Origin of the sequence: Enterocloster citroniae, from assembly GCF_040545455.1 — a bacterium.
GTDB classification, from domain to species: Bacteria; Bacillota; Clostridia; order Lachnospirales; family Lachnospiraceae; genus Enterocloster; species Enterocloster citroniae.
The window spans coordinates 230,687-326,521 of sequence record NZ_JBEPLZ010000006.1 but is presented as its reverse complement, the minus strand read 5'-3'; the positions used below and the strand labels follow the sequence as shown (position 1 = coordinate 326,521).

General features: G+C 49.9%; 95 protein-coding genes, 7 tRNA genes and 1 rRNA gene (1 of these 103 running past the window's edge). 72 read left to right on the top strand and 31 right to left on the bottom strand.

Annotated features, from left to right (window positions below):
* From ABID13_RS10955 to ABID13_RS10925, 7 genes are all read left to right on the top strand, one after another.
* Positions 1–84 (top strand): 23S ribosomal RNA (locus tag ABID13_RS10955); the annotation flags it as partial.
* Between the two features lie 168 nt (positions 85–252).
* A tRNA-Asn gene (locus ABID13_RS10950) sits at positions 253–325 on the top strand.
* Positions 326–345: 20 nt separating this feature from the next.
* A tRNA-Glu gene (locus ABID13_RS10945) sits at positions 346–417 on the top strand.
* A 15-nt stretch (positions 418–432) separates the two neighbouring features.
* Positions 433–503: transfer RNA gene (locus tag ABID13_RS10940), tRNA-Cys, on the top strand.
* Positions 504–741: 238 nt separating this feature from the next.
* Entirely contained in the window at positions 742–1,281 is a 540-nt protein-coding gene (locus tag ABID13_RS10935) for a flavodoxin family protein (protein WP_048930110.1), read from the top strand.
* 44 nt (positions 1,282–1,325) lie between these two features.
* Positions 1,326–2,198, top strand: coding sequence for a DUF362 domain-containing protein (locus ABID13_RS10930; protein ID WP_048930134.1), 873 nt, complete (start codon positions 1,326–1,328; stop codon positions 2,196–2,198).
* A gap of 257 nt (positions 2,199–2,455) precedes the next feature.
* A complete protein-coding gene (locus ABID13_RS10925) occupies positions 2,456–3,550 on the top strand; it encodes a linear amide C-N hydrolase (RefSeq protein WP_048930109.1) in 1,095 nt (364 codons plus the stop codon).
* On the opposite strand, the gene ABID13_RS10920 is transcribed toward ABID13_RS10925, so the two are convergent.
* The 4 genes from ABID13_RS10920 to ABID13_RS10905 form a co-directional block, all read right to left on the bottom strand.
* Positions 3,544–4,770 (bottom strand): AMP-binding protein, encoded by a 1,227-nt coding sequence (locus ABID13_RS10920; protein ID WP_045091110.1) that lies wholly within the window; start codon positions 4,768–4,770, stop codon positions 3,544–3,546. The two genes, ABID13_RS10925 and ABID13_RS10920, sit on opposite strands and share 7 nt — an antisense overlap.
* A 69-nt stretch (positions 4,771–4,839) precedes the next feature.
* Entirely contained in the window at positions 4,840–6,030 is a 1,191-nt protein-coding gene (locus tag ABID13_RS10915; protein ID WP_007871674.1) for a thiolase family protein, read from the bottom strand.
* A gap of 181 nt (positions 6,031–6,211) precedes the next feature.
* Positions 6,212–6,769, bottom strand: a complete 558-nt coding sequence (locus tag ABID13_RS10910) for a biotin transporter BioY (RefSeq protein WP_007871676.1) — start codon at positions 6,767–6,769, stop codon at positions 6,212–6,214.
* Positions 6,770–6,782: 13 nt separating this feature from the next.
* Positions 6,783–7,454 carry a hotdog family protein gene (locus ABID13_RS10905; protein ID WP_045091111.1) on the bottom strand — a complete coding sequence of 224 codons (672 nt, stop codon included), beginning with the start codon at positions 7,452–7,454 and terminating at the stop codon, positions 6,783–6,785.
* A 235-nt stretch (positions 7,455–7,689) separates the two neighbouring features.
* Between ABID13_RS10905 and ABID13_RS10900 the strand changes: the two genes are divergently transcribed.
* Complete coding sequence (locus tag ABID13_RS10900; RefSeq protein WP_007871678.1) at positions 7,690–8,661, top strand: 3'-5' exonuclease; 972 nt, start codon at positions 7,690–7,692, stop codon at positions 8,659–8,661.
* An 82-nt stretch (positions 8,662–8,743) separates the two neighbouring features.
* On the opposite strand, the gene ABID13_RS10895 is transcribed toward ABID13_RS10900, so the two are convergent.
* The 8 genes from ABID13_RS10895 to trmB all read right to left on the bottom strand — a co-directional run bounded on the left by ABID13_RS10895 (position 8,744) and on the right by trmB (position 14,488).
* Positions 8,744–9,433, bottom strand: a complete 690-nt coding sequence (locus ABID13_RS10895) for a response regulator (RefSeq protein WP_045091112.1) — start codon at positions 9,431–9,433, stop codon at positions 8,744–8,746.
* 3 nt (positions 9,434–9,436) lie between these two features.
* Positions 9,437–10,546, bottom strand: coding sequence for a sensor histidine kinase (locus tag ABID13_RS10890; RefSeq protein ID WP_048930108.1), 1,110 nt, complete (start codon positions 10,544–10,546; stop codon positions 9,437–9,439).
* An 86-nt stretch (positions 10,547–10,632) separates the two neighbouring features.
* Positions 10,633–12,273, bottom strand: a complete 1,641-nt coding sequence (locus ABID13_RS10885) for a D-alanyl-D-alanine carboxypeptidase family protein (RefSeq protein ID WP_045091114.1) — start codon at positions 12,271–12,273, stop codon at positions 10,633–10,635.
* Positions 12,274–12,351: 78 nt separating this feature from the next.
* Positions 12,352–13,047 (bottom strand): TIGR01906 family membrane protein, encoded by a 696-nt coding sequence (locus tag ABID13_RS10880; RefSeq protein ID WP_007871067.1) that lies wholly within the window; start codon positions 13,045–13,047, stop codon positions 12,352–12,354.
* A 104-nt stretch (positions 13,048–13,151) separates the two neighbouring features.
* Positions 13,152–13,224 (bottom strand) — tRNA-Lys (locus ABID13_RS10875).
* A 205-nt stretch (positions 13,225–13,429) separates the two neighbouring features.
* Positions 13,430–13,502, bottom strand: a tRNA-Lys gene (locus ABID13_RS10870).
* Positions 13,503–13,607: 105 nt separating this feature from the next.
* Positions 13,608–13,763: a hypothetical protein gene (locus ABID13_RS10865; protein WP_007871068.1), complete on the bottom strand. Its 156-nt coding sequence runs from the start codon at positions 13,761–13,763 to the stop codon at positions 13,608–13,610.
* A gap of 86 nt (positions 13,764–13,849) precedes the next feature.
* Complete coding sequence (trmB, locus tag ABID13_RS10860; RefSeq protein WP_007871071.1) at positions 13,850–14,488, bottom strand: tRNA (guanosine(46)-N7)-methyltransferase TrmB; 639 nt, start codon at positions 14,486–14,488, stop codon at positions 13,850–13,852.
* A 221-nt stretch (positions 14,489–14,709) separates the two neighbouring features.
* Between trmB and ABID13_RS10855 the strand changes: the two genes are divergently transcribed.
* From ABID13_RS10855 to ABID13_RS10755, 21 genes are all read left to right on the top strand, one after another.
* The gene (locus ABID13_RS10855; protein ID WP_048930107.1) at positions 14,710–15,696 is read left to right on the top strand and encodes an SH3 domain-containing protein; all 987 of its coding nucleotides are present in this window, start codon (positions 14,710–14,712) and stop codon (positions 15,694–15,696) included.
* Between the two features lie 204 nt (positions 15,697–15,900).
* Positions 15,901–16,212 (top strand): hypothetical protein, encoded by a 312-nt coding sequence (locus ABID13_RS10850; RefSeq protein ID WP_007871077.1) that lies wholly within the window; start codon positions 15,901–15,903, stop codon positions 16,210–16,212.
* 4 nt (positions 16,213–16,216) lie between these two features.
* Positions 16,217–17,236 carry a V0D/AC39 family V-type ATPase subunit gene (locus ABID13_RS10845; protein ID WP_045091117.1) on the top strand — a complete coding sequence of 340 codons (1,020 nt, stop codon included), beginning with the start codon at positions 16,217–16,219 and terminating at the stop codon, positions 17,234–17,236.
* Between the two features lie 17 nt (positions 17,237–17,253).
* On the top strand, positions 17,254–19,194 hold the full coding sequence (locus ABID13_RS10840; protein WP_048930106.1) for a V-type ATP synthase subunit I: 1,941 nt from the start codon (positions 17,254–17,256) through the stop codon (positions 19,192–19,194).
* Between the two features lie 74 nt (positions 19,195–19,268).
* The gene (locus ABID13_RS10835) at positions 19,269–19,697 is read left to right on the top strand and encodes an ATP synthase subunit C (RefSeq protein WP_007871081.1); all 429 of its coding nucleotides are present in this window, start codon (positions 19,269–19,271) and stop codon (positions 19,695–19,697) included.
* 4 nt (positions 19,698–19,701) lie between these two features.
* On the top strand, positions 19,702–20,010 hold the full coding sequence (locus ABID13_RS10830; protein WP_007871082.1) for a V-type ATP synthase subunit F: 309 nt from the start codon (positions 19,702–19,704) through the stop codon (positions 20,008–20,010).
* A gap of 31 nt (positions 20,011–20,041) precedes the next feature.
* Positions 20,042–20,623, top strand: coding sequence for a V-type ATP synthase subunit E (locus ABID13_RS10825; protein WP_007871083.1), 582 nt, complete (start codon positions 20,042–20,044; stop codon positions 20,621–20,623).
* 1 nt (position 20,624) lies between these two features.
* Positions 20,625–22,391 (top strand): V-type ATP synthase subunit A, encoded by a 1,767-nt coding sequence (locus ABID13_RS10820; protein WP_045091118.1) that lies wholly within the window; start codon positions 20,625–20,627, stop codon positions 22,389–22,391.
* 14 nt (positions 22,392–22,405) lie between these two features.
* Positions 22,406–23,797 carry a V-type ATP synthase subunit B gene (locus tag ABID13_RS10815; RefSeq protein WP_007871085.1) on the top strand — a complete coding sequence of 464 codons (1,392 nt, stop codon included), beginning with the start codon at positions 22,406–22,408 and terminating at the stop codon, positions 23,795–23,797.
* 5 nt (positions 23,798–23,802) lie between these two features.
* Entirely contained in the window at positions 23,803–24,420 is a 618-nt protein-coding gene (locus ABID13_RS10810; protein ID WP_007871086.1) for a V-type ATP synthase subunit D, read from the top strand.
* Between the two features lie 50 nt (positions 24,421–24,470).
* Complete coding sequence (locus ABID13_RS10805; RefSeq protein WP_007871087.1) at positions 24,471–24,851, top strand: MazG family protein; 381 nt, start codon at positions 24,471–24,473, stop codon at positions 24,849–24,851.
* A 100-nt stretch (positions 24,852–24,951) separates the two neighbouring features.
* Positions 24,952–25,227 (top strand): HU family DNA-binding protein, encoded by a 276-nt coding sequence (locus ABID13_RS10800; protein ID WP_007871088.1) that lies wholly within the window; start codon positions 24,952–24,954, stop codon positions 25,225–25,227.
* 3 nt (positions 25,228–25,230) lie between these two features.
* Positions 25,231–25,470: an RNA-binding S4 domain-containing protein gene (locus ABID13_RS10795; RefSeq protein ID WP_007871090.1), complete on the top strand. Its 240-nt coding sequence runs from the start codon at positions 25,231–25,233 to the stop codon at positions 25,468–25,470.
* A 70-nt stretch (positions 25,471–25,540) separates the two neighbouring features.
* Positions 25,541–25,828: a sporulation protein YabP gene (gene yabP / locus ABID13_RS10790; RefSeq protein WP_007871092.1), complete on the top strand. Its 288-nt coding sequence runs from the start codon at positions 25,541–25,543 to the stop codon at positions 25,826–25,828.
* A gap of 12 nt (positions 25,829–25,840) precedes the next feature.
* Positions 25,841–26,221: a spore cortex biosynthesis protein YabQ gene (yabQ, locus tag ABID13_RS10785; protein ID WP_007871094.1), complete on the top strand. Its 381-nt coding sequence runs from the start codon at positions 25,841–25,843 to the stop codon at positions 26,219–26,221.
* Between the two features lie 3 nt (positions 26,222–26,224).
* Positions 26,225–26,542, top strand: coding sequence for a hypothetical protein (locus ABID13_RS10780; protein WP_007871095.1), 318 nt, complete (start codon positions 26,225–26,227; stop codon positions 26,540–26,542).
* Positions 26,543–26,646: 104 nt separating this feature from the next.
* The gene (locus ABID13_RS10775) at positions 26,647–28,068 is read left to right on the top strand and encodes a SpoIIE family protein phosphatase (RefSeq protein WP_007871097.1); all 1,422 of its coding nucleotides are present in this window, start codon (positions 26,647–26,649) and stop codon (positions 28,066–28,068) included.
* 174 nt (positions 28,069–28,242) lie between these two features.
* Positions 28,243–29,613 carry a tRNA lysidine(34) synthetase TilS gene (gene tilS, locus ABID13_RS10770; protein WP_007871099.1) on the top strand — a complete coding sequence of 457 codons (1,371 nt, stop codon included), beginning with the start codon at positions 28,243–28,245 and terminating at the stop codon, positions 29,611–29,613.
* A 54-nt stretch (positions 29,614–29,667) separates the two neighbouring features.
* Positions 29,668–30,195 carry a hypoxanthine phosphoribosyltransferase gene (gene hpt / locus ABID13_RS10765; protein ID WP_007871119.1) on the top strand — a complete coding sequence of 176 codons (528 nt, stop codon included), beginning with the start codon at positions 29,668–29,670 and terminating at the stop codon, positions 30,193–30,195.
* Between the two features lie 55 nt (positions 30,196–30,250).
* Positions 30,251–32,065 (top strand): ATP-dependent zinc metalloprotease FtsH, encoded by a 1,815-nt coding sequence (gene ftsH / locus ABID13_RS10760; RefSeq protein WP_007871122.1) that lies wholly within the window; start codon positions 30,251–30,253, stop codon positions 32,063–32,065.
* 575 nt (positions 32,066–32,640) lie between these two features.
* A complete protein-coding gene (locus tag ABID13_RS10755) occupies positions 32,641–34,761 on the top strand; it encodes a glycoside hydrolase family 13 protein (protein ID WP_048930105.1) in 2,121 nt (706 codons plus the stop codon).
* 191 nt (positions 34,762–34,952) lie between these two features.
* Here the strand turns inward: ABID13_RS10755 and ABID13_RS10750 are convergent.
* Positions 34,953–35,036: transfer RNA gene (locus ABID13_RS10750), tRNA-Leu, on the bottom strand.
* Between the two features lie 96 nt (positions 35,037–35,132).
* Positions 35,133–35,214 (bottom strand) — tRNA-Tyr (locus tag ABID13_RS10745).
* A 378-nt stretch (positions 35,215–35,592) separates the two neighbouring features.
* Here ABID13_RS10745 and ABID13_RS10740 point away from each other — a divergent pair.
* From ABID13_RS10740 to ABID13_RS10710, 7 genes are read left to right on the top strand one after another with little or no spacing between them, the layout of a single operon-like run.
* Entirely contained in the window at positions 35,593–37,158 is a 1,566-nt protein-coding gene (locus ABID13_RS10740) for a SulP family inorganic anion transporter (protein ID WP_007871127.1), read from the top strand.
* A 24-nt stretch (positions 37,159–37,182) separates the two neighbouring features.
* Positions 37,183–38,646: a hypothetical protein gene (locus tag ABID13_RS10735; protein ID WP_045091121.1), complete on the top strand. Its 1,464-nt coding sequence runs from the start codon at positions 37,183–37,185 to the stop codon at positions 38,644–38,646.
* A 17-nt stretch (positions 38,647–38,663) separates the two neighbouring features.
* Positions 38,664–39,224 carry a flavodoxin family protein gene (locus ABID13_RS10730; RefSeq protein WP_007871131.1) on the top strand — a complete coding sequence of 187 codons (561 nt, stop codon included), beginning with the start codon at positions 38,664–38,666 and terminating at the stop codon, positions 39,222–39,224.
* A 49-nt stretch (positions 39,225–39,273) separates the two neighbouring features.
* A complete protein-coding gene (locus ABID13_RS10725; protein ID WP_007871133.1) occupies positions 39,274–39,654 on the top strand; it encodes a TIGR03792 family protein in 381 nt (126 codons plus the stop codon).
* Positions 39,655–39,675: 21 nt separating this feature from the next.
* On the top strand, positions 39,676–40,407 hold the full coding sequence (locus tag ABID13_RS10720; RefSeq protein WP_007871135.1) for an SDR family NAD(P)-dependent oxidoreductase: 732 nt from the start codon (positions 39,676–39,678) through the stop codon (positions 40,405–40,407).
* Positions 40,408–40,418: 11 nt separating this feature from the next.
* Positions 40,419–41,372, top strand: coding sequence for a dihydrofolate reductase family protein (locus ABID13_RS10715; RefSeq protein WP_045091122.1), 954 nt, complete (start codon positions 40,419–40,421; stop codon positions 41,370–41,372).
* A 17-nt stretch (positions 41,373–41,389) separates the two neighbouring features.
* On the top strand, positions 41,390–41,737 hold the full coding sequence (locus ABID13_RS10710; RefSeq protein WP_007871138.1) for a phenylpyruvate tautomerase MIF-related protein: 348 nt from the start codon (positions 41,390–41,392) through the stop codon (positions 41,735–41,737).
* Between the two features lie 110 nt (positions 41,738–41,847).
* Here ABID13_RS10710 and ABID13_RS10705 read toward each other — a convergent pair whose 3' ends face one another.
* The 3 genes from ABID13_RS10705 to ABID13_RS10695 all read right to left on the bottom strand — a co-directional run bounded on the left by ABID13_RS10705 (position 41,848) and on the right by ABID13_RS10695 (position 43,838).
* Positions 41,848–42,999, bottom strand: coding sequence for an ROK family transcriptional regulator (locus tag ABID13_RS10705; protein WP_007871140.1), 1,152 nt, complete (start codon positions 42,997–42,999; stop codon positions 41,848–41,850).
* 106 nt (positions 43,000–43,105) lie between these two features.
* Complete coding sequence (locus ABID13_RS10700; RefSeq protein ID WP_007871143.1) at positions 43,106–43,501, bottom strand: DUF2752 domain-containing protein; 396 nt, start codon at positions 43,499–43,501, stop codon at positions 43,106–43,108.
* Complete coding sequence (locus tag ABID13_RS10695) at positions 43,494–43,838, bottom strand: DUF4234 domain-containing protein (RefSeq protein ID WP_007871146.1); 345 nt, start codon at positions 43,836–43,838, stop codon at positions 43,494–43,496. Before ABID13_RS10695 ends, ABID13_RS10700 begins: the two co-directional genes overlap by 8 nt.
* 220 nt (positions 43,839–44,058) lie before the next feature.
* Between ABID13_RS10695 and ABID13_RS10690 the strand changes: the two genes are divergently transcribed.
* The 7 genes from ABID13_RS10690 to ABID13_RS10660 all read left to right on the top strand — a co-directional run bounded on the left by ABID13_RS10690 (position 44,059) and on the right by ABID13_RS10660 (position 53,891).
* Positions 44,059–46,107, top strand: a complete 2,049-nt coding sequence (locus ABID13_RS10690) for a DHH family phosphoesterase (RefSeq protein WP_007871157.1) — start codon at positions 44,059–44,061, stop codon at positions 46,105–46,107.
* Positions 46,108–46,141: 34 nt separating this feature from the next.
* Positions 46,142–46,588 (top strand): 50S ribosomal protein L9, encoded by a 447-nt coding sequence (gene rplI / locus ABID13_RS10685; protein WP_007871160.1) that lies wholly within the window; start codon positions 46,142–46,144, stop codon positions 46,586–46,588.
* Positions 46,589–46,698: 110 nt separating this feature from the next.
* Positions 46,699–48,057, top strand: a complete 1,359-nt coding sequence (dnaB, locus tag ABID13_RS10680) for a replicative DNA helicase (RefSeq protein WP_007871163.1) — start codon at positions 46,699–46,701, stop codon at positions 48,055–48,057.
* A 96-nt stretch (positions 48,058–48,153) separates the two neighbouring features.
* Complete coding sequence (locus ABID13_RS10675) at positions 48,154–48,822, top strand: MerR family transcriptional regulator (RefSeq protein WP_007871165.1); 669 nt, start codon at positions 48,154–48,156, stop codon at positions 48,820–48,822.
* A gap of 270 nt (positions 48,823–49,092) precedes the next feature.
* Complete coding sequence (locus ABID13_RS10670) at positions 49,093–50,700, top strand: C40 family peptidase (RefSeq protein ID WP_082082468.1); 1,608 nt, start codon at positions 49,093–49,095, stop codon at positions 50,698–50,700.
* Positions 50,701–50,727: 27 nt separating this feature from the next.
* Complete coding sequence (locus ABID13_RS10665; protein ID WP_007871169.1) at positions 50,728–51,423, top strand: response regulator transcription factor; 696 nt, start codon at positions 50,728–50,730, stop codon at positions 51,421–51,423.
* A gap of 8 nt (positions 51,424–51,431) precedes the next feature.
* Complete coding sequence (locus tag ABID13_RS10660) at positions 51,432–53,891, top strand: sensor histidine kinase (RefSeq protein WP_048930104.1); 2,460 nt, start codon at positions 51,432–51,434, stop codon at positions 53,889–53,891.
* 143 nt (positions 53,892–54,034) lie between these two features.
* Here the strand turns inward: ABID13_RS10660 and ABID13_RS10655 are convergent, their stop codons facing one another.
* The 5 genes from ABID13_RS10655 to ABID13_RS10635 all read right to left on the bottom strand — a co-directional run bounded on the left by ABID13_RS10655 (position 54,035) and on the right by ABID13_RS10635 (position 58,992).
* The gene (locus tag ABID13_RS10655; protein ID WP_007871187.1) at positions 54,035–54,784 is read right to left on the bottom strand and encodes a phosphotransferase family protein; all 750 of its coding nucleotides are present in this window, start codon (positions 54,782–54,784) and stop codon (positions 54,035–54,037) included.
* A gap of 158 nt (positions 54,785–54,942) precedes the next feature.
* Complete coding sequence (glgB, locus tag ABID13_RS10650; RefSeq protein ID WP_048930103.1) at positions 54,943–56,907, bottom strand: 1,4-alpha-glucan branching protein GlgB; 1,965 nt, start codon at positions 56,905–56,907, stop codon at positions 54,943–54,945.
* 1 nt (position 56,908) lies between these two features.
* Positions 56,909–58,249 carry an alpha-amylase family glycosyl hydrolase gene (locus tag ABID13_RS10645; protein WP_007871192.1) on the bottom strand — a complete coding sequence of 447 codons (1,341 nt, stop codon included), beginning with the start codon at positions 58,247–58,249 and terminating at the stop codon, positions 56,909–56,911.
* Between the two features lie 55 nt (positions 58,250–58,304).
* The gene (locus ABID13_RS10640; RefSeq protein WP_007871201.1) at positions 58,305–58,568 is read right to left on the bottom strand and encodes a YaaL family protein; all 264 of its coding nucleotides are present in this window, start codon (positions 58,566–58,568) and stop codon (positions 58,305–58,307) included.
* A gap of 70 nt (positions 58,569–58,638) precedes the next feature.
* A complete protein-coding gene (locus tag ABID13_RS10635; protein WP_007871208.1) occupies positions 58,639–58,992 on the bottom strand; it encodes an ArsR/SmtB family transcription factor in 354 nt (117 codons plus the stop codon).
* A 266-nt stretch (positions 58,993–59,258) separates the two neighbouring features.
* Between ABID13_RS10635 and ABID13_RS10630 the strand changes: the two genes are divergently transcribed.
* The 14 genes from ABID13_RS10630 (at position 59,259) to ABID13_RS10565 (ending at position 72,116) form a co-directional block, all read left to right on the top strand.
* Positions 59,259–59,870, top strand: a complete 612-nt coding sequence (locus ABID13_RS10630) for an A24 family peptidase (protein WP_242849257.1) — start codon at positions 59,259–59,261, stop codon at positions 59,868–59,870.
* An 87-nt stretch (positions 59,871–59,957) separates the two neighbouring features.
* The gene (locus ABID13_RS10625) at positions 59,958–60,947 is read left to right on the top strand and encodes a P-loop NTPase family protein (RefSeq protein WP_048930101.1); all 990 of its coding nucleotides are present in this window, start codon (positions 59,958–59,960) and stop codon (positions 60,945–60,947) included.
* 354 nt (positions 60,948–61,301) lie between these two features.
* Positions 61,302–62,477, top strand: coding sequence for a TadA family conjugal transfer-associated ATPase (locus ABID13_RS10620; protein WP_227161434.1), 1,176 nt, complete (start codon positions 61,302–61,304; stop codon positions 62,475–62,477).
* Positions 62,428–63,282, top strand: coding sequence for a type II secretion system F family protein (locus ABID13_RS10615; RefSeq protein WP_416390427.1), 855 nt, complete (start codon positions 62,428–62,430; stop codon positions 63,280–63,282). The genes ABID13_RS10620 and ABID13_RS10615 overlap by 50 nt, the downstream gene beginning before the upstream one ends.
* A 35-nt stretch (positions 63,283–63,317) precedes the next feature.
* Entirely contained in the window at positions 63,318–64,598 is a 1,281-nt protein-coding gene (locus ABID13_RS10610) for a type II secretion system F family protein (RefSeq protein WP_048930131.1), read from the top strand.
* Positions 64,599–64,645: 47 nt separating this feature from the next.
* Positions 64,646–64,825 (top strand): Flp1 family type IVb pilin, encoded by a 180-nt coding sequence (locus ABID13_RS10605; RefSeq protein WP_007871233.1) that lies wholly within the window; start codon positions 64,646–64,648, stop codon positions 64,823–64,825.
* Positions 64,825–66,849: a DUF5702 domain-containing protein gene (locus ABID13_RS10600; protein WP_048930100.1), complete on the top strand. Its 2,025-nt coding sequence runs from the start codon at positions 64,825–64,827 to the stop codon at positions 66,847–66,849. The genes ABID13_RS10605 and ABID13_RS10600 overlap by 1 nt, the downstream gene beginning before the upstream one ends.
* 193 nt (positions 66,850–67,042) lie before the next feature.
* Positions 67,043–67,759, top strand: coding sequence for a hypothetical protein (locus ABID13_RS10595; RefSeq protein ID WP_242849256.1), 717 nt, complete (start codon positions 67,043–67,045; stop codon positions 67,757–67,759).
* Between the two features lie 2 nt (positions 67,760–67,761).
* Complete coding sequence (locus ABID13_RS10590) at positions 67,762–68,286, top strand: hypothetical protein (protein WP_048930099.1); 525 nt, start codon at positions 67,762–67,764, stop codon at positions 68,284–68,286.
* Positions 68,283–68,681, top strand: coding sequence for a hypothetical protein (locus tag ABID13_RS10585; RefSeq protein WP_082082465.1), 399 nt, complete (start codon positions 68,283–68,285; stop codon positions 68,679–68,681). The genes ABID13_RS10590 and ABID13_RS10585 overlap by 4 nt, the downstream gene beginning before the upstream one ends.
* On the top strand, positions 68,671–70,293 hold the full coding sequence (locus ABID13_RS10580; RefSeq protein ID WP_048930098.1) for a DUF6382 domain-containing protein: 1,623 nt from the start codon (positions 68,671–68,673) through the stop codon (positions 70,291–70,293). The genes ABID13_RS10585 and ABID13_RS10580 overlap by 11 nt, the downstream gene beginning before the upstream one ends.
* Positions 70,294–70,474: 181 nt before the next feature.
* Positions 70,475–71,095: a rhomboid family intramembrane serine protease gene (locus tag ABID13_RS10575; RefSeq protein ID WP_048930097.1), complete on the top strand. Its 621-nt coding sequence runs from the start codon at positions 70,475–70,477 to the stop codon at positions 71,093–71,095.
* Between the two features lie 42 nt (positions 71,096–71,137).
* Positions 71,138–71,554, top strand: a complete 417-nt coding sequence (locus tag ABID13_RS10570) for an HIT family protein (protein ID WP_048930096.1) — start codon at positions 71,138–71,140, stop codon at positions 71,552–71,554.
* Between the two features lie 13 nt (positions 71,555–71,567).
* Complete coding sequence (locus tag ABID13_RS10565; protein WP_048930095.1) at positions 71,568–72,116, top strand: RNA polymerase sigma factor; 549 nt, start codon at positions 71,568–71,570, stop codon at positions 72,114–72,116.
* Here the strand turns inward: ABID13_RS10565 and murG are convergent.
* Complete coding sequence (gene murG, locus ABID13_RS10560) at positions 72,113–73,183, bottom strand: undecaprenyldiphospho-muramoylpentapeptide beta-N-acetylglucosaminyltransferase (protein ID WP_048930094.1); 1,071 nt, start codon at positions 73,181–73,183, stop codon at positions 72,113–72,115. The genes ABID13_RS10565 and murG overlap by 4 nt on opposite strands.
* Positions 73,184–73,321: 138 nt before the next feature.
* On the opposite strand from murG, the gene ABID13_RS10555 reads away from it, so the two are divergent.
* Both ABID13_RS10555 and ABID13_RS10550 read left to right on the top strand, forming a co-directional pair.
* Positions 73,322–74,149: a hypothetical protein gene (locus ABID13_RS10555; protein WP_242849255.1), complete on the top strand. Its 828-nt coding sequence runs from the start codon at positions 73,322–73,324 to the stop codon at positions 74,147–74,149.
* 15 nt (positions 74,150–74,164) lie between these two features.
* Positions 74,165–74,683, top strand: coding sequence for a DUF6147 family protein (locus ABID13_RS10550; protein WP_045091132.1), 519 nt, complete (start codon positions 74,165–74,167; stop codon positions 74,681–74,683).
* A gap of 64 nt (positions 74,684–74,747) precedes the next feature.
* Here the strand turns inward: ABID13_RS10550 and ABID13_RS10545 are convergent, their stop codons facing one another.
* Entirely contained in the window at positions 74,748–74,990 is a 243-nt protein-coding gene (locus ABID13_RS10545) for a TIGR03905 family TSCPD domain-containing protein (protein WP_007871250.1), read from the bottom strand.
* 326 nt (positions 74,991–75,316) lie between these two features.
* Here ABID13_RS10545 and ABID13_RS10540 point away from each other — a divergent pair, with 326 nt between their 5' ends.
* The 4 genes from ABID13_RS10540 to ABID13_RS10525 all read left to right on the top strand — a co-directional run bounded on the left by ABID13_RS10540 (position 75,317) and on the right by ABID13_RS10525 (position 79,564).
* The gene (locus ABID13_RS10540) at positions 75,317–76,009 is read left to right on the top strand and encodes a 5'-methylthioadenosine/adenosylhomocysteine nucleosidase (RefSeq protein WP_048930093.1); all 693 of its coding nucleotides are present in this window, start codon (positions 75,317–75,319) and stop codon (positions 76,007–76,009) included.
* 123 nt (positions 76,010–76,132) lie between these two features.
* Positions 76,133–76,987 (top strand): hypothetical protein, encoded by an 855-nt coding sequence (locus tag ABID13_RS10535; RefSeq protein ID WP_048930092.1) that lies wholly within the window; start codon positions 76,133–76,135, stop codon positions 76,985–76,987.
* A gap of 344 nt (positions 76,988–77,331) precedes the next feature.
* On the top strand, positions 77,332–78,081 hold the full coding sequence (locus tag ABID13_RS10530) for a hypothetical protein (RefSeq protein ID WP_045091135.1): 750 nt from the start codon (positions 77,332–77,334) through the stop codon (positions 78,079–78,081).
* Between the two features lie 133 nt (positions 78,082–78,214).
* Complete coding sequence (locus ABID13_RS10525; RefSeq protein ID WP_045091136.1) at positions 78,215–79,564, top strand: glucose-6-phosphate isomerase; 1,350 nt, start codon at positions 78,215–78,217, stop codon at positions 79,562–79,564.
* Between the two features lie 117 nt (positions 79,565–79,681).
* Here the strand turns inward: ABID13_RS10525 and ABID13_RS10520 are convergent, their stop codons facing one another.
* The 4 genes from ABID13_RS10520 to ABID13_RS10505 all read right to left on the bottom strand — a co-directional run bounded on the left by ABID13_RS10520 (position 79,682) and on the right by ABID13_RS10505 (position 83,190).
* Positions 79,682–81,055, bottom strand: a complete 1,374-nt coding sequence (locus tag ABID13_RS10520; RefSeq protein WP_048930091.1) for an MATE family efflux transporter — start codon at positions 81,053–81,055, stop codon at positions 79,682–79,684.
* A gap of 72 nt (positions 81,056–81,127) precedes the next feature.
* Positions 81,128–81,949: a MerR family transcriptional regulator gene (locus ABID13_RS10515; protein WP_048930090.1), complete on the bottom strand. Its 822-nt coding sequence runs from the start codon at positions 81,947–81,949 to the stop codon at positions 81,128–81,130.
* A 3-nt stretch (positions 81,950–81,952) separates the two neighbouring features.
* Positions 81,953–82,219 carry a hypothetical protein gene (locus ABID13_RS10510; protein ID WP_007871264.1) on the bottom strand — a complete coding sequence of 89 codons (267 nt, stop codon included), beginning with the start codon at positions 82,217–82,219 and terminating at the stop codon, positions 81,953–81,955.
* 92 nt (positions 82,220–82,311) lie between these two features.
* The gene (locus tag ABID13_RS10505) at positions 82,312–83,190 is read right to left on the bottom strand and encodes a helix-turn-helix transcriptional regulator (RefSeq protein WP_048930089.1); all 879 of its coding nucleotides are present in this window, start codon (positions 83,188–83,190) and stop codon (positions 82,312–82,314) included.
* A gap of 177 nt (positions 83,191–83,367) precedes the next feature.
* Here ABID13_RS10505 and ABID13_RS10500 point away from each other — a divergent pair, with 177 nt between their 5' ends.
* The 3 genes from ABID13_RS10500 (at position 83,368) to ABID13_RS10490 (ending at position 87,068) form a co-directional block, all read left to right on the top strand.
* Positions 83,368–84,777, top strand: coding sequence for a family 4 glycosyl hydrolase (locus ABID13_RS10500; protein WP_048930088.1), 1,410 nt, complete (start codon positions 83,368–83,370; stop codon positions 84,775–84,777).
* A 251-nt stretch (positions 84,778–85,028) separates the two neighbouring features.
* Entirely contained in the window at positions 85,029–85,799 is a 771-nt protein-coding gene (locus ABID13_RS10495) for an SDR family NAD(P)-dependent oxidoreductase (RefSeq protein ID WP_007871269.1), read from the top strand.
* Between the two features lie 171 nt (positions 85,800–85,970).
* Positions 85,971–87,068, top strand: coding sequence for a hypothetical protein (locus ABID13_RS10490; RefSeq protein ID WP_048930128.1), 1,098 nt, complete (start codon positions 85,971–85,973; stop codon positions 87,066–87,068).
* A gap of 144 nt (positions 87,069–87,212) precedes the next feature.
* On the opposite strand, the gene ABID13_RS10485 is transcribed toward ABID13_RS10490, so the two are convergent.
* A complete protein-coding gene (locus tag ABID13_RS10485; RefSeq protein ID WP_007871273.1) occupies positions 87,213–87,398 on the bottom strand; it encodes a hypothetical protein in 186 nt (61 codons plus the stop codon).
* A gap of 176 nt (positions 87,399–87,574) precedes the next feature.
* Between ABID13_RS10485 and ABID13_RS10480 the strand changes: the two genes are divergently transcribed.
* From ABID13_RS10480 to ABID13_RS10455, 6 genes are all read left to right on the top strand, one after another.
* Positions 87,575–87,766, top strand: coding sequence for a hypothetical protein (locus ABID13_RS10480; protein WP_007871275.1), 192 nt, complete (start codon positions 87,575–87,577; stop codon positions 87,764–87,766).
* A 37-nt stretch (positions 87,767–87,803) separates the two neighbouring features.
* Positions 87,804–89,195, top strand: coding sequence for an ABC transporter substrate-binding protein (locus tag ABID13_RS10475; protein ID WP_007871277.1), 1,392 nt, complete (start codon positions 87,804–87,806; stop codon positions 89,193–89,195).
* A 31-nt stretch (positions 89,196–89,226) separates the two neighbouring features.
* Complete coding sequence (locus ABID13_RS10470) at positions 89,227–90,201, top strand: carbohydrate ABC transporter permease (RefSeq protein WP_007871280.1); 975 nt, start codon at positions 89,227–89,229, stop codon at positions 90,199–90,201.
* Positions 90,198–91,037 carry a carbohydrate ABC transporter permease gene (locus tag ABID13_RS10465; RefSeq protein WP_007871284.1) on the top strand — a complete coding sequence of 280 codons (840 nt, stop codon included), beginning with the start codon at positions 90,198–90,200 and terminating at the stop codon, positions 91,035–91,037. The genes ABID13_RS10470 and ABID13_RS10465 overlap by 4 nt, the downstream gene beginning before the upstream one ends.
* A gap of 70 nt (positions 91,038–91,107) precedes the next feature.
* Positions 91,108–93,105 carry a right-handed parallel beta-helix repeat-containing protein gene (locus ABID13_RS10460; protein WP_048930087.1) on the top strand — a complete coding sequence of 666 codons (1,998 nt, stop codon included), beginning with the start codon at positions 91,108–91,110 and terminating at the stop codon, positions 93,103–93,105.
* On the top strand, positions 93,105–94,049 hold the full coding sequence (locus ABID13_RS10455) for an AEC family transporter (protein ID WP_048930086.1): 945 nt from the start codon (positions 93,105–93,107) through the stop codon (positions 94,047–94,049). The genes ABID13_RS10460 and ABID13_RS10455 overlap by 1 nt, the downstream gene beginning before the upstream one ends.
* Positions 94,050–94,145: 96 nt before the next feature.
* On the opposite strand, the gene ABID13_RS10450 is transcribed toward ABID13_RS10455, so the two are convergent.
* Both ABID13_RS10450 and otnK read right to left on the bottom strand, forming a co-directional pair.
* On the bottom strand, positions 94,146–94,742 hold the full coding sequence (locus tag ABID13_RS10450) for a class II aldolase/adducin family protein (protein ID WP_007871290.1): 597 nt from the start codon (positions 94,740–94,742) through the stop codon (positions 94,146–94,148).
* 33 nt (positions 94,743–94,775) lie between these two features.
* On the bottom strand, positions 94,776–95,835 hold the 3' portion of the coding sequence (gene otnK, locus ABID13_RS10445; protein ID WP_048930085.1) for a 3-oxo-tetronate kinase. The gene runs 227 nt beyond the window's last position; only the last 1,060 of its 1,287 coding nucleotides appear in the window; the start codon falls outside the window, past its right edge; the stop codon is at positions 94,776–94,778.

The window sequence follows — 95,835 nt, the reverse complement described above, 5'->3', positions numbered from 1 at the left end:
AAGAAGACGAGGTAGATAGGTTAGAGGTGGAAGTGCAGTAATGTATGTAGCTGACTAATACTAATCGGTCGAGGGCTTAACCAAAAGGTTTAGGGGAAAAGAAGGAAGTTTCAATTCGGTTTTCAATATGTGGTTTTGAAGGTATGTATTTTGCATAAAAACTGCAAAAGTTTCATACAATATCTTCAGAAAGGTACTTGATGAATCTTTGTTTATACAGTATAATAGAGACTCAGAGAGCACTTTAAATATTCCTCGATAGCTCAGTCGGTAGAGCACGCGGCTGTTAACCGCGCTGTCGTAGGTTCAAGTCCTACTCGGGGAGTTTTATTTATATTTTTGCAAGGCCCCATGGTCAAGCGGTTAAGACATCGCCCTTTCACGGCGGTAACAGGGGTCCGAATCCCCTTGGGGTCATTTATAATTAAATATGGCGACGTAGCCAAGTGGTAAGGCACGGGTCTGCAACACCCTCACCACCGGTCCGAATCCGGTCGTCGCCTCTCATGAACCTTGAAGGATTAAATCTTCAGGGTTTTTATTATTTCTTAAAAATCGTTCCATGTATTATCTGTACATCCAGGATCATCACAAAATTGAAGAAATCCACAAATCTGCAAAAAATCTGCATAAATCCGCTCAATCCGCAAAAACCACTTGACCTGGACTTAACTCCAGGTAGTAGTCTATAGTAGTAGCTTTTAAAATTAGTACATGGATGAATATGGAAAGGAGTTTATAATGAGTAAAAAGGTTCTGATTCTATCCGGCAGCCCCAGAAGGGGAGGAAATTCCGATACGCTATGTGATGAGTTTATGCGTGGGGCAGAGGACACTGGAAATACTGTGGTAAAAGTTTTTTTAGGAGATTATAAAATCAACTATTGTACTGGGTGCGGTGTCTGTAACGGGACCCATCAATGCGTGCAAAAGGATGATATGGCAAAGATATTGGATAAAATGGTGGACAGTGATGTGATCGTCATGTCTACGCCAGTATACTTTTATTCCATGGATGCACAGATGAAGACGTTGATCGACCGGACAGTACCGCGTTACGCAGAAATACGGGATAAGGACTTTTATTTTATTGTAGCGGCTGCGGACACGGATAACAATATGATGGAGCGTACCGTAGAGGGATTTAGGGGATTTACGGAGGATTGTCTGCCTAATGCCAGGGAAAGAGGAATCATATATGGCACAGGTGCCTGGCAGAAGGGAGATATAAACAACAGTCTGGCTATGGTACAGGCTTATGAAATGGGACGTGGAGTATGAATACATGGGATATAGCCATTAAAACCGACCAGGAGGAAAATAATATGTCAATTGTATATAAGACAAAGGAAATTACACCAGAGGGCTTAGTCCGCGTTTACGAGGCGTTAGGCGTGTCCCTGAAAGGTAATATAGCAATAAAGATCTCCACAGGTGAACCGGGAGGCCATAACTTTCTCCAGCCGGGATTGATCAAGGACCTGGTGAATAGGTTGAGTGGGACCATTGTAGAATGTAATACCGCTTATCCGGGCAGACGTAATACGACACAGGCTCATTGGGAGACGATCCGGGACCATGGGTTTTTGGCCATTGCCCCCTGCGATATATTGGACGAAGATGGTGACATGGCAATTCCTGTTGAGAGTGGTTTTCATTTACAGGAGAACTATGTAGGCACCCATTTAAAGAATTATGATTCCATGGTAATGCTGTCCCACTTTAAGGGGCATGCCATGGGTGGATTTGGAGGTGCGCTGAAGAATATGTCCATCGGCCTTGCATCGTCCAGGGGTAAGATATGGATTCATACATCCGGTACCAGTAATGTTTTTGAGGACGCGTTTACGGCAGATCATGACTCATTCCTGGAGTCCATGGCAGATGCGGACCGGTCTGTAATGGATTTTATGGGACGTGAAAAAATTGTTTATATTAATGTGGCCAACAGACTGTCGGTGGATTGTGACTGCGATGCACATCCCCATGACCCGGAAATGGCGGATATCGGTATATTTGCATCTGCAGATCCCGTTGCTTTGGACCAGGCATCCGTGGATGCGGTGTATGGCTCTGAGGATGCAGGCAAACGTGCCCTGATCGAACGTATGGAATCCCGTCATGGAATCCATACAGTGGAGGCCGCCCAGGCCCATGGCCTTGGAAACCGTAAGTATGAGCTGGTGTGTATAGATTAAAATTGCTTGGCGAATCCGGATATTCAAAACAGGTCTGAATCACCTGATCCGGCCCAGAAACCGGCCCAGAAACCAGTCCAGATACCGGCCCAGAAACCAAATCAGGAATCGTCCCAGATACCGGGCCGAAGCCAATCCCTTGGTTATTTGACTTTTTACAGGTCAAATGATATGATGATAAAGATATTTTGATATTAAAATAGTCTATCACAGATTGTTTGCCACAAACAGATAGATAAGAAGTCAGAAGGGGAAACATGGATCATAACAATAAGAAATGGAAAAAGCGGCTGCTGGGCCTTTTGGGCTGCCTGGCTGGACTGGTGATCATTATAGTATTGGGAGGAGCCTTTATGTTCAGGCATGAAATCAAGACATTGGGTACGCTGGAAAAGATAGATGACAATGTACTTTATTCCATGAGGTATGATGGGGACTACGGATTTGATGATTTTCTGGAAATTGGAGCCAGCACGGACGGAGAACTGGTCAGGTTCGTGACGGAACGGCTTTTAAAGGGGCTGCCCTTTGAGTTCTCCATACCGGATCTTGGCTGTTCCACATTTAGCGCATGGACCAAAGAAGGGGACTATATATTCGGACGTAATTTTGATCTGACCTACTCCCCGGCTCTGATAGTGGAGACAGCACCTGATCATGGATACAGGTCCCTGTCAACTGTAAATCTGGCATTTCTAGGCTTTGGGGAAGATAATCTGCCGGATTCACTGAAGGAAAAGCTGATCGCCCTGGCAGCTCCCTACGCTCCTTTGGACGGTATCAATGAAAAGGGCCTTGCGGCGGCAGTGCTGCGCATTGCAGATGAGCCCACGAATCAGGATACGGGAAAGACGGATATAACCACCACTACTGCTATCCGGTTGATGTTAGATAAAGCGGCCACGGTGGATGAGGCAGTGGAATTGCTGGAACAGTATGACATGCATTCCTCCGCGGGAAGCTGCTATCATTTCCAGATTGCCGATGCCGGAGGGAACAGCGCGGTGGTGGAGTACGTGGACAATGAGTTGGTTGTGCTGAAGGCGGAGCAGGACTATCAGATGGCAACGAATTTCCTCTTGTCGGATAAGAAATATAATTTTGGAAACGGCCAGGACAGGTATGAGATATTAGAGACATCCCTGGACAGCTGCAATGGTGTGGTAGAGGATGAGCAGGCCGGCATGGATCTGCTACAGGCAGCGTCCAAGGATTGGCACGTGTCTGAGTCATCGGGAAGGATGAACGCCACCCAGTGGTCTGTTGTTTTTAACTGTACGGACCTGACAGCAAAAATAATAACCGGCCGTCAATATGACAAGCCGGCGCATGAATTCAGTCTTGATCAATGAGGATCAGCAGCGGAAAGCAGTGATGGAACAGGCTTTCCGCTGCTGTTTTTTGGAAGCTCTTTTGTGTAAATGATCCTGCGGGGCAGTTCATAGGGATTCAGGCGCTGTTTAAGCTGCTCCATCAGAAGACAATAAGCAGGAGTGCCTTCGGACTGCGGATTCAGTACCACATAGGCGGTCAGGGCGCCATGCTCCAGCGTCACTGCGGCTTCATCCACCTCATCCAGTGCCATCAGTGCGTGTTCGATCAGTGAAGCAGAAATCTTGCGCCCGTGGATATTATATACATTGTTTTTGCGCCCCAGCAGGTACAGGTATCCGTCCGCACCCGTATATCCCATATCCCCAACGCTGCAGGGGGTGGGAAGGCCCAGGGCCCTGTATGGCGTATCCACTGAGATCTCATTGTTTTTGATCATTATATTTATACCGGGAAATGGGAGTCCCACGCATGCGGGGTCGTCATTCATCTGGGAGTCCCGGATGAATGAAACAAAGCTCAGTTCGCTGGCTCCGTAGTAAAGGGTGCATTGATTGTTTGGGTATGCTGTCCTTAACAGACGGATATCCCCCAGTCCCAGGCTTTGAGAGCCGGATACAATGGTCTTTATATATGGGTTGCATCCGGAGGCTGTTCTGGCCAGCAGGCGCAGTTTGGAGGGGATCAAATATACCCCATTGGCCTGATAATCAACCATGGCCTGATTCCATGCAGGTGGATAGACCGGTGAGCAGGTAATGGCGGATGCCCCCTCTGACATCAAAGACAGGTACATATTCAGGTTTCCTGTAAAGGCCAGACTGCCGTGGACCAGCATGCGGCTGGAGCTGTTTATGCCAAATATATGGTTCTGTGTGGGAAAAAAGCTGTGCCAGCTTTCAAAGGTGCGAAACCATATTTTGGGGACCCCCGTGGTACCTGACGTGAGGACACCCATGCAGGCTGTGGATGGGACAGGAGAGCCGGGAATCGGCCTGCGTGTTGTTTCCCTGGATATAATCACGGGGACTTTGTTTGTGCCGCTGTAAGCAAGGAATCGGATCAGCTGTCCGTACACAGAGGCTTCGTCTATCCATTCCAGCCCAGGGTCAAGAAGGTCGGACTGATGCCTGATCTCATCCGCGTCCCTGACGATACTTCCATATGTATAACAGTTGGAATCTTCAATAAGGGCTGTCCTGTGAGCAGGTACAGCCCTTATCATTTCAAGGTAATCCATGATGTTCTCCTTAGGTTTTATGGTTCTTCACTATCTTAATGATTGCTCTCTGTTGCTCCGGTAGGGTCCCTACCGCTCCAGCATCAGGGCGGTCCCGATGCCTCCGGCGGCTGCCACGGAACAAATCCCCTTTTGGCTGCCGGTACGCTCCATGGCTTTTACCAGGTGGAGGAAGATAATAGCCCCTGAGGCGCCGTAGGGATGTCCATAAGCAAGGGCCCCGCCAAACTGGTTATAACGGCTGAATGTACCCGGATAGGCTCTCTCAAAAAGGACGTCAATGACAGCAAACGCCTCGTTGCATTCAATGCATCCGATTTCGTCCATGGAAATGCCGGTACGCTTCAGCAGGTTTTCTATGGATGAGACAGCGGACACCGGGCTCATAAGCGGATTGGTCCCAATGCTGCAGGCATCCAGGATCCGGCAGCGGGCTGTCAGGCCATGGCGGGCCAGATACTGGTCTGAACAGAGTACCACAAAGGCCGCTCCATCGTTCATTGTGCAGGCGTTGGCGGCATTGAGGGATCGTCCGTCCTGTAATACGGGGGGAAGCTTGTCCAGCAGCTTCTGGCTCATTCTGGGACGTATGCCTTCATCGCGCTCCAGGCCGAACACGGGAAATATTATATCGCTGAGTATCCGGGACTGACGGGCCATAAGGGCCCGGCGGTGGCTCTCCAGTACCCAGCGGTCCAAATCCTGTTTGTCCACGCGGTAATGGGCTGCAGTCCGTTCAGCACCCTGGAGCATTACATCCTCCCTGTGGGGACCGGGTACAAATTTTGCGGTGGTATAAGGAGTGGTATCCCTGTAGTCAGGATGATTGGGGTGATAGGAGCGAAGGGGCTGCGTGGATGTACTCTCAAATCCGCCGGCAATTACCAGGTGGCAGAGTCCGCTTTCGATCATGGCGGCGGCAGTGGTTATGGCCTCCAGGGAGGAGGCGCACTGCTGGTCCACTGTAAAAGCGGGAACGGACTGATCAAGCCCCGCCTCCAGAGCCATAAGCCGGGTGATGTTGCCGCCGCTGCCCGCGCTGTTGCCGCAGATGACCATATCAATATCCCCGGGAGAGATTGTACCGGGAGAGATTACCCCGGGATCAACAGCCCCGGGAGCGTAGCCATCACAGCCGCATTGTCTGATCAGCCCCTTTAATACGGCCGCACCCAGACATTCGGCCGGGATATGGCGGTAAGCGCTGTTCCTGATACCGATATAACTTCTGAGTCCGCCTAGTACAAAGACATGGTCCATATCATACCTCCCCGCATTAGATGTGTACTCTCAGAGCCTTCTGGTCCCCATTTTTGCGGTTGATTTTTCGCCGGTCACACACAGAGCGAATCAACGATACACCGTATATGCCTCATAGATTGGTGCACAACAGGCAAAAATTCATTACGCAGATCTGATTAACATCCGAGAGTACGCAGATTCAAATAGAAGTTCCAGCCTTCAACAGGCTGATCTGCACCGGCTTTGCGATAGCGGCAGCGGCAGCGCATTTAAACAGGTCCAGAGGGATAAATGGGAGTACGGCAACCGTAAACACGGATACCCAGTCCATGCCTGTTACAAACTTCATATAAATGCTTCCAAGTATCAAAGTCACAGGCATCCCCACCAGCATGGTCACAAGACAATAGCGCCTGAAGCTGTAACGTTTTCCCTTCAGCCAGGACATCAGTACAACGGCTATCAGCCAGGCCATAATGTACCCGCCGGTAGGGCCAAAAAGTTTTCCGGGTCCTCCCACTCCGCCGGAGAATACGGGGAGGCCGGAAAGGCCCAGCAGCATGTAGACCACAATGGTGAAGGCAGCCTGACGGGGAGTTAACAAAAGCGCAATAAGGTTGACCACCAGTGTCTGGGCGGTCAGGCTTGCAGGGGAAAATGGCAGGGGTATCACAATGTATGCTGATACGCAGATCAGTGCAGTGAGAAGAGCCATTTTTGTCAGTTCCAGGGTGCTGAAGTTTTGTTTTGTATTCATAGTTGCCTCCATGTCATAGGTTTTTTATTTGAAGGTGAAAATGTACAAGGCCATCGCAGCTTCCTGTGACAGTGTTGTTTTCACATTTCAGGTAAATGGGTTGGCCCGTATAGGTTGGACGGATCAGGCGGATACTGTATTCTATGGGCAGATGGATTCCGTATTCTATAGGAAGAACAGGAAGAGGGCTGCATGCCATATGGGAAAAGGGTTCATACAGGCGCGTGAATATCCATAATCCTGGCACCAGGGCCGGATCACCCCGGTGAATGGGGTTGGTGTCGCCGGATGCTTTCAGAAACTGTCTCAGGTCCGTCTTAAGAAAGCACATGGAAGGCGGATCTGTGGAAGACGGATCTGTGAAAGGCGGATCTGTGGAAGATGATTCTAAGGAAGATGGTTTTGATGTAGCTGATATTTGGAAATGTAGCTGCGGGGCATCACCCTGCTGGTTTTTATCCTTAGATACGTCCATCAGAAGCACTTCCAGGCTTCCGGCTGGTGCCGCGGCTTGTGTGTATCCCGTTGTTTCCAGTACTGCGGCATATCTGTGGCTCTTTTTCCGCTGTGTATGAAAACAGACAGCGGCTTCATTGCTGTATTTGCGGTAAACAGCCCGGGCCATGACCCAGCCGTCAAAGCGGTGACGGCCCCATAAACACGTTTCATATATCAATTGTCTCATTTATCATACCCCAAATGTTATCTAATAGGTAGAAACAGGTTTACAATTCATTGATTATTATAGGGTCTCAAGTTGAAAATGTCAACCAAAATAAGATAATTGGTTAACAAATGTCTGGGCCGATTTTGTACAGTGAATGGGAGAAAAAGGTAAAATAGAATGCCCCTTTCCATATTCTGTGCATTATGATAAGATAGGTAAGTAAATTAAGATTATAGAGTGACAGGATGAAAAAATGAACTACATTGTTTTTGACCTTGAATGGAACCAGAGCCCAAATGGAAAGGAAGATTCAGTGGACCACCTTCCATTTGAGATTATTGAGATAGGCGCTGTAAAATTGGATGAGGGATTTTGCCAGGTAGGGGAATTCCATAAGCTGATCAGGCCTCAGGTATATAAGAAGCTGCATTTTAAGATATCGGAAGTAACGCACATGGATATGAGGAAGCTGTGCCAGGAGGGGCAGCGTTTTGAGGATGTTATAAGGGAATTTGTGGAGTGGTGCGGGGAAGAGGAATACTGCTTTTGCACATGGGGGTCCATGGACCTGACAGAGCTCCAGAGGAATATGGCTTACTATGGCCTGGATATACCTTTTCCCCGCCCTCTTTTGTACTACGACATACAGAAGCTGTTCTGCTTCCAGTATGGGGACGGAAAGAATAAGGTGTCCCTGGACCAGGCAGTGCAGCAGATGGCCATGGAGGAGGAACGGCCGTTTCACCGCGCCCTGGATGACGCTTACTACACGGGAAGGGTGTTGTCCGCCCTGGATATGGACTTATATGGGGTGTATGTTTCCGTTGATTATTACGGCCTTCCGGATGAAAAGGACAAGGAATTTTACCTGTACTTTCCCGAATACACCAAATTTGTATCCAGGGAGTTTGACTCCAGGGAAGAGATCATGAAGGATAAGAATATTACGGACATGGTGTGCCTTAAGTGCCGGAGGATGCTGCGCAAGAAGATACGCTGGTTTCCCTATGGACAGAGGTTCTATTTCTGTCTGGCATACTGCCCGGAGCATGGCTATGTGAAAGGAAAGATCAGGGTTAAAAAGTCCGAGAAAGACAGATATTATATTGTCAAGACCACCAAGATGGCGGGGGACGAGGATGTGGAACTGCTGACCCAAAGAAAGGAAGACGGGCGCAGAAAGCGCAGTGCCAAGAGCCACACTAAAAAATATGACAACAATTAGCAAAACCTGCAGGACGGCTGACCAGCGATCCTGCAGGTTTTATTTTTTGCTATTCCTTCTGCTATTCCTTCTGTTATTCCCTCTATTCTTCCCTCATACGGTAACCCACGCCGATCTCTGTGAATATATATTGGGGCTCTGCGGGATTTTCCTCCAGCTTTCTTCGGATATGGGCCATGTTCACACGCAGGATCTGATTGTCGCTGTCAGCATAGGGGCCCCAGATTTTGGATATGATAGTTTCGTAGGTCAGCACCCTTCCCGCGTTCTGAGCCAGCAGGGAGACCAGTTTGTATTCGATCTGGGTCAGATGTACGTCCTGATCCTTTACCTTTACCAAACGGCGTTCAAAATCGATCATCAGGTCCCCGACCTCATAGCGGGTATTCTCATTGGCTGTCTTCTGGCTGTGGCGCAGTGCGGTGCGGATGCGCGCCAGTAGCTCCGCTGTGCCAAAGGGTTTTGTGAGATAGTCATCGGCTCCCATATCCAGGGCAGCTACCTTGCTGCGTTCCAGGGTTCTGGCAGAGATAACAATGATGGGCACGGAGCTGTATGTCCGAACCTCCTCAATGATCTCAAGTCCATCCATATCAGGAAGGCCCAGGTCCAGTAAAACAACATCCGGTTTGTGGGTATTGATCTGCTTTAACCCATCGGCTCCTGTATATGCACAGACCACATGGTAGTTCTGAGGTGTCAGGACTGTTTCTATAAAATTACATATATTTTTTTCGTCTTCAATGATGATAATACTGGCTTTTGCGTTCATAAATCAGTATTCCCTCCAATCTGGTAAGGTAAAAGTAAATTGGGCGCCATTCTGATGATTGCCGGCCCGGATCTGGCCGCCATGTGCGTTTATGATGGTTTTACAGAGAGACAGGCCGATCCCCATTCCCTTATGGCTGTCTCCCATCTGGTTGGCATAAACCCCTCCTCCGTCAAACAGGGTGTCCAGCAGATCCGGACGGATACCCTTTCCATAATCCTTTATGGTTATGGATACGTAAGGTCCGTCTGTGGTTACGATCAGATCAATGGGACCGTGGCTTCCGGAGTGAAAGAATGCGTTTTCCAGAAGATTGTTAATGACCTGTTCGATGAGCGTGGCGTCCATGGGAACCATGATAAAGATATCCGGTATGGAAACATGGACAGGAACATCCATAAAGCGTTTTCTGAACCTTCTCACTGCGGAAGAGACGATCTCCTCCAGCGACTCGTCCGCCTTGATCACATTGGCCACACCCCGCTCATCCTGGATCCTGGTAACGGTGAGGAGATTTTCCACCATGGTCAAAAGCCACTGCGCATCCTCCTCAATGTTCTGGACCAGTTTGTGCTTTTCATCGGGTGACATGGTCTCCTCCTGTTCAAGATAGGTGGAACTGGAACCGATGATTGTGGTAAGAGGCGTGCGCAGATCATGGGACATGGCCCTCATCAGGTTGGCTTTCATGGTTTCCTTCTCTGCATTAAGCAGCATCCGGTCCTTTTCCTGGATCTGGGCATTCTGCTTTGTGATCATGATGCAAATGCTGCTGGTAATACAGGAGATCAGCATCATGCCCACAAACGTGATCGGGTATCCTGACATGGTAAAGTTCAGCGTCATGTAGGGATATGTGTATGCAAAGTTTACCCAGAAGACCGCAAATAAAGAGGCAAGTATTCCGGAACCGTAGCAGCTGGTGGCGCGGGCGATCAGGATAATGGCCAGAGTAAATATGATGGAAATGTTGGTGACATTGTTGCTGAAATGAAAAAATATGGTGGAAACTAAGGTGGCGGCAGCCATATATTCGATGGTTATAGGAAGGTTCCTTACCAGGTTTATGACAGCTGCTTTCAAATCCTCCTTATCCGTTTGGAAAAGTTTCATTTCTCTCTCCCCTGTAAATTGTGGTTACATACATGATTGATCTCATGAATAGCCCCCCTACATTATAACCCATGGATATGGGAAGTTCAACGGAAAAAGGTCTTTTTACGCCGGCCTCTCCTGTTTCTCCGTTTGGAGGGAGAGGGGACCCTGCGCTCGGCCACCAGTTTGTCAAAGTCGGCAGAGGAGTAGCCGATATCCTCCAGGCGTTCAAGCCTGCGCTGGCGGCGGAGCGTCAGGTCGGCCTCCTCCTTCTTTTTAACATGTATTTTTACGGCGGCCACAATTGCCACAATAACACACAGGGACAGCGCGATCCCCAGAATGGTCAGGGTATTGGCGGGAATCCGGATACTGGAAGCAGTGCCTTCCTTTGTGGTGATGTCCGGCCGTGTGGCAGGAGGTGTCAGGTTCCCATCTGTTGAGAGGCCGTTTCCCTGATCCTGGAGATTTCCCTGGCCCGGCTCATGGCCCAGGTTCTGACCTGAATCCTGCCCTGGATTCTGACTTGAATTCCGCCCTGGGTTCTGGCCCGGAACAGGCTGGTTTCCATTGCCTGCCGCTGCCTGTGGAGGTGTGGCGGCCGCAGCCATGGGATCGGCGGAACTTTCCATGCCTGATGAACAAAGGTATACAAAGCCCACCTGGCGCCCGTTGTAGGTGTAGCGGATACAGGCAACCCCGTTCCTGGGACTGCTGCTGTCCAGGTCATAGGTCAGGGTGGATTCCGTGTCCGTAAAGTCGGCATCCTTTGGTATGACCACACGTCCGTTCCGGTCAAGCTCCAGGGAAATGCTGTCCCGGGCCGTCATGCCGGCAATGGTCATGTCATTTTCCAGGGATTTGTACCGCGTCTCATAATCCACCGCTTTCAGGGACTGGAAATTGCGGAAACCGAAATCGAACAAGGCCTTTGTGTCTGCGTAGTGGGACTGGTGTCCGTTCAGCACAACGGCAATCAGGGTCATGCCATCTTTTTTTGCACAGGTTACAAGGGTATTGCCCGCAAGGGATGTGTATCCTGTCTTTCCTGCAAAGGCGCCCGGATAGTAGACGGATTCGTTCTTATTAAACATCTTGTGGTGATTGGCCACATATCCGCCCTCAGGTGAACGCTTGGTAGGAGCCAGTCTGTAGCTGCGGGTTATGTTGATGGTAAGAAATTCAGGATTTTTAATGGCTTCCCTGGTAATGAGAGCCATGTCATGGGCCGTGGTGTAATGGTTCTCATCATTTAAGCCGCTGGGGTTTGTAAAATTGCTTCCTGTACAGCCCAGGCTGGCGGCCTTTTCATTCATCAGTTTGGCAAATGCCTCCCGGGAGCCGCTTACATGGCATGCCAGGGCGTTGGCGCTCTCGTTGGCAGAGGCCAGCAGCAGGGCATAGAGACAGTCGCGGACCGTGAGCACATCGCCCTCATCAATGCCGGCGCTGCTGCTTCCCGCTTCCACATTATAGACGTCATCATGGGAAAATGATACCATTTCATCCAGACCGCAGTGTTCCAGCACGATCAAAGCGGTCAGTATCTTGGTGATACTGGCCGGGTAATACTGCTGGTCCATATTCTTCCCGTATAATATAGTTCCTGTATCCGCATCCATGACAATGCCGCCGTCCGCCTGTATGGAAACATGGTCGGGCCACTGGGGCGCTGCCAGGCTCTTCATGGTAACTATGCCCATGGAGAGACAGAGACACAGGAACAGCGTGAAAAATCGCTTCATCCAAACAATCTCCAATCATATAATAGCCTATGGTACAGTATAAAATATTTCCGGCTTTAAGTAAAGCCCGGTTAGGATTTAAGCGGCTTTTTTACGGTTTTTTATGGTCAGGAACAGGCAGAATCCAAACAGGATCAGGGATAAAGCGCCGAAAAGACCGGCAATGCGGGCGGCTGTATCCATAAAAAATCCTTCAGGCACAATGTTGATGAGCATATCTGTGGCAGGGTCCAGGATCCACAGGTCATTGGTAAAGAATATATGGTGGAACATGACAAAATATTTGGAGAAATCAGTGGAAATGATCAGGGCCAGGGCGGTGATCAGCCCAAAGAACAGGCCGCATCCAATACACAGGGATGAGGGAAGGGTCTGTCTCATCCGTCCTTTGGCGGCAGCCATAAAGATAAGTAATAAGGCTGCCGCTGCCAGACAGATACGGCGTATGGACATGGCTTTTAAGAACAGCACCTGCACGTCCTCCATATGGGCGATTTCCCGCTCATTAAAAAATTCCCGCTGCTGGCCTCCCATGGTGGTGGTCACGTGGAGATCCTCACGGTCGCCTTTTAAGTAATCCATCATCTGGTCCGTTACTTCCAGCAGGTCGTCCATGGTCATGGCTGGAAGGCTTTCCAGCACATTGTATTTGGTATACTCTTTTTCAAAATATCCAGGGGTCCAGTACACCACGGCTTCCACCGAAGTGATGAACAAAATGATCATAATGCAGAATGCGGCCGCGATCCCGGCAAATCTGTGTAAGTGTTTCATAGTTCCTCCTGACTCAGAATAGAATATAATCTGTAAAAAGTTGTCTGTAACAAAGAAAAGCCCGACCCCGCAGCTTCCTGTATCTGCAAAGTCAGACCTTTTAGTGCGCCTTCAGGGACTCGAACCCTGGACAAATAGATTAAGAGTCTACTGCTCTACCAACTGAGCTAAAGGCGCATATGTTTAATTTAATTCTTTTGAGTGACACGTCCACTATTATATAGCTTGGAGAAGGAAATGTCAATAATATTTTAAGAAAAAATTTATTTTTTAAAATATACCTTTTAAAAATATAGCTTTGTCCCAGATGTGTTTGTTCTATTAAGGCACAAAAAAGTCCGACCCCGCAGCTTCCAATATCTGCAAAATCAGACCTCTTAAGTGCGCCTTCAGGGACTCGAACCCTGGACAAATAGATTAAGAGTCTACTGCTCTACCAACTGAGCTAAAGGCGCATGCCCGTGTTTTGTTATAACCCGTCCGGGCGACACGAACGACATTATATCTCTTTCATAGACAAATGTCAACGGTTTTTCGGAAAAAAAATAATTTAAATGATTTTATTTTCCTTTTTTATCCTTTGCCTTGGAACCTGTGCCCAGAACTTTGTTCACTTCCTTGAAGGAGCGGCTCAGGCGGAGGGCCTGCTTGTTCAGGTCGGTTTTGTCGCTGGTTGCCTGCATTAGTTTTTTGGTGATTCCAGGAGATAATGCCATAGGATCTGCCTCCGGCAGGTAATTTACTTAGTAACAGTATATGGCGTGATCTGTCATTTTGTGCAGGTATCCGCATTAAGACCTGCTTACGCCCTGGCGGCCACCAGTTTACAGATGGGTTTTCCCTCGGCGGCAAACTTTGTCTCATATTCGGTCATAATATTGCCTTCGGCCATGGGGCTGTTATGGAGGTCAAATGTGTGGGACAGGATCTTCCAGCCCGCGGATGGGATGGATTCCAGAGAATATTCAAACAATTCCCGGTTGTCGGTCTTAAACTCCACCACTCCGTCACGGGCCAGTATTTTGTCGTACACTGCCATAAAGTCAGGCGAGGTGAGGCGCCGCTTGGCATGCCTGTCCTTGGGCCAGGGGTCTGAGAAATTGAGGTAAATACGGCTGACCTCTCCCGGGGCAAATAGTTCGGGCATGGTTTTTGCATCAACGCACATGAAGTATATATTGTTAAGATCCAGCTGTGAGCGTTTCTCCAACCCTCTTAAAAGTACGCTGGAATAGCGTTCGATCCCTATATAATTAATATCCGGATGGGCCCCTGCAAGCTCCATGATAAAGCGTCCTTTACCCATTCCCACTTCAATCTCCAACGGGTGGAGGTTTCCAAATACCTGATGCCAGCTTCCGCGTTTTGTCTCTGGTTCCTGGACCACATAGGGGCTTGTGGCAATGGTTTCTTCCGCCCCGGGGATATGACGTAATCGCATGTCTTTTTTCCTTTCTTCCGGAGAGGCGTTCACAATATGCCCCCGGCAGTGATTTTTTTGTTGGTGCAGGCCTTATTTTATCATCCGAAGTGCCTATTTGCAACAAAATTTACTTTTTTCTTATTTTTCTGATTTATTACAATTAGTAGTGCAAAATTGGCAAAAATCGATTATACTATACATAATAGACGGATATCTGCGGATACTAAGGAGGAAGGCTTATGTCGAATGTGGAGCGGACGACCAGCTGGCAGCAGATCCAGTTGGGCGTTAAGGACGCGGAACGGTTGATCGTACGAAAAGAATATAATCTTGTGATGGTTAAAGCAAGGCAGGTTCTGGAATATATGGTAAGGTGCATGGCTGAGCGCGCATGCCTGGTGGAGGGGGATCTGTCGGACACCATTGACCAGCTCTATGAGGGGCGCTGGATCAACAAGGCGACCAAGGATAACTACCATACCATCCGCATACTTGGCAACAAGGCTGTCCATGAAGGGGATGACACTGCATATGATGCCAATCAGGCGTATCAGCTCCTGACCCAGGAGGTCTATGTGTTTGCCAACGAGTTCTCCGGAGGACGCTCATCAGCCAGGGCGCCGCAGACAGGAAGAACTGCATCGTCCAGACAGACGTCCCAGCGCCAGGGATCATCATCCCGGTCAGGCGCCCGAAGCCCCCAGAGCGGCAACCGCCGTCCTGCCCAGTCAGGAGGCCAGCGCCAGGGAGGTCCGAGAAAAAAGAAACGCAGGCGGGTATCACCCGTATCTTATATCTGGAGACTTTTGATCCCTGTACTGATCGTGGTTCTTCTCATTGTTGTGATTCGTACCATGGTTCCTTCCGGGGACAAGGATAAGGGAAATTTAACCACGGCACCCACAGTTACCACGGCGGCCACTGAGCCGGCGCCCACACTGCCCCCTGAGCCGGAGACGGTTCCTGAGACAGAACCTCCGGTGGCGGTATACAGGATTAAGGGCAGCAGCGTGAATGTACGCACGGAGCCGTCCACGGACAGCCGTATCATTGTGCAGCTGACCAACGGCACCGAGGTGGATTATGTGAAGCGCTACAGCAATGACTGGGATGTGATCAATTACGATGGACAGGAAGCATATGTATCCAGCCGGTTCCTGGAAAAGGTGGAACCCGTGGCTGAGACAGAGGTTCCGGCAACCAGCGGGAGCGGTCAGAATAACTGATAAAACATGTTTGTAAAAACTGCATAGATAAATTTGTCACATACGTTGGTAAAAAGAGGAAGGACGAAAAATGTTCTTCCTTTTTTTGGCATTCTGCCACAGGTAATTTGTTAATTTTTTATTTTAATTATTAAAAAACCCTGGTATTTTTAAAAAAAAGGAGTATCATGAAGTGATATAAAATTATATATAAGGAGGAGCTCTATGGATACTGTGATCAACAGATTATCGGAAATAGAAGAAGCAGCCGGTGCCATTGCAGATGAGGCGAATGTGCGTAAAAAAGCGTTTGCCAAAGAGATGGAAGACAAGACAGCCTCTTTTGATACGGATCTTGAACAGGAAACAGCCCGCAGGATAGCCGAGATCCAGCATAAGATGGAGGCGGACATGGAAGACATGCTTGCCCGCCAGAAAGCGGATTTTGAGGCGCTTTTAAAACAGCTGGAAGGTAATTACAATCAACATCATGCAGCGTATGCAGAGGCTCTGTTCCAGAACATGATAAAGGGGTGAGGATATGGGCAGCCTGATAACTTACAGCGGCATTGCCACCAAGGTCAAGGCCATGGAGCGGTGGCGGATCAAGGATGAGCAGTTTAAGGAAATGGCTTCCCTGGAGACAGTGCCTGAAGCAGTGGAATATCTGCGGCGTTTTCTGCCTTACCGGGAGATTTTCCAGGAGGCGGAGGACAAGGACCTGCACAGGGGCAATATTGAACAGCGTCTCAACCTTTCGCAGTACAGGGATTTTGCAAAGCTTTATAAATTTGCCAATATCAGGCAGAGACGTTTCCTGGACCTGTATTTTATGCATTATGAGATAACGATCATAAAGACATGTCTGAGAAATGCGGCGGGACACAGGGAACAGCGCCAGGACCTGTCCATGTTCCAGGATTTTTTTGAGCGCCATTCCAGCATTGACCTGATCGTTTTATCCCAGTCCCCATCCATAACAGAGTTCGTGGGCAATCTTAAGGGGTCGCCTTATTATGAGCCCTTAAACATGATGCTGCAGAACGGGACCGTAAGCCTGCCCGCCTTTGAGACGGCGCTGGATATGCTGTATTTTAAGACTATGTGGAAGATCAAGGACAAATATCTGTCCAAGGAAGAGCGTAAGATCCTGGCCCAGTGTTTCGGCACCAGGATGGATATGCTGAACCTGGAATGGCTCTGCCGTTCCAAGAAATTTTATAAGCTGTCTCCCGGAGAGATCTATGCAATGATGATTCCGGTCCAGCTTCATCTCACCAAGAGCGAGATCAATAAGATGGCTGAAGCCGAAACCCTGGACCAGCTCTATGGACTGATCCGTTCAAGCTGGTATGGAAAGCTGGACTTAATAAGCCACTCAGAGGAACCGGATCTGGACCGCCTGACCTATGAGATCATTGACAGGATCTATCAGATGACCAGAAGAAAAGACCCGTACTCCATCGCCATCCTTAACTCCTACCTGTATTTTAAGGAACGGGAGATTGCGCGCATTATCAACACCATTGAGCGCATACGGTATGGCTTGGCTGCAAATTGACTAAAGGGGGTTAAGACGTGATTGAAAAGATGAAATTCTTGAGTATTACCGGTCCCAAGGATGATATTGACCGGGTAGTGGACACGTATCTGTCCAGATACGAGATACACCTGGAAAATGCCCTGTCGGAGCTCAAGACAGTAAAGGACCTCCGGCCCTATATTGAAACCAATCCATATAAAGAGGAACTTTTAAAAGCAGGGGAGCTGATGGAGAGCTATCATGAGCTTTTGCCTGAACATACGGACAGGAGGCTTAAGCTGGGGGATGCGGTGCAGCTGATCCGCAGCCTGGATAAAGATTTAAAGGAACTTACGGACAAAAAAAGCGTTCTGGTAAACCAGAGGAACGAGCTGCAGGCGTCCAAGGACAAGGTGGTTCCCTTTGCAGGGCTGAACTACAGTGTGAAGGAGATACTTGGATTCCGGTTTATCAAGTTCAGGTTCGGGCGCATTTCCAAAGAGTACTATGAAAAGTTTTCCACCTATGTGTACGATACCATTGATACGGTCATGTTCAAATGCGAAGAGGACGGGGACTATGTGTGGGTGGTCTACTTTGTGCCGGAAAAGCTGGCAGACAAGATCGATGCCATCTATGCATCCATGCATTTTGAGCGGAGTTTCCTTCCGGATGAATATGAAGGGACCCCGGTGGAGGCCGGCCATGTGCTGGATGACCGGATCAGTGCGTTCCAGAAACAGATTGATGAAGCGGACCAGGCCATTGTGGAATCCATCAGCAACCGCAAGGACGACCTGGTGGCGGCCTATCATGTGATCCGGACATTTTCCACTAACTTTGATGTGAGGAAGATGGCAGCCGTCACCAAGCATGACCTGCACAATTTTTATATCCTGTGCGGGTGGATGACACAGAAGGATGCAGCCGACTTCCAAAAGGAGATTGAGCGCGACAGCGATACGTTCTGTATCATAGAAGACGACCATAACAATATAATGAGCAAGCCGCCTACCAAGATGAAGAACCCGGGGCTGTTTAAGCCCTTTGAAATGTATGTGGAGATGTACGGACTTCCCTCTTACAATGAGCTGGACCCCACTATCCTGATCGGGATCACTTACTCCATCCTGTTTGGTTTCATGTTCGGGGACGCGGGGCAGGGATTGTGCCTGCTCACAGGAGGATTTCTTCTGTACCGGTTTAAGAAAGTGCGCCTGGCCGGCATTATTTCCTGCTGCGGTGTATTTTCCACCATATTCGGATTCCTGTTCGGCAGTGTGTTCGGATTTGAGGATATCATAGACGCAGTTTGGCTCAGGCCGCAGGAGGCCATGGTAAACCTTCCTTTTATCGGGAAGCTGAACACTGTGTTTGTGGTGGCGGTGGCCATAGGTATGGGAATCATACTCATGTGCATGGTGCTGAACATTATCAACAGCGCCCGTGTCCATGACACGGAAAAGATTTATTTTGATACCAATGGAGCGGCCGGATTTGTATTTTATTTTGCATTGTCCTGTGTCATCATTCTTTATATGACAGGCAACACGCTGCCTGCCACGGCCATACTGGTGGTCATGTTCCTGATCCCCCTTCTGATCATGTTCTTTAAAGAGCCGCTTACAGCAGTGGTGGAGAAAAAATCAGAGAAGATCGAAGGCGGGATGGGTATGTTCATCACCCAGGGGATCTTTGAACTGTTTGAAGTTCTGCTGAGCTACTTTTCCAATACCCTTTCCTTTGTCAGGGTAGGAGCCTTTGCGGTCAGCCATGCGGCCATGATGCAGGTGGTCCTGATGCTTGCAGGGGCAGAGGCGGGAGAAAGTACCAACTGGGCTGTGGTGATAGGAGGAAACCTGTTCGTGTGCGGTATGGAGGGCCTGATCGTGGGCATCCAGGTACTGCGTCTGGAATACTATGAGCTGTTCAGCCGGTTTTACCGGGGAAGCGGACGTGCGTTTGAACCATATGGAAAGGCTGCCGGAGAGCAGTAATACAATATAAAACTAAAATAGCCGGGAAACAGGCCATTTTAAGACCGGGCCGGGTAAAAAAGGAGATAAGAGATATGAGTTTATTAGTTAAGATCACACTGAGCGTAGCATTGATTTTAAGTATCGCAGTACCGTTTGGCGCATTTGCAATGGGTGAGAAATCCAAGGGACGTTATAAGACAGCATTGGCTGCCAACCTGTTCCTGTTCTTTGGCACCATGATGTTTGCCGCCGTTGTCATGTTCTCCGGCAATGCGCAGGCAGCTGAGGCCGGGTCTGAGGCGGTTTCCGCAGCCGGCATGGGATATCTGTCGGCTGCCCTGGCAACCGGGCTTTCCTGCCTGGGCGGCGGTATCGCTGTTTCTGCCGCTGCAAGCGCTGCTCTGGGAGCGATCAGTGAGGACAGCTCCATTCTTGGCAAATCATTAATCTTCGTAGGTCTTGCCGAAGGTGTGTGTCTGTATGGCCTGATCATTTCCTTTATGATCTTAGGAAAGCTGTAAGCCTATGAAGATGTACCTGATCAGTGACAATGTGGACACCCTGACAGGGATGCGCCTGGCAGGTGTGGAGGGCGCCGTGGTCCATGAGAGGGAAGAACTTAAGAATGAGCTGGATAAGGTCCTGGCCGATAAATCCATTGGCATCATCCTGCTGACTGAGAAATTCGGCAGGGAATTTCCGGAGATCATAGATGATGTAAAGCTGGAGCGGAAGCTCCCTCTGATCGTTGAGATCCCGGACCGCCATGGCACCGGCCGCAAGCCGGATTTTATCACCTCTTATGTAAACGAGGCGATCGGACTAAAACTGTAAAAATATGGGATAAGAAAGCAGGTGAGGCAGCTTGACAACAGAGGAAAAGCTGAAACATTTCCAGGATATATGCATGGAGGATGCCAGGGAGCGCAGCGCAAAGATGCTGGACGATTATATGAACGCCCTGGAAAAAGCCTACGAGGAACATACCGCTGATGCCAGACGGCGGGCTGACATGCAGGTGGAGGCAGAGACGGAAAAGCTGGAGCGTGAGATCAATAAACGTCTCTCCATCGGGCAGCTGGACCTTAAGAGGGAATTCAGCCACAGGCAGGAGGAGCTTAAGGATAAGCTGTTTGTGGAACTTAAGGATAAGCTGGCTAATTTTATGGAAACCCAGGAATACCAGCAGCTTCTGGACCGCCAGGTCAAGGAAGCCAAAGCATTTGCAGGGGATGAGGAACTGATCATCTATATGGATCCCTCCGATGGGGATAAGCTGCAGAGGATTGCAATGCATCACAATGCCAGCATTAAACTGAGCGAATATTCCTTTACCGGAGGCATCAGGGCGGTGATTCCAGGCAAACATATACTGATAGACAACTCATTTGAGACCAAACTCAGTGAAGCGCGGCATGAGTTCAAATTCGATTTAGGAGGTAAGTAAAGTGGCAAAGACAGGTGTGATTCACGGCATTAATGGTCCTGTCGTTTCCTTGCTGGGTGACCCGGGATTCCAGATGAACGAGATGGTTTATGTGGGAAAGGAGAACCTGGTAGGTGAAGTCATTGGACTTACTTCAGAGAAAACCACCATTCAGGTGTACGAGGAGACCAGCGGGATCAAGCCGGGGGAAGAGGTGACCGGTACAGGGGCGCCTGTGTCCGTAACCCTGGCGCCCGGGATCCTGAGTAATATTTTCGATGGGATCGAGCGGCCCTTAAGCGAGATTGCAAAGGGGAGCGGATATTACATCAGCCGCGGTATTTCTGTGGACAGTCTGGATACTTCCAGGAAATGGGATACACATATGGTGGTAAAGCCGGGGGACCGGCTGATGCCCGGGGCCATCATCGCAGAGGTTCCGGAGACAAGAGCCATCATTCACAAGGTGATGGTGCCCCCTGATGTGGAGGGGTATGTACTGGATGTGGCGGAAGACGGACAGTACACCATCCAGGACCCCCTGGTCACGGTACAGATGATGGACGGAACTGAGCGGAAGCTGACCATGACCCAGAAGTGGCCCATCCGTATACCCAGGCCGTCAGCCAAGCGTTTCCCGGCTGTAAAACCGCTGATCACGGGACAGCGTATCCTGGACACCATGTTCCCCCTTGCAAAGGGCGGTACGGCAGCGATCCCGGGAGGGTTTGGAACCGGAAAGACCATGACCCAGCACCAGGTGGCAAAATGGTCGGACGCGGATGTGATCATCTACATTGGCTGCGGTGAGAGAGGCAATGAGATGACCCAGGTTCTGGAAGAATTCTCAGAGCTGATCGATCCCAAGTCAGGCAACCCCCTGATGGACAGGACCACCCTGATCGCCAATACGTCCAACATGCCTGTGGCTGCCCGTGAGGCAAGCCTTTATTCCGGTCTGACCCTGGCTGAGTATTACAGGGATATGGGCTATCATGTGGCTATTATGGCTGACTCCACCTCCCGCTGGGCGGAGGCGCTCAGGGAACTGTCGGGACGTCTGGAGGAGATGCCCGCGGAGGAAGGATTCCCTGCCTACCTTGCATCCCGTCTGTCGGCATTTTATGAGAGGGCGGGCATGATGCAGAATTTGAACGGCACGGAAGGGTCCGTGACCATTATTGGAGCCGTGTCGCCTCAGGGCGGCGATTTCTCAGAGCCTGTGACCATGAATACCAAGCGTTTTGTGCGCTGCTTCTGGGGACTGGACAAATCCCTGGCCTATGCCAGGCATTTCCCGGCCATCCACTGGCTGACCAGTTATTCTGAGTATATCAATGACCTGTCCTCCTGGTACATGGATAACGTGGATAAAAAATTCGTGGACTACCGCAACCGTCTCATGGGCATCCTGACCCAGGAGAGCAGTTTGATGGAGATCGTAAAGCTGATCGGCTCAGATGTGCTCCCCGATGACCAGAAGCTGGTGCTGGAGATCGCCAAGGTGATCCGTTTGGGCTTCCTGCAGCAGAACGCGTTCCACAAAGAGGACACATCCGTGCCCTTGATCAAGCAGTTTAAGATGATGGACATCATCCTGTATCTGTACAAGAAGTCCCGTGCCCTGGTGAATATGGGCATGCCGGTTTCGGTTCTTAAGGAAGAGAATATTTTTGATAAGATCATATCCATTAAGTATGATGTACCCAACGACCGCCTGGATATGTTTGATGATTACAAGAAACAGATTGATGCGTTTTATGACAGGGTAATGGAAAAGAACGCGTAGAGGAGGACGGACATATGGCAATTGAATATTTAGGTTTAAGTGAGATCAATGGCCCTCTGGTTGTCCTTGAGGGCGTTCAGAATGCGGCGTTTGATGAGATAGTGGAGATGACTGTGGGAGGCAATACCCACAAAATCGGCCGTATCATAGAGATTTACGGGGATAAGGCCATTATCCAGGTGTTTGAGGGCACCGAGGGCATGGCGCTGCGCAACACCCACACCCGCCTTACAGGCCATCCCATGGAAATACGGGTGTCCGAGGAAATGCTGGGCCGTACCTTTAACGGTATCGGCCAGCCCATAGACGGATTGGGAGACATCATATCTGATGTGAAGCTGGATATCAACGGAAAGCCGTTAAACCCGGTGACCCGTGAATATCCAAGGAACTATATCCGTACCGGTATTTCCGCCATAGACGGGCTGACCACCCTGATCAGGGGGCAGAAACTTCCTATTTTCTCAGGAAACGGCCTTCCCCATGACCAGCTGGCTGCCCAGATTGTACAGCAGGCCTCCCTGGGTGACAATTCAGATGAAAAGTTCGCCATTGTGTTTGGCGCCATGGGCGTTAAATATGATGTGGCTGATTTCTTCCGCCGCACCTTTGAGGAGAGCGGCGTGTCAGAGCATGTGGCCATGTTCATCAACCTGGCCAATGACCCGGTGGTGGAGCGTCTGATCACACCAAAGATCGCCCTTACCCTGGCGGAGTATCTGGCATTTGAAAAGGGGATGCATATCCTGGTCATCCTGACCGACATGACAAGCTATGCCGAGGCCCTGCGTGAGGTGTCCTCATCCAAGGGTGAGATCCCTTCCAGAAAGGGCTTCCCCGGGTACTTGTACAGTGACCTGGCGTCCCTTTATGAGAGAGCGGGCATTGTGGCGGGACGGCAAGGATCCGTTACCCAGATCCCCATCCTTACCATGCCCAATGATGACATTACCCATCCCATACCCGACCTGACGGGGTATATCACAGAAGGGCAGATCGTTCTGGACCGCCAGTTAAACGGACAGTCCATCTATCCGCCCATCAATGTTCTGCCCTCCCTGTCACGTCTGATGAAGGACGGCATCGGCGAGGGATACACAAGGGCTGACCACCAGGATGTGGCTAACCAGCTGTTCTCCTGCTATGCAAAGGTGGGGGATGCCAGGGCCCTGGCATCGGTTATCGGTGAGGATGAGTTATCGCCCACGGATAAGAAATACCTTGTGTTCGGACGGGAATTTGAGGAGAAGTTCATAGGGCAGGCACGCCATGAGAACAGGACCATCCTGGAGACACTGGACATTGGATGGAAACTTCTGGCAATGCTTCCAAGGGAGGAGCTTGACCGTATTGATACAAAGATACTGGATCAGTACTATCAGCCGGCAGCCGAAGAGACGAGGTGATGTAAATGGATCCAAATACATTTCCCACAAAAGGTAACCTGATCGCGGCCAAGAATTCCCTGAACCTGGCCAATATGGGCTATGGGCTGATGGATAAGAAGAGGAATATCCTGATCCGTGAGCTCATGGGGCTGATCGATGAGGCAAAGGGAATCCAGTCTGAGATCGACACTACCTTCAGGGCCGCATATGAGGCGCTGCAAAAGGCCAATATTGAGCTGGGCATCAATTATGTGCAGGAGATCGGCGCATCGGTGCCCGTGGACGACCGTGTGAAGATCAAGGCCAGAAGTATCATGGGAACGGAGATTCCCCTGGTGCAGCATGAGGTAAAGCCCCTGGCCCTGACCTATGGTTTTTATAACACAACCGAGTCATTGGATGAGGCCAGATATCATTTTGAAAAGGTAAAGGAGCTGACCATTAAGCTGTCTATGGTTGAGAACTCCGCCTACCGGCTGGCCAACTCTATTAAGAAGACACAAAAAAGGGCCAATGCCCTTAAGAATATCACCATTCCCCATTACCAGGAGCTGAGTAAATCCATTTCCGATGCATTGGAGGAAAAGGAGAGGGAAGAGTTTACAAGGCTGAAGGTGATCAAGAGGAATAAGGGGAGGTAAGGTGAATTTGAGTGAACTTGAGTACGTTGGAATGAGAAGGAGGCTGCGGTGTGCATACGTTTGATGAGCTGAGGGGAATTGTCGCTAAGCTGCGCTCTGAGGAGGGATGCCCCTGGGACAGGGAGCAGACATTTGAGAGTTTGAAGAAGTGCCTGGCCGATGAGACGGAAGAGGTGTTTGAGGCCGTGGACAATAAGGACATGGAAAACCTGTGCGAGGAGTTGGGGGATGTGCTCCTTCAGGTGGTGCTTAACAGTGAGATCGCAAGTGAGCAGGGAAGCTTTACAATCGATGATGTAATTGACGGAATTTGTAGAAAAATGGTGCGAAGACACCCCCACGTCTTTGGAAATGTAAAGATTAATTCTGTGGAGGAAGGGACCGCTCTTTGGAATCAGATAAAAATGCAGGAAAAAGCCAAAAAACCTTGACAAATCATAGCAAAAAGGCTATAAATGATTAGGTATACTAGACTTTAAATAGTAATGAATCCGGGGGGCTTCCCGGGACTATATTTAGGAGGAAAAATTGATGAACAAGACAGAATTGATCGCAGCAGTTGCTGAGAAGGCAGAACTTTCCAAGAAGGATGCAGAGAAGGCTGTTAAGGCTTTCACTGATGCAGTAGCAGAAGAACTTGTAAAGGGCGGCAAAGTACAGTTAGTTGGATTTGGTACCTTCGAAGTTGCTGAGAGAGCTGCAAGAGAAGGCAGAAATCCTAAAACAGGCAAGACCATGACCATCGAAGCTTCCAAGACACCTAAGTTCAAAGCTGGCAAGGCTCTGAAGGATGAGGTTAACAAATAATTCATGAGACTGGACAAGTTTCTCAAGGTTTCCCGTCTGATAAAGCGCAGAACCGTGGCAAATGAAGCCTGTGATGCAGGCCGGGTGCTGGTGAACGGCAAGCCAGCCAGAGCATCCCTGAGCGTTAAGACCGGGGATATGATTGAGATTCAGTTTGGTGCCAAAGCCGTTAAGGTGGAGGTTCTGGACGTACAGGAAACCGTTAAAAAAGATGAAGCCAAAGAGCTTTACCGTTATATCTGAGATAAAAGGCATAGAATGGCCAACCTCCCCATATATTTAACATAGGTTAGATATGTGGGGAGGTTTTTGTATGGAAGAAAAGATGGTTGGCGCACGCCAGCACAAGCTTATATTGCAGAACCGCGGAGTGGGTAATATCACAGGAATCTGCGATGTGGTATCCTTTGATGAGAACGCGGTGGTCCTGGACACGGATATGGGGCTTTTGACCATCAAAGGCAAGGAACTCCATGTGAGCAGGCTGACCCTGGAAAAGGGCGAGGTGGATATAGAGGGGACCATTGACAGTATGGTCTACAGTTCCAACGAGGCACTGCGCAAATCAGGGGAATCCCTGTTTACCCGTTTATTTAAATAGGAGGTGTCATCAGTGAGCAGCAGGATTCAATATGAAACCTGGCTGATGGTGCTGAGCCTGGTGACCGGAGCATGGCTGATGCTGGCCTATGACACCCTGAGAGTGTTCCGCCTGGTTATCCACCACGGCCCTATCTGGACAGGAATAGAAGATTTCCTTTACTGGCTGTATGCAGGGCTTGTGACCTTTATCCTTCTGTATGAGCAGAACGATGGAGTGTTCCGGGCGTATGTAATCGGCGGAGTATTTATAGGGATGATACTGTATGACAGATTCATCAGCAGAATTTTCTTTAAATGCTTGAAAAAGATAAGTAAATGTCTTAAAATGATAATTAACAGAAACAAACCCGGCGAGGTTTGTAACCGGGAACAAAGTGAAGTTGGTGATTAACAGATGAAATCCTATGGCAGATCAAGACGTGTAAGACGTGATAAATGGGCAAACCGCATGGCTATCATGGGGATTACCCTTGTTGTTATGTGTCTTGCGGTGGCTATTAATATAAAGGGCGCTGATCTAAAGCAGTCGGACCTGGATTACAAGGTCAGAGAAGAGAATCTGGACGCCCAGGTCAAGGCTGAGGAAAAGCGGACCGAGGAATTGAAGGAGTACAAGATTTATGTAAAGACCAAGCAATATGCCGAGGAGGTTGCCAAGGAAAAGCTGGGTCTGGTGAATCCGGACGAGATCCTTTTAAAGCCCACGGAATGATGACGAAAAGGGGCGAAACATTTTTAAGAATCCAAGCATGATTAGACATTTATTTCCCTCCATGATGCGTATACTGAAAGTTACGCGGATTAGGAGGGATTTTTGTGTTTTCGAGGAATAATAAGGATGTAAAAAACAGATTGGATGTGAATCATTATACGGCCAGGAGACTGGGGGATATGGCTGAGTCCTTAAACCAGCTGGCCAAGGCGTTTGATGACGAGATAGAGAAGAACGGGCAGCTGTCCCGGGGAGACGGACTGGCTGCCATGCAGGCCAGCGCTACTTTGGTGTGTGAAAACTGCAGCCAGTGCAACCTGTACGCGGACAGTGAGAAGGAGGACAGCTATTACCTGTATTATCTGCTCCGTGCATTTGAGCAAAAGGGGCATATTGACCATGACGACATGCCCCAGATGTTCCAGACCGGGTGCAGGAAGCAGGACGCTTATCTGGCACAGTTAAACCGGAGTTTGGGACGGGCTACCATGAACCTGTCGTGGAAAAACCGGTTTCTGGAAAGCCGTGATGCGGTGGTGTCCCAGTTCAGGGAAATGTCCGTGATACTGGAAGAATTTTCCCACCAGATCGATCAGGCAAGAGACATCACGGAGGAGTACGAATACATAATAAAGAAATATTTCAGGAAATATCATATGGCGGTGGGAAATCTGCTGCTGCTGGAATATGAAAATGGCCAAAAGGAGGCATTTCTCACTGTCAGGACAACCAATGGCAGGTGTGTGACTTCCAAGGAGGCGGCGGAGCTTATGGGGGACGTGGTGGATGACAGCCGCTGGAGGCCTGCGGGGGACAGCCGCAGCATCATAACAAAGCAGTATGCCACCATACGCCTGCTGGAGGATGGGGGATACCATCTGATCTATGGGGCTTCCAGGATACCGAGACAGGGAGAGCGGTATTCGGGAGACAATTATACTTTTTGTGAGAGCCAGGGCAGTCAGGTGGTCATGAGCCTTTCTGACGGTATGGGCAGCGGGGAGACTGCGTCCAAGGAGAGCAAGCAGGTGGTAGAGCTTACCGAGCAGCTTCTGGAGACAGGATTCTCAGCCAGGGCGGCCCTTAAACTGGTCAATACGGTCCTGCTTCTGGCAGGGGTGGAACAGCACCCGGCCACGCTGGATGTAAGCTGTATTGACCTGCATACAGGGGTGCTGGAGGTGATGAAGCTGGGGGCGGTACCCACCTTTATCATAGGGGATGAAGGTGTGGAGATCCTGGAGGCCGGACAAGTTCCCATGGGCATTATCAATGGTGTGGAGCCTGTGCTCATGTCCAGGAAAATGTGGGACGGCAACCGGATCGTTATGGTCAGTGACGGGGTGCTGGATGCCCTTCCCGGGGATGACAAGGAACAGGTAATGAAGCAGTATCTGGAAAGTGTGGAGGAGATGGGGCCTCAGGAACTGGCAGATCAGATACTGGAATTTGCTGTTTCGTTCATCCCCGCTCCCAGGGACGATATGACCGTGCTGACCGCCGGATTGTGGAAGCGGCATTCCTGACGGAATGGGGTAAAGGGTGCGCGCAGTATATATTCCCGGCGGATATTGCTGTATTACCTGCATTATGGGGCTTGCACGGTTGAGGTTTTACGGGTATATTATAGAGAGAACATCCGGCCGGGCCCGGCCTTTCGGGGTCCGGCCAAAGGGATGTCCATGATACAGGTGGGATAAATGGAAGAGATGGAGCATAAGGTCCGAAGGACCATAGAAGAATATCACATGCTGTCACCCGGTGACCGGGTCATTGCAGCTGTATCAGGAGGGGCAGATTCCGTCTGCCTCTTAGCGTTGTTATACGGCATGAAAGAAGAATGGGATCTGCAGCTGAGAGCCGTCCATGTCCATCACGGTCTCAGGGGACAGGAGGCTGACCGGGATGCGGATTTTGTCAGGACGTTGTGTGCAGAACTTGATGTCCCCTGTCATATCATAAAGGTAGATGTACGCCGGTTTGCGTCCGGGTCCGGCATGTCTGAGGAGGAGGCTGGACGTCATCTGAGATATGAGGCCCTGGAACAGGAGGCGCAGGAGTGGGAATCCGGGGACAAGGGCCGGGCCAGGATCGCTGTGGCCCACCACAGTGATGACCAGGCGGAGACCATCCTGCATAACATGTTCAGGGGAAGCGGATTGGCCGGGCTGAAGGGAATCCCCCATGTGAGGGGACGGATCATCCGGCCGCTGTTGGATGCGGACCGCCGGGAGATCATAGACTGGCTCAGGAAAAACGGGTTTTCCTGGGTACAGGATTCCACCAATACATCAGACCACTATACACGCAACCGCATACGCCGCCTTCTTCCTATGATCGAGGAGGATATAAACCAGGGGGCGGTGGGGAATATACTGCGAATGGGAAGGCTGGCCGGCCAGGCGGATGAATATTTGTCCATGAAGGGGAAATGCTGGATCAGGGAATACGTGAAACAGCTGGGGCCACAGGCCGCGGTGCCCTGTGCGGCACTCACGGCTGAGCCGGAGATCATCCGGTCCTATGTGGTGATGGAACTATTAAAAGACCTGGCCGGTTCGGCCAAAGATCTGGGATGGATCCATGTTCAGCAGGTGCTTGGGCTGACCGGGCGTCCGGTTGGAAAGGAAGTCCATCTTCCGTATTCCCTTGTGGCCGTAAGGGAATATGAGAGTATTTTGATCGGCAGGAACATTTCGCCGGATGAGGAAGAGGAAGGGGAAATGGCGCTGCCCAAGGTGGAAATGAGTATATTTTCCTATAAAAAAGGGACACAATTTCCCAAAAACATGTATACGAAATGGTTCGACTGTGATAGAATAAAGGGTACGCCCGTGGTGAGAACAAGGCGTCCGGGGGATTACATGACCCTGGCGGACGGAAGCCACAAGGCGTTAAAACGGTTTATGATCGATGAGAAAATACCGAGACAACTGCGGGACCAGGTCCCCCTTCTGGCAGACGGCAGTCATGTGATGTGGATTATCGGATACAGGATCAGCGAGTTTTATAAGATCGGTCCGGATACCACACGGATACTGCAGGCAGAGGCAGGCAGGAGAAAAGAATAAGTGTACGCTCGGAATCTCCCAGGGTACGCAATAAGTGAAACGGAGGATAAAGTAATGGCGGATAAGATTCGTGTATTGCTGACCGAAGAAGAGGTTGACAAACGCATCAATGAGGTGGCGGCAAAGATCAGCGAGGAATATGCTGGCAAGGAGATTCACCTGATCTGTATTTTAAAGGGCGGGGTATTCTTTACCTGTGAACTGGCAAAAAGGCTTACGGTACCCGTATCCCTGGATTTCATGTCCGTATCCAGCTATGGGGCTGGGACTGAATCCAGCGGTGTTGTGCGGATCCTTAAGGACCTGGATGAGCCGCTGGCAGGAAAGGATGTGCTGATCGTGGAGGATATCATTGACTCAGGACGCACGCTGGCATATCTGATCGAGGTCCTGAAGCAGAGAGGGCCAAAGAGCGTCCGTCTGTGTACCCTTCTTGATAAGCCGGAGCGCCGTGTGAAGAAGCAGGTCAAGGTGGATTACACCTGTTTTACAATACCGGATGAATTTGTAGTGGGATATGGGCTGGATTATGACCAGAAGTATCGTAACCTGCCCTATATCGGAGTCGTGGAATTGGATTAGGGCATTTAAAAGCCATGCCCTGGAACGCAGAAAGAAGGTCTAAGGAGGCAATTCGTTGAGACAGCAGCAGACATTTAGAGGTTTTATATTTATACTCCTGATGCTGATTTTAATCGCCACGGCAGTTCGGCTGCCATATGCAAGACAGGCGGATAAGGTTACGAATCAGGATTTTATTCAGATACTGGATGATGGGCAGGCATCAGAGGTTGCCATCCATCAGAATCCACAGACGCCCACCGGCGAAGTGGTGATCACCATGGCGGACGGACAGGTAAAGCGCCTGTATGTGACAGATGTGAAGGACACCCAGAAGATCCTGGATGACCATAAGATGGAGTATGTGGTAATGGATGTGCCCCAGGAGAATTATCTGGTGACCATTATCCTGCCCTTTATGCTGTCCATTGTGGTGGTGGTGATCATTATCATGGTTATGAACCGCAGCGCGGGAGGCGGCGGCGCCAATGCCAGGATGATGAATTTCGGCAAGAGCCGGGCAAGGATGAGCCGGGACAGCAAGGTGAATTTTTCCAATGTGGCCGGGCTTGTGGAGGAAAAGGAAGAGTTGGAGGAGGTTGTGGATTTCCTCAAGAATCCCCAGAAATACACCAGCGTGGGAGCCAGGATACCCAAGGGACTCCTGCTTGTGGGACCTCCGGGAACAGGTAAGACGCTGCTGGCAAAGGCAGTGGCCGGAGAAGCAGGTGTTCCCTTCTTTTCCATATCAGGTTCTGATTTTGTGGAAATGTTTGTAGGCGTGGGAGCTTCCCGTGTCCGTGACCTGTTTGAGGAAGCCAAGAAGAATTCCCCGTGTATTGTATTTATAGATGAGATCGATGCGGTTGCCCGCCGCAGAGGCACGGGCATGGGCGGCGGCCATGATGAGAGGGAGCAGACCTTAAATCAGCTGCTGGTCGAGATGGATGGATTTGGCGTTAATGAGGGCATCATTGTGATGGCAGCCACCAACCGTGTGGATATACTGGATCCGGCCATTCTCCGTCCGGGCCGTTTTGACCGGAAGGTTGCAGTGGGCCGTCCTGACGTAAAGGGCCGTGAGGAGATCCTTAAGGTACATTCCAAGGATAAGCCCCTTAGCGAGGATGTGGATCTTCACCGCGTGGCCCAGACCACTGCGGGATTCACAGGCGCTGACCTGGAGAACCTGATGAACGAGGCAGCCATTGTGTCTGCAAGGGAGAACCGCAGGTTCATCAAGCAGAGCGATATAGACCGGGCATTTGTGAAAGTGGGGATCGGCGCTGAGAAAAAGAGCAAGGTGATTTCTGAAAAAGACAAGAAGATCACCGCTTACCACGAAGCAGGCCATGCGATCCTGTTCCATGTGCTTCCCGATGTGGGTCCGGTACACACCGTATCCATCATACCTACGGGAATCGGAGCAGCAGGCTACACCATGCCCCTTCCTGAAAAGGATGAGATGTTTAATACCAGGGGGCGCATGCTTCAGAATATTATGGTGGACCTGGGCGGACGTATCGCAGAGGAACTGATATTTGACGATATCACCACCGGCGCATCCCAGGACATCAAGCAGGCCACCCAGATCGCCAGGGCCATGGTAACCCAGTACGGTATGTCTGATAAGGTGGGTATGATCCAGTACGGCGGTGATGATAATGAAGTATTTATCGGCCGTGACCTGGCCCACACAAAGTCATACGGCAACGGCGTTGCGGACACCATTGACAGCGAGGTGAAGCGCATCATCGATGACTGTTACCAGAAGGCCACGGATATCATCAAGCAGTACGATTATGTACTCCATTCCTGTGCGGCCCTGCTGATTGAGAAGGAAAAGATCAACCAGGAGGAATTTGAGGCATTGTTCGCTCCTGCACAGTGATCAGTTAATTGTGATCAATCATAAGAGAGACAGGGCGGTTCCCGGAAATGGGAGCCGCCTTCTGTATCCGCTGTCAGCTTTGTTGGGAGCGGGCATCTATGGGGCCTCGGAAACGTACTGGCAAGAGGCGGACAGGTGTTCCTGATCAGAGGAAACGGCTGTATCCTTCTCCTGGCCTTTGTGCTTATGGCAATAAGCGCAATCTTGGCAATGAACCTTTACTGGGAACGCTGGGCGGGAAATTCATAAGCCCCCCTCCTTTGTGTATTTTTACCACAAACATCCAGGAAAATAATTGATCTTTGTGCACACTTTTTCCGCCCCCTGTGCTATTATAATAAATGTAACCCCCCCCAATACATTATATAGTTTTTGCTACACCCCATAAGAAACGAAATACCTTCTCCTGAAAAGCCTGGCTACCCCGCCAGGCTTTTCACTTTGTGGCATCTATGCAAAAACGTCACCATTAAAGCGGTTTTTCTACTATTATTCGCCTTGTGCAAATAAAAAAATTCATATACAATAGATGATGGGAAAATGGATTTAAACAAATAAGGAAAAGGAAATCAACAGTGGGAGACAATATAAACCGACTTATCAACAGAGACGCCCTCTTTTCCTCAGAGACAGAGGATTACCGTTTTCCGGCTGAGCCGGACGCGGATGATGACGTATTACTTCGTATGCGGACCGGTAGGGGCAATGCAGATCATGTATATTATGTGGAGGACAAAGCAGAAGTTGAGATGGCCAAAGTGCTGTCCGATGATTTGTTTGACTATTATGAATATGAAATTACAGTAGGCACCGATCAGGTGCTTTATCACTTTAAAGTTGTATCCGGACAGGATGTCTGCCTTTATAACAGGCTGGGACCCGTGGATGATGGCCAGGCATGTTTTGATTTTAAGATCACACCGGGATTCCACACTCCTGATTGGGCCAAGGGCGCGGTTATGTACCAGATCTATGTGGACCGCTTTTGCAATGGCGACAAGGATAATGACGTGGAGTCATGTGAATATGTTTATATAGGACGCCCGGTACAAAAGATTGAGGATTGGAGCAGGAATCCTTCCGCCATGGATGTGGGATGTTTTTACGGAGGAGATCTTCAGGGAGTATGGGATAAGCTGGATTACATCAAGAGTCTGGGGGTGGAGGTCATTTACCTGAACCCGATTTTTGTATCTCCTTCCAACCACAAATATGACTGCCAGGATTACGAACACATCGATCCCCATTTTGGCAGGATCGTCAAGGACGGCGGAAGCCTGGTGGATAAGAATGCCACGGATAACAAGGGAGCGGAGAAATACATCATCCGCAGCGCGGGCTGGGAAAATCTGGAGGCCAGCGATGCATTTTTTGCAGAGTTTGTCCAGGAGATTCATAAACGGGGTATGAAGATCGTGCTGGACGGCGTATTTAACCACTGTGGTTCTTTTAACAAGTGGCTGGATGCGGAGGAGATCTATAAGAACTCAGGGGACTATGAACCAGGCGCTTATGAGACCAAGGACAGTCCTTACCACAGCTTTTTCCAGTTCCATGACGAGAGGGACCAGGCGTGGCCCTGCAACGCTACCTATGACGGCTGGTGGGGCCATGACACCCTGCCTAAACTGAACTATGAGAATTCCGGAAAACTGGTGGAATATATACTGAACGTTGCAAAGAAATGGGTATCACCGCCCTATTCCATTGACGGCTGGCGGCTGGATGTGGCGGCCGACCTGGGCCACACGGCGGAATACAACCACTCCTTCTGGCGCAGGTTCAGACAGGCGGTCAAGGAAGTGAATCCACAGACCCTTATACTTGCGGAACACTATGGGGATCCGGCAAGCTGGCTGGAGGGAGACCAGTGGGATTCCATCATGAATTATGATGCCTTTATGGAGCCGGTCACATGGTTCCTGACAGGGATGGAAAAACACAGCGACAGCTATAACGGCAGTGTGTGGGGAGACGGAGAGGCGTTCTTTAATGCCATGAAGTACCATATGAGCCGTATGCAGACCAACACAGTGCTCACTGCCATGAACCAGCTGTCCAACCATGACCATTCCAGATTCCTTACAAGGACCAATCAGGTAGTGGGGCGGACCGGCACCTTAGGGCCTGAGAAGGCTTCGGAGAATGTAAAGCTTCCCGTGTTCCGGGAGGCGGTGGTGATCCAGATGACATGGCCGGGCGCTCCCACTTTATATTATGGCGATGAGGCTGGTGTGTGCGGATGGACAGACCCGGACAGCAGAAGGACCTATCCCTGGGGCAGTGAGGACTTGGAATTGATTGAGTTCCACCGCTATATGACAGGCATCCACAACCGGCTTCCCGTGTTCAAGAAGGGCAGTGTAAAGCCTCTTGTGGCAAAGCACCAGCAGATCGCATTCGGCCGCATGTACCGGGAATACCAGGCAGTGACCGTGGTATCCAACAGCCCTGAGATCCAGATGATGGAAATTCCCGTGTGGCAGCTGGGTATCACGGATGATATGATCCTGGGCCGTCCCATACTTACCATGGAGAGCGGTTATAATGCGGGAATCATGATGTACCGGGTTAAAAACGGTTTGTTAAAGGTGAATATGCCGTCTTACAGCGCGGCGGTGTTTATCTCCAAGCCGGAAGATTTTTATCCGGTGGTGGATTCCAGGTTTGCAGATGGGGTTGGGGAAGAAAAGTAGAAGGAACAGAGTACTCCTGACAGGTAGTGTCAGGGGTACTTTTTCCTTCTGGTATCTCCGGAGATTTTTCCTGTGTATGGTGATTTGCATAAATTACGATGAAAATAAAAACAGATCCAAAACATGAGAGAGGGACAGCCGAAACCGGCTGTCCCTCTCTCATTACCTTAAAAATATCGAATTTGTTTTAATGCGGGTGGCCGGACTTGAACCGGCACGGTATCGCTACCGAGGGATTTTAAGTCCCTTGTGTCTGCCTATTCCACCACACCCGCATAAGCACAGGTGTACTTACTGTGCGTGCCACGGCTGAAAACCAGGACCTTTACGCGCAATGCACTGATGTCCTTAAGCTATAACTGACACGCTAGTGGGCGAAGGTGGATTCGAACCACCGAAGCTATAAGCAGCAGATTTACAGTCTGTCCCCTTTGGCCACTCGGGAATTCGCCCAAATATTGCTTTGACAAGCAGTGATTATAATACCACAGACAGGGGGAAAAATCAAGAGGTTTGCACAATTTTTGTACGTATCAGGGTGCATTTTAGGTGCTGGAACAGAGCACGATTCCGGTTGGATGGGGCAGTGGGGAAACGTCCTGAACTGTTACTATAATTTTTAATAAAAAGAGTATTGACAAATAAATAACGAAGTGATATATTAAAAAAGGATTCAGTATCCATTTTTTATTAAATAGTTTGTTTAATAGTTAAATAAAGTCCGGCAGATGCAGATTGCAGACATGAGAATAAGTGCACTTGCAAACGGCTATACACTTTTGTTGGCTAGTTTGTTTAATACATAAACAAATAAATGGAGAACATTTAACAATGGGAAGAGAAGGATTTAAATATCACTGGTGGGGCAAGGGCGATATTGATGCCTCCTTTGGGATCTTCTTTGATGGATTTTCAAAGATCCTGACAGCCACAGGTATCATGACAGTGGTGTTCGGCATGCCGGCGTCCATTGTCATCGGCAAGGTGGTGCCGGGGATCGGACTTGCCATATTCCTGGGAAATCTGTGGTACTTTTTTGAAGCCTCACAGCTGGCCGGCAAGGAAAAGAGGCAGGATGTCACATCCCAGCCCTTTGGGATCGGCGCATCCCAGCTTTCAGGCTGGCTGTATCTGATCATCGGCCCGGTGTACTGGCAGACCAGGGATGCCCAGCTGGCATTCCAGGTAGGACTGGCTGCTGCTTTTATCGGCGGCATGGTAGAGGTGGCTGGCGGTTTTGCAGGGAGATGGATCATCAATAATGTGCCCAACTGCGCGCTTATGGGAAATATGGCCTCATCGGCCATGGTATGGCTGTCCATTGTTGGACTGGCCATGGTGTTTGACAAGCCGGTGTATGGGCTTTTGCCGCTGTTCATTATTATCATCGATTACCTGGGCAAGGCGGATAAGCGGTTTGCCAAGATCCCCTCCGGAGTGGTGGCTATCCTGATCGGCACAGCCGCTGCCTGGGCGGGAGGATACCTGACTTGGGGCCAGTTTGAACAATCCTTTTCCAGTCTTGGGTTTTATCCCCCTTCCCTCAGCCTGGGGGATGTGACGGCTGGATTTAAGGGGATCGTGCCATTTCTTCCGGTGATCATCCCGCTCCAGATCAACAATTTCCTGTCCACTCTTCAGGGGCTGGAATCAGCCAGAATGGCGGGGGATGCATATCCGGAACGCCGGTCCATGATCATGGATGGGGTGTCCACCATTACCGGCTCCCTGTTTGGCAACCCCTTTCCCACCACGGTGTACTTCGGTCATCCGGGCTGGAAGGAGCTGGGGGCAAGGGCGGGATTTTCCCTTGTGAACGGTATCCTTTACCTTGTCATCTGCACCACGGGAATGACCGGGGTGCTGATGGCCCTTATTCCAACAGAGGCTGTGATGGTGCTTCTCATCTTTATCGGTTTTTCAGTGACCGACAGTACGTTCCGGTCCATGGATAAGAAATACTATCAGGTGATATTTTTATCCCTGATGCCCATTCTGTTCCAATACATGCAGACGCTCATCAGCTCGTCCGTGCAGGCGGCAGGGGCAGCCATGGAAAACATATCCTCCGCAACATTTGCCGAGTATTCCGTGCCCATTGAGGGCATCATGTATCTTGGGAACGGTGGTTTCCTCACCAGCCTTTTGCTGGCAGGTCTTCTGGCCTGTGTGGTGGACCGGCGCTACCGGATGGCAGGCGGGTTTGCCCTGGTGATGGCGGGCTGTGCGGCCATAGGAATGATCCATTGTCCGGAGATCGCGCTGCTGTCCGGTCCGGGGATCGTGTTTGGGATCATTTACCTTACGGTTGCCATTTTCCTGTTTTCAAAGGGATATTATTTTGAGCAGCAGACAGAGGAAAAAGGACCGCACCCCATGGTGCAGGATCATATATAATTTTCATTACAGGAGGAAATAAGTATGGGAAAGGCAATACCTTTTTTCAAAAAGGCAGACCTGGATGCATCCATTGGCGTGTTCTTTGATGGATTTTCCAAGGTAATCGTGGCGATCGCCATTTTAGCAGGCACATTTGGGCTGGATGGAAGGACCATCTTCGGCACCATGATGCCGGGTGTATTTCTCACCGTGGTCATCCTAAACGGAGGGCTTTGGCTCTATTACAGGAAGATAGCGGCTGACCGCAACGACCCGAACCTGACCGCGATCCCTGCCGGTCTGCAGGCAGGCCGTATGTTTATCTGGCTTTACAGCATCATGCTTCCGGTATTCATAAGCACAGGCAGCGCGGACCTTGCGTTTAAGACAGGCGTGCTGGCCCATCTGGTGGGCGGGATCATCTTTATTATCGGCGCATTTGTGGTTCCGGTCATCTTAAGGATCGTGCCGGCCGGCGCACTGTTCGGCTCCCTGGCCGGAGGGGCCATGGCATTCCTGATCATGCAGTCCATGAACGGCGTTCTGAAAATGCCTCTGGTGGGATGGCTGTCCCTGATGGTACTGTTTGTGATCTATCTGGGCAAGGTGGAGGTTAAGCTTCCCGCAGCCCTTATAGCCATTGTGATCGGCTCTGTTGTGGCGTGGATCAGCGGTGTCATGGGATTTGGCGCAGTGACGGAATCCCTGAGTAACCTGAGTTTCTACATACCACTCCCGGTACTGGACATTTTTAACCCTGACGTTATCAGCGCCATGATCCCATTCCTGCCCATTATCATTGTGTTTTCCCTGAATGAGGTCATCACAGGGATCCAGGCAGTGGAGCAGGCCAAGGAATGCGGCGATACCTTTTTTACAACAACCAAACCCCTTGTGCTGTGCGGTGTGGCCAGCATTGTGGGGGCATGCTTTGGAAATCCTCTGGCCGTGGGCCTGTACTGGGGATATCCGGGATGGAAGAAAATGGAATCCGGAACGGGATATCATCTTGGAATCGTTGCCCTGTATGCTCTGGTGGGACTGACCGGACTTTCAGCCATCATCAATGCTTTTATCCCTGAAGCGGTGGTTCTGCCTATTCTGGTATTTGTAGGAATATCCAGTTATTCCCAGGCTTTTGAGGTGGTGGATAAAAAGTATTATCCGGCGGTCATCATGGCTTCCCTGCCGGTTGTCATGGACTTTATTGTGGACAACATGAAGGAAGGCGCCCTTCCCGGATTTACGGCCTTTGACCCCGGCTCTGCATTTGTGGGACTTCTGGTGGGCTGTGTTTTCGTATTTATCATAGACAACAATTGGAAAAATGCCTCCATTACCAATGGGGCGGCCCTGGCCCTGACAGCAATTGGAATGATCCATTCCCCGGGGATACTGGGCACGGAAGGATATGCGCCGGATATGGGATTTATTCAGGTGTACATTGTGCTGATCATTGTATTTGCAGTAATGCATGTCACAGGTTTTAACAGGAAAAAAGCTTGAATCAGGAGGAAGTAAAGGTGAAGACACTTGTAATTATAGGAGCGGCAAGAAAAAACGGGCATACGCGCCAGATGGTGGATCTGTTTCTGGAGCACCTGGATGGTGAAAAGGAGATCATCGATGCCTACCGCACGGAAGTAAAGCCCTGTGTGGACTGCCGGTTCTGCTGGAAAAAGAAGGAATGTGCCATCAAGGACGGCATGCAGGAAATCTATCAGAAACTGGAGGAAGCGGACAACATCATCCTGGCCTCCCCCATGTATTTCCACTCCATCACAGGGAGGATGAAGTCCCTGATCGACCGTTTCCAGGTGTATTGGGCAGGTCATGTGAGAAATGATATGCCGGAAACATTTTTGCGCAAAGGCGCCATACTGATGGTGGGCGGCGCTCCCTCCTTTGAGAACCAGTTCCTGGGCGGGGAGATCGTGCTTAAGAACCTGTTAAATGATCTGAGCACAGAGTGTCTGGGCCAGGTCTGTCTGCCAAACAGCGACAGGGACAGTCTTGAAACCAGGCCTGATATCGCGGCGCAGGTTATTGCTTTGGCGGAAAAGATGAATCGGGCAGTAAAATAAGCCGTCCTGAACAGTTACAATAAAACAAACATAAATAGGAGGAATTATCATGCAGGGTTACACTTACACAAAGGGAGAGCATTATCCGGTAGAACATTTGGTTTTTAAGGTAGCGCCGGAGGACGTGGAGCATTATCTGGCGGTTGACCATGAGATCTGGACTTTAAAGGAGGCATATGCGCCTGGATTTGACCATATCCCCTTCCTTTACAAAGAGGTTTGGGTCAATGACAACAAGCCGGGCGAAATCCACTTCATCTTTGTCTGGGAGAGCATTGAGTCCTGGAGAAAGATCGATGACAAGGAATACCAGGCTAAACTGATCAAGGAGTTTGACGAGAAGTTCGGCCGGCCTTACGAGTTCATCCGCTGCGTGCAGAATGAGGAGAACTTCGGCGTTCACCGTGTGAGCCGTTTTGAGAGAATCTAGTAAAGGAGCGAGGAAAAGAATATGAGATTTGAAGATAAAGTAGTGATCGTTACCGGCGCAAGCTCCGGTATCGGTGAGGGAGTTGCCAGGAAATTCCTGGATGAGGGCGCTTTGGTTGTGGGATGCGGCATTGAGCCTGAGATGCATATTGAGAGCAGCAGGGCCATCTATGTACAGGCCAACCTTACTGAGTTTGCCCAGGCGCAGCATGTGGTGGAGGAAGCAGTGAAGGCATTCGGCAGGGTGAATAAGCTGGTGTGCTGCGCAGGGGTTACCTTTGTGGGTTCCCTGGAGACAACGGATTATGACACCTTTATGAGGGAGCTTTCCATTAACATGGGCGGCGTGTTCAATATGTGCAAGGCAGCCATTTCCGAGCTTAAGAAGCAGGAAGGTTCCACCATTGTGAACGTGGGATCCGACCTGGGAGTGCGTCCCATTCCGGAGCGCATCGGCTACTGCCCGTCCAAGGCTGGCGTTATCATGCTGACTAAATGCATTGCCCTGGAGTATGCTCCGTCCATCCGTGTGAATGCCATCCTTCCGGGACTGGTGCGCACACCTATGATCGAGCAGAGGTTTACAGAGGCAGAGGATCCAAAGGCTCTGGAAGAGTCATACGCAAGCCTGTACCCCCTGCACAAGATGGGGAAGATCGAGGATATGGCCAATGCCATTGCATTCCTGTCCAGCGATGAAAGCGGGTTTATCACAGGAGAGATCATGCAGGTCTGCGGCGGCAGTCTGATTTAAGGAGGAATGACATGGCAACATCTTTATTTAAAATGCCTTTTGATATTGAAAAGACCAGGGTGAAGCAGATCTACAGAAGCAGCTCCCTGGACCAGGCGCAGGTGGAAACCATAACATGTGAGGAGATGAAGGAAATCTACGGGGACCTGAAGTTTGAGGCTCTCCACGAGGACCGTCCCTATACATATACGTCCCTGGTCACATCCATTGACGGCAGGATCGCATTTACGGACGCACCCCAGGGGCCCCTCATTGCAAAGCTGAACAAGTATGACGGGGATGGGGCCGGCGCCGACTGGTGGATCCTCAACATGCTCAGGGCCGTGTCTGACGGAGATATCATTGGTGCGGGCACCATGAATGCGGAGAGTGACTATACGGCCCATGTGTTCTCGCAGCAGCTGGAGGATGCAAGGGTGGCGGCCGGCATGGAGCCGGTCCCATGGAATATCATCTCATCCCTGGATGCAACAGACATTCCTTTTGACCATGTACTGTTTAAAACAAAGGAAGTTCCCGTGATGATCAGCACCAGCGCTGCCGGTGTTCCTGTTATCCGGGAAAAAATGAAGGAAGATTACTACCTGGTGGGGCCTGTTAAGGATATTTCTGAGGTCACCGGGGAAATGATCGAGTCCATGAAGGCAAACCGGAACAAGGTACTGGTGATCGCCACAGGCGACAAGGCGCCGGATTCCAAGGTTGCCCTCTATATCATGAAGAAATTCGGCCTTAACAAGGTGCTGGTGGAGACTCCCTCCTACATGCATTACCTGGTATCCCAGGGCATGATGGATGAGCTGTTCTTTAATTACTCCTGCATTTATGTGGGCGGGCAGGCGCTGACCATCGGCAAATTCGGGCAGGAGTTTGGCTCTGAGGACCACCCCCATACCAGGATGCTGAGCATCCATTCCCACAGCGATCATTTCTTCTATTTCAGGCATAAGCTGATTTATGGTTAGGGAAAGGGGCAAATAAAATGCCGTGCATACAGGTAAAAACAAACGTTAAGACCTCCCGTCAGGCTGCGGAGGAGATCAAGGAAGCATTGGGGCAGGCCATCAGCTGTCTTCCGGGAAAAAGCGAGGATTGGCTTATGGTGTCCATTGAGGACGGATGCCAGATGTTCTTTGGAGGAAAGGGCAGCCGGCCCATCGCCATGGTGGAGGTAAAGATTCTGGGAAATGCCGTGGATCAGGAAGGCGCCAAGCGCATGACCGGGGAAATGACCAGAGTATTAGGCGGGACTTTGGGGGTATCGCCTGATAACATGTACATTAAATATGAAGCATCTCCTGACTGGGGATGGAATGGAACGAACTTTTAATAGGCTGGCAGGGACGGTGTGATGCAGGATCTGCCGGCAGTTAAAGAGGGGACTGGATCTTCCAGGTGCCCCTCTTTTTGTATGGTCATGTTTCGGTTTACATATCCGCCTTAACCATGGGCTGATAAAATCTCAAAAAATTCCTCAATGGCTTTGAGGGAGGCCCCAAGGATCGGCCCTTCATTTCCAAGTGAGGAGATCAGGATCTCCTGGGTATGGGTGATGGGGAGGACAATATCCTTCATGATCTCAGGCAACAGGTAAGGGAGGGACTGGATGAGATGGGAGTTAAGGATGATCATTTCGCAGTTTACAAAAAATATGATGTTGGACAATCCGATGGCCAGGTTGCGGATGTATGTGTCCAGGATGGCCAGCGCAGAGGGATGCTGCTTTTTAACCAGCTCTATAAACTCATCAATATCCTCCAGGGGTTTCTCCAGATGGAGGTTGATCTCGTCCAGAAGGTATTGGTCTGAGCAGTACTGTTCCCAGCACCCGTATTTACCGCAGGAGCATTGCTTTGTCTCCTGGATGTTGATGGTGTGGTGCCCAACTGCATTGGCAAATCCCAGGTAACCGCGGATAAGCTGGCCGTTGGAGATCATGCCGCAGGATATGACATCGGAGATGCACAGTACGGTCAGCTCCTCATACTGGGGATGAAGGCGGGATTCCATGGAAGCTGCCAGGTTCCCGTCATTGTCAATGTACACAGGTACATTGTAGCGCTGTTCCAGCAAGGACTTAATATCGATGTTGTGCCACTGGAGCTTGGGAATAAAGCGGATGACCCCGTCCAGATCAATGATCCCACGCACAGCCAGGCTGATGCCGATCAGCCCGTAGGGGCAGGGCGGTATTTCCCTGATCATTTTGTCAATTGCCACATAGATCTGCTGGTACACGTAGGAAAACGCCTTTTTCTCAATGAACAGGGACCGGCGGCTGATAATATCGTTGTTCAGGTCCGTGAGGATGAGACTGATACGGCGCGCCCCGATATCAACGGCAATGCAGTAACCCGCCTTGGCAGCCAGGGTAAGGATGATGGGGGGCCGTCCTCCGCTGGAATCACCCATGGTGGTTTCCTCCACCAGCTTCAGGCTCATCCATTCCTTTACAATGGTGGAAACAGTGGCCTTATTAAGCCCCGTCTCCTCGGAAATACGGGCGCGGGAAATCTGCTTTTTGTTTAATATATGTTTGATAATGGTCAGCCGGTTGGCTGAGCGTATGTCCTTGGTCTGTGATATTTTCATGGGTATGCCTCGATGTTAAAGTATGATTCCATATCAGGAGATGATTTTAATTAGTCATATCATAACATACAGAGGAAATGACCGCAAGTCAAAGCCGGGACCCGGCTCACGGACTGAGCCATGCAAATGCAGGAAGATTGCGCAGTATGCCGAATAGGAGGAGGAAACCGGCCATGATGTAAAGGACCAGGTTCTGGGCCCTTGTGGGCTGCAGCCTGCCGCTTTTTATATACCGGAAAGCCATTTGAAATGCGATTATAAGGCCGGGTGGAAGGATCAGCATGACGGCGGCATTAGCCTGAAAGGCCGACTGAAAGTCCAGGGACAGCAGGGACAGACACATGCGGCTCACTCCGCAGCCGGGGCAGTACAGTCCTGTAATGGTATGGAACATGCAGGGGATAAGGGGATGGCCTGCCAGAATACAGAGTAATGCATAAAACAGGCCAGCTCCCAGGAGCCCGCCTGTTTTTATACATAATCGTATCAAACGCTTATGCATTGGGAAGGTATTTGTTTAACTCGTTCTGCAGCAGGGCATAGGACACAATGCCCAGGCCGAACAGGCTGAGAAGCAGATAGACCACAGGTGCGCTTCCCCTTGGTTCACCGTGTTGGTCGTGAAGCATCTCCACTGCATTTCCCATCTGGTACATCCAGAAAAGCCCGTAGATACCGCAGGTGATCAGTGTGAACAGGAAAACCATTCCACCGCTTGTGCCCTGTCTTCCGGAGAGGCTGTTTGTGTCATCATTGAGCACAATCATCCAGTAGATGCCGTATAAGCCGCAGGTAATCAGGCTCAGCAGGATGCAGACCACAATATTGCGCTGTTTCATACGTATTTCCTCCTTGGTATGTTTTGATATGCAATACAGGTAGATTCTATCACAGGCTCTGCGTATTATCAACAAAAAGCATGTAAAATAAGACATTTTCAGACACCGGCCATATGGTGCATTACTGGTAAAAACTCATTTTTATGGACGAATGGGGCTGGATATGGTATACTAACTAAGATAGGCGTATTCCGATTATGGATACGAATGGAGGCAGACTATGAAAGATAAAGGAAGGACGCGGGGGACATTTAAGGTCTACCTGCAGTGGCCGCTCTTCTTGTCGGTCCTTATGGTCATATTGACTGCCGCTGTTGGAGCGGTGTCCATAAAGGCCGGCATTATTGTATCGGTATTTACCATTGTCTATATAGGGATTGCCCTTTGGCTGTATTTTTCACGGAGAAAAGGCATACTTGCAGGGCTGATCGCATTTTCATCTGCCTATGACCAGAGCAGGCAGAACCTGATGGAAGAGATGCTTATGCCTTATGCAGTGGCAGACGGAAGCGGGCATTTGCTCTGGATGAACCGGGAGTTTGCGGCAATCCTGGCAGAGGAAAAAATTTCATATAAGAATATAACAGCCATGTTCCCTGATATTACGAAGGAAATGCTGGCAACCGGCGGTGAACTGGTAAGCGTGCACAGCTTTCTGGGGGACAGGAAGTTCCGCATTGATCTAAAGCAGGTCATGGTGGACCGGCTGGAGGCAGCGGTGGCTGACAACGGGCTGGAGGGACAGGGGTCGTTTGTGACAGCCATCTACCTGGTGGATGAGACACAGACTCTTTTGTACATGCAGCAGATCAATGATCAGAAGCTGGTGGCCGGACTGATCTATCTGGATAATTATGATGAGGCGCTGGAAAGCGTGGAGGAGGTTAGGCGTTCTCTGCTGACAGCTCTCATTGACCGGAAGATCAGCAAGTATATATCCGGTATGAACGGCATTGTAAAAAAGCTTGAGAAGGACAAATATTTCTTTGTCATCAAGCAGCAGTACATGGCCAGGATCCAGGAGGAGCGTTTCTCCATCCTGGAGGATGTAAAGACAGTGAACATAGGCAATGATATGGCGGTGACCTTAAGTATCGGTATCGGTATGAACGGGGACAGCTACAGCCAGAACTATGATTACGCCAGGACCTCTATTGATATGGCCCTTGGACGGGGAGGCGACCAGGCCGTTGTGAAGGATTCAGGTAAGATCCAGTACTACGGCGGCAAAGCGCAGCAGATGGAAAAGACCACCCGTGTCAAGGCAAGGGTGAAAGCCCATGCCCTCAGGGAACTGATGGAGAACAAGGACCGGCTTTTGATCATGGGACACCGGCTGGCTGATATTGATTCCTTTGGAGCAGCTGTGGGTATATACCGCATTGCCGTGTCCATGAATAAGAAGGCCAACATTGTGGTCAACGAGGTGACATCCTCGGTGCGCCCCATGATGGACCGGTTTATAGGCAACGCGGAATATCCGGAGGATATGTTCCTCACAGGGCCAAAGGCATCAGAGGTGGCGGACCAGGGAACCATGCTGGTCATCGTGGATGTGAACCGCCCCAGTATTACGGACGAACCGGCATTGCTGCGGGAGGTCAGGACCGTTGTGGTACTTGACCATCACAGAACCAGCAGTGAGATTATTGACAATGCGGTGCTTTCCTATGTGGAGCCATATGCTTCATCCACCTGTGAGATGGTGGCGGAAGTTCTGCAGTATATAGCGGACGGCATCAAGGTGAAGCCGGCAGAGGCGGATGCCATGTATGCAGGCATTGTGATCGACACCCAGAATTTTACCAACCAGACAGGTGTGAGGACCTTTGAGGCGGCCGCATTCCTACGGCGCAGCGGCGCGGATATCACAAGGGTGCGCAAGCTGTTCAGGGAGAACATGAGGGATTATCAGGCCAAGGCCGATGCTGTGCGCAAGGCGGAAGTATATATGGACGCCTTTGCCATCAGCGAGTGCTCGGCAGATGGGCTGGACAGCCCCACCATCATCGGCGCCCAGGCCGCCAACGAGCTGTTGGAGATCCGGGGCATTAAGGCTTCGGTGGTGCTGACCGATTATAACGGTACTATTTATTTCAGCGCCCGCTCCATTGACGAGGTCAATGTGCAGGTGATGATGGAGAAGCTGGGGGGCGGCGGACACCGCACCATAGCAGGCGCCCAGATGGAGGGCGTATCAGTGGAAGATGCTAAGATCCGTTTAAAGGAAGTCATCCGCCAGATGCTGGAGGAAGGCGAAGTTTCCTGAGAATGAATTATAAATTGGAAAGGAAGTAAGAGACATGGATATTGTATTACTGGAAGATGTAAAAGCATTAGGAAAAAAAGGACAGATCGTAAAGGTAAATGACGGCTATGCCAGGAATTTCATCCTGCCCAAGAAGCTTGGCCTGGAAGCTACCTCTAAGAACTTAAATGACTTAAAGCTTCAGAAAGCCAATGATGCCAGGATCGCCGCAGAGCAGCTGGCAGCAGCAAAGGAGCTGGGAGCAAAGCTGGATGAGTCCACCGTGACCTTGTCCATTAAGGCGGGCGAGGGCGGAAGGGCGTTTGGCTCCGTGTCCAACAAGGAGATCAGCAAGGCCATTTCCGACCAGCTGAACCTGGATATTGACAAGAAAAAGATCGTTTTAAACGACCCCATCAAATCCATCGGAAGCTTTGAGGTTCCCATTAAGCTTCACAAGGAGGTAACGGCCAGACTTGCGGTAAAGGTAGTGGAAGCTTAACGGTAAGCTGCCGCTGATAATGAAACATGACATGACCCGCCCCGAAAGGAGCGGGTCTCATAGACTGGTATGGGATCTGCATACCGGTTTGAATACAGGAGACGATTAAAATGGAAGAAGCTCTGATCAAGCGGGTGCTTCCCCACAGCCTGGAAGCGGAACAGTCCGTCATCGGATCCATGCTGATGGACAGGGAGGCAGTCATCGCTGCATCGGAAATTGTAACTGGAAGTGATTTTTACCAGCAGCAATATGGTATCATGTTTGATACCATGGTGGAGCTGTTCAATGAGGGCAAGCCCGTGGATCTGGTTACCCTTCAGGACCGGTTAAAGGAAAAGGATGTGCCTCCGGAGGTGTGCAGCCTGGACTTTGTCCGCGACATTGTGACCATGGTGCCCACATCAGCCAATGTGAAGTCCTACGCCACCATTGTAAGTGAGAAGGCAGTCCTTCGCAGGCTGATCAAGACAACGGAGGAGATCGCCAATACCTGCTATGCGGGAAAGGAACCCTTGGAGAATATCCTGGCGGACACGGAGAAATCCGTTTTTAACCTGCTTCAGAACAGGGGAGGCCAGGAGTTTGTTCCCATCAAGCAGGTGGCCATTAATGTCCTTGAAAAGATTGAGGACGCCTATAAGAATCAGGGTACGGTAACGGGTATTCCCTGCGGTTTTATTGACCTGGACTACAAGCTGTCCGGTTTCCAGCCCTCTGACTTTATCCTGATCGCGGCCCGCCCTTCCATGGGTAAGACTGCCTTTGTGCTTAACGTGGTAGATTATGTGGCGGTGCGCAAAAGCCTGCCCTGTATGGTATTCAGTTTGGAAATGTCCAAGGAGCAGCTGGTCAACCGTATGCTTTCCATGGAGTCCAATGTGGACTCCCAGAAGCTGCGTACAGGCTCCCTGACGGATTCGGACTGGGACGCGGTGGTGGAGGGCATCGGCGTTATTGGTAATTCCAAGCTGATCATTGACGACACGCCCGGTATCTCCATCTCGGAGCTGCGCTCCAAATGCAGGAAGATGAAGCTGGAATACGGCTTGAGTATTGTTATCATTGACTACCTGCAGCTGATGAGCGGTAGCAAAAAAGGCGGGGGAGACAACAGGCAGCAGGAGATTTCCGATATATCGCGATCCCTTAAGGCTCTGGCCAGGGAGCTTCATGCTCCGGTGATTGCCCTGTCCCAGCTGTCCCGTGCCTGTGAGACAAGGCAGGACCACCGCCCCATGCTTTCCGACCTTCGAGAGTCCGGAGCTATTGAGCAGGATGCGGACGTGGTTATGTTCCTTTACCGTGATGATTACTATAATAAGGATACGGAACATCCCAATGAGGCTGAGGTGATCATAGCCAAACAGCGAAACGGCCCCATTGGTACGGTGACATTGATCTGGAAGCCCGAGTACACAAAGTTTGTCAATGCGGCAAGACCTCAGGGCGGAGGACCCCAGGAGTAATAAAAATTTTCCGGGAATGTCATAATATCCATTCTCAACGCATACACTAATAGTAAGGCAGGACATGCCTGTTAAGATGTGAAGGAGAGAGTGGCTATGGATGAAGTACATTATCTGATATCGGATGCGTCCAAAAAGGTCGATGTGGAGGCCCATGTATTAAGGTACTGGGAAGAGGAGCTGGAACTTGATATTCCCCGTAACGAGATGGGGCACCGGTACTATACGGATTTACATATCCGCCTGTTTAAGCAGGTCAAGAACCTGAAAGAAAAAGGGTTTCAGCTCAAGGCGATCAAGCACGCGCTGAACCAGGTACTTAAGAAAGACGGAAAAGCTCAGACAGAGCTGTCCGATGAAATTTTAGAGCGTGATATGAACGCGGCCCTGAATGAATTCAAGGAAGAGGATGGGAACACATCATTAAGCACTATGAAGAGTGACGGTGTATCCGTGGTAGCCATGGAAGAGAAGATGGAACAGTTCCAGCAGATTATGAACCTGATAATCGGACGAGCCCTTGAAGTCAACAATGAAAAGCTGAGCCAGGACATCAGCTGCCTGGTCAACGAAAAGATGGGAAAGGAATTGGAATTCCTGCTCCAGGCATCAGATGAGAAGGAAGAGGAGCGTTTCCGCCAGCTGGATGAAACCCTGAGGGCTTACCAGAAGGGCGGACAAGCTGAGGCGGCGGCTGCCAAAGTCCCATTTTTCAAACGCCGCAAATTCGGCCGCAGCGGAAAGAAGCTGAGGGATGGAAAGTAGTCCGGATCTCATGCCGGAAGAGAAGGAAGGAATTATAAAATGATACAGGACAGGACATACGCTGCCGCGGCAGTGAGGGTTCTGTCCTGTATGGTTTATAATTCCTTCCTTTTTTGGTAGTTCCATCCCCTTTCAATTTTCTTACAACCACAAAAATGATATCGCTATTCCGTAAGAAATGTGTTAGAATAAATGTGATTTTAGCGTTTTAACCAAGGAAGAAAGTAATTCTTAAGCACGCTCCAGGAAGGATACGCACTTCACATGAATTTGAGGAATAGATATAGAAAATACATTACATATACGGGCACGGCCGGAATCCTGGCTTTGTCCATGACACTAAACGGCTGTACAAAAGGCGCGTCAGGTTCCGCGGAGGGCAATGCCACGCCGGCGGAGGCCACTGAGATCCAGGCTGTGCCTGAGACTATTGCACAGCTGGGGCTTCAGGGACAGGTCCTGCCCGGACTTAACGACATTGACCTGCCGGATGCGGAGCCGGCTCCGGAGTACCTGCGGATCGGTGTGCGTCATGAGATCGTAAAAAAGCTGCAGCAGCGCCTGATGGACCTGGGCTTTATGGATAACGATGAGCCAACGGATTATTTTGGTGAGATGACCCAAATGGCAGTGAAGCATTTCCAGAGGCAGAATGAACTGCCCATGGACGGCATTGTGGGAAATGTTACCTGGGATGCGATCATGTCCCCGGATGCCAAGTACTACGCGGTGTCCAAGGGAGCCCAGGGTGATGATATTGAGCGGATTCAGCAGCGTCTCTACGAGCTGGGATATCTGGCGACCGCGGATCTGGTGACCGGGAATTTCGGAGATTCCACGGAAGCGGCAGTCCTGAAACTCCAGGAGGTCAATGGTCTGGAGCAGGACGGCAAGGTTGGACAAAAGACCATCAACCTGATATACAGCGATGAGATCAGGCCCAACTTCCTGGCTTACGGGGAGAAGAGCGATGTGGTGCTGGCATGCCAGCAGCGCCTTAAGGAACTGGGATACCTCACCACCACGCCCGATGGCGCCTATGGTGAGGACACGGTTGTGGCGGTTAAGCAGTTCCAGGCCAGGAATGACCAGATCGTTGACGGTTATCTGGGGCCGTCCACAAGGATCGCCCTGAACAGTCCGGATGCAAGGGCCAACGGCCTGATGCTGGGCGAGCGGGGGGACGCTGTGACCAAGGTGCAGCAGCTGCTGAACAAACACGGATACCTTGTTTCAGGCAATATAACCGGATATTACGGCGAGGCCACGGAGCGGGCGGTGGAGAACTTCCAGTCCCGCAACGGACTTACGGCTGACGGCCTGGTGGGCGTTCAGACAATGGCTAAGCTGACCAGTGATAATGTAAGACGGCCGGCAGCCAATACAGGCGGTTCAGGAAGCCAGGGCGGCTCAGGCAGCCAGGGCGGTTCAGGCGGTCAGGGCGGTTCAGGCAGCCAGGGCGGCAGCACAAGCAAGCCGTCAGGCAATACTCCGCCGGCAGTGAGCAAGCCCGTTGGGCAGGGCGCAGGAGCATTGATCTCAGTTGCCTCCTCCAAGCTTGGAAGTCCATATGTGTGGGGGGCAAAGGGTCCCAATGCATTTGACTGTTCCGGCTTTGTATACTGGTGTCTGAACCAGGTGGGAGTTAACCAGAGTTACCTCACTTCCTCCGGTTGGAGAAATGCGGGAAGATATACAAAGATCACGAATTTTAATGATATACAGGCAGGTGATATTGTGGTTGTAAACGGCCATGTGGGAATTGCGGCAGGAGGCGGAACCGTGATCGATGCGTCCTCCAGTAACGGGCGTGTGGTACACAGAAGCCTGAGCCAGTGGTGGGCAAACAATTTCATCTGTGCTTGGAGGATTTTCTAGTACTGTTCATAACAAGGAGGGCTAAGGATGCAGACAATACTGGTATGTGATGATGATAAGCAGATCGTGGAGGCCATAGACATATATCTGACAGGAGAAGGATTTCAGGTGATCAAGGCTTATGACGGATATGAAGCACTGGAATACCTGGAAAAGGGGGAAGTGGATCTGCTGATTGTGGATGTAATGATGCCCGGCCTGGACGGGATCCGCACCACGCTTAAGGTGCGGGAGACCAGCAGTATACCCATCATTATACTTTCCGCTAAATCAGAGGATGCGGATAAGATCCTGGGACTGAATATCGGGGCGGACGACTACATAACCAAACCCTTTAATCCACTGGAGCTGGTGGCCAGGGTCAAGTCCCAGCTGCGCCGTTACACCCAGCTGGGCAATATGAACCAGCAGGCAGAAGGCCAGATCTTTAAGTGCGGCGGGCTTCAGATCAATGATGACAACAAAGAAGTGACAGTGGACGGGGAACCCATCAAGCTGACGCCCATTGAGTACAATATCCTTCTGCTTCTGGTGAAGAACGCGGGCAAGGTATTTTCCATTGATGAGATCTATGAGCAGATATGGAACGAGGAGGCCATTGGAGCGGACAACACAGTGGCGGTGCATATCCGCCATATCCGTGAAAAGATTGAGATCAATCCAAGGGAGCCGAAGTATCTGAAGGTGGTATGGGGTGTAGGATATAAGATTGAAAAGCAGTAGGTGGCTTTATGACAGAAGAGAGACTGAAATTCAGGCGTAAGAAACAGATCCTGACCCTGGTCCACATATTCTTTGTGATGATCGCTGTGTTTGGGATCAGCGCCATGTATCTGAACTCCAATTACGGTAAAGGGATTAAGTGGATTTATGAGGAGGCTTATGAGGACTCCCCTAATTTCACCACCCAGCTTGCATCGGATGTGGAGCGTATCTTTACTTACGTAGGATACAAGGATATGTTTGAGACTGACGGTGAGCTGGATATGAACAAGGTCATTGTCAACTATACCAATGGTCCCGGTGAGACAGCTGAGATGACCCTGGATGAAATCGTCAGGTACATCAAAAAGCGGGGCTATTATCTGGATGAGAATTTTGAGTTAAAGGGATCCCCTATCTCCATGGATGACGAGGATGATGAAGAGATCACCGTGGATTTCCAGAGCACCAATCCCAACTTCGTGGATGCGGACGCAAGCGGGGAACGGATGACCAAAGAGGACCTGGCTCTGGATATCCTGGACCATCTGGGTGAATACTACACCATTTATAATAACTACATAGAGAATGAGACAAATTTGAGGTTCCGCATTGTGTATAGGGATGACAGCGGGAAGGAGAGCGTGTACACCAACGTGGAGAACATGTCCCTGGAGGACCTGAAAGGCGCGGGAAAATATCTCTATATCCCGGGAAACAGCATTAAGATGGAGACAAACATGCCCACCATCCCGGAAAATGCAGCCACCCTGCTGGAGATATGGAACCCCAATGGAAATGATAATTATTACATGGTCATTTCCGTGGATACCACTTACCCGTGCACGGATGCGTATTCCATGGCTGCATGGGAATACAGCGGCGGAAGACAGAACTTTATCCTGGGGATCGGCGGGATCATTGCCGGAGTGCTGGGCTGTATTGCCACACTGGCAGCCCTGATTCTGATGTCAGGCCATCTCACGCCGGAAAGCGATGAGATAAGGCTGTTCCCCATTGATGAGATCTATACCGAACTGTGCGTGGCCGTCTGGGCCGCCCTTACAGCCTTGTTCCTGCTGGGAGGAAGATATGTGGGCATACGCCTGTTCAGCCTGTTTGTGGCTGAAGGACAGTGGCCCTACTGGAATAAGGTGATCAAGGCCGTGATCATTTACGGCTGTCTGGTCCTGTTTTTCTTTAACATGCTGCGCCGGTATAAGGCCAGGACCCTGTGGAGCAACAGCCTTTTAAAGAAGGTTATTGACACGTTCAGGGAATATGTGCGCCATATCACATTTGCCGCTGGAATGGGACTTTGTTATTTCCTGTTTTTAGGCGCCAATGCAGTTATGCTGTGGGGGATCCTGTTCCTTTTCGGCTATGAAGGGGAACGGTTCGGCTTCCATGTGCTGCTCTATGGGTTGGCGGTGGTCCTTTTGGCAATGGATGGATATATATTCCACCAGATGTTTAAAAAGGCAGTGCAGAGGGATATATTGGATGCGGCGATCAGCAGCATTTCCCAGGGCAACACGCGGTATCAGATCGAGATGGGCAGTCTCACAGGCAAGGAAAGGGATATGGGCGAGCATCTCAACAACATCAGCAGCGGACTTGACTCAGCCCTTCAGCAGCAGGTAAAAAGCGAGCGCCTGAAGGCCGACCTTATCACCAATGTATCACACGATATCAAGACACCGCTTACATCCATTATCAACTATGTGGATCTGCTTAAGAGGGAGAAGATACAGGATCCCAAGATCGCGGCATATCTGGAAGTTCTGGACCAGAAATCCCAGCGCCTTAAGACGCTGACAGAGGATCTGGTGGAGGCATCCAAGGCCAGCTCGGGCAATATGAAGCTGGATATATCCGATATCGACCTGGTGGAGCTGGTCCAGCAGACCAACGGGGAATTTGAGGAGCGTTTTGTGATGCGCCGCCTGGAGCTGGTGTGCAATGTGCCTGATGAGGTGCTTATCATACAGGCGGACGGGCGCAGACTGTGGCGTGTATTGGAAAACCTTTACACCAATGCGGTAAAGTATGCCATGGAGCACAGCCGCGTGTACGTGGATGTGTCAGAGGAAGACGGAAAAGCCGTGTTTACCATTAAGAATGTGTCTGAGAATCCGCTGAACATCAGGCCGGATGAACTGACAGAGCGCTTTGTCAGGGGAGATGTGGCCAGGACAACGGAAGGCAGCGGCCTGGGCCTCTCCATTGCAAAGAGCCTGACTGAACTGCAGAATGGCCAGTTCCAGGTTATCATTGACGGGGATCTGTTCAAGGCAATGGTGTCCTTCCCCATCATGCACGCAGAGCATAAGACGGAGAGGATCGGTGTTGATCCTGCTTCCGTTGAAGCAGCCGCAGCTGAGGAGACAGAGCAGGAAGAGGTCAGGCACGACAATGTGGTAGCGGATGCGGAGCTGATAGAAGTAGGAGATTCTTCCAATCATTTACAAAATGAGGGAGAAAGCTGATAAATATTTCACGAAGAAAATGACACAAACCACAAAAATGTAAAAAATATACAAATATAATTAGTTAATATTACAGCGAAAAAAGCCCCCGGAAATTCCTTCCCGGGGGCCTTTTTGAACCCTAAATAATGTGTAAGCAGATTTTATTGGTATTCAAATACATTAATCCAACTCTCTAACAGTTCCTTTTCCTCAGGACGTTTGTAAACCAGCTGGGCGGCGGCCACGATGGGCAGCCATCCCTGTACATAACGTTTCTCTGTGCCTGTTTTTTCACAGAACAGATCCATGTACATCTCGGCTTTCTTTTTGTCCTTTAAGGAGAGAAGGAGGTAGGTTCTGGCAACATCGGCACTTGCATTGCCCTGGGAAGCATGTACCCAGTCGATCACGTACCATTTGCCGTCATCGCCCACAATGATATTGGTTGGGTTAAAGTCGCCGTGGCACAGCTTGGTGTGCTTTGGCATTCCGTCCAGTCTGGTCATCAGTTCGTAGCGCAGGTTATCATCCAGCTGCTCCTCTGATTTCAAGGCGCGGATGGTCTTTTCCTTTAACTTATTAAGGAGTGGGCATGCCTGAGCATGGATCAGCAGGTGCAGATCCACCATCTTATCCATGTACTCCTCAAGCTTATCCGGATTCTCATCCATCAGCTGCTGAAGGGTCTTGCCTTCAACAAACTCCTTGATAATGGACCATTTGCCATCCACAACAGATACCCCCAGAACCTTCGGGATGTTCAGGGCTTCGATGGACTCCACACGCGCGTTGCACAGTGCTTCATTCAATACCTCAGCCTTTGGAAAGCCCTCACAGAATTCCTTGATGGCAGTGTTTCCGTCACGGTAAACGGATTTTGTTTCGCTACTGGAAATTAATTGTTTTGCCATAATTACACTCTCCTTCCACACATTATAAACGGTGCTGCGACATAATACCCATCGCACTGCCTTTATTCTACTACAACAAGGTCAAAAAGTACATACCCAATTTGATAAATTTTTAACGTACTTTTTGGCCTTATATGACAATATTTCCTTATGATTTCCTAAAAACGGAAAATAGCTGTTCCGTATGGGGGAAGAGGATAGGAAAATGAATATGGCTGCCCATCACACTCGCCTTTGGAGGACTGGAAGCCGGGGGCTTCCGATGCCTTATAGGCGCCGTGGATGTTGTCCAGCAGCAGGGTGTATTTGCCTCGTTTGGGAACGCCCACCCTGTAATCCGGCCGTTCCACCGGTGTGAAGCTGATGATAAACAACAGGTTCTTTTTGCCTGTCTCATCCCTGCGCAGGAAGCTGAAGATACTGCGGTCCCCGTCATTGGCATTGATCCACTGGAACCCGTTCCAATCATTGTCCAAACGGTAGAGGGCGGGATATTTCTTGTATAAATGCAGCAGGTCCTTAACGTAATCCTGCAGCTCTTTGTGATCACCCTGGTCAGCCAGATACCAGTCCAGGGACACCTTCTCATCCCACTCATGAACCTGGGCAAAGTCCTGGCCCATGAACAGCAGCTTCTTGCCGGGATGTCCCATCATAAAGGTATATCCGGCCTTTAAGTTGGAGAATTTGTCCTGGTCCAGACCGGGCATCTTGTTGATCATGGAGCATTTTAAATGCACCACCTCGTCATGGGATAGTACCAGGATATAATTTTCACTGGTAAAATAGGTGAGTCCAAAGGTCATGCGGTGGTGGTTATATTTGCGGAAATAGGGGTCCAGCTTCATGTATTCCAGGAAGTCATGCATCCATCCCATGTTCCACTTAAAGGTAAAACCAAGCCCGTCCTCCTCCGGATGGGTGGTGACCTTGGGCCATGCCGTGGATTCCTCAGCGATCACCAGGGCTCCGTGGTTGCGTCCCTGCACCACGGTGTTCAGGTGTTTAAAAAATTCAATGGCTTCCAGGTTCTGGTTGCCGCCGTACTTGTTGGGAACCCACTGGCCCTCCTGGCGGCCATAATCCAGATACAGCATGGAGGCCACCGCATCCACCCGCAGGCCGTCCACATGGTATTGTTCCACCCAATAGAGCGCATTGCTGATCAGGAAATCCTTTACCTCATTCTTTCCGTAATCAAACACCTTAGTGCCCCAGTCCGGGTGTTCCCCCTTGCGCGGGTCCGAATATTCAAAGAGGGGCTCACCGTCAAAATCAGCCAGTCCATGGGCATCCTTTGGAAAGTGGGCAGGCACCCAGTCCAGGATAACCCCGATCCCGCTGCGGTGCAGGTAATTTATAAAATACATAAAGTCCTTGGGCATTCCGTACCGGGATGTGGGGGCGTAATATCCGGTGACCTGGTAGCCCCAGGAACCGTCAAAGGGGTGTTCCGCGATCCCCATCAGCTCCACATGGGTATAGCCCATCTCCTTGACATAAGCGGCCAGCTCATGGGCAGCTTCCGTATATGTATAGCAGCCATCCTTTTCCTCACGGTTCTTCTTGCGCCAGGAACCCAGATGGACCTCATAGATGCTTATGGGCATCTTCTGCACATCCTGGGCAGCGCGTTTTTCGATCCAGTCCTTGTCTGTCCAGTGAAAACCCTGTATATCCGTGGTGACGGAGGCGGTTCCGGGGCGGTATTCCGCGCTGAAGGCAAAGGGATCGGCCTTATAAAGGATCTTGCCGGATTCCGTGGTGATGGCAAACTTGTAGAGTTCTCCCATCTGCATTCCCGGATTAAAATATTCCCAGATGCCGGAGTCCGGTATCTTTGTCATGGGATTGGCTTCGGGGTTCCATCCATTAAAATCGCCAACCAGATGAACCTCCCTGGCATGGGGCGCCCACACCGCAAAGTAGATGCCCTCTTTCCCTTTATAGGTCTTGGGATGGGCGCCCAGCTTCTGGTAGATATCATAGTGGGTGCCGGCTCCGAACAGATAGCAGTCCAGGTCTGAGATAAATCCGGTGATCTGGGTTTTCTTCTTCTTTGCGGCGGATGCTGCCGGAGCAGACGGATTCTTGGTACCCGGATTGCGTTTATTAACTGCCATATCACTTATCCCCCTTTATTTTCAGGACAGCCCCCCGGTTGCCCTTTAATTTAACATGAACCTTTCCTCCTGTGATGGGCAGGATGGTATCTTCCTCCAGAAGGCTGACGGCCTCCGATGCCTGGATGGGTACGGGTATATCAAGCTCCGCTTCGTTGTCATCATTGTTGGCTGCCGTGATGATAACAGAACCTTCCCCGTGGCGGGCAAATGCGTACTGCCGGTTGGTCAGCAGCAGTTCCTGGTAACGTCCGCCGTGAAACTCCTGGTTCCCATCATGGATGCGGCCCATGGCTGACAGGAAATCCGTGAGCTCACAGTGCAGTTCATCCGCCTGGTCCATGGAAAACGCAGGGCGCAGGGCCTCGTCACTGGTATTGCTCCTTTTGCCTTCCACGCCCCATTCTCCGCCATAATAGATGGAAGGGATGCCCGGAAGGGTAAAGAGGCAGAGATAGATGGGAAACAGATGCTCCTTTAAGACCAGCTTGCTGGCGATCCTGTCCTCATCATGGTTGTCGACAAAGGTATAAAGCTGCCTTCCGATGGCTTCCAGGCGCCGTACATTGTGTGCGATCTCAAAAAAATTATGGTCATTAAAGCCGGAATAAAGGCTTTTGTGAAGTTCATAATTGGTAACGGAGTGAAGCATCTCCTGGTTGACCCAGCGGCTGTAATCCCCGTGGATCACTTCACCCATGAGCCAGAAGTCATCTTTCATGCCGGATGTAACACTGCGCATCTCCTTCATAAAATTAAAATCCAGGACATTGGCACAGTCCAGCCGGATCCCGTCTATATCAAATTCATCCACCCAGAACCGGATCACATCAAAAAGATAAGACCTGACTTCCGGGTTTGGCAGGTTCAGGCACGGAAGCTCAAAATGTCCCTGCCAGGCCTCGTATCCAAAGGAATCGCCGCAGGGGCTCTGCCAGTCAAAGCTGACCCCCCTGTACCAGTCCCTGTAAGGAGAATCCCACTTTTTCTCCTGGATATCCTTAAAAGCAAAGAATTCCCGGCCCGTGTGGTTGAACACTCCGTCCACCACCACTTTGATGCCGGAATCATGGCACTGCTTAACAAAATCCTTAAATGCCTGGTTATCCCCCAGACGGCGGTCAACCAGCTTGTAATCCCTGGTATCGTATCCATGGCTGGTGGACTCAAAAAGCGGCCCTATGTAGATGGCATTGCATCCAAGTGACTTAATGTGGGGAATCCACTGAAACAGTTCTTTAAAACGGCCTGCTGCCTTGGCCGGGTCATTGTGTTTAGGGGCTCCCGTCATCCCCAGGGGATACATATGATAGAATACTCCCCGCTCATACCAGGTGCTCATGTTGTTTTCCTCGCAATCTTTTAGTTTAGTTGTTCTATGGTGCGTGCCAGGAGTATTAATCCTCCTGGCTTTTGAATTTACGCAGTAAAAATTGGTACCGCAGCTGGGCGGCATTCAGTTCGTAAATGTAGCAGTCGATCAGTGTGGGGTCCACGGCCTGCTCAAAATGGTTTCTGGCAGCGTCAATGGCACACTGGGTACGCTCGATCTCGAACCGCAGACGGATCAGTTCCGGCCGGAGCTTTGCCGGCTTTCTGGATGGAACAGCGCCGGCCTTGGCCGCGGCTGTTTCCCTGACTGCTTTTAAAATATCAAACATATTGTTCATCTCCCAGATATTGATAGAAATAGTATATCTGGAAAATGACATCTTATGCATGTGCAGGAATTTAATACATGAATTCCTCCAGCCGGTAACCAAGCTCCATAAGCTTCCGGTTGGACTCCCTCAGGGTGAGGTAATAATAATTGGCTGTCCCTTCCTGGCGCACACCCACAAGTCCCGCATCCTTTAAAATCTTCAAGTGATGGGAGATAGCCGGGCGGGACAGGCTGGTCCGCTGGGTGATCTCATTTACGTTCAGGGCATGATCTTCAAAGATAACAGGGCCGGTGGGACGTTCCGGGCCCATGGCCTCCTCTGTCAGTACTTCCACAATGGACAGACGCATCTCATCCCCCAGGGCGATGAATAAAGGCATGCATAGGTGGAAACGTTCCTGAAGTTCCCGGGCAGTTGTCATCTGCCATTCCTCCTTTGGTTTAAAAATTTGAACCAACTTTATTTTACCATTTATACAGGGGAAGGTCAAGGTGATCAGCTGTGAAATACTCAAATTTTACCCTTGACATTTTCATTAATATCACTCATAATGGAACAACATTCAAGACATTCTTTTTTATAACAATCTAGGTGATCAAGTGTAAGTGATCTGTCCGGATCGGACAGGAATTTCCAAAGGAACAGGAACAAACAAATTTACAAATGGAAAGGGGGAAGTATGGGATTTTGTCTGACTGCATACTGCTGGCCGTGCTTGCTTGCTGCGCATTTTGGGATGTAAGGGAACATCGGATACCCAATCAGGCAGCGGGGTGGGGCGCGGTTCTGGGTCTGGGATGCACCTGCTTTTTTTCGGGAACGGAGCACTTATTACCGGGAACAGGACACTTGATACCGGAAACAGGGCACTTGGGACTGGGAACAGGGCATTTGGGTCTTGGTCTGGACGGTGCGCTGATCCTGTGGACCGGGGCTGGTTTTTTAGGCAGGATGGTCCTTGTGTGGGGACTGGGATTTCCCTTTTTTGCACTGCGTATGACCGGGGCAGGGGATATTAAGGTAATGGGACTCATTGCCGCTTATATGGGAATGAGGGATGGAACAAGGGCCATTGCGGCCGGGTTATGTCTGGGAGCTGTTCTGGCTCTTGGCAAGATGCTGCTTCATGGCAGCGTTTTTCAAAGGTTTCTGTATTTATCAGCCTATATCAGGCGGATGCTCCAAAGTAAGAACATTGAACCATATTATTGTCCCCAAAGGGACGGGAATGCCTGCGTGATTCCGCTGGGAGCCTGTCTGTTTGCAGGCACTTTACTTACGGTCTTGTGGAAAGGATGACTGAGTGTCAGAACCGGCCTCCTCCGGAAACTTAGGAAAGAGTTTCCCGGAGCGCCGGGATTTTGAAGGGAGGCAGCGTATAAATTCATGATAAGGGTTTTGGCAGTATTTGGGATGGACCCGTCCTATGGGGAACGGTTTGCTGATTATGTAAACCAAAAAGAGAAGATACCTTTTACGGCCATGTCGTTTTCCAGTGTGGAAAAACTCCGTCAGTACGGTGAGGAACATGTGATAGAGATCCTTCTGGCAGATGAAGATGCGAGGGAGCTGGTAAGGGATGTAAAAGCGAAGCAGATCATGGTGTTGTGCCAGGGAGAGCTGGTGGAGGAGAAGGAAGAGTTTCCGGCAATCTATAAGTACCAGTCAGGGGACTGCGTGATGAGGGAGGTCATGGCCCGCTACTGCAGTCAGCCCATGGAGCCCGCCCTGGCCCTTCTGGGGTCAAGGGCAGTGGTAATAGGGATCTATTCCCCTGTAAACCGGTGCTTAAAGTCATCCCTGGCCCTTACCATGTGCCAGCAGATGGCCCGGCAGGAGGCTGTATTGTATATGAATCTGGAGGAGTATTCAGGATTTTCCAGGCTGGTGTGCGGCGATTACAGGGCCGACCTGTCAGATGTGCTTTATCTTTACAGGCAGGGGACATATAACTGGATGCGCCTGAAATCCATGGTGTACAACTGGGGGAGTATGGACTACATACCTCCGGTGCGGTATGGGGAGGATCTAAGCCAGGTAACGCCGGAGGAGATGGCTATGCTCATAGACCGCATTGCACGTGAGAGCGGATACGACAAGGTGGTGGTGGATGTGGGGCAGATGGGGCGCGGGGCGCTGCCGGTCCTGTCCGTGTGTGATGTTGTCTACATGCCTGTCAGGGAGGACTGCGTTTCAGCTGCCAAGATTGAGGAATTTGAGGAGTATCTGGAAGCGGCGGATGACGGGTCCGTCAGGGAGCGGATACAGAAGCTGAAACTTCCAAGGATGGGAAGCGTCATCCGGCGGGAGGGGTATCTGGAACAGCTGTTGTTTGGGGAATTGGGGGATTTTGTACGGCAGCTTTTAACAAAGTGAGGGGGATTTTCTCCGCCGCTATTAATTGAGGAATTAATCGCCCAACCTGCCCCGGTTACAAGACGTACCAGGAAATTTTAAGAGCGCACTAGGAGATAAAGGAGGTATTTGCTGACAGTGGCCCATGATAGAAAGGCAGTTGGAGACAGCAGGCGTCAGGCGGCCCGGGAGGTCCGCAACAGGATTGATGCGGAGTACGGAAGGGAGGAGGCAGGAAGGCGGGCAGAATCAGAATGGGCAGAATCAGGGCGGGCAGAATCAGGGAGCCTTTCCGGACGGGAAGCAGAAAACGGAGCAGAAAGGGAAACCGGGAGGAACCGGGATGGGGTACGCGCCAGACTGCGGGGACGGATCATGGAGGAGCTTACAGAATGCCGCAATATGGATGACCAGGAATTGCTGGAGCGCATTGACACTGCGATCCGTGACATGGGGCAGGGAATCTATCTTCCTTTAAAAGAGAGGATCTGGCTGAGAGGAAGCCTTTATGACAGCTTCCGCCGCCTGGATATTCTGCAGGAGCTGATTGATGACAGGTCTGTGTCCGAGATCATGGTCAATGGGGCAGGAACAATATTCATTGAAAGAAACGGTAAGGTGGAACTCTGGAAGGGCAGGTTTGAAAAGCCTGAACAGCTGGAGGACATAATCCAGCAGATCGTGGGCAGGGTCAACCGGGTGGTCAATGTGTCCTCGCCCATTGTGGATGCCAGGCTGGAAGACGGCTCCAGAGTCCATGTGGTGCTGCCTCCCGTGTCGCTGGACGGTCCGGCTGTAACCATCCGCAAATTTCCCGAGCCCATTACCATGGAGAAGCTCATCCGTTTTGGCGCGGTTACCCGGGAGGGGGCGGAGTTCCTTCAGAAACTGGTGGAAGCAGGATATAACATGTTTATCAGCGGGGGGACCAATTCGGGAAAGACAACCTTTTTAAACGCATTGTCAGCGTATATCCCCACCGGCGAAAGGGTTATTACCATTGAGGATTCTGCAGAACTCCAGATTACCCAGGTGCCCAACCTGGTTCGTATGGAGACCAGGAACGCCAACACGGAAGGGGAAGGTGAGATAACCATGAGCCAGCTGATCCGGGCATCCCTTAGGATGAATCCATCAAGGATCATTGTGGGCGAGGTCAGGGGAAAGGAGACACTGGACATGCTTCAGGCAATGAACACGGGGCATGCAGGGTCGCTCTCCACCGGACATGGCAACAGCCCAAGGGATATGATCAGCCGGCTGGAGACCATGGTGCTGATGGCAGCAGAGCTTCCCCTGGCTGCCATCAGGAGCCAGATCGCGTCCGCGCTGGATGTGATGATCCATTTGGGAAGACTCAGGGACGGGAGCAGGAAAGTACTAAGTATCACAGAGATTGGGGAATGCAGGAATGGAGAAGTGGAACTGGAACCATTGTACGAATATGACAGGGAGAAGGGGATTCTCAGGAAAAGGGGAGAGCTCACGTACAGGGAAAAGCTTGGAGCAGCAGGATATTGCCAGAGGAGGGAGGAGGGGAAGACGGGATGAAACGGTGACAGGACAAAAGAAGGGCCGGTGGATTGGGCCGGGGCCTAATTCGGGAAACAGACGGTCCGCAGACTACCGGCGCTACCGGCTGTCTCCACGGGAGTGGCTGCTGTACGGTGCATGGGGACTGGCGGTTTGTGGATTGACAGCCTATACATTTTATCGAAGCATGACAATGTTTCTTATATTGCTTCCGGCAGGCCTGCTCTATCCTGTTTATAAAAAAATGGATCTGAAGCGGGAACGGACCCGGCAGCTGGGGCTTCAGTTTAAGGAAGCAATTTTGGTTCTGGCCTCATTTTTGGGAGCCGGATACTCCCTGGAAAACGGGCTGGCCATGAGTGTGGCCGAACTGGAAGGGCTGTATGGGAAGGAAGGGATGATCACACGGGAGTTTACCATTCTCAGCGCAGGGGTCAGAATGAACAGACAGCCGGAACAGCTTCTTATGGAGTTTGGTTCCAGAAGCGGACTTGAGGACGTGGATAATTTTGCCCAGGTATTTGCAGCTGCCAGAAGGAGCGGAGGGGAGCTGGTGGAAATCATTCATTACACGGCCGGGATTATCAGGGATAAGGTGCAGGTACAGGAGGAGATCCACACCATGACCGCATCCAGGGTATTTGAGCAGAAGATCATGAACGGGATTCCATTTTTGATCATTCTTTACATAGATTTTACCTCACCGGGTTTTTTCCGGGTGATGTATGAGACTGTTATGGGAAGATGCATCATGACGGCCTGCCTGGCAGTATATGCAGGAGCTTTGGTCCTGGCGAAAAAGATATTGGAGATTGAGGTGTAGAGAATAAAGACATAACAAATGGGGTGATGGATCAGGTGGAGAACACCTTAATAAGGTTTGTGAGCCGGGGGGTGGGCAAATGGGGGAAATGGGACAAACGGAGGAAATGGAAAAGCCAATTCATGTGTGTGACCCTGGGGCTTGCTCTGGGAGTTGTGGCTCATCTTATGGCAGGGATGGAGCAGGACCTTGCCCAGGGATATATCCTTAAACGCAACTCTTATGGGCAGGGGGATACGCCATATCAGCTTCTGGTAAGGGGACTTGAAGCGGATGAGGTGGCGCTGGATCTCAACCTGTCGGAACGCACTTATACAAGGGAAGAAGCCCACAGGGTTTATGAAGCCATTATGGAGCAGCTTCCCGGGTATATACTGGCTGATAACGGTTCGCTGAAGGATGTAAGGAGCAACTTGGATCTGATCACATCCCTGAATCAGTACGGCGTCCGTCTCAGATGGGAGTCCGACAGTCCGGAGCTTGTTAATTCCTTTGGGGAAGTAAATAATGAGAGCCTGGATGATGAGGGGAGCCAGGTATGCCTGAGAGTCCGCATGACAGAGGGGCGGTGGCCGGAAGAATACGCTGTATCCATAGAAGTAAAACCGCCTTTGCTCACAGAGCAGGAACAGGTCCGCAAGGCCTTCTTAAATTTACTGTATGATGAGGATGAACGTCAAAATACCCAGGAGACAATGAAATTGCCGGATTCATTCCAGGGCAGGAGCCTGAGCTACAGCAGCAGGAAGGGATCCTCCTTTTTCTCTATGACAGGCCTGGGAGCAGCGGCAGCATGCATGTTCAGTTTAAAAGAGAAAAGGGATATCAAAAAAAAGGAAGAAGTAAGGAAGCAGCAGATGACGCTGGACTATCCGGAAATCCTGTCCCGTCTCATCATATTTCTGGGTGCCGGAATGAGTATAAGGACGGCATGGGATAAGATCGCATTCGAGTATCAGGACATGGTTGCATCGGGAAGAAGAACGCCGAGGCATGTATACAGGGAAATGTATGAGACCAGCTGCCAGATCAGGAGCGGTGTATCTGAGGGGAAGGCGTTTGTGGAATTTGGCAGACGGTGCGGCCTGCAGTCCTATATTAAGCTCAGCGGACTTTTGGAGCAGAACAGGAAGAATGGTTCAAAGAACCTGAGGGATACATTAAAGCTGGAGATGGCAGAGGCATTTGAGCAGAGAAAACACCAGGCAAGAAGACTGGGGGAGGAGGCCGGAACCAGGCTGTTGCTGCCGCTGTTCATGCTGTTATCTGTTGTAATGATCATGATCGCGGTGCCCGCATTAATGGAATTTGGGTAGGGCATATGGGGAATGAGAACAGTTCATAGGAGGAGAGAGGTGAGTGTATGGAACTTAGAGAGCAGCTGAGGGCATTTTTCAGGGAAGAGCAGGGAGTTGGAGTGATCGAGCTGGTGCTTGTACTGGTGGTGCTCATCGGTCTTGTGATCATTTTTAAGAAACAGATCATAACGCTTTTGGAAAATATTTTTAAGGAGGTCAACAGCCAGTCGAAAGAGGTGTATTAATGGGGGAGAAGGGTGAGATCACCGTATTTCTCGCCATGATCCTGGTAAGTGTCTGCGCCCTGCTGTGCGGGATGGCGGAATCCGTCCGGACAGCAGGGGCCAGATGCTATCTCAGGATGGCGGTGGATTCGTCCATGGATTCCCTTATGGCTCAGTACCACAGGGAATTGTGGAAGCAATACAGGATCCTGGGGTTAGAGTATGACAGTCCCCAGACCCTGGAAAGGGAGCTGGGGGAATTTCTTACCCCTTATATGAACGCACAGAACTGGTATCCCATGAAGATATCCTGCACGGAGGCAAAGGATATCATTGCCCTTACAGAGGGAGAGGGACGGTATCTGGAACAGGAAATCCTGGACTATATGAAATATGGCCTGCTGGATACGGATTGGGATGAGCTGGATGAATCAGGGGCGGATGCACTCTTTAAGACATGGAAAGAGGGAGGAAGTGTAAGCCGGGTATCCGGCCTCTATACAGCCCATTCCAAAGAAGCGGTCCAGCTGGAGAAGGCTCTGGAAAAGATAGATGACGGACTGAAATCCCAGAGTGAATGCTGGTCCCGGGCCGGACAAGCGTTGGAATGGCTGGATGGTTCCGGATTTATTTCCCAGGCGGAGCGCATGTGCAGGGAGCTGGAAAAGCTGCCCGCACTGGTGGGAGTTTATGAAAAAAAGGCGGATCAGCTGGCTGAACGTTTGGGGGAAAGCCGCAAACAGTTTGAGAATGAGAGACAGGAATTAAGTTCCGGGGTTCAGGCTGCATTTGAGGATGAGATCGCTCAGTATGAATCCTACGTATCCCATGACGGGCAGCGCCGCCGGGAGGTGGTGCGTCTCAGGGAATACGGACCTGACCGGATCCAGTGGATCAGAGGAGCCATTTCCATGGCCGAGGATGTGATGGACTATATAGACAGCTGGGAGCCGGAGGATGAAGATGACGAACTGGATGAGGCGGCGCTGTGGCGGCCTGTGGCGGCTCATTGGAGCGGATACGCCATGCTTTCCCTGGGAATTGAGTTTGGAGTTAAGGATAAAGAAAAGGAGGATTTCCTGGAGCAGGTGGGGAGACTGGTATCAGGAGGGATCCTGGAGCTGGTCCTGCCGGAAGGGACGGTGGTTTCAGGCAGGAAGCTTTCGCTGGACACAGTGCCCTCAGCATCAGTAATGAGGGAAGATGAAGCTGGCAGGGAGGGACTTTTGATCGGGGCAGAAAACCTGCTGCAGCGCCTTCTGGTAGGTGAATATGATATACGGTTTTTCAAGGGCTTTCAAAAGGAAATGCAGGACCAGGGATTTTATGAACTGGAATATATTGTCCATGGGGCAGACGGGGACAGGGAGAACCTGGCCGGAGTTATCTCGCGTCTGGTGGCATTAAGGGAAGGCATGAACCTGATCCACATTTTCTCCGATCCCGGTAAGCGCCAGGAAGCGCGTAGTCTGGCGCTGGCTATTGTGGGAGGAAGCGGTGTGCTTCCCCTTGTCTCGCTGACTGCATTTTTAATCATGTCCGTATGGGCGTTGGGGGAAGCTCTCATGGATGTGAGATGCCTGTTAGACGGCGGAAAAGTACCTGTGTTAAAAACCAGGGAGGACTGGAGACTGAGCTTGGATGAGCTGCTTTCCATAGGTAAGAACAGAGGTCTGGGAGATATGGGATCATGGGATGGAAAAACAGGAGGACTGAGTTATAAGGGATATATGCGTATTCTTATATTCGGCAGTTACAAAGCGGATCTGGTGTACCGCATGATGGATGTCATGGAGATTAATATAGGAAAGAAGCAGAGCGGGTTTTCCATGGAGCGCTGTGCATGTAATGTGGAAATGGAAGCCACGGTCAGTGGAAAACATGTATTTTTTTCAGCAGGGTTGTGGAAAAGCCAAATGGGGGACAGGGGACCCGGGTATGAAACGCGTATAGGCGTATCAGGCAGCTATCTGAACGATCCAAAATCCGGAAAGGAGGCCTATGATGATGCCCTTTTTTCAAGCAGCCTTTTATTCAGCGCATAATTCCTTTAAGAAACAAACAGAATTCGCACCTCTCCAAGTACGAAACAATAGAAGAATCCTTGTATATGAAGCTCTATGCTGTGAAAAAAGGGCATTATCATGGGCCTCCGGTTTTGAGGCCGGAAGTCTTACCCTGGAAGCGGCCATGTGCCTTCCCCTGTTTTTGTTCGTGTGTATCTGCATGATGATGCCTATGAAAATGATAAACCGGCAAAGGCAGATACAGGCCGTGGTGGAATCCGTGGGGGAGGAACTGAGCCAGTATGCGTATGTGGAGTACTGCCTTTTATCAGGGGATGAGGATCAGGTGGATACAGAACGGACGGATGGGGAGGAAGTGACCGCCCTTCTGGCATCCGGGTATGCGGCTATGAAAATCCTGGGACAGATCGACAGAAATTGGGTGGAATTAGTATCATTTGATGGGACCGATATTGGGACAGATGATATGGTGCACATTATGATGAAGTACAGGATGAAGCTTCCTTTTTCCGTATTGGGTCTGGACAGCGTTCCGGTGCAGCATGTGTGCAGCCGCAGGATGTGGAATGGAGCGGACGGAGGACGAAACAAAGATGGGGGAATGTCCGGCGGACAAGAGGATGAAACGGTTTATATTGGCAAAAACTCTACCCGCTTTCACAGGAGGAGGACATGCCATTATCTTTATAATGATCTTAAGGCAGTGGCGGCCGGTGAGGTGGACTCCCTGCGCAACCAGTCGGGGGCAAGGTATGCACCGTGTAAGACATGTAAAACAGGATCGGAGGGGGGGATGGTATATGTCATGCCCTATGGAACCAGTTACCATTTATCAAAGACATGCGCTTCCATTATAGCATATGTTCAGGCGGTTCCCCTTTCACAGGCGGAGCATCTGGGGGCGTGTTCATATTGCGGAGGAGAATAGATATGGATGGAATATCAAATGGGATGAGGGCAGTTGAGATCATGCTCAGAAGCGGCTTCTTTATGGTTTTGGCAGTTACGGCTTTTCAGGACTGCAGAGAGCGCAGGATACGGGTCAGCGTGTTTGTTATATTTGGAACAGCGGGCATTGTACTGAGGGGAGTGGAGCTGTTCCTGGAAATTAATGCCCTTTCCGGGGATTGGGAGTCAGTGGATCTATGGGGATTTGCAGCAAGGCGCATCTTGGACGTAGGAGCGGCAATGGCAGTGGGAGGGGGGATGCTTCTCTTGTCAGCAATGACCCGGGGAGCTATTGGGAGAGGTGATGGATTGTTTTTTTCCGTATCAGGGCTATATCTGGGATTTTTCAGAAATTTTGTTCTTTTGATGGGAGGATTAACATGCTGCTTTTTGGTATGCGGTATATTGGTCATAAAGGGAGTTTGTGCAGGGCAGAATGTCCGCAGACGCTCCGTACCCTTTTTGCCGTTTTTGGTTCCTGGCGGAATCGGGGTGATGTTTCTATGAACCGGCCGGGGGAATGGGTTGAGGGAAGTTTTACAGTGGAAGCAGCATGTATTATGGCCATGGTGCTTCTTTCCTTATCCGTTATGATCCGGCAGGCCGGGTATATGCGGGATGAGACCGTGGGTATGATAAGCCTCCATGAAGCGGTAGAAAAGGGGCGGCATGAAAAAGGATTGGATTTGGATGGGGCGGCATCCGCGGCGGAGGGGTATATGGGGAACCCGATGACATTTTCAGAATATAAGATTGGGCTGAGCCAGCGGGGAATACGGGTGTCGGGCAAAGGACAGGGCGGGCGCTGGAGTTATGAAATCCAGGGAAAGAGGTTCAGGCCGGAGATGTTTTTGCGAAAGATCACCTTGATCGAGGGTCTGGGGGAAGAGGATGGAAATTAGCTACAGGCGTGAGATAAAGTACAATTATCTGGTGGTCACTCCCGATATGGGAGCAGAGGCTGGATATGAGGCAAAAATGCTGGCAGGCAATGAAATCCGGGGGCTGATGCATATGCATATCAGGTATCAGGATGGAACCCCCCTCTACTATTATGATATTACTTCCAGGCAGCCCCTGAGCCGTTTGCTGGAAACCCGTTCCATCACCAGAGATGAGATATGCCAGATTGTGATACAGCTGCATGTAACCCTGATGAGGATGGAGGAATATCTGCTGAGTGACGGGGGGATTTTGTTAAATCAGGATCTGATCTACGTGGAACCGGAGCTTTTTGGCATCAGCCTGTGCCTGGTTCCGGGACACAGGGGAGATTTTCCGGAACAGTTAAGCCGTTTTTTACAGTATATTCTCAAATGTGTGAACCACAAAGACCGCGAATGTGTGGTTCTCGCCTACGGCATGTATCAGGAGAGCCTGAAGGACAACTACGGCATAGAGGACATATTAAAATTTATTTCCCTGGACGGAGAAAATAGGGATGGAACATCCTCTCAGGAACTGTCCGGGCAAGGTCAGAGGCAGCCAGAAGGCGGGAACGGATGGGGAAATCAGACAGACTGGGTAAAACAGGAGCGAAAAGGGGAGAAGAACAGCAGGGAGGGGACAGTAGATTTTGGGACAGCAGATTTTGGGACGCCAGACAATGGAATGTCAGATTCTGAATGGTCGGTAGGTTTTGGAAGAGCATCAGGCTTTGGAGGAGCATTGGGTTTTGGAAAGAAGGCAGGGGCAGGATGGGAAGAAAGCCCAGGACAGAAGGAGTGTAATAGAGGATATGAACGGGATAATAGAAAGAAAATTCCAATTGCGAAGCAGGTTATCATTTGGATGTCTGTTGTTGTCCTGATTCCGGCTGCCCTGTGGCTGCTCAGGGGACCAAATGCAGTAAGGGAGCTTCGTTTTATCCTTATCTGTGGGGACGGGGGGATCCTGTTTGCAATTGCGGCAATGGATTTGACGTTCTGGCTGGTTGGGGGGAGGAAAAAGGGACGGAACGAACAAATGAGGGAGATACAGCCGGTTCAGGAGGCGGTAAAGCCAAGGAGGCAGAAAGACGAGGCTGATGAAGGGATGTGGAGGATCCTATATGAGGATGAATCAGATCCCTTATCCGGGACAGACCAGAGGACAAGTGGGGAGGATAAAACCATAAATGCCTGCAGTGGAAAGCAGACCGTGGAATATTCCAATACTTTCCCTGGTCATGACAATGAGGAAACCATGCGCACAACTCTTCTCACAGGCCGCAGGACGGAGAACGAATTGCGGCGCTTGACTTCCATAGAAGGCGAGGAGGATGAAATAGTCATCTCATACTACCCCTTTGTCATAGGCAAAAATAAAAATCTGGCGGATTATGTCCTTCAGAAGGATACGGTCAGCCGTTTTCACCTGAGAATCGATAAGGATGGAGGGACATATACGGTCACGGACCTTAATTCCACCAATGGGACCAGGGTCAGAGGAAAACTTTTAGATGCCAATGAGACTGCCGTGATCGAGGTTGGAGATGAGATCATTATTGCTGATATAGGATATATATTTACCTGAATAATCAATTTTATATACAATTCCAATAATTATGATGGAAAATAATGGTAATATTAGCTGCAGATCATAGAAAAAACGTATGGAGGGGGATGATAAATCTAATTAATATGCAATGTACCCACTTAACAAGACAATGAAAGTATGTTAAGATAAGATATCATTGATGATGTGAGGAAAACCGATGGGTACATACAGGGAAAGGGATAAGGCATATGTTAATATTGCATTAATAGCAGTTAATGTAATGGTCTTTCTTTTGTTTGAATTAATCGGTGACACGGAAGACACTATGTTCATGATGAAGCACGGAGCCGTTTATGAACCTCTGGTTGTCATGCGTGGAGAGTATTACAGGCTACTTACTTCCATGTTCCTGCATTTTGGGGCCAGCCATCTGATGAACAATATGCTGGTCCTCTTTGTGTTGGGAGAGAGAATGGAGCAGGCCCTTGGTCATGAAAAATATTTCTTTTTTTACATGGCCAGCGGCATTTTCGCAAATATCATTTCCATAGTTGTTCATATGGAAAAAGGATACGCGGCAGTGTCGGCTGGGGCTTCCGGCGCTATTTTCGGGGTGGTAGGCGGTCTGGTCTATGTGGTTGCAGTTAATCACGGACAGCTGGATGGACTTACGAACAGACAGCTGGGCTTTATGATCCTCTTGACCCTGTACCACGGCTTTACGGCCACGGGTATAGATAACTGGGCACACATAGGAGGGCTGATTTCCGGCTTCATCTTGAGTATTCTTTTGTATCGGAGGCCTCGTGCTGCCAGGGGCTTTTATATGGAAGAATAGAAACAAAGCTGTGCGGATCACAGCAGAAGGAGGACTTTCAATATGACAGATGACAATTGTATTTTTTGTAAAATAGCAAACGGGGTAATTCCATCAACTACCCTGTACGAGGATGAGCAGTTTCGGGTGATCCTGGACTTGGGTCCGGCTTCCAAAGGACATGCACTCATTCTGCCGAAACAGCATTTTGCAGATGTATGTACCCTGGATGAAGAGACTGCTTCAAAGATACTTCCGTTGGGTGCTAAGATTGGCGCTGCAATGAAGAAGTCCCTTGGTTGTACCGGATTTAATCTGGTTCAGAACAATGGAGAGTCGGCCGGACAGACTGTATTTCATTTCCATATGCATGTGATTCCCAGGTACGAGAATGGCCCATCGATCGTAAGCTGGATACCCGGCAACGCAACACCGGAAGAACTGGTTCAGACTGCGGAACAAATTAAGAGCGGGCTGTAAAGATTAATAGAGTATGGATAAGAAGATGGATGCTGAAGATAAAAAGAAGTTTGAGGAAATGTATCTGAAATTCCAGTATGTTTTGAAGAAGATAGCCTATCTCAATGAAATTCCTTTTGATTACATTGATGATGTGGTGCACGATACATTTATCTCATATGCCCGTTATGATTATTCCCTTGATTTGCCGCCGGAAAATCTGAAGATGCTGCTGATCAAGATCCTCAAAAGCCGTTGTATGGATTATCACCGCAGAATGAAGCGGAGAAGCTATGGGGAGTTGGATGAGGAAGCCTACAATACTGAAGACTTTCCATCCCATGACAAGGCCGCAAACCTATCGGATTTTGTGGTAAGTAAAGAGCGATGTCAGGCACTTTTGGTGGAAATTGAAAAGATGCCTGAAAACTGGCGTCAGGTTGCTGCTTTAAAGTTGATCGAAGGGAGGCCGACCAAAGAAGTATGCGAGATCCTGAACATTACGGAAAAAGCATGCTATTCCCGGGTCAGCCGTATTAGGAAATACCTGGAAACCCTACTGCAAGATGAAAACTGGCCTTAAGATGATTTCACACATGATTCAATGAGGGAAGTAACAGTCTCCACTGCATTGTTGAGACTGCTTAGTTCCATGGCTTGTATATAGGTACTGCGTTGGTGATACAAATCGTCAATGGCCTGATACAAGGTATTATCAGAGATAGCCTCCTCTTCCAGAACCTTGCTGAATCCCTGCTTTGCAAAGGAATTGGCATTGAGGATCTGGTCTCCGCGGCTGGCAGAAGCGGAAAGAGGAATTAAAAGATTAGGTTTGCGCAGTGCCAACAGCTCACAGATAGAATTAGCTCCGGCTCTGGAGATGACAATATCGGCAGCTGCGAACAGATGCTTTAATGGGGCATCTACATATTCATATTGTACATATCCGGCGGTACCGATCAGACTTTCGTCCAGGTTGCCTTTGCCGCAGATATGTATTACCTGATAGTCGGCGAGAAGGCGGGGAAGGATGCTGCGGACAGCCTGATTGACAGTTACAGATCCAAGGCTTCCGCCGATGATCAGGAGAACAGGCTTATCTGCGCCAAGATGTGCATAGGACAGCCCTGACAGCCGGTCCCCCTGCAACAGTTCCTTGCGGATCGGTGAACCTGTAAGGACGGCTTTGTCTTCCGGAAGATATTTTAAAGTTTCAGGAAAGTTACAGCATACTTTGGCAGCGGAGGGAATGCAGATTTTATTTGCCAGTCCGGGAGTCATGTCTGATTCATGGATAATGGTGGGAATCTTATAGTGTTTGGCAGCCAGCACCACAGGGACTGCCACAAAGCCACCCTTGGAGAAAACCACGTCCGGTTTATAACGCTTTAACAGACGCAGGGCTTCGCCATAGCCTTTGATCACACGGAATGGATCGGAGAAATTTTTAATGTCAAAGTACCTGCGCAGCTTTCCGGAGGATATGCCATTATAAGGTATGCCTGCATTTTCAATGAGTTTACGCTCCATGCCCTGATAGGAGCCGATATAGCTGATTTCGTAGCCAGCTTCCCTGAGAGAGGGGATCAAAGCCAGATTGGGAGTGACGTGTCCGGCAGTACCGCCGCCGGTTAATACTATTTTTTTCATAAAAACCTCCTGAAGGTTATATTATGATGGGGAAAAACCCTGATCATAAACGTCTACTATTATAGTAAGCATTAAATGCAAAAAGTCAACCCTAAAGGCCAAGGGAACTTTAGGAGATTTGGTAAACAGAGGTGTCACGTGGGAGATTATAACAAAGATTCAGAACAGGACAAGTTCATAGACAACCTGCTTCAGGAAATTTCTGGATATTCAGACCAAGATCTTTTGGATGAATTTGAAGCGGCCTGCAATTTAAATGTTCCCCAGCTCAGCTCAGAGCCGTCCCCGGACGAGTTTGAGAAAATTTGGGCAAGGATCCAGGAGGAACGCGCTGAGGCAGAGAATTCAGATGAAAGGACAGAACCCGCGGATTCAAGGCACAATAAGATTATTAAAGGCAGGTTTGGCTGGAAACGCCTGGCTGCCATTGGGCTGATTGCTTGTTTGATGGCTGGCGGCGGTTGTATGGTGGCAATGGGGACGAAGTCTTATTTTTATCGGGAGCGGAAGGATACGATCGTTGATAATAATTATATTTTTAATAACGATATGAATAAAGTGGCAGTTAATGGAGAAGAAGAGGCATATGCTTTAATAGAGGAGAAACTAAATATAAAACCTATGAAATTAAGCTATATGCCAACCGATATGAGATTTATAGATGTTCAGACTGGTGAAGGGTTTGTGCATATGAAATTTACATGTGAAGATAAGTCTATTTATTTTATTCAATCAAAGTATGATAAGAGTGTCTCATATAATTTTAAATCTGATTCAACAATTGAAGAAGAGATAGGTGTATATAATAAGTGGTTAAGAATGGATTTGGATATAAAGAAAGAGATTCATCTTGATAATAGGGTAACATATGAGACTTCGATAATTACAAATGGTGCAAGTTACAGATTAATAGGAATGGTCGAAGAAGAAGAATTTCAAAAAATGGTAGAGGGCTTATCTTTATAAATACGGAGGATAAAAATGAAAAGAATTATTCGTTTATTAATGATTTCGATGTTAGTAACTGTTTTTGCTTCGTCAACTGTTTTTGGAATGCCTTATAATCCAAGCAAATATACTTCAGTAAATGAGGTATCAGCTTTATTGCCATCGAATGTCAAACAAAGTAGGGCAACTGAAAGTACGAAGACACGTGGCGAATTTTTTATGAGTGCGGATTTAGTAGTAAAGAATAATGGTAATGGGACAATTGGAGCACTTGCTATAGCTTTTACTTCGGTACCAGTGGATGAAGCTTATATATCTATCTACTTGGATCAGTGGGATGAAAAAACTGAAAGATGGCGTCAAGTTGATTACTATGAAGCAGAGTTTTATTCCAAGGATTATCCTGAGGGATTAGAGACGCCAACGATTGACATATCGTTTATAAATCAACCTAGAGGATACTACTATCGTTTAAGAGGCGTGTTTGGTGTAGTATATAATGGTGCTTTTGAAGCATTCAGCCCAACCACAGACGGCGTTTTACTAGACTAACACAACAAACCCAACCAAAAAAGGCAGGTCCGCGCGACCTGCCTTTCCCATATCCACAAACTTATTACTGTCCCTTATACTGCTTCAAGGCCCTGGCCAGCTGGTCCGGACAGGATGTGGGCCTTGGGCCGCAGTGAATGCCATCCAGCCGTTGGATGGCTTCATCTACATCCATGCCTTCAATCAGCCTGGACAGACCCTGGGTATTGCCTGAACAGCCGCCGAAAAACTGGACATTGGTAAGCTTGTTATCGTTTACTTCAAAGGATATCTCCCGTGAACAGACTCCTTGAGTTTTATATCGCATGTGTATTGCCTCCTGAAAATCAATTATGTATATCAGATTATGCCTTATGAACTGTGGAATGTCAAGTGTGAATAAGCTTGGCCCTTGAAAAACTGTACACTTTCGGTATAATAAAGGGGAGGTGCCCTTCAGGGGACAAGTATTGTACTGTATAAGTTTCGGTAATGACCACATCTGCTATCCAACCGGGATCAGATCTGTTAAGGTGGTTTGTGAATTGCTATGCCGTTTCTGTACAGAAACAATTCCGGCAGGGATATCATGCATGTGAATTTATGCATGTGGATTATGAAAACTTACGCACTATAGTACCAGAAGGAGGTTTTATGTTAGGTATCATTGGAGCCATGGATGAGGAAGTGGCTAAGATTAAGGAACAGCTTACAGATGTAGAGGTGGAGACAAGGGCTGCCATGGACTTTTATAAGGGCAGGCTGGGAGGAAAGGACGTGGTCGTGGTCCGGTCCGGTATTGGAAAGGTCAATGCCGCTATGTGTACCCAGATATTGGCGGATATATATAAGGTGGAGGGCGTTGTAAATACCGGAATAGCCGGTTCGCTGAAGGAGGAGATCGATATAGGGGATATTGTGCTTTCCAGCGATGCGCTGCAGCATGATATGGATGCAACCGGATTTGGATATGCAGTGGGCCAGATCCCACGTGTGGATACCCTGTCGTTTAAGGCGGATGAGAGACTGATACAGCTTGCCCAGGAATGCTGCGCTAAGGTGAATCCGGATATCCATACCTTTGTGGGGCGCATTGTCACCGGAGACCAGTTTGTCTCAGGAAAAGAGAAGAAGCAGTGGCTGGTGGATACATTTGCAGGGTTTTGTACGGAAATGGAGGGAGCGGCCATTGCCCAGGCATGCTACCTGAATTCCATACCGTTTTTGATTGTAAGGGCTATATCAGATAAGGCGGATGACAGCGCCACTGTAGATTATCCGGTATTTGAAGCCAAGGCAATCACACATTCCGTAAACCTGCTGACGGAAATGATCCGTTCCTTCTAAAATTATGTGGACCTCTGGGATGCAATTCCGGGAGGTCCCTTTTTTGCTTAAAGCATGTTTACTGTTGTGGACCTATAGTATAGTATTGGTGAAAATATTGGAACAAGAGGGGAACCGTTTACTATGGACAAAAAGAAAAGAAAGAATCTGATCATTGCAGGAGTGGCAGGTGTTATTCTGTTAGCTGCCATTGTGGCCGTTTTACTCCTCCATGTATTCCGCCTGATCACAGGTGAAATAAAATCAGATACCAGGTCTGACCAATATCTGGAACAGATGATAGGCGCAGCGTCCGCCGGGGACCGGAATGCCATGGACGCCCTGTGTTTGTCCCAGGGGGTATCAAAGAAGAGTATGGAAAAGGACATGCAGACTCTTTTGGAAGTGTGGGACGGTGAACAGGAATTTACTTATAAGAAAACAGGATATAATAGGAAGACAACAACTTCTAACGGTAAAAGGATAAAGACAATAACAGCTAATTATAAGATCACCACAGCAAGCGGGGAAAAGATGTCGGTCGTCCTCCGGCATGTTGAAAGAGATAACGGGGACAGCGGTCTTACGAATTTTGTTATCAGAACTGAGGAGTCATTAAAGCCAATTGGAACATTGGGAAGCATGGGAAAATGGAATGTAGTCCAGTGGTTTCTGTTTGTTTTTTCCATGGCAGTGTTTGGGGCAGCAGTGGTGTCTGCGGCCGATTGTTATAGGAATAAAATCAGATACCGGTGGGGGTGGATCGCCCTGATCATGCTTGTTTATGTTGCTCCGGGCTTTTCCTTGATGCTGGAGGATAGGAGAAAAGTACTGCGTTTTACATGTTCCGTTGCCTTGATGGAATTGAGTAAATATGTAGTCTACCCTGAGAATGGAGTGATGTTCAGCTTGTGTTTGCCCGCGGGTATGGGAATTTACTGGGTTATGAGAAAGCACCTTTTGGCAGAAAGATCCAGTCAGGGGAACATTCACCTGTGAGATGCGGTGCCCGGACAATCGGCCTAATCCGGCTGCCCAGGAAATTAGCCTAATCCAGCGGCCGGGACAACCGGTCTCCCCCAAAATCCCCCATCCCATCCCCCTTAAGAGAGGCTTAAACCATCAGCTTGTTCAAGAAAAATCTTACCTCTCAGAATCGATTTTTAGGAGAATTTGGCGAACGATTCTAGGGGTTCTCAACTTCCCAAATGAAAATCCGTTGCTATAATAGACCTTACCGGGAAACGCCTGACTGCAGGGGCATTTCCCAAACAACGGCCGCAGCCGTGAATAATATATAGAGTAACTGGAAGGAATCCGGGAAGAAGAAAGGGGATTTTACTATGATTAGCTTTTTACAAACAGGAAAGGCACTATACGTGCTGGCAGCAATCTGTCTGGCGGGGGTATTCAGCCGTCTGATAGCGGGGAGCTTTTACAAACGACTTATTAAAGAAAGTACCAATATGGCATTGACTAAGAACAAGTGTCTGCGTGGTTTGAAACAGAATGCAGAGGATACATATAGAATTAATCAGGGAATGAGCAATACACGTGTTTATCTGGAGCGCCAGATGTATGGCCTTCGCATGGCGGGAATGTCCGTCAGAGGGCTGGACAACCTGTCGGGGCAGCTTACACTTCTCTGCTTCCTGGCTGGCGGAACAGCAGCATTTCTCTCTTATTGGTATAGAAGTGATAATTATTATATAGTACTCTACGGCACCATCGGTATCCTGGCAGGAATGTTCACCATGCTGGTGGACTATGGGGTGAATCTGGAGGCCAAACGCCAGCAGCTTCTTACCTGTATGCAGGATTATATGGAAAATGTGATGTGGCCGAGAATGAACCGTGAAGGCGGCGCAGAGCATGTGCCCGCTGTTACAGCAGAGGAGGAGCGCAGGGATCCGGCGCCTGTACGCTCCATTACAAGAGACCGCCGTTCAAATAATAATAACAGGCGCGGGCTGGACCAGACCGCGGCAAGCAGGGAGAGACAGGAGGACAAGTCCAAGGACAACTGGCTGCAGGATTTGAATCCGGAACAAAAACGGATGTTGGGAGAATTGCTAAAGGAGTTCATTTCCTGAAATTAGGTCAGGGGGGTCAGAAAAAAATAGTAATATAAGTCAAAATATGTTATAATTTAAACGATAAGCGGCTTTACCGCAATAGATAGAGGCATGGTTTATCCATGGACATAAGAAAAGGAGAGCGCAAACTATGGGAAAGGAAATAACATTTGATTATTCCAAGGCAGCAGGATTTATTTCTGCAGAGGAGATGGCCAACTTTAAGACCACAGTAATGAGTGCAAAGGAGACCTTGCTCAATAAATCTGGAGCAGGCAACGATTTTCTGGGATGGATTGATTTGCCGGTGGATTATGACAAGGATGAGTTTGCGAAGATTAAGAAAGCGGCAGATAAGATTCAGAATGATTCTGATGTACTGCTGGTAGTGGGTATCGGCGGATCTTATCTGGGTGCCAGGGCAGCCATTGAATTTCTGTCACACAGCTTCTATAATGTGTTACCCAAGAGCGTTCGCAAGACACCTGAGATTTATTTTGTAGGCAACAGCATCAGCAGCAAATATATTCATGATTTAAAGCAGGTATTGGAAGGCAAGGATTTCTCCATCAATATCATTTCCAAGTCAGGCACTACCACGGAACCTGCGATCGCATTCCGCGTATTTAAGGAAATGCTCATTGAAAAATATGGAAAGGAAGAGGCTAACAAGCGCATCTACGCAACCACAGACAAGGCTAAAGGCGCCCTTAAGAATCTGGCGGATGTGGAAGGTTATGAGACATTTGTTGTTCCGGATGATGTAGGCGGGCGATTCAGCGTATTGACGGCAGTAGGCCTTTTACCCATCGCAGTGAGTGGAGCGGATATTGATCAATTGATGGAAGGTGCGGCTTCCGGACGGAAGAAAGCACTTGAAACCCCATATGAGTCCAACCCGGCCCTGCTTTACGCAGCAGTGCGCAACATCCTGCTCCGCAAGGGCAAATCCGTTGAGATTGTAGCCAATTATGAGCCAAGCCTTCACTACGTGTCCGAGTGGTGGAAGCAGCTCTATGGCGAGAGCGAGGGCAAGGACCAGAGAGGCATTCTCCCGGCGGCAGTGGATCTTACCACAGATCTTCACTCCATGGGACAGTTCATCCAGGACGGAGCACGTATCATGTTTGAGACAGTGATCAATGTGGAAGAATCTCCGGTTGAGATTCTCCTGAATAAAGAGGACGTGGATACCGACGGCATGAACTATCTGGCAGGGAAGAGTGTTGACTTCGTGAACAAGAGTGCCATGAACGGCACCATTCTGGCCCATACAGACGGCAATGTACCTAACCTGATGGTTAAGGTACCGGAGCAGAACGAGTTCTATCTGGGAGAACTGTTCTACTTCTTTGAATTCGCCTGCGGTGTGAGCGGTTATATTCTGGGTATTAACCCCTTTAACCAGCCGGGCGTTGAGAGCTATAAGAAAAATATGTTCGCACTTCTGGGTAAACCAGGTTTCGAGGCGCAGAGGGAAGAACTGCTTAAAAGGCTGTGATGGACCGTGTGTTTTAAGTAAATCATTTTAAGATAAAAGGCCGTCCTGTTGATGAGGTAAGTCAGCAGGGCGGCTTTTCGAGTCTTTTTTCGAGTCTTTTTCGGGGAAGGACTGCCGCTAGACCGCATTATCCCCCAACCGTAATCCGGTTACAGCAGCCCGGTCCGTCCGAATCTGCCGCAGAACAAATCCCATGGTATAGACTGCCATAAATCCTGAGACAGCGGGGGCAATGGAGCCGATCACAAACAGGTTGTCGGGGCAATATGTATAGGCCAGCCATATGAGAGGGATTCTCAGGGCCAGCGCCCCAAAGCAGCAGCTGATCATGGTGAACACTGTTTTGGACCGCCCGTTCATGAACCCATTGAGACAGAATACAAAGGATACTGCAAGGTAGTCAAAGCTGCAGGAGTGAAAAAATGGGATGCCTGCAGAGATGATATCAGGATTGGTGTTGAACAATCCGATCATGGTCTGGGGGGAAAGCTGTGCCCACAAAAAGAATAGGGAGGAGGCAAGCACAGAGAAACCAATGCCTGCGGCCAGGGACTGTCTGGCCCGTTCCGGTTTCCCGGCCCCGTAGTTATGTGCCGTGATGGCGGCCAGGGCGCTTGCAATGGAAGTGGCGGGCAGCATGGCAAATACGTCATATTTGCTGGCAATGCCCACGGCTGCCGCTGCATTCACCCCAAGACGGTTGGTGACCGAGGTCAGGTAGAGAAAGGAGAGGCGGACCATACATTCCTGGGAGGAGATGGGAATCCCCACCATGGCCAGCTCTTTTGCCAGCGACCGGTCAATACGCAGGTTTTTAAGGCTGAATGTAAAGATGAACCTGCTCCTGTTCAGATAGATAATGGAGCAGATCATACTGATGGACTGGGACAAGACAGTGGCCAGGGCGGTTCCCGCCACACCCAGCCCCAGGTATTTTACAAACATGATATCCCCGATGATGTTCAGCACACAGGACAGGGCAACAAAGTACATGGGTCTGCGGGAATCACCGTATCCTCTGAGGACAGCGCTGATCGCATTGTAGCCGCAGATGAAGAAGATGCCGTAAAAGCAGATGGTCACATAGTCATTGGCTTCCTTCAGGGAGGCGGCCGGAGTTTTAAGGGCGGCCAGGATCGGACCCTTAAAGGTCAGCATCACAATGGTCAGAAGAATGGCTATGACGGCAAATACGGATAATGTGGTTCCAATGGTTTTGCGGGTCCGGTCTTCGTCCTTCATGCCTGTATATTTCCCTACCATGATCGTGCTGCCTAGGGTAAGGCCGGACACCATGCTGGTGATGATCTGTGTTACCTGGGTTCCGGTGGATACGGCAGCCACACTCTCCGGCGCGCAGTACCAGCCAATGACCATCAGATCCACGGCGCCGTAAAGGGCCTGTATGATGTTGGCTATGAGAAAGGGAACTGAGAATTTCAGCAGCACACGAAATACATTTCCTTCTGTCAGCAGGTTGTCATTTTTCATTATCATCCACTCCTTGTATCATTGCTATAAATAAGATAAACCCTCCAGTTACTGGAGGGTCAATGGATTTTTTTAATAGTTCTGCTCAATGGGGATCTGGATCTCAGTGACATATTGGGAGGCATCATTGGTAAAACCGGCATCGATCAGCGTGATCTCCACAGAATCACCGCAGCACCGGTATCCGTTTTCAGCCATGTGATCCAAAAGCTTCATATAATAAGGAGCAGCTTCCGTATGGGTGCCTGTAAAGCGGATGGTCAGGTAATCCCCTGCCATCAGGTAATGCTCCTCACCATGGTAATGGTCCTCCTGCTCTAAAAGCACAAAGATACCGGAAAATGATTCAAAATGCCGCCTGACCAGTTCATGGGCCGATATGGAGACCCCCACCTTTCCCAGGAACATTACGGGTTCCAGCGTATTGGTCCGTTCCAACTCCCGAAGGGAGTACTCCAGATCATCGCCCAGGGGAATATTTTTGCGTAAATATGCAACCTGTCGCTGCCCAAAGTGCAGCAGCCGGATCATACCGGGCGGTGTATGGAGGGCATCTTCCAATGACTGGAGACGGTATTCCAGTTTCCGCTCCACCTGCATCAGTTGGCTGATGCGCACCAGCGTTTCCCTGTGCTGCTCTTCCAGGAGTGTCTGCATGACAGACACATCCCTGCTCTCAAAAAACAGAGCGATCTTTTTCAGGGACATGCCAAGGGCGCGCAGGTATTTGATGGTGTTCAGCCGTTCAAACTGGCGGGTAGTATAATAGCGGTATCCGGTCTGGGTGTCCGTGGTCTCCGGGTGCAGGATACCAATGTCATCATAATAGCGGAGCGTACGTATGTTGATTGAAAACAGTTCTGCAACTTCCCCGATGGTAAACAGATCCTTCACGTCTTATTCCTCGATCACCTGTATTTCAAGAAAATCAAAGTCAATGGTTTCGATAAAATTGTCCTGTGTAAAACGTGTTTTATCATGGAGCTGGAAATCCTTTACAGTGGAATCCAGCCACATGGGTTTTTCCAGATTAAATTCATAACAGATGGAGTCCAGGGAGTTAAATACCATCTGTGTCCTGGACAGGGAGTAGTCGGATATACATATGACCGTGTCCTGAAGCAGATGGTTGTCCTTCATTAGTTTTCCCCACATTCTGAACATAAGGCTTCTCCTTTACGGTTGATTCCCCGCCCCATAAGGAGCGGCGTTTGTGATTTAGTATATCATTTTATACCGGGTTTTAAAAGGATTTTTTAAAAAGCATGGTCCACATGCTGGGCGCTGTATGCTTTTCTGTATTTCATGGGCGAGGTCTGGGTATACCTGTGAAATACCCGCTCAAAATAGGTGATGGAGTCATAACCCAGGAGACAGGACACTTCCGTGATGCTCATGGAGGTGGCGGACAAAAGCTCCCGTGCGCGGCGTACACGGGCCATGTTGATATATTCATTGACCGTAAAGCCGGTGGCTTCCTTGAAGATACGGCTCAAATAGCATTTGTTTACATAAAACTGAGCGGCCACGGTTTCCAGGGACAGGTTCTTACTGTAGTTTTCCGTGATATAGGAGGCTGCATCATCCACAAGCCGGTGCTTGGGCTGGGTGGATACAGGAAGCCTGGATGATATGTGGGAAGGGCTGGAAAAATGCCGCTGGGCATGGATCAGAAGCCGGGATAGCGCCGACATGGCCATGTGCTGAAAGCCGGGCTTTTGTCCGTGCAGTTCGGAGGCCAGGGTATCCATAAGGGATTCCGCCAGAGGACGTCCTTCCTGGTCTAATTCCAGGATGCCTGTATGGGCGCTGAAAAAGCCGGACAGGGACATTTCCCCGGTAAGGGACAGAAAATCCCCAAAGGGGTGCTGGCTCAGGGAGATGAGGATCCGTTCATGGCTGCCGGTCCCGCACTGGCTGGTCTGGTGGATCCGGTTCCTGTCAATGAACACCAGACTTCCGCCTGTCACGTGATAGGTGGTCCTGTCAATGAAGTAGTAGCGCTCTCCTTCCACCAGATAATAGATCTCATAATCATCATGAAGATGCTTGCTGGGCATGGTAAAGCCAGGTTCCCGTAAAATGCGGTCAATGGCAATTCCGGGAATCCTCTCCCGGTAGATCATCTGTTCCATGGACACCTCCGGCTCCGTTCCTATAGAATTACCAGTTATTAAAAAATAATGGATAAACCAATAAGTAAATTTTGTTTGATAAAGCTTGTGATAAATCAATATATCATAAGACAATTATACTAAATTTATCTATAATGTCCAGTATAACATAACACCAGTGAAAGGACGGTATGTAACATGAGATATGAGGATAAAAGGGTAAATGACATCCGGATCGCATACATAGGAGGCGGCTCCAGGGGATGGGCCAGGACATTTATGACGGATCTGGCCATGGAATCTTCCATAAGCGGCACCATCAGGCTGTATGACATAGATGCGGAGGCTTCCATGGCCAATGAAATCATTGGTAACCGGCTGTCCCAACGCCCTGAGGCAGCGGGGAAGTGGACATATGAGACTTGCATGAGCCTGGAGGAGGCGCTGACAGGAGCGGATTTTGTAGTCATTTCCATTCTTCCGGGCACTTTTGATGAGATGGCGGTGGATGTCCATATGCCGGAGCGTCTGGGGATCTATCAGTCCGTGGGGGATACCGCGGGCCCGGGAGGTATGATCAGGGCACTGCGCACCATTCCCATGTATGTGGAGTTTGCCAAAGCTATCAGGGATTATGCGCCCCGGGCCTGGGTCATCAATTACACCAACCCCATGTCATTGTGTGTAAAAACATTGTACCATGTATTTCCACAGATCAAGGCGTTCGGCTGCTGCCACGAGGTGTTCGGCACACAGAAAGTCCTGAAGGGATTATTAGAAGATACCATGGGGCTTAAGGGTATTAACAGGAAGGATATCCGTGTAAATGTCCTGGGTATCAACCATTTCACCTGGTTTGACTATGCTTCCTATGAGGGGATCGACCTGTTCCCCATGTACAGGAAGTATGTGGATGAGCATTTTGAAGAGGGGTATGCGGAGCGCGATACCAACTGGGCAAATGCATGCTTTGCCTGCGCCCACAGGGTAAAATTCGACCTGTTCAGGCGGTACGGGCTGATTGCGGCGGCGGGTGACCGCCACCTGGCTGAGTTCATGCCGGGGGATGAGTATCTGAAGGATCCTGAGACCGTGGCGCGCTGGAAGTTCGGCCTGACCTCAGTGGATTGGCGGAAAGAAGACTTGGAAAAACGCATGGAGAAGAGCAGAAAACTTCTGTGCGGAGAGACGGAGATAGACTTAAAGCCCACAGGGGAGGAGGGAATCCTTTTGATCAAGGCGCTGTGCGGCCTGGAGCGGGTGGTGAGCAATGTGAACATACCCAATACAGGACTTCAGATCCCCAACCTTCCGGCCGGCGCGGTGGTGGAAACCAATGCCGTATTTGAGCGGGACGCTATCCGGCCGGTGCTGGCAGGCAGTGTGCCGGAGCCGGTAAAGGCCCTGATCATGCCCGCGGTGGAAAATCATGAAACCATACTGGAGGCTGCCCTGACCTGCAATGAGGAGCTGGTGGTGCAGGCATTTATGAATGATCCCCAGGTAAGGGGCAGGAACTGCAGGGAGGAGGATATCAGGAAATTGGTCCGGGACATGGTGGAAGGAACCATAAAATACCTGCCAAAGGCCTGGGCAGTCCGCAAGTAAAGATTGGAATCAAAAAAATATTGTTAAATAATAATACAATCAAAAAAAGTTTTAGTTAATAAACGGAAAAATAAGGAAAGGTCTTCCACGCTATACCATATAAATTCTGAATATATAAGAAAAACTACGCTGATAAATAATTAATTAACGAAAAAATCCTTATTGACAAATAAATATACGCGTCTATAATGGTAATCACGATGAGTTTTCTGAAAATTATTAATGAGATTGTGATGAGGGAGGATACGTGTATGCAGCATTTAAGAAGAATGGAAGACCGTGTTGTATTGCTCACAGGAGGCGGAGGCGGAATTGCCAGAGGCGTGGCCAGGGCATTTGCTGATGAGGGCGCCAGCATGATACTTACCGACATTTTCCCAGGAGGCATGGAGAAGACAAAGGAAGAGCTGGAGCGTGATTTTGGCACAGATGTGGTGATCTGTGTTGCGGACGGGGCCAGGGAGGATCAGGTAAAGGCTGCCATTGAAAAAGGCGTGGAACATTTCGGCAAGCTGAATGTGCTGATCAACAGCGCCCAGACTTCAGCTTCCGGGTTGACATTGGTGGAGCACACCCAGGAGGACTTTGACAAGGCCATTTATTCCGGACTGTATGCAACCTTTTTTTACATGAAGCATGCATTTCCTTATTTGAAGGAGACCCAAGGATCCGTGATCAATTTTGCATCCGGAGCAGGCATTTCCGGTAAGCCGGGGCAGAGTTCCTATGCGGCGGCAAAGGAGGGGATCCGCGGAATGTCCCGTGTGGCTGCCAATGAATGGGGGCCTTACGATATCAATGTAAATGTGGTCCTGCCTCTTGTGATGACGGATAAGCTGGCCCAGTGGGGACAGGAAAACCCGGAGATGTTTAAGAAGAACCTGGATGCCATCCCGCTGGGCCGGTACGGGGACGCACAGAAGGATATAGGAAAGGTCTGTGTATTCCTTGCAAGCTATGATGCCAAGTACATAACAGGGGATACACTCTTCATACAGGGCGGCGTAGGCATGAAGCCATAAAGGTCAGTCCCACCTGACCACATATCGCAGCAGTTCAGACATATTTCTGTCATATTTGAATTTTTTGTAACATCACTTGCTCCAAGGGGCTATTTGTAGTAAGCTATACATAGTATGGCTTTGCACAAAATTGTAAGATGTTACAAAAGTTCCCATAAGGAGGAAATGCAGGTGGGACCCGCAATTACAGATTATGTAAGGTTTCTGGCAGATGCCAGGGATGCAGTGTACCGTCTGAACTGTGACCAAAATACGGCAGCTCAGCTGGCAGATGAAGAGGAACATCAGGAACAGGAACTGGAGACAGCGAACCGGGCAGTGGCGGACGCTGTGAACCAGACTGTTAAGAAGCGGCTGGATGAGATTAATTCCAGCTATGATAAAGAGATTGCAAAGGGCCAGGAACGGCTTAAAAAGGCCCGGGCAAAACGGGAGAAGGCTAAGAATAAGGGTATGAAGGAGCGGATCGCTGAGGAGACCAGCGAACTGCGGGAGCATAACCGCGAACTGAAGCTGCAGATGAAGACTTTGTTTCAGAAGGAGCGGGTACCTGGGTTCTGCAACAGCACCTATTATTATGCCCTGTACGATCCCAGGGGCGTGAAGGAGTTCATGTTATTCTTTATGACCATTTTGGTCTGCTTCCTGGCTGTCCCCTGCGGGATCTATTTTCTGTTGCTGCAGCAGCGGCAGATGTGGTATCTGGCAGCGGTGTACTTTCTGGATGTGCTGCTGTTCGGCGGGTTATACGTACTGGTTGGCAATAAGACCCGCCTGCGTTATCAGGACGCTTTAAAGCGCGGCCGGGCCATACGCAACACCCTGCGCGCCAACCGGAAGAAGATCAGGGTGATCACCCATACCATCCAGAAGGACGGCAATGAAGACATATATGACCTTGAGAAATATGATGATGAGATAGCGTGCGTGGAACAGGAACTGTCCGAGATCACCACCAGGAAAAAGGATGCCCTGAACACCTTTGAGAGCGTCACAAAGAACATTATCTCAGACGAGATCGTGGCCAGCCACAAGTCCCATCTGGATGACTTAAAGCAGGCTTTGGAGGATACATCCCTGGCTCTCAGGAATCTGGAAAACAGCATTAAGGAACAGAATATCCGGATCACGGACACCTTTGGCCCCTATCTGGGGAAGGAGTTTTTGGAGCCGGACAGGCTATCCGAACTGTCCAGGATAATCCAAAGCGGAACCGCCTCCAATATCACTGAGGCGATCACTGTCTATAATGAAACAAAGCAGGCGTAACAGACGCCTGGAACTGTATAAGATCCAATATAAAGAAGAACAATAAATTCCCCCTGCAGCAGATGGTCCCGTATCATGGGACGGCCTGCTGCAGGGGGAATGTTTTTGTGTATTCCGATGTCTGTCCTGTCTATATTCTGTCGCTTATTCCCGGTCGCTGTCCTTCCTGGATGTTTCCTGCTCCTTCCTTAGCTGTTCGATGCCGCGGCGTATCAAATCCAAAGTGGCGGCGGAACGGCTGGGAAAGCGGTTTTCAAAGCGGAAATCATCAATCTGTCTGAGTAGATCATCATCAACAATTATCGTATAACGCGGTTTCTCTGTAGGCATAATCAAGTACCTCCTTAGTTCATATAATACCCAGGTTCATAGGTTCTGTCAAGCAAAAAAGGTTACTAAAAGAGGCAAAAAAGTGTGCCTTAAAAGCCTTGACAGGTTCAGAACCTATGAACTATAATTGAGACAGGTTCATAGGTTCTGAACTATTGAAAAAGGAGGTGATATTCATGGGTACCGGGCTAAAAAAATTGACCTTCGCAGTTACGCCTGATATTGAAGCCGTTTTGGATAAGGAAAAGAAAGAGCGGTTCTACGACCGTTCCAGGTCGGATATGATCCGTGAACTTATCAAGGCCGGTTTAAGGGGTGTAAAGAAAGAGAATGGGACGGCAGACGGGAACCATGAAATAAATACATAGAAACCCGATAAGAACAAATGTAAAGGAGAGGGACATTATGAAACGAAGACTTGCAGCAATGATGATGGCGGTTGTGTTGACAGGCGGCAGCGTGATGGGGTGTGCCGGCAGCGGGGGCTCTGCATCTGCACCGGATCAGGGGACGGCAGAGGCCGTATCGGCCCAGGCAGCAGGGGAAGCTGCACCGGCCGGTTCGGAAGGTGACCAGGAAGCGGATCCTGAGATCAAAAGTGATGTGACGTACACCCTGAGCTTCTGGCACGGTGCCACGGATGATGTGCGCCAGCAGATGTATGATCATGGGATCCAGCGTTTTAATAAGGCATATCCGAATGTTACGGTGGAACAGACCCGCCTGGACAGTGATGCGTACAAGACAAAGATCAAAACCGTCATGGGGGCAGGGGCCACGGATATCCCGGATGTATTTATGAACTGGGGCGGCGATGTGCTTAAGACATACATTGAATATGGATTAGTGGCTGATATTACGGATCTCATCGCACCGTATAAGGATGAATACTATGACTTTGAGTTCGGCATTTCCACCTTTGACGACAGGATCTATGGAATGGGGATCGGAATCGCGCCTTCCGTGATATTTTATAATACGGAGATATTTAACAAATTGAATCTGGAAGTACCTGCAACATGGGAAGAACTGGATGCCGTATGTGCCAGCCTGAAGGACGCAGGCTATGTCCCCTTTGCATTGGGGAATAAGAATAAGTGGCCGGGACTGCTGGAATATACCATGCTGGGTGTGAACCTGGGGGGAGAGGAGATGTCCAAGGGGCTTTCCAACAGGACCGTTTCTTTTGATAATGAGCATTTTATCGAGGCCGGACGCCGCATATCCGCGTTTTCTCAAAAAGGCTACTATCCGGACGGGACCAATGGAATCGACCATAATGCAGGCGGCAGCCGTATGCTGTTCTATAATGAAGTGGCGGCCATGTTTATCATGACCAATGGATTCCTGAGCAATTGTGTGGCTGAGGATGCAGAGTTTTATGAAAAGGTGGGCACCTTCCCATATCCGGCCTGCAATGACTCCGGGGAACTGGGCATTGTTGCCGGTGGAAATGTATTCTCCATCTCATCCCAGTGTGAATATCCGGAGATGGCAGCAGATTTCCTGTATTATCTCACCAATGCGGATTTCAGCCAGGACTATATTGACGCCGGAAACTGCTTTACAGGCGCAAAGGATGTAACGATCAGTGACCCGCTGGTCCAGGAACAGTTTGATAACCTGATCCAGGCCGACTGGACCCAGAATTTCTACGACCAGCAGTTTGTTGCAGAGCTGGGCGAAGCGTTCAAGGACTATACCCAGGCCCTTTACGGAGGTACCATGACACCGGAGGAAGCGGCCGCAGGTCTTGAGAAGGTAGCGGTTGAATGTTACGGAGAACTGAAACAGTAATCCGTTCATGCCTGTAAGTTAAGGAGGCCCTATGTCTGATCATACCAATGCCGCGGGGCTTGACATACCTGTTCAGAAAAAAGGCAGGACCATTTCGGTCAAGCGTATTCTGACCATTTTGGTATTTATAGCTCCAACACTGTTTTTTTATGGATTTTATAATGTTTTTGCCATTGGCAAAACAATCTATTTCAGTTTTTTGGACTGGAATGGTATAATGTCGGAAGGATGGGCCGGGTGGGACAATTGGGTCCGCCTGGTCCACGATCCCAATGTATGGAATGCCCTTAAGAACAACCTGATCTTAATGGTGACATCCATCTGTATCCAGCTTCCTGGAGCATTGATCCTTGCGCTGCTGATCAATTCCAGGCTGAAGGGGGTGCGGATATACAAAGCGCTCTGGTTTTTGCCCGTGCTGCTCTCCACATCAGCCACCGGTATTCTGTGGAATCTGATGTATGACCCGAATTTCGGCCTTTTGCAGGCCGTTCTTCGGGGAATTGGAAAGGGGAATCTGGTAAAGGGCTGGCTGGGAGAACCGGCATATGCGCTGCCGTGCGTTCTCATTGTTATATGCTGGACATTTATCCCCTTTTATATGATCCTTTTAAAAGCAGGGCTGACTAATGTGCCGGGGGAACTGATGGAGTCAGCCAAACTGGACGGGGCCAGCAGCTGGCAGTGTTTCTGGAATGTGACCTTTCCGCTCCTGCTGCCCACCATACGGACAGCCGCCCTGCTGAATATTGTGGGGTCCTTAAAGTATTTTGATCTGATCTGGATCATGACAGGGGGAGGGCCCAGCGGCGCCAGTGAGCTGGTCGCCACCTATCTCTATAAGCAGGGGATCCAGGGATGGAATATGGGATATGCCAGCGCCATTGCCAGCTTTTTGTTCCTGTTCTGCGGAACCTTTGCCATTGTGTACTATGGAGCAACCTCGGCCTTTGGAGAGATCGGCGGCGAGCGTTCCAGGAAATCAGGGAGGAGGAAGACAGGTTGAAAGACAATGCAGGTTTACTAAAAGGGATCGTCCGCGCGCTTCAATACGCCCTTTGTCTGATCATAACAGTCATCACCGTGTATCCCTTTATATTTATTATCATGACATCCTTTAAGACACAAAAGGAGTATTTTGGAAGTGCGTGGGGATTTCCAGCCTCCCTTTGCCTGGATAATTTCAGGCTGGTCCTTACCGGGGATTTTTTAAAGTATTTCCTAAACAGCATTATTGTGTGCGTTTCAGCGGTGGTTCTGGTGATCCTCTGTTCCACCATGGTAAGCTTTGCCATATCCAAGCTTCGTTTTAAAGGGGCAGAGCTGTTATTTGCAGTTATTATGATAGGGATGATGATCCCGGTCCATACGACCCTGATACCGATCTATGTGATTTCCAAGGACCTGAATATTTACAATCATCTGATCGCCCTCATCGGCCCATATGTAAGCTTCAGCATTCCCATCTCCACGGTTATCATCACCCAGTTTTTCAGGGATATTCCACACGAGATCGAGGAAGCGGCCATTATAGACGGGTGCGGATCATTTTCACTGTACGGACGCATTATCATGCCCCTGGCCAAACCTGCGGTATCCACGGTTGTCATCTATGACATTCTCCATACCTGGAATGAATTCATTTATGCAATGACGCTGGTGGACAGCAAGAACAGGATGACGCTTCCCGTGGGCCTTAAGAACTTTTACGGGGAGGCGGCAGTAAACATACCAGCCATTATGTGTGCTGTTTTTATCAGTTCACTGCCGGTGATCATTGCCTATTTCTCAGCACAGGAGCAGATATCCAACGGGTTGACCCAGGGGGCGGTGAAGGGGTAGGCGCGCCCGGTAAAGGGCGGATCATCCGGCGGACGGAACAAAACAGATATCATCTGGAGGAGGACTTATTATGGAATATTATGTATCTGCCAAGGGATCTTTGACAGGAGACGGTTCGAGACAGGCGCCTTTTTGCCGGATCACACAGGCAGCGGAAATTGCCCTGCCCGGGGATAAAGTGATCGTAGCACCGGGAATCTACCGGGAGTGTGTGAACCCTAAGCATGGGGGAACCTCTGACTGGGACAGGATCGTATATTGTTCCGAGGTCCCGGGAGCCGCGGTTATCAGCGGCGCTGAGGAGATAAAGGAGTGGACCCATGTAAAGGATGATACATGGATGACAAGGATTCCGGACGGATTCTTCAGCGGTTATAATCCGTACACCACAGAGGTATACGGAGACTGGTACCGGGGGCTGGGAAGAGTCAACCATGTGGGACAGGTGTATTGTAACGGTCAGGCACTCTATGAAGAGGACAGCCTGGACAAACTATATAGTGACGAACCGCTGGAATGGGCGTGGGATAGGGAATATTCCAGGCAGCACAAATGGTACACCGTGCAGGACGGAGACAGTACGGTAATCTACGCCAGGTTTCCGGACGGGACACCGGCGGAGAACCTTGTGGAGATCAATGTGCGGCGCAGAGTATTTTTCCCGGAACAGACCCATACCAATTATATCACGGTTTCCGGATTTGTTTTAAAGCAGGCAGCCACCCAGTGGGCACCGCCCACCGCATTCCAGGACGGACTGATCGGTCCCCACTGGAGCGTGGGGTGGATCATAGAGGACTGCGAGATCTCAGACTCCAGATGTTCAGGCGTCAGTCTGGGAAAGTGCTGGCATCCTTCGGATAACCGCTGGACAAAGGACCGTATTAAATCTGGAACACAGCTGGAGCGGGACCTGGTGCACTACGCGCAGCACACGGGATGGAGCAAGGAGACAGTGGGATCCCACATTGTACGCCGCAACAAGATATTTAACTGCGGACAGACAGGCATTGTGGGTCATCTGGGAGGGATCTTTTCACTGATCGAGGGGAATGAGATCCATCATATTAATACATACGGGGAGTTTTCCGGTTCGGAACTGGGCGGTATTAAACTCCATGGAGCGATCGATACCGTGATACGCCGCAATCATATCCACCACTGCCACAGGGGGATATGGCTGGACTGGCAAACACAGGGGACCAGGGTTTCCTGCAACCTGTTCCACGATAACCACGGGGAGGAGGACACCAGGATCAGTGAGGACCTGTATATTGAGGTGAGCCACGGACCTGCCCTTGTTGACAATAATTTGTTCCTTTCCAGGTTTGCGCTGAGGGAGCGTTCCCAGGGATTGGCCTTTGTCCACAATATCATTGCCGGTCCCATTGACATCGGAAGTTCGGAGGGCAGGTTTACGCCTTATCATTTCCCGCATGAGACTGATATCATGGGCTGCATGACAATTAACAATGGTGATGACCGGTTTTATAATAATATATTTATCCAGCCGGATCTGCCTGAGGAGAAAAGGCAGGTGCGCAACCCGGAGGTGGCCAGGCTGGTGGGTATGAATCCCCAGGTAAATATAGAGGCAGGGCTTCATATTTATGATGACTATCCACTTCACGATGAATATTATTACCAGTTTACAGATGAGGGCACGCCGGAGACCTCATGGGGACGCCGTTATGACTATAATAGCCATCTCCCCATGTATGTCAGCGGGAATGCATATTTTAACGGCGCCAAACCTTATGCAAAGGAACGCCTTAATTATGTGGACAGGGAGAACAGGATCTATTTTGAACTGGTTAAAAAGGAGGGAGCCTATTATTTCCGCACCAATCTCTATGACCATCTGCCTCAGATGGAGACAGAGTTTGTCTCCACGTCAATGTTGGGAAATGCCTTTGAGACCGAACAGCCATATGAGAACCCGGACGGTTCGCCGCTGCGCATAGAGGAAGACTTTCTGGGCATCAGACGGGGACAGCATCCCACACCGGGACCCTTTGAATACACAGGAGAGGGCCGGAATTTTAAAGAACTGAGAGTATTGCCGTAATGGAACATATCATATTCAGCCTCAATTCAGTCATACCTGTATTCATGGTAATGGGAATCGGCTTTTATTTAGGGAAAAAGAAGATATTGACAGGGGATTTTGTGTCACAGGCCACATCCCTGGTGTTTTATACCGCGCTTCCGGCCAAGTTATTCCTGGATGTATCACGCAGTAACTTCAGCGAATGCCTGGATATCAGGTTTACCGCCTATCTGTTGATCTGTACCTGCGTGTCCTTTGCAGTGGCATGGACTTTATGTGTCCTGCTGGTTAAGGACAGGACCGCTGTAAGCGCGGTGGTCCACAGTGCCTTTAGGGGGAATTTTGTGTATTTGGGCCTTCCGATCTGCCAGAGCATTCTGGGCAGGGAGTCTGTGCCGTCCACGATTATGGTGGTCACCTTTGTGCTGCCTTCCTACAATGTACTGGCTACGATCGTATTATCCTACTATGATCCTTTGGGCCGGAAGGTTAGCTGGAAGAAGATGCTTAAGGATATTTTGACCAATCCCATGATCGTGGCCATTCTTGCAGCCCTGCCCTTTTCCCTGATGCACATCAGCCTTCCATCCGCTGTGGACAAGGCCCTGTCTTATCTGGGGCAGCTTTCAACCCCCATGGCTCTTATTCTGATCGGAGCAGGAACCAGGCCCTCCGCCTTTGCGGGCAGGGGGGCATGGATCATGTTTGGGGCTGTCTATAAGGTAGTGGTCACTCCCCTTCTTTTTGCGGTTCCCATGCTGTGGCTGGGATTTAACCCGGAGCAGATGGTGACTGCCTTTGTGATGTTTGCGGTTCCATCAGCCATGAATGTCTATATTGTGACAAAAAAGATGGGGGGAGATGGTGAGCTGGGGGCTGCCGTTATTACGGTTTCCATGCTGCTTTCCGCTGTCACGCTGCCGGCAGGGATATGGTGGTTACGATTTATGGGAATGGCATAAGGGATTTTTGTGAGCCGCAGATCATACGTTCTGCGGCTTCTTTTATGCTTCATGATTTTTTCCTCAGATAAGAAGAAGGATGCGCCTTAAGCTCCGTTACAGGTGATGCAGCCCTGCCCGGTACAGTTCCCAGGCAACCCGGGCGCTCTCTTCCAGCTCCTCCAGGCAGTAGAACGCATCCATTACTGTTTTGCCGGGCACAACCGGACCATGGTTCCTTAACAGATATCCCTGGCTTTCATGGACACGTTCCCTGAATGCGGCAAACAGTGCATCGGAGCCAGGCTTTTCGTAGGGGACCAGTCCAACAGTGCCCAGCTTCATTTTCAGATAAGGAGTATGGTCCGGAATACAATCGTGCTCCGAAAGGTCAGGTACAAATGTCCACAGCACGGAGTAGGTGCTATGGGTATGGATCACGGCTCCAATATCCTCTGATTTCTCATAAAGAGCCAGATGCAGAGGCCATTCCTTGCTGGGCTTTTTACCGGACACAGGTGTTCCGTCCAGGCTGATTGCTGTAAAATCCTCTTCACTCATAGTGCCGAAGCAGGAACCGCTGGCACTGATATAGATAAGGTCATTGTGACGGAAACTCATATTGGCCGAGGAACCGGCCGTCTTTCCCCGCTGAAACAGGCTGTGGGCAGCCCATACAGCGGAGTTCAGTTTATCATGTAATACAGAATCCATTTTTCCCTCCAGATCATTATGTTGGTGTCCTTGTTACTTGGATGTCATTGTAAGGGCGCGGCCAAAGAAATCCTCCTGCCCAAAGTTTCCGCTTTTGAGGATCAGACGGATATCCGGCCGTTCCGCCGGTACCATGATAGGTACTCCGGGAGCCACACTTTCCCCCATCCAATAGGAGGAGAATCCCAGCCCTTTGGTCACTGCGCCGGAGGTCTCTCCCCCCGCGGAGATGATCCTGGTGTAGCCCTGTTCCACGGCACGGACTGCCAGCCGGGCTGTGGTGCCTTCCAGCATGTCTGCTACTTTTTCTATACCCAGTTTTTGGAATTCCTTCACTTTTTCAGGGGTATCGGAGCTGTACACAAGGACCGTATCAGGGCTGCTGCTGTGCGTTTCTATGAACTGCCATGCATCTTCCAGGGTCTGCTTTCCATCCAGCATGGCTGCCGGATCCAGTTTATAACATGGTTTTCCCTGGCTTTGGTACCATGCGATCTGTCCCAGGGTGGCCTTGGAACAGCTTCCTGCCAACAGCAGGGCCTTTCCATCAGTACCGCTCTCGGGTATGTGGCCTTCTGAGGAGAGCCTGCTTGTCCACATTTGCGCCAATGGCTCCAGAAGTCCGCTTCCTCCTGTGAGAAGGGGAAGATGGCCGAAAGCAGCGGCAATCCGGCTGCCGTCTTCAGGTTCTTTATAATCAGGGATCAGGTAGAGGGGGGATCCGAGAACCTGTTCCAATGATCCGGGGGAGAAATGTTCCACTTCTTCCGTGGTAAGGCAGCGGCATTCATAGCGGCTCTGAGGTTCCATCAGCTTATCAATCCTGCAGTCCCACATGGGGGTCAGGGGATGGTTCTTCATATGGCTCTCATGGAGGGGAACATCGTTGACCAGGAGCATTCCGTGTTCCACCGTTCGCCCATTGACCGGAAGAGCGGGGCAAAGCAATGTGTAAGGGGCCTTCATAAGGTCCATTAAGGCATCGGCTACCGGCCCGATATTGCCTTTGGGGGTGGAATCAAAGGTGGAACAATATTTAAAATAGATCTGCTTAACGCCCTGAGCCAGCAGAAAGCGGGCGGCCCTAAGACTG

Coding starts and splice junctions, on each gene's coding strand:
- ABID13_RS10935 (WP_048930110.1), top strand. CDS start 742: ATGAGTAAAAAGGTTCTGATTCTATCCGGCAGCCCCAGAAGGGGAGGA.
- ABID13_RS10930 (WP_048930134.1), top strand. CDS start 1,326: ATGTCAATTGTATATAAGACAAAGGAAATTACACCAGAGGGCTTAGTC.
- ABID13_RS10925 (WP_048930109.1), top strand. CDS start 2,456: ATGGATCATAACAATAAGAAATGGAAAAAGCGGCTGCTGGGCCTTTTG.
- ABID13_RS10920 (WP_045091110.1), bottom strand. CDS start 4,770: ATGGATTACCTTGAAATGATAAGGGCTGTACCTGCTCACAGGACAGCC.
- ABID13_RS10915 (WP_007871674.1), bottom strand. CDS start 6,030: ATGGACCATGTCTTTGTACTAGGCGGACTCAGAAGTTATATCGGTATC.
- ABID13_RS10910 (WP_007871676.1), bottom strand. CDS start 6,769: ATGAATACAAAACAAAACTTCAGCACCCTGGAACTGACAAAAATGGCT.
- ABID13_RS10905 (WP_045091111.1), bottom strand. CDS start 7,454: ATGAGACAATTGATATATGAAACGTGTTTATGGGGCCGTCACCGCTTT.
- ABID13_RS10900 (WP_007871678.1), top strand. CDS start 7,690: ATGAACTACATTGTTTTTGACCTTGAATGGAACCAGAGCCCAAATGGA.
- ABID13_RS10895 (WP_045091112.1), bottom strand. CDS start 9,433: ATGAACGCAAAAGCCAGTATTATCATCATTGAAGACGAAAAAAATATA.
- ABID13_RS10890 (WP_048930108.1), bottom strand. CDS start 10,546: ATGAAACTTTTCCAAACGGATAAGGAGGATTTGAAAGCAGCTGTCATA.
- ABID13_RS10885 (WP_045091114.1), bottom strand. CDS start 12,273: ATGAAGCGATTTTTCACGCTGTTCCTGTGTCTCTGTCTCTCCATGGGC.
- ABID13_RS10880 (WP_007871067.1), bottom strand. CDS start 13,047: ATGAAACACTTACACAGATTTGCCGGGATCGCGGCCGCATTCTGCATT.
- ABID13_RS10865 (WP_007871068.1), bottom strand. CDS start 13,763: ATGGCATTATCTCCTGGAATCACCAAAAAACTAATGCAGGCAACCAGC.
- trmB (WP_007871071.1), bottom strand. CDS start 14,488: ATGCGATTACGTCATATCCCCGGGGCGGAAGAAACCATTGCCACAAGC.
- ABID13_RS10855 (WP_048930107.1), top strand. CDS start 14,710: ATGTCGAATGTGGAGCGGACGACCAGCTGGCAGCAGATCCAGTTGGGC.
- ABID13_RS10850 (WP_007871077.1), top strand. CDS start 15,901: ATGGATACTGTGATCAACAGATTATCGGAAATAGAAGAAGCAGCCGGT.
- ABID13_RS10845 (WP_045091117.1), top strand. CDS start 16,217: ATGGGCAGCCTGATAACTTACAGCGGCATTGCCACCAAGGTCAAGGCC.
- ABID13_RS10835 (WP_007871081.1), top strand. CDS start 19,269: ATGAGTTTATTAGTTAAGATCACACTGAGCGTAGCATTGATTTTAAGT.
- ABID13_RS10830 (WP_007871082.1), top strand. CDS start 19,702: ATGAAGATGTACCTGATCAGTGACAATGTGGACACCCTGACAGGGATG.
- ABID13_RS10815 (WP_007871085.1), top strand. CDS start 22,406: ATGGCAATTGAATATTTAGGTTTAAGTGAGATCAATGGCCCTCTGGTT.
- ABID13_RS10810 (WP_007871086.1), top strand. CDS start 23,803: ATGGATCCAAATACATTTCCCACAAAAGGTAACCTGATCGCGGCCAAG.
- ABID13_RS10800 (WP_007871088.1), top strand. CDS start 24,952: ATGAACAAGACAGAATTGATCGCAGCAGTTGCTGAGAAGGCAGAACTT.
- ABID13_RS10795 (WP_007871090.1), top strand. CDS start 25,231: ATGAGACTGGACAAGTTTCTCAAGGTTTCCCGTCTGATAAAGCGCAGA.
- yabP (WP_007871092.1), top strand. CDS start 25,541: ATGGAAGAAAAGATGGTTGGCGCACGCCAGCACAAGCTTATATTGCAG.
- ABID13_RS10780 (WP_007871095.1), top strand. CDS start 26,225: ATGAAATCCTATGGCAGATCAAGACGTGTAAGACGTGATAAATGGGCA.
- tilS (WP_007871099.1), top strand. CDS start 28,243: ATGGAAGAGATGGAGCATAAGGTCCGAAGGACCATAGAAGAATATCAC.
- hpt (WP_007871119.1), top strand. CDS start 29,668: ATGGCGGATAAGATTCGTGTATTGCTGACCGAAGAAGAGGTTGACAAA.
- ABID13_RS10740 (WP_007871127.1), top strand. CDS start 35,593: ATGGGAAGAGAAGGATTTAAATATCACTGGTGGGGCAAGGGCGATATT.
- ABID13_RS10735 (WP_045091121.1), top strand. CDS start 37,183: ATGGGAAAGGCAATACCTTTTTTCAAAAAGGCAGACCTGGATGCATCC.
- ABID13_RS10725 (WP_007871133.1), top strand. CDS start 39,274: ATGCAGGGTTACACTTACACAAAGGGAGAGCATTATCCGGTAGAACAT.
- ABID13_RS10720 (WP_007871135.1), top strand. CDS start 39,676: ATGAGATTTGAAGATAAAGTAGTGATCGTTACCGGCGCAAGCTCCGGT.
- ABID13_RS10715 (WP_045091122.1), top strand. CDS start 40,419: ATGGCAACATCTTTATTTAAAATGCCTTTTGATATTGAAAAGACCAGG.
- ABID13_RS10710 (WP_007871138.1), top strand. CDS start 41,390: ATGCCGTGCATACAGGTAAAAACAAACGTTAAGACCTCCCGTCAGGCT.
- ABID13_RS10705 (WP_007871140.1), bottom strand. CDS start 42,999: ATGAAAATATCACAGACCAAGGACATACGCTCAGCCAACCGGCTGACC.
- ABID13_RS10700 (WP_007871143.1), bottom strand. CDS start 43,501: ATGCATAAGCGTTTGATACGATTATGTATAAAAACAGGCGGGCTCCTG.
- ABID13_RS10695 (WP_007871146.1), bottom strand. CDS start 43,838: ATGAAACAGCGCAATATTGTGGTCTGCATCCTGCTGAGCCTGATTACC.
- ABID13_RS10690 (WP_007871157.1), top strand. CDS start 44,059: ATGAAAGATAAAGGAAGGACGCGGGGGACATTTAAGGTCTACCTGCAG.
- rplI (WP_007871160.1), top strand. CDS start 46,142: ATGGATATTGTATTACTGGAAGATGTAAAAGCATTAGGAAAAAAAGGA.
- dnaB (WP_007871163.1), top strand. CDS start 46,699: ATGGAAGAAGCTCTGATCAAGCGGGTGCTTCCCCACAGCCTGGAAGCG.
- ABID13_RS10675 (WP_007871165.1), top strand. CDS start 48,154: ATGGATGAAGTACATTATCTGATATCGGATGCGTCCAAAAAGGTCGAT.
- ABID13_RS10665 (WP_007871169.1), top strand. CDS start 50,728: ATGCAGACAATACTGGTATGTGATGATGATAAGCAGATCGTGGAGGCC.
- ABID13_RS10660 (WP_048930104.1), top strand. CDS start 51,432: ATGACAGAAGAGAGACTGAAATTCAGGCGTAAGAAACAGATCCTGACC.
- ABID13_RS10655 (WP_007871187.1), bottom strand. CDS start 54,784: ATGGCAAAACAATTAATTTCCAGTAGCGAAACAAAATCCGTTTACCGT.
- glgB (WP_048930103.1), bottom strand. CDS start 56,907: ATGGCAGTTAATAAACGCAATCCGGGTACCAAGAATCCGTCTGCTCCG.
- ABID13_RS10645 (WP_007871192.1), bottom strand. CDS start 58,249: ATGAGCACCTGGTATGAGCGGGGAGTATTCTATCATATGTATCCCCTG.
- ABID13_RS10640 (WP_007871201.1), bottom strand. CDS start 58,568: ATGTTTGATATTTTAAAAGCAGTCAGGGAAACAGCCGCGGCCAAGGCC.
- ABID13_RS10635 (WP_007871208.1), bottom strand. CDS start 58,992: ATGACAACTGCCCGGGAACTTCAGGAACGTTTCCACCTATGCATGCCT.
- ABID13_RS10625 (WP_048930101.1), top strand. CDS start 59,958: ATGATAAGGGTTTTGGCAGTATTTGGGATGGACCCGTCCTATGGGGAA.
- ABID13_RS10620 (WP_227161434.1), top strand. CDS start 61,302: ATGGAGGAGCTTACAGAATGCCGCAATATGGATGACCAGGAATTGCTG.
- ABID13_RS10605 (WP_007871233.1), top strand. CDS start 64,646: ATGGAACTTAGAGAGCAGCTGAGGGCATTTTTCAGGGAAGAGCAGGGA.
- ABID13_RS10600 (WP_048930100.1), top strand. CDS start 64,825: ATGGGGGAGAAGGGTGAGATCACCGTATTTCTCGCCATGATCCTGGTA.
- ABID13_RS10595 (WP_242849256.1), top strand. CDS start 67,043: ATGAAAATGATAAACCGGCAAAGGCAGATACAGGCCGTGGTGGAATCC.
- ABID13_RS10590 (WP_048930099.1), top strand. CDS start 67,762: ATGGATGGAATATCAAATGGGATGAGGGCAGTTGAGATCATGCTCAGA.
- ABID13_RS10585 (WP_082082465.1), top strand. CDS start 68,283: ATGAACCGGCCGGGGGAATGGGTTGAGGGAAGTTTTACAGTGGAAGCA.
- ABID13_RS10580 (WP_048930098.1), top strand. CDS start 68,671: ATGGAAATTAGCTACAGGCGTGAGATAAAGTACAATTATCTGGTGGTC.
- ABID13_RS10575 (WP_048930097.1), top strand. CDS start 70,475: ATGGGTACATACAGGGAAAGGGATAAGGCATATGTTAATATTGCATTA.
- ABID13_RS10570 (WP_048930096.1), top strand. CDS start 71,138: ATGACAGATGACAATTGTATTTTTTGTAAAATAGCAAACGGGGTAATT.
- ABID13_RS10565 (WP_048930095.1), top strand. CDS start 71,568: ATGGATAAGAAGATGGATGCTGAAGATAAAAAGAAGTTTGAGGAAATG.
- murG (WP_048930094.1), bottom strand. CDS start 73,183: ATGAAAAAAATAGTATTAACCGGCGGCGGTACTGCCGGACACGTCACT.
- ABID13_RS10550 (WP_045091132.1), top strand. CDS start 74,165: ATGAAAAGAATTATTCGTTTATTAATGATTTCGATGTTAGTAACTGTT.
- ABID13_RS10545 (WP_007871250.1), bottom strand. CDS start 74,990: ATGCGATATAAAACTCAAGGAGTCTGTTCACGGGAGATATCCTTTGAA.
- ABID13_RS10540 (WP_048930093.1), top strand. CDS start 75,317: ATGTTAGGTATCATTGGAGCCATGGATGAGGAAGTGGCTAAGATTAAG.
- ABID13_RS10535 (WP_048930092.1), top strand. CDS start 76,133: ATGGACAAAAAGAAAAGAAAGAATCTGATCATTGCAGGAGTGGCAGGT.
- ABID13_RS10530 (WP_045091135.1), top strand. CDS start 77,332: ATGATTAGCTTTTTACAAACAGGAAAGGCACTATACGTGCTGGCAGCA.
- ABID13_RS10525 (WP_045091136.1), top strand. CDS start 78,215: ATGGGAAAGGAAATAACATTTGATTATTCCAAGGCAGCAGGATTTATT.
- ABID13_RS10520 (WP_048930091.1), bottom strand. CDS start 81,055: ATGAAAAATGACAACCTGCTGACAGAAGGAAATGTATTTCGTGTGCTG.
- ABID13_RS10510 (WP_007871264.1), bottom strand. CDS start 82,219: ATGTTCAGAATGTGGGGAAAACTAATGAAGGACAACCATCTGCTTCAG.
- ABID13_RS10505 (WP_048930089.1), bottom strand. CDS start 83,190: ATGGAACAGATGATCTACCGGGAGAGGATTCCCGGAATTGCCATTGAC.
- ABID13_RS10500 (WP_048930088.1), top strand. CDS start 83,368: ATGAGATATGAGGATAAAAGGGTAAATGACATCCGGATCGCATACATA.
- ABID13_RS10495 (WP_007871269.1), top strand. CDS start 85,029: ATGCAGCATTTAAGAAGAATGGAAGACCGTGTTGTATTGCTCACAGGA.
- ABID13_RS10485 (WP_007871273.1), bottom strand. CDS start 87,398: ATGCCTACAGAGAAACCGCGTTATACGATAATTGTTGATGATGATCTA.
- ABID13_RS10480 (WP_007871275.1), top strand. CDS start 87,575: ATGGGTACCGGGCTAAAAAAATTGACCTTCGCAGTTACGCCTGATATT.
- ABID13_RS10475 (WP_007871277.1), top strand. CDS start 87,804: ATGAAACGAAGACTTGCAGCAATGATGATGGCGGTTGTGTTGACAGGC.
- ABID13_RS10470 (WP_007871280.1), top strand. CDS start 89,227: ATGTCTGATCATACCAATGCCGCGGGGCTTGACATACCTGTTCAGAAA.
- ABID13_RS10460 (WP_048930087.1), top strand. CDS start 91,108: ATGGAATATTATGTATCTGCCAAGGGATCTTTGACAGGAGACGGTTCG.
- ABID13_RS10455 (WP_048930086.1), top strand. CDS start 93,105: ATGGAACATATCATATTCAGCCTCAATTCAGTCATACCTGTATTCATG.
- ABID13_RS10450 (WP_007871290.1), bottom strand. CDS start 94,742: ATGGATTCTGTATTACATGATAAACTGAACTCCGCTGTATGGGCTGCC.